The sequence below is a fragment of the Caulobacter sp. 05L422 genome (assembly GCF_056397765.1).
Genome location: NZ_JBFTOB010000019.1, coordinates 1 through 109,095, shown reverse-complemented (window position 1 = coordinate 109,095; position 109,095 = coordinate 1). Strand labels below are relative to the sequence as shown.

The following is a 109,095-nucleotide window of genomic DNA, read 5'->3' as shown; positions in this document are numbered from 1 at the left end:
CGAGTGCCAGCGGGGCGGCCGCGGAGGCGGCGGAGGTGGAGCCGGCGCCCGCCCGGCAGGCGGCGGGGCTCGGGCTTCGGGCGGCGGGGCGGCGGCGCAGCGAGGGCACGCCGGCGGCGCCAACGCCGGCAGCCGGAACGTTCGAACCAACGCCAGTTCGAACGTCAATCGCGGCGCGAACGTGAACTCGAACCGGAACGTCAATCGCAACACCAACGTCAACACCAACCGGAACGTCAACGTCAACGTGAACGGCAACTACGGCGGCGGCTACGGCTACAACGACGGCTGGGACCATCACCCGGTCGCCGCCGGCATGGCCTTCGGCGCGGCCGCGTCGTTGACCGCCGCCGCCATCGGTTCGGTCGTCTACAGCGTGCCGCCCAGCTGCTCGACGGTGATCGTCAACGGGATCAGCTACTCGCAGTGCGGCAGCACCTGGTACGCGCCGCAGTATTCCGGGACGAACGTGCAGTATGTCGTCGTCGAGGCGCCGCGCTAGGCCGGCCGGCGCATCTGGAACTTATGAGCCTCGCTGATCCCGAAATAGTCGGCGGGGCCGCCGGCGCGCAGGATCGGCTCGGCGGCCACGGTGTCGTAGACGCCGTCGACCAGCAGCGCCTGGTCGATATGGACCCTCACCACCTCGCCCAGGGTCAGCCAGGCGTCCACCGGCGTGTCTTCCGCGTCGGTCAGCCGGATCAGCTGGGTCAGACGGCACTCGAAGGCCACGGGGCTTTCGGCGACACGCGGCGCGGCGACCCGATCCGAGGGCGCGGGCGTCAGGCCGGCCAGGGCGAACTCGTCGACATGGTCCGGGACCATGGCAGAAGTGGCGTTCACCGCCTGGGCCAGCGGCCGTGTCGCCAGGTTCCAGACGAACTGCCCGGTCTCCTCGATGTTGCGCACCGAGTCCTTCCAGCCGGTGCTCGAGAACCCGATGATCGGCGGCCGATAGTTGAAGGCGTTGAAGAAGCTGTACGGGGCCAGGTTGTGGACGCCTGCGGCGCTGACCGTCGAGATCCAGCCGATCGGCCGTGGCGCTATGATGGCGTTCAGCGGATCGTGCTTCAGGCCATGGCCGGTCTTGGGATCGTATGAGTGGATCGCGGTCATGGGCGCCTCGTCTTGCCGACGCCTGTCTTAGGGGGAGGCGCCGCGGCCCGCCAGCCATCCCGCTCTTCCCTTAGGTTTCGCCAGCCTGGATTTCTGGTGCATCCTGGCCGGAGTCGCCCGCCGGGAGTTCCGCGTGAAGCTTAGATCCGTCGCTCTCGCCCTGACCGCCGCGCTCGCCGTCTGCGGTGCCAGTCACGCCGCGGACGCGCCGCCTTTCAAGCTGATCCGGTCGGACGAAAGCTACGCCTATCTGGCCGACAAGCCGGGCGCGGGCCTGGACAGCCTGCGCTACGTCCCGCTGGGACCGGACGCCTATCTGTCGCTGGGCGGCGAGGCCCGGCTGCGGGTGGATTCGTTCGACGCCCCGCGCTTCGGCGTCGCCGGCGCGCAGCCCGATCTCTACGGCCTGGGCCGGCTTCTGTTCAGCGCCGACCTGCACCTGGGGTCGCGGGTGCGGGTCTATGGGCAGCTTGGCCTGCATCGCGATTTCGACAAAAAGGACCCGCCGGCCGTCAGCGACCGCGACGACGTGGACGCTCAGGTGGCCTTTATCGACGTGACGCCTGACGCCGACCGCCGCTGGCGACTGCGCCTCGGCCGCCAGGAAATGGCGTTCAACGCGACACAGCGGTTCGTCTCGGTGCGCGAGACCCCGAATATCCGTCAGAGCTTCGACGGCGCGCGAGTCACCCGCCAGGCCGGGGACCTGCGGCTGGAAGCCTTCTATCTGCATCCGGTGACGATCCAGACCGGCGCCTTCGACGACAGCAGCAACCGGGACCAGCAGTTCTACGGCGTCTACGTCTCCAAGGCGCTGAGCAAGGCGGTCTCGCTGGACGTCTACGCCTTCGAGCTGGATCGCGATGGGGTTCGATATGGCGCGGTGCGCGGCGACGAGCGTCGGGCCAGCTACGGCGCACGACTGGCCGGAAAGCGCGGGGCGGCCGACTACGAGGCCGAGGGCGTGATCCAGGATGGATGGTTCGCCGGTCGCGACATCCGCGCCTGGGCCGGCAGCGTCGGCGGCGGCTACACCCTGGGCCAGGCCTGGTCACCAAGGCTGGGTCTGCGGTTCGACGCCGGGTCGGGCGACAAGAATTCCAGCGACGACAAGCTGGGAACCTTCAATCCGCTGTTCCCGAAGGGCGGCTATTTCAATGAAACGGGTCTGACCAGCTGGAGCAATCTGGTCGCCGTTCGTCCCAGTCTCGGCCTCGCGCCTCGCCGCGATGTCAGCCTCGAGCTGAGCTATCTGATGCGCTGGCGGCAGACGGGCGAAGACGCCGTCTATCTGCAGCCCTCGACGCCGCTGGCGCCGGTCGGTCCAAACCGGTCGAAGGCCGTGGGAAACGCGATCCAGCTGGATGCGACGTGGCTGGTCAGCCGCAATCTCAAGCTCCAGGGCCAACTGGTCCACCAGTCGGCCGATGACGCCGTGCGAGCCCTGGGCGGCCGCTCCGTCGATTTCGCGATGCTGATCGTTCAGACCCGGTTCTGATCGACCCGCGCGGAAAGGCTCGACAGCTCGGCCATGATCAACTGAGCCGCCAGCCAAGCGGGTTCGGCGTCGTGGGTCACCTCCCCGCGCTCCAGCAGGGACGCCAGCTTGGCCCGCGCCCGGCAGACGCGGCTTTTCATCGTGCCCTCGGGGACGTCGCACATCTCGGCCGCCTGCCGATGGGAGAAGCCGCCCGCTCCCACCAGGATCGTCGCCTCGCGCTGCTCGTCGCTCAACGCGTTGAGGGCGTTGCGCAGGTCGTTGAGCATCAGGGATTGGACCTGGTCGGTTCCGACGGCCGGTATCTGGGCGCTCATGGCGACGTCCAGCGGCGTCTCGCGCCAGACGCGGCGGCGTTGCGAGTAGAAGTGGTTGCGGGCGATCTTCAGGATCCAGCCCTTGAAGTTGGTGCCGGGGGCGAACTGCGCCCGGTGCTGCCAGGCCTTCAGCAACGCGTCCTGGGCCAGGTCGTCGCCGCGGGCCATGTCGCCGCACAGGCCGCGGGAGAACGAGCGAAGGACGGGGATGCTGCCCACGACCAGTTGCCGGAACTCGTCCTCGTCGAGCGGCGCGGGGCGATCGGACGGGGCCGCGAAGCTGCGGGGTTCCGTCGCGACTTCGCCCTTCGAACCGCGCCAGCGGGCGGAGGTCTCGAGAAGTTTCTCGGTCGGGCTGCGGTCCGTCATAAGGAACTCCGAAATTCAGACGCCAGATGGCGATGCGACGAGATGTTGCGGTCGATTTTCACAGTGGGGTCGAGTGCCAGGGAATGCCGGCGACGCCGGCCAGACCGCGAAGCATGAAGGTGACCCCGAGCGCGGCCTGCAGGATGCTGAACACCCAGCCCAGCACGCTCATGGCCGGCAAGCCGACGGTGCGCATCACGGGGCCGGCGAAGATCATGCCGACGATGTTCAGGAGCATGATCAGGACCAGGACGACGGCGACGCCGCCCAGCCGGTTCTGATCTTCGGCTATGCTCACGAACAGCATCAGGGCGACCAGGCCCCAAGGCGTGACGATCCCCGGGATCGCCAAGGGGGAGATGACGATGCTGATCGGCCGCCTGGCGGCCGGATCTGCCGGCGGTGCGTGCCCCTCGGGAGGCGCTGGCGGCGCGAGCACGCTGGACAGGATCTTCAGCGACCCGATCAGCAGCAGGAAGCCGCCCGTGATGACCAGGGCTTCGCGCGAGATGCGCCAGTTGGCGGCGAGAGCCGATCCGATCACGGCGGCGACCACCAGGATCAGGAAGGCCAGGACCGCGCTCTTGAGGGCCAGGCCGAGCCGCGCCTTGCCGTCCATCCCCTGGGTGACGCCGTAGAAGGTCGGGATCAGCTTCAAGGGGCCGAGCGTCAGGAAGAAGATCGCGAAGATGAAGCTCAGATTGATGGGCGCTGCCATGAGGTTCTCGACTGATCCTGTGCGGTGACGGGCGGCTGACGTCCATGTTCGTGCGGCTACCCGGCGGGCGGCGCGCCTGGCGGCAGGGTCTTGACCATGTCGGCGATGATGGCGTTCAGCCCGTCCTGGGTGCCGTCCTTCTGGTCGATCCGCTTCTGCGACGTGGCGCGCCAGGCCAGCTTGCCGCTGGCGGCGTCGGCCAGGTCGAGCATCACGGCGCCTTCGACGTAGTTGATCGAGCGGATGTCCACGTCCCTGGGCGCGCCGTACATGCCCCAGCCATAACCGCCGATGCAGCCACGGACGCCGCAGGCCATGCCGCCCGGCCCGCTCATGCTGGTGGCCGAGTAGTCGGTCTTGTTCTGCAGGCCGATATGGTAGGAGACCAGCAGCTTGGCCTGGGCCGGATCGACCTGGCTGTAGCCCTTGGCGGCCAGGTTGGTGTCGACCGCGGTCTTGATGCGCTCGCGAATGATGTCGTTGTCCACCCGGGGATCGCCGGTTCCCGGCTGGCCGTCCGGCGCCCAGGCGTAGGTCGAGCCGGCCAGCGGCGTATTGCCGGAAAGGACCGAGACCTGCCCTCCAGGGCTCTCGCAACCGACCAGCGGCAGGCACGCGGCGATCGCCGCGGCTAGGAGGGCTTGGGCCATGATCCTCGACGGCATCGGACGGACTCCTGCTCGACTGCGGCGTCCCGTCTTACGGTTGCGCGGCGCCGTTCGAACTTTCCGCCGGGCGCGGAGCCGCCTCAATCAGGTGAAACCCTGGCCTTAGGGGGTAATCCCTTGAGTTGAGCAGCGCGCTGCTCGGACAGACGAAAAAAGGCCGGCGGATTTCTCCGCCGGCCTCGTCAAAACTGCCTTCGAAACGATCAACCGCCGCCTTGCGCTTCGGCCATCTTCGCTATCGCGTCGTCGATGGTGAAGGTGTTGGGCTTCTGCACCGGCGGGAAGTCCTTGAACGTGTCCGCGAACTGCGCGGCGATCCCCCAGGCCCCGTACAGTATATAGGCGTGGTAGAGGAACCACTCGTAGTAGCTGTTCGAAGTGACGTCCGCGAACTCGTAGGGATCGGTGCGCAGGTTGAAGATCTTGGGCAGACGCAACGGCGTGAAAGGTTCGGCCCAGATCCGCATCGTGCCGACGCAGCGCTGCTCCATGAACACGACCTTCCAGTTGTCGTAGCGGACCGCCAGGATGTCGCCGTCGTCGCTGATGTAGACGAACAGCTTGCGCGGGCTGTGCTCGACCTCGCCGGTCAGGTAGGGCAGCAGGTTCACGCCGTCGATGTGGTTCTTGTACCGCCGGCCCGCCGCTGTGACGCCCTTCTTGACCTGCTCGACGATGTCCGGCGCGCCCGCGGCCGCCAGGAAGGTCGGCAGCCAGTCGTGGTGCTGGACGATCTCGTTGGAGACGCTGCCGGCCTTGATCTTGCCCGGCCAACGGATCAGTTCGGGAATGCGGAAGGCGCCTTCCCAGTTGGAGTTCTTCTCGCTGCGGAACGGGGTCATGCCGCCGTCCGGCCAGCTGTTGCGGTGGGGACCGTTGTCGGTCGAGTAGACCACGATGGTGTCCTCGGCCAGGCCCAGCTCGTCTAGCAGGTCCAACATCTGGCCCACGTTCTTGTCGTGGTCGATCATGGTGTCGTGATAGGGCGACTGCCATCGGCCGGCCTGGCCCAGGCTGGACTTCTTCGTGTGCGTGAACATGTGCATGTGCGTGGTGTTCAGCCAGACGAAGAACGGCTTGTCGTCGGCCTGCTGCTTCTTGATGAAGTCGCTGGCCCGCTCGACGAACTCGTCGTCGCAGGTCTCCATCCGCGCTTTGGTTAGAGGGCCGGTTTCCTCGATCTTCTGCCTGCCGACCTTGCCCCAGCGCTCGTGCGTGGTCGGGTCGTCGACGTCGGTGGCCCAGGAGTGGATCACGCCGCGCGGGCCGTTCTTCTTCTTGAAGTCGGGGAAGTCCTCGTCCGGATAGTAGTCGTACATCTCCGGCTCTTCCTCGGCGTTGAGGTGGTAGAGGTTGCCGAAGAACTCGTCGAACCCGTGGTTGGTGGGCAGCATGTGGTTCAGGTCGCCCAGGTGGTTCTTGCCGAACTGGCCGGTGGCGTAGCCCTGTTCCTTCAGCAACGCGGCGATGGTCACCAGCTTGTCGTTCATGCCGACCGGCGCGGCCGGAGCGCCGACCTTCGACAGGCCCGTCCGCAGCACGCTCTGACCGGTGATGAACGACGAGCGCCCTGCGGTGCACGACTGCTCGCCATAGCTGTCGGTGAACATCATGCCTTCGCGGGCGATGCGGTCGATGTTGGGCGTCTGATAGCCCATCAAGCCGTGCGAGTAGCAGCTGAGGTTGCTGATGCCGATATCGTCGCCCCAGATGACGAGGATATTGGGTTTTTCTTTGGGCATGATGGTGCTCCCGCGGTCGCGCCCCGGAGACAGGGCGGAGGCAGATCATCACGGCGTCGGGGCGGGGAATATCGGCGGGACTACCAGCCCCGGGCGCTGAGTTCACCCTAGCCCCTCGAGGGGTTTTCACGGTGCGTCACGGTTTGGTCGCGAACACCGTCTTCCAATCGCTCTTCATGCTGACGACCGTCCAGCCGCGGGCGGAAGCCTCGTCCAATGCCTTGTCCAGCTTGCCGATCTTCGATTGCCGGTCGTAGGCGTACTCGCGGACGGCGTCGTCGTGGTGGACCAGAATCTGCAGGTTGGGACGCGTGCTGGAGGCGGAGTACTGCAGCATCTGCAGATCGCCGTCGGAATTGCCCACCGCCACCAGGGGCCGGCGGCCGATGTGCAGGTCGATGTTGCTGGGCTTGCCGGGGCCGTCGTCGATGCTGCCCAGCGTGGGCTGCGCCACCAGCACGCCCTTCCCGTCCCGCATCTCGAACTTGGTCGTCAGACTGGTGCCGATCACCTGCTCGGGCGGGACGCCATAGGCCTGCTCGGCGAACACCCGCATGAACTGCACCTCGCCGCCGGAGACGATGTAGGTCTTGAACCCCGCCGCTCGCAGATAGGCCAGCAGCTCGAGCTGCGGCCGATAGGTCAGAGCGGTATAGGGCGTCTGGAAACGCGGATGGCGGGCCTGGTCGAACCACGCCTTGGCGACGGCCTGGTATTCGCTCGTCGTCAAACCGACTTGAACGGCCAGGACCGCTTCCATCAGATCCTTTTCGCTCAACCTGGCCATGGCGGCCTGGTCCCGGTCGGCGATGGCGGCGAAGGCGGGCTTCTGACGCAGCGCGGGATCCTTGGCGACCATCTGTCCGATCCGCTGCATCGCGAAGGCGAACTGGAAGTAGATCGGCTGTTCGGCCCAAAGCGTGCCGTCGTTGTCGAACACCGCGATCCGGTCGGCCGGCGGCACGAAGTCGGGGCCTTGGCGGGTGACCCGGGCGACGTAGCCGGTGATCGCGGTCTTGGCGGGGCCGGTGTTCCACGACGGCAAGGGATCGACCGGCGGAGCGGCCAGGCTCGGCGCCGCGATCAACAAGCCCAGCGCGGCGCTCCCGGCAAGAACGGTTCTGCGTGTTGAAACGGACATGACGCCTCCCGGACCCGTGGTCCTCATTCGAAGAGCTTCAGCTGCAGGATCGGCAGGTGCGCCACCATCAGCGCGCTGAGCACGCAGACGACAAAGGCCATGGCGACCAGGACGCCCTTGATCATCGTCGACTTGAAGGTCTGGCCGATCCCGCCGAAGAACAGCGCCACGGCCAGCAGCACCGTGGCGCGCACGAAGCGGTCGCCGATGTCGTTGTCCCGCTGCCCCTGATTGAACAGGTCGTCGGCCTTCTTCTGCAATTGCTGCGCGCGGGCAAGCAGGGCCGAGTGGTATTCGGGCATGGCGAAGGGCGAGGCCGGCGCGCCGGGGTTCTTCAGCGGAGCGGTTTCGAGCCAGGCCTCGAACGCCCTGGCGAATTCGGGACGGAAGCGCTGGCGATAGAAGGCCTGGAGCATCGGTTCGTCCTCGGCGGCGGCGCTCAGCCACCCCTGGAACAGCAGCAGGTCCGCCGTCTGGAGTTGTCCGCCCGCCGCGATGGCGGAGGTCGCCTCCACCCGGGCCGCTCCGGCCTGGGCGTAGTGCGCGGCCTGCTCGCCGTCCCACAGCGCGGCCTGAAAGCCGACCCAGGACGTCATGGCCGCGGCCAGCGAGATCACCAGGGCGGCCGAGACCTCGACGAGCCAGGCGCGATCAAAGCGCTCGGTCATGGCTTTGCTCCTGCCTCTTCCAAGGGAGCGGGATCGGGAGAGAACTCCTCCATGTCCCTTTCCAGGAAGTAGTTCAGGACGGTGCGGATCAGGGCGATCGCGCCGAGATGGCCGATGTCGTCCCAGGTCGGTGCGATCGCCGTGCGGACGATGTCGGCGGCCAGGGCGAATTCCAACGCCAGGACGATCCACCTGGCGAACTGAGCCCACAGCTCACGTCGCGCGTCCTGTCGCGTCTGGCGGCCGGCCGCGACGACGATGGTCCCCTGAACCAGGGTTTCCACCATGCCGACCGCGATGCAGAGCACCGAACACAGCTCGGCGGCGAGCGCGACGTAGTTGGCGCATTCGCGCAGCAACATTTCCATGGACGACCTCGCGGCGAACGGCTTCGAGGGGCGCTAGCAAAGGGCGTTTGGCGCGCGGGCGCTATCCGGCGAAGCGCCGAGACGCTCGGGGAGAAACCTGCACTGACGGGCGGATCGATAGGGAATCTTCCCTTCCGACCCCGGGGGATCGCCTGATCGATCAGCGTCGTCGCCCATGGTCACTAGTAGAGACCTTGCGGTGGAGGCGGGCCATGCCAGAGTCATACGTCCCGTTCGCAGCCGCTCACGACTGACAGGGCGCGCATGAAGAACCTTGGCGATTCCGCCCCCTCCGCGAAGACTTGGCGCCGACCGCTCAGGGAAGCGATGACCTGGATCCCCGGCGGCGTCTTCACCATGGGCTCCGACCATCACTATCCCGAGGAGCGGCCGGCGCGCCGGGTCTCGGTCGACGGGTTCTGGATCGACCCCAGCCCCGTGACCAATCGGCAGTTCGCCCAGTTCGTGGAAGCCGCGGATTACGTCACCTTCGCCGAACTGCCGCCCGATCCGGACGACTATCCCGGCGCCGACCCGGCGCTGCTGGTCGCCTCGTCGATGGTGTTCACCCCGCCGCGCGGCCCCGTCGATCTTCGCCATCCCCTCCAATGGTGGGCCTTCGTCCAGGGCGCCAACTGGCGCCGTCCCTATGGACCCGGCAGCGATATCGACGGCTTGGGCGACCATCCCGTGGTCCACGTCGCCTGGGTCGACGTGCTGGCCTACGCCGCCTGGGCCGGGGTCGAGATCCCTACCGAGGCCGAGTGGGAACTGGCCGCCCGCGGCGGGCTCGAAGACGTGGAGTTCGCCTGGGGCGACACGTTCCTGCAGGACGGTCGCCACATGGCCAACACCTGGCAGGGCGTATTCCCCCATCAGAACACCCTGGACGACGGTTGGGCCCGGACGTCGCCGGTCGGGGCCTATCCGCCCAACGGTCACGGCCTCTACGACATGATCGGCAACACCTGGGAGTGGACGGCGGACTGGTGGTCGACGCCCGATGCGGGGGACGCGGCGCCCCGCTGCTGCGCCGCCAGGAATCCAAGGGGCGGGCTCGAGGAGGCCAGTTGCGAGACCGACGGGCTTGGCATCCCCAGGAAGGTGCTCAAGGGCGGCTCGCACCTGTGCGCGCCGAGTTACTGCAAACGCTACCGGCCGGCGGCGCGACACGCGCAGCCGATCGACACCTCGGCGTCGCATGTGGGCTTCCGCTGCATTGTCAGATCCCGCGCCTGAGCCGCTCGGAGGCGACCATGACCAAAGTGCCATTACCGAGTTGGTCCGACACCTCGCCCAGGCGGAAGATCCTGGACTTCGTCGCGCGGGTCACGCGCCCCGGCGGCCGCGACTATGTCGCCCCGGCCGATCGCATCGCCGTGTTCGACAACGACGGCACCCTGTGGGTCGAGCACCCCCTCTACGCCCAGGGCATGTTCGCCCTGGACCGCGCCAAGCACATGGCGACCTCGCATCCCGAACTGGCCGCCAAGCCGGTCTTCCAGGCCTTCCTCAATCAGGACCTGCCGGCCCTGGCCGCGTGCGGAAAGCAGGCCGTGATCGAGCTGCTGCTGCACCTGCACGCCCACGCCACCGAGGAGGCTTTCGCGCTGGACGTGGCGACATGGCTGGTCGAGGCGCGGCATCCTCGCTTCGACAGGCCCTACACCGCCCTCGCCTACCAGCCGATGCGCGAGCTGCTGACCTATCTGGCGGCCAACGATTTCCGCAATTTCATCGTCACCGCCGGCGGGGTCGACGTCGTGCGGATGTTCAGCGAGCAGACGTACGGCGTGCCGCGCGAACGGGTGATCGGCTCCAGCGGCAAGACCGAGTTTCGCCTGAACGGTCGCCGCGGCGAAATCCGCAAGCTGCCCGAGCTGCAGTCGTTCAACGAGTACGCGGAAAAGCCGGTCAACATCGCCCTGCATATCGGCCGGCGACCGATCTTGGCGTTCGGCAATTCCGACGGCGACCTGGCGATGCTGGAATACACGGCCTCGGGCCCAGGCCGGCGGCTGCCGATGCTGCTGCATCACGACGATCCCGAGCGCGAATACGCCTATGACAAGGACACCCACGTCGGAAAGCTGGACGTGGCCCTGAGCACGGCGATCGATCGGGGCTGGACGGTCGTCAGCATGAAGGACGACTGGTCGCGGCTGTTTCGGGACAAGACGCTCTAGGGGCGACGAACGCCGGCCCGCCGATGGTGGTCGACGGGCCGTGACAGTTCAGGAACGCGTCTGAAGACCGCCGGGCGGCGGCCTACTTGCGGGCCGCCTTCTCGGCCGCGTTGGCCTCGGAGCGGGTGACGACGCCGTCGTGGTTGGTGTCGAACGTGGCGAACCTCGGGCCGTAGTAGGCGTCGATCTCGGGCGGGGTCACGAAGCCGTCCTTGTTGGTGTCCAGCATATCGAAGAGCCCCGCCTTGCCGATCTTCGGCCAGCCGTCGACGCCCTCCGCGCGAACTTCGTTGCGAACCTGCTCGGCGCCCCGGTTCCATTCGGCCTTGCTGAGCTTGCCGTCCTTGTCCTTGTCGGCGCGCATCAGGAAGGTTCGGCGACTGTCCTGGTATTCCTTCTGGGTCACCTTGCCGTCCTTATTGGCGTCGGCGAGCAGTTGCTGGGCGTTCGCGGCGGACGCGGACAGCAGCGCCACGGCGGTGATGAGGACGAGTCTACGCATGTAAGGACCTCCAGAAGATGGGGCCTCGGCCCCGGGGAAACTCAAAGGAATCTGGTGACCTGGCCGCGGCGAAGGATAACGCGGTCCATCAGAAGGCCTCGCCGACATAGAAGTAGAGGGCCGAGGAACCGTCCCCGACGGCGTAGTCGATGCTGAGATTGACGTGGTACTTCGTGGAGGCCTCGAACCGCGCGCCGATCCCGGCCGCCGGCAGAAGGTCCTTGGTGTTCATCTTCGAGAACTCGGTGGACACTTCGCCGACCCCGACGAAGGCCACCGCGCCGAAGCGCTTGTAGATCTTGCGCCGCACCTCGGCCTGGACCGCGAACATCGCGTGGTCGCGATATTGGCCGGCGGTGTAGCCGCGCAGGTCGTTGCTCTGGCCGTAGTTGCACAGGTCGTAGAAGGGCGCGCCCTCGCCGGACCGGCAGACCGACCCGCGCCAGGCCAGCACGGTCTTGTCGTTGACGCTGTGATAGCCGTTCGCCGCGCCGGTGAACCGGGGATAGTCGAAGTCGCTGCCCAGGACGTCGTCGGACACCAGCCACTGGGCGTTGGCGTAGACGCCCGATCGGGGAAAGTACTCGCTGTCCCGCGTGTCGAACTCTCCGGAAAGGCCCAACTGCGAAACCTGGCTCTGGAGCTCGATCGGCGGCAGTTCGAACTGCGGTAACAGGCTGGTGGTGTCGAACGAGGAGTCCATCTTGATGTAGCGATAGCGAAGACCGCCGTGGACGTTCTTGCGCAAGCGGGCCAGCACCTCGACGACGGCGCCGCTGGTCTTCTGCTCGAGCTCGACCGAGCGTCCGTCGGAGCCCGCATCCGAACCGATGCCGTAGAAGTCGACGTTGAAGACGCCCGTCCCGACGCCGGCGGTGACCCGATATTTGTCGCCGCCCAGATAGGCCTTCTGGAACACCGCGACGCCCCAGCTCTTGGTGTCGGTGTAGAGCCCGCCCGCGCCGCTGGTCCAAGGCCGTTCAGAGCCTCGAGGCTGGTAGATGGCAAGGGCGGCCACGCCCAGGCCGCTGCCGATCGCGGGGTTGGACAGGGGGATCGGCATGACCACGAAGCTCGGCTTCAGCTTGCCGACTTGTTCAACCGGCGTCCGCAGGCTCGTGGCGGAAACCTCGACGTCTTGCGCCCACAAGGCGGTCGGCGAAGCGATGAGAATTCCACAGAGGATCAGGCTTCGCATGACGGACGGCCTTAAACGCGCATGCCGTCAACTTTGGGCGCCGGTCGGGTCGGAACAATCAGGTGAAGTCCTACCCGCTTTCCGGAAGCACCAGTATTTCCCTCGTGGATAGGCCCGAGCGTCAAACCATCGGGGGATTTAGGAGGGCCGACTAAGGGTTTTACCCGGTAGATTACTACCTCAAGGCACTGCAACCGTGCTTTCCGGGTAGAGGGAAGAGTTCTTGAATGGGTAGGGTGGCCACAGCCTTCACGGGCGAGGCGCTTTTTGTCGGGGGATTGGATATTTCGCCGACATTCGCGGCGGAAAGACCCCAGGCGTCGACCGTGGCGTCGATCGGTCCGATCACGCCGGACGCGGGCCCGCGCACTAGGGCCTATCTTCGATCTTCCCGGAGCTTTGAAGCGATCTCTTCCGCCGACGTGGCGGAAGCGGTCGACGAGAAGCCCGTCAATCCGTTCTGCTTGGGAAAAGCCCCCTCGCCTGACGGCCTGCTCGGCCGCCACGACGCCCTGACCTGGCTCGGGAATGCACACGAGTTTCGCTGTGCGACCACAGGTGCGCCGATGGGGTATTTCACAACCTCGCGCAGAAAATTACGCAAGCATTTCAGCTGAAAGCTGACAATTATAGTGTGCATTGCCATCGGAGCGGGAATCGAAGATGCCCTTGCCTAGCACCCCGACCATTCTGCTCGCCGACGATCACTCGATCGTCCGGGCAGGGCTGCGCGAGGCGCTGGAGTCTCAACCGGGCTGGACGATCTGCGGCGAGGCTTCGAACGGACGTGATGCCGTCCGCCTGGCCAAGGAGTTGGTCCCGGACGTCATGATCCTGGACATCAGCATGCCCGACCTGAGCGGCGTGATCGTCGCCCGCGACGTCCGCAAGCTGAAGACCCATACCGAACTGCTGATCTTCACCATGCACGACAGCGAACAGCTGGTGCGCGAGGTGTTCAGCGCCGGCGCGCGGGGCTTCGTGCTCAAGTCGGCGTCGACCGACAACATCATCGCCGCCGTGGCGTCCCTGCTGAACCACAAGCCCTACTTCTGCCCGGGGATCACCGACGCCGTGCTGCGCGGCTACCTGTCGCCCGGCGGGCATGGGTTGGGGGAAGTCATCGAGGGGTCCGAGACCCTGACGACGCGCGAGCTGCTGATCGTTCAGCTGCTGGCCGAGTCCCGCAGCAACAAGGTCATCGCCTCGATGCTCGACATCAGCGTCAAGACCGTCGAGAGCCACCGCGGCAACATCATGCGAAAGCTGGGCGCCCATTCGCTGGCGGACATCGTGCGCTATGCGATCCGCAACAAGCTGATCGAGGCCTAGTCAACCCGAGGCTCTGTCGAATGCACACGGGCGACAGCATGGCCGGAGGGTTCGACCCGGCGTTCTACGAGTCCGCCCTGGACGCGTTCACGGCGAACGTCGCGGTGCTGGATGCACGGGGCGAGATCGTCGCCGTCAACGACGCCTGGGTCCAGTTCATCACTCTCAACGATCTCAAGCCCGTCAACAATGGCGTCGGCTGCAACTATCTGGGTTTCTGCGATCGGCTGGGCACGCCTGGCGGCGATACAGTGGCGGCCGGTTTGCGGGCGCTGATCGCCGGGGGAGACGGTCCCTTCCGGCATGAGTATGTCATGCCGTTGGACACCGGTTCACGCTGGGTGAAGCTGTCGGCCGTCCGCGTCGGTCACCTGGACCGGCCTTTCCTGATCGTCGCCCACGAGGACATCTCCATCCAGCGACGGGCCGAAATGGGCCTGCGGGAGGCTACGGCGCGTCTCCTGCGTGCCGAGGATTCCGAACGACGGCGCATCGCGCGCGAGCTGCACGACAGCACCGCCCAGCATCTGGCCGGCGCGAAGCTGATGCTGCGGCGGCTGGACGCCAAGGATCCGGTCAGCACCGGCCTGGTGCGCGACGAGGTGTCGGGGCTGCTGTCCAGCGCCTTGGACGAGATCCGCAGCTTCGCCTACCTGCTGCATCCCCCGGCGTTGGAGCATCTGGGGCTGGCGGCGGCGATCCGGCAGTTCGCGACCGGCTTCTCGCGACGCGCGGACGTGGCGGTGACGATCGACATCTCCGACGACTTCCCGCGACTGTCCCACGCCACCGAGATCGCGCTCTACCGCGTGGTGCAGGAAGCCCTGGCCAACGTCCACAGTCATTCCGGCAGCCAGCAGGCGGTCGTGAGGCTGCGGGTCGCCGGCGAGATGATCCTGCTGACCGTTCGCGATTTCGGCTCGGGCCTGCCGCCGAGACGCGACAGCGTTCCCGGCGTCGGGCTCGAAGGCATGCGCCTGCGCCTGGAGTTCCTCAAAGGGCATCTGTCGCTGCGCAACGCCGAACCGGGCCTGGCGCTGGAGGCCTGGGCCCCGTTCCTGCCCGAGGGCGAGGACTGAGCCTGCTGGATCGCTGAGGGAGGGACGCGTGGGAGAGCCGGCCCAGCACATGCGTCGGGACATGTGGGCCGGCTCTCGACCCGCGACCACGGCCGCGCTCTTGGGGGATGAGCGAACCGCGGCTTGCCAAGGGAAATCGGGGGTGACGCCTTGGCGAGCGAGCCAAGCCAGATTGGGGCCACGACGGCGCGAGCGCCATCAGGTCAAACCCTCGAATGGCGCGAGAAAATCCTTACGGCCAGGTTCTTCGACTAGGCCCGATCAGGCCAGGTGAACGGAACTCTTGATCTCGCTCGTGGCGGCCTGCTTCTGGCGTGCCCGGTCGATGGCGTCGTCGAGCAGCTTCAGGAACTCCGACTGCATCTGCAGGGACTCGATGTCCGACGCCCTCACCCCGTCCAGGGTCGACTGCCGAATTTCTTCGAGCTGTTCGAGCGACAGCGCCGCGCAGAGCCGAAGGCTTAGGAACTGCAGCGCGGCTACTCGGATCTCAAGATTTGTCATCGGCATGTCGCTGCGAAAACCGGGTGCGAGCAGATACGGACGGATGGGGCCGTCGGATGTCGTCGACGGTGCGACCATAACGATCGAGTTCAAGCTGCGCCACGATTGACTCCCCGCAGGCGAATCCCAGGACGACACCAGAGTAGAACGGGCGAAACGCTGTTTGGGTCGGCTCAATTGTTAACTAGTGCAAATGAGCGGCTGGAGGAGAAGGAGCCAGCAGCCGATCCTTCGTGAAATTGTCGAGGCCTCGAACGAACGGCGCGCGTATGGCCCGGAGCTATCCTCGCCAGGCGGGGAACGCGCGACAGACACCAAAGCAATGCGTGGGATGTTTCTTCGAGACGTCCACCGTTATCAGGGCGTCCTGCCCGATCTCAAATCAGGCGAACCCCTCTTACGGGCACGGAAAACGACCTACTGGCCCAGGGATAATCGGGCATTTGCACCAGACTGTGGAGAATCGGCCACGCCCCTACGCGGAAAGGTTGCGCTTGCTTCGTCGTTCGTCAAGTCCGCGAGCGGTTTTCAGAGTTCCGCCGCGGCCTCGCTGACTAGGCGCATGAGCCAGGCCACCGGTCCCGCCTCGCTCTCGCCGCCCCGGATCACCGCTCCGAACTGGGCCGGCTCGGGGTGCCGGCTCGGCTCCACCAGGACGACGGCCCCACGGTCCGCCGCGAGGGTCGCCAATCGTCGGGGCAGCAGGGCCGCCATGTCCGTCTGGCTGACCATCACCAGGGCCGAGGAAGCGTCCGGCACGGTGACCGGCCCCTTGAGCCCGCGCATCGACGGCAGGGCGTAGTCGTCGCTCCAGCTGGTGATGCGTCGAAGGCCCAGCTCACGCCGTGATCCCCGTCGTGTCTCCTCGTTCTCCTGACCACCGGAGACGACCAGATAGGGCACGCCGGCCAGGGCCTGCGGCGTGATCTCGCCATCGCCGGCCGCCAGGGCGACGGGGTGGTCGACGCGGATCACCCAGACCCCGGTCTCCGTGAACAGCGGCGTGTGGACGAAGCGCGGCGCCACGTGCTCGAATCCGCCGATCACCATGTCCAGCCGTCCACGATCGAGGTCCTCGACCAGAGGGCCTTCGATCCCGCCGATGCGCAGCTTCACGCCCGGAGCCTGCGCCTGCACCCGCCGCACGACGCCGGGCAGGAGGACCGAGCAGAGATAGGCGCTGGCGCTGACATGAAAGGTTCGCTGGTCGGCGGCTGGATCGAAACGCGAGGCCGTGACGGCGGTCTCCAGCAGCTTCAGGGACGCCCGAACCGGTCCGCCCATCTCGACGGCGCGCGGGGTCGCCTGCAGACCTGACGGCCCCCGCACGAACAGGTCGTCGCCCAGCGACAAGCGCAGGCGGCCCAGGGCGTGGCTGATCGCCGACTGGGTCAGGCCCAGCTTGGAGCCCGCTCGGGTCGCGCTCTCTTCCTCCAGCAGGGCGTCGAACACCCGCAGCAGGTTGAGGTCGAGAGTCTTGAAATGCGCGTCATTCATGATTGCTGTGACGGAATATCATTTTGCTCATGACCTCGGGAGTCCTATCTCGCGGTCAAGGTAGGGCCCTCCCCGGCCCTCCTCATCAAACTGTGTGTGATCCGCGGCCGGCCTGAGCGCTGGCCGCTTGGGCGTGGAGCATTGCGTGAGCGACGCGGAAGGTTATCAGGCGATCGCCGAAGTCGAAGAAGAAGCGGCCCGTAAACGCCAGCAACGAACCCTGGGTCAGAGACTGCGCTGGCCGCTGATGATCGGCGGTCCGCTGATCGTGCTGGCCATCGTCGCGTTCTTCATCCTGACCGGCGGCAAGTTCGAGACGACCGACGACGCCTATGTCCAGGCGGCGCGGGCCGCCATCAGCCCCAGCGTGGCGGGGCGGGTGATCGAGATCGACGTCGGCGAGAACCAGACGGTCAGGAAGGGCCAGGTCCTGTTCCGCCTCGACCCGGCCGACTTCCAGGTCGCCCAGGCCCAGGCCGAGGCCGCCCTGGCCGCCGCCCGCTTCGAGACCCAGGGCTCGCGCGCCGTCTACGACCAGCGCAACGCCGACCTGGCCGCCGCCCAGGAGACCGTGGCCTACACCCAGCGCGAAGCCGCCCGCCAGCAAGCCCTGGCCGCCGCCGGCGTCGCCACCAGGGCCCAGGCCGACGAGGCCGCCCACGCCGCCGAGCAAGCCCGCCGCCAGATCGCTGTCGTGCGCCAGCAGATCGCCTCGGCCCTGGCCGACATCGGCGGTCGCGTCGACGTGGCCGCCGACCGACAGCCCAAGGTGATGCAGGCCCAGGCCGACCTCGACCGCGCCAAACTGGATCTGAGCTATGCGACCGTCGTCGCCCCCGCCGACGGCGTGGTGACCAAGGTCGAGCAGCTGCAGGTGGGCAACCGTGTCGCCGCCTCCCAGACCCTGTTCTGGTTGGTCTCGGGCCAACCCTGGATCGAGGCCAACTTCAAGGAGGACCAGTTGGCCCACATGCGGATCGGCCAGCCGGCGACGATCAAGGTCGACGCCTACGACCGGCCGCTGAAAGCCCATGTGGTCAGCTTCAGCCCCGGCACCGGTTCGAGCTTCGCCCTGCTGCCGCCCGAGAACGCCACCGGCAACTGGGTCAAGGTCGTCCAGCGCCTGCCCGTCCGCCTGGCTCTCGACGAGAGCGCCCCGCATCTGAGCGCCGGCCTCAGCGCCAAGGCCAAGGTCGACGTCCGCTCTGCTAAGGACGCCCCCAAGGATCAGGGCGCGAAATGACCGGCGCCGGCAACGGCAAGGGCGACGCGGCCAACCGGGTCGCGATCACGATCTCGGTCATGCTGGCGACGATCATGAACTCGCTGGACACGACGATCGCCAACGTCGCCCTGCCGCACATCCAGGGCAGCGTCTCGGCCTCGGCCGAGCAGATCACCTGGGTTCTGACGTCTTATATCGTCGCCGCCACCATCATGACGCCCCTGACCGGCTTCCTGGCCGATCGGGTGGGTCGCAAGATGGTGTTCCTGGTGTCGATCGCCGGCTTCACCGCCGCCTCGATGCTGTGCGGGATCGCCGGCAGCCTTGTCGAGATCGTGCTGTTCCGCCTGCTGCAGGGCCTGTTCGGCGCGGCCCTGATCCCGCTGTCCCAGGCGGTGCTGCTCGACATCAACCCGCCCGAGAAGCACGGCTCGGCCATGGCTATCTGGGGCGCCGGGGCGGTGCTGGGTCCGATCCTGGGTCCGGCCCTGGGCGGCTGGCTGACCGACAATCTCGACTGGCGCTGGGTGTTCTTCATCAACCTGCCGATCGGCATCCTGGCCTTCGCCGGGGTGTTCCTGTTCCTGTCGGAGAAGAAGAGCGCCGAAAAGCGCCGGTTCGACGTCCTGGGCTTCGCCAGCCTGGCCCTGGCCATCGGCGGCTTCCAGATGATGCTGGACCGCGGCCCCAGCCAGGACTGGTTCGCCTCGACCGAGATCTGGACCTACCTGATCGTCGGCATCGTCTCGCTGTGGATCTTCGGCGTGCAGCTGGCGACCGCCAAGAAGCCGTTCGTCGACCGCGCCCTGCTGGCCGACACCAACTTCATCACCTGCTGCGTGTTCGGCTTCTTCATCGGCATCCTGCTCTACAGCGTGCTCGCCCTGCTCCCGCCGATGATGCAGAACCTGCTGGGCTATCCGGTGGCCTTCACGGGCCTGGTCAGCATGCCGCGCGGCATCGGCTCGTTCATCGCCATGTTCGCCGTCGGCCAGCTGATCGGACGGATGAGCATCAAGCTCATCCTCCTGATCGGCCTGTCGGTCAGCGCGGTATCGCTGTGGATGATGACCCAGTTCAGCCTGGGCATGGACACCCACCTGATCATCGTCTCGGGTTTCCTGTCGGGCGTCGGCACGGGCCTGATCTTCGTGCCGCTCAGCACCATCGCCTTCGCCACCGTCAGGCCCCAGCACCGGGCCGAGGGCGCGGGCCTGTTCACCCTGATCCGTAACATCGGTTCGGCGGCCGGCATCTCGATCATGCAGGCCCGGTTCGTCAGCGGCATCGAGGTGCACCACGCCAAGCTGGTCGAGCACGCCCGGCCCGACAACCCGCTGTTCCAGGCCTATGCGCCGCTGGTCTTCGCCACGACGGACGCCATGGCCCGGTTCAACGCCGTGATCACCCGCCAGGCCTCGATGCTGTCCTACATCGACGATTTCCAGCTGATGCTGGGCATCACCATCCTGTGCGCCCCCATGATCCTCCTGATGCGAACCCCCAAAAAGAAATCCACGGGGGAAGAGACCGTCCATGTCGCCGAACACTAAGCGCTTCGCCGCCCTCGCCGCCTCCGTCAGCCTGGCCGTCCTGGCCGGCGCCTGCACGACCGTGGGGCCTAACTTCGCCCAGCCGGATGCGCCCAAGACCCCGGGCTATGCCGCCCAAGGCGAGACCGCGCCCGCAGAGGCTCGCCTGGACGCCGCCGCCACGGCCGGTCCGTGGTGGACGGCCCTGGGCTCGCCGGCGCTGGACGCCACGATCCGCCAGGCCCTGGCCGACAGCCCGACCCTGGCCGAGGCCGACGCCACCCTGCGTCAGTCGCAGTCAGCCCTGGCCCAGGCACGTGGCGCGGCCGGCCCGAAGGTCGACGCCACCGCCGGCGTCAACCGCGAGCGCGCCAACTTGCAGGCCTTCGGCTTCACCAGCTTCGGCGACGTCAAGCTGGAGAACCCGACCTTCAACCTCTATTCGGTGGGCGGCGCGGTCGGCTACGACCTCGATCTGTTCGGCGGCAATCGGCGTCGGATCGAGGGCGCGGCGGCTCGGGTCGAGGCCCAGACCCGGCGCAGCGACGCGGCCTATCTGACCCTGACGGCCAATGTCGCCCTGCAGGCCCTGACCATCGCCACGCTCAATGCCCAGATCGAGGCGGTGACCCAGATGATCGTCGCCGACCAGGCCAATATCGACCTGGTCCACAAGGCCAACACCCTGGGCGGTTCGACCGCCACGGCGCGGGTCTCGGCCCAGAGCCAGCTGGAACAGGACCGCGCCCTTCTGCCGCCGCTGCAGGGTCAACTGGCCGCCGCCCGCCACGCCCTGGCCCTGCTGGTCGGCCACGCGCCCGCCGACTGGACCGCGCCGGACTTCACCCTGGCCGACCTGAACCTGGCCGCGCCCGTACCTGTCGCCCTGCCCTCGGCCCTGGTCCGCAAGCGTCCGGACATCCTGGCCGCCGAGGCCGACCTGCACGCCGCCACCGCCGATATCGGGGTGGCGACCGCCGACCTCTATCCGAACGTCAAGCTGACCGCATCCCTGACCCAGGGCTCGCTGAACCCGTCGGACTTCTTCTTCTACGACGCCACCGCCTGGAACGTCGGGGCCGGGCTGACCGCGCCGATCTTCAACGGCGGCGCGCTGAAGGCCCGTCGGCAACAGGCGCGCGAGGCGGCGGTGGCCTCATCGGCCCGCTACCAGCAAACCGTCCTGATCGCCTTTGCCCAAGTAGCCGACGCCCTGTCGGCCCTGGCGGCCGACGACGCGGCCATCGCCSCCTATGGCCGTTCCGAAGCCCAGGCCGGCGAGAGCCTGCGTCTGGCCCGCGTCGCCTACGACAAGGGCGGCGGCACGCTGCTGGAGGTGCTGGACGCCCAGCGCCGGGTCCACGAGATCCAGGTCTCGCGGGTGCGCGCCCAGGGCCAGCGCCTGGCCGACGCGGTTCGGCTGTTCGCGGCGTCCGGCGCCGATTGGCGGAGCGCGACGACCTAACTGACCAAATCCAACATTTGGTCAGGCCAATTGCTTGCGTGGCTGACCGGACCCGTTATGGTGCCGGCCGAACCGACGCCGAGTCCAAGGCGCGTCGACGGATTGGGGATGCTGACCATGCGAACGAAAACGGCCGTCGTCGGCCTCGTGGCCCTGTTGTCGCTGAGCGCGGTCGTTCCCGCTTTCGCCGCCGAGCCGACGGTCCCTTCCGCCCCGGCCGGCGTCTGCAAGGGCGGTGACGGAACCGCCGCGGCCTTCGGCGGTCGCCGCCTTTTCCGCTGGAGTCCCGAGGGCCTGGAATACGCCAAGGCCCACCGCGCCGACCCCGCGATCGCCGCCGCCTACGCCGCCGTGATCAAGCGCGCCGACGCCGCCCTGGCCGGCCCGACCTATACGGTCGTGGACAAGACCCGCACCCCGCCCAGCGGCGACAAGCATGACTACATCTCGATGGGTCCCTACTGGTGGCCCGACCCCAGCAAGCCCAATGGCGAGCCCTATCTGCGCCGCGACGGCGAGTTCAATCCCGAGCGGGCCACCAACGCCTTCGACGTCTCCGACCTGGACGCCATGAGCGGCTCGGTCGAGGCCCTGTCCCTGGCCTACTGGTTCACCGACGACGCCCGCTACGCCACCAAGGCCGCCCAGCTGCTGCGCGTCTGGTTCCTGGATCCGGCCACCCGGATGAACCCCAACACCAAGTACGCCCAAGGCGTGCCGGGCCGCAGCACCGGCCGGGCCGAGGGCGTGCTCGATACTTACCGCCTGCTGAAGGTGATCGAAGGCGTGGGCCTGCTGGCTCCGTCCAAGGCCCTGTCGGACGCCGACCAGAAGGGCCTCGAGCGCTGGTTCGCCGACTACACCATCTGGATGCGCACCGATCCCAATGGCCGCGAGGAACAGGCCGCCGCCAACAACCACGGCATCTGGTTCGACTACCAGCTGGCCGGCTTCTCGCTGTTCGCCCGGCAGGACGCCGCGACCCGTCAGGTGGTCGCCGAGGCCGGCGCTCGACGGATCAAGACCCAGGTCGCGCCGGACGGTTCGCTGCCGCTGGAGCTGAAGCGCACCCGCGCCCTGCACTACAGCTACTTCGCCTTGGAAGCCCTGGTCGGCACGGCGCAGTTCGGGCGCTGCATGGACTTGGACCTGTGGCGCTACCAGACCGCCGACGGCCGCGGCCTGCGCGCGGCCTTCGACTTCCTGGCGCCGTATGTCGGCAAGGAAGCCAGCTTTCCCCATCCGGAACTGAAGCCCGAGGACGCCTCGTCCGAGGCGCTGCCGCTGTTCACCGCCGCCGCCATGGCCTATGGCGACAAGGCTCTGGCCGACAAGGCGTCGGTCCTGGCGGAGCGTTACCCGGCCAACCTCAACCGCCTAGTGGCCGCACCGAAACCCTAGGCCTTTCCAGGGCTGCCCAAAAAAAGCGCCGGAGCTATTGAGGCGCGGGCGCGCTATAGTGGGCGGAGCCCGTGATCGCCCCGCGCCATGCGGGATCGCCGGCCTGAAAGGACTTCATGTCCGACCATCCGGACACGCGTCAGACGACGCGTTGGACCGCCCTGCTCGAACTCATCGGCATCCATAGGATTACGGCGCAGGAAATTCGCGCCGAGACCATGTTCCTGGGAAACCGTCACCAGGGCAGGATCGCCGAGGGCGCCCGCCTGGAGCTCAAGGATCCCGAGCTTTCGCCTCATCGCGCCGCGCTGCTGCACGCGGTGATCCGCGCGGTTGCGGCGACAACTCCTGACGAGGTCGAGGCATGACGGACGAAGACGCCCAGACCCTTCGCCGGGAGAACGACTACCTGAAGCGTCGCAACGCCCAACTCCAGGACGACGTCACAAGCCTCGGCGGCCAGGTTCTGCGCATGCAGCAGGAGTTGGAACGTGTAAGCGGGCGACGGGCGATGGTGTCGCCCGATCCCCTGTCTGGCGGCCAATAGCATGATGCTCTCGCCGAGCCAGTTGGTGGCGTTGAAGAACCTGGCCAGGAAGAAGGCTGGCGATGCGGTCGATTGGATCAACATCGCCGATGCGCGAGCGCTGACCGATCTCGGCCTGGCGGAGCGTACCGGTGGCGGCTGGGTGATCACGCCCGCCGGAGTCGCCGCCCTCGCTGAAAGGGACTAGGATTTTGCTATACAGCGTTGAAATGTCGGCGATACTTGGCTGACGATCATGTGTTGTCAGTCGCCGATGAACCGGTAGCCGATTCCCGGTTCGGTCAGGATCATCTTCGGGGTCGACGGGTCGGCTTCGAGCTTCTGGCGCAGCTGGCCGACGAACACGCGCAGGTATTGGGTGTCGTGGGCGTGAGCCGGGCCCCAGACGGCGGTCAGCAGGTCCTTGTGGGTCAGCACCTTGCCACGCGCCTGGGCCAGGCGGGCCAGGACGTCGTATTCGCGCGGCGAGATCTTCACCACGGCCCCGTCGCGGGTCACCAGATGCTTTTCGAGATCGATCTCGACAGCCCCGGCCAGGATCGGCGCCAAGGGGCCCTGGGCTTGGCCACGCTGGCGCAGCGCCACACGAAGGCGCGCCAGCAACTCGCCGACACCAAAGGGTTTTTCGACATAGTCGTTGGCGCCGAGATCAAGCGCCTGGATCTTCTCGGGCTCGCGGTCGCGGGCCGAGAGGATGACGATCGGACCCTCGTAGAAGGCGCGGGCCTTCTCCAGCACGTCCTTGCCGTCCATGTCCGGCAGGCCCAGGTCCAGCACCACGGCGTCGGGCGACCACAGGGCGATGCCGCGCAGGCCCTCCTGGCCGCTGTCGGCGCGCAGGGGCTCGTAGCCGGCCGCGTCCATGGCCGGACCGAGGAACCGGTGGATCTGCGGCTCGTCGTCGATGATCAGGATGCGCTGGCGGACAGGACTCATAGGACCGTTATAGCAGATGATGCGGAGTCGCGACGGCCTTGGGCAGGCTGATCAGGATCCGCGTGCCCTTGCCGTCGTGAATGGGGCTGGCGGCGGCGATGCGCCCGCCCATGGCGTCGACGAAGCCCTTGGAGATCGACAGGCCAAGCCCCGCGCCCTGGTTGCGGTCGGTGGGCTCCTCCATGCGGCGGAACTTCTCGAACACCTGCTCCAGTTCGGCCGTCGGAATGCCCCTGCCCTCGTCCTCGATGCTGATCACCACATTGGCGCGATCCTCGTAGGCGGCCATCTCGATCCGGGTGTCCGGCGGACTATAGGCGATGGCGTTCTCCAGGATGTTGACCACGGCCTGCTCCAGCAGGCTGGAGTCGGCATGCACCAGGCTGAGCTCGCCGGGGAAGTCGCGCACTAGCGCCCGGTCGCCCAGCCGGCGCGAGACGCGCTCGGCGGCTGCGCCCAATACGTCGCGAACGTCCGTCCAGTCGGTGCGCAGCCGCAGCGCCCCGCCCTCCAGCCGCGTCATGTCCAGCAGGTTGCCGACATAGCGGTTCAGCCGCTCGGCCTCCTCGCGGATGCTGAGCAGCAGGTCGTCGCGCACGGCCGTGGTCATGCCCTTGCCGAAGTCGAGCAAGGTGGTGGAGGCCCCCAGCACGGTCGACAGCGGCGTGCGCAGGTCGTGGCTGATCGAGTTCAGCAGGGCCGAGCGGAAGCGATCGGCGCGGCGCAGGGTCTCGGTCTCGACGGCCTCGCTCGCCAGTTCGGCCCGTTCCAGCGCCACCGCGCCCTGTTCCAGCAGCGCCAGCAGCAGGCGTTCGTCCTCCGACCCGGCGACCATCGCGCCCGCCTCGACGCCGGCCACCCCGGCCCGGGAACGCACCCCTTCCAGCGGCCAGAAGGTCCAACGGGTCTGTGGCAGGGTGCCGGTGCCGAAACCGGCCGCCTCGCCCTTCTCCCAGGCCCAGCGGGCGGCGGCCATGGGCGCGGCGTCCAGTTCGTCGAGGGTCGGCGCTCCGGCCATCGCCTGGAGTTCGCCGTTGGTGGGCAGCAGCACCACGGCCTTGGCCCCCACGGCCGCCGCGGTCTGTTCGGCCAGGGCCTTGGCGGCGGCCTCGCGCCCGGCCGCCGCCGAGAAGGTGCGGCTGGCCGCCAGCAGGGCCGAGACGGCCGAGGCCCGCCGCTGGGCGTCGCGTCCCTGGTCCCGCACCCGCCCGGCCAGACCGCCGGCCGCCAGGGCCACGGCCCAGAAGACCACCAGGGTCAGGAAGTCGGTCGGCGAACCGATCGCGAAGGTCTGGCGTGGTTCGAGGAACAGATAGTTGTAGACGAAGAAGGCCACGGTCGCCGCCGCCAGGGCCGGTCGCAGGCCGCGCAGGACCCCGGCCGCCAGCACGGCGGCCAGGAAGATCATCCCCAGGTCCACCCGGTCGAAGGCGACGTCCAGGCCCCAGGCCACGAGTGTGGCCGCGGCGACGCAGCCGGCGGCCAGCAGGTAGGAGGTCCAGCCGGCCGGCGGCCGACGCCTGGGCGGTTCGATCAGCGGCTCGTGCGTCGCCTCGGTGACCACGTGGATCGCCGCGCCGCGCGCCTCGCGCAGCAGGGCGGCGGCCAGCGACCGGCCCAGCAGTTCACGCCAGCGGCTGTCGGCCGACTTGCCGATGACGATCTGGGTGACGTTGTTGCGGCGGGCATAGGCCATCACCGTGGCGACGATGTCGGCCCCGCTGAGCACCACGGTAGAGCCGCCCAGCTGCTCGGCCAGTTTCAGGGCGTCGCGCAGCCGCGCCGTCGCCGCCGGGGCCGTGACCGGATGGTCGAGGCGGTCGACATGGGTCACCGTCCACGGCGCGTCCATCATCATGTCCGACAGCCGCCTGCCGGCGCGCACCAGGCTGCTGGCCATGGCGTCGCCGCCGACCAGCACCAGGATGCGCTCGCCCGCCGCCCAGGGGCCTTCGACCCCCTTCTCGCGCATGGCGGCGACCAGCTGATCGTCCACGGTCTGGGCCGCGCGGCGCAGGGCCAGTTCGCGCAAAGCCGTGAGGTTCTCGACCTTGAAGAAGTTCTCCGAGGCCAGGCGCGCGGTCTCGGGCACATAGACCTTGCCCTCGGTCAGCCGGTCACGCAGCTCGTCCGGGGTGATGTCGATCAGTTCGATGGCGTCGGCCCGCGACAGGGCGCTGTCGGGCACGGTCTCGCGCTGGCGCACGCCGGTGATGCGCTGGACGACGTCGACCAGGCTCTCCAGGTGCTGGACATTCAGCGTGGTCCAGACGTCGATCCCGGCCGCCAGCAGCTCCTCGACGTCCTGCCAGCGCTTGGGGTGGCGCGAGCCCGGGACGTTGGAGTGGGCGTATTCGTCGACCAGAAGCAGGGCCGGCTTGCGGGCCAGGGCCGTATCGAGGTCGAACTCCATCATCACGTGGTCGCGATGGTCGATCGGCTTGCGCGGCAGCACCTCCATGCCGCGCAGCAGGCTTTCGGTCTCGCGACGGCCGTGGGTCTCGACCAAGCCGATCAGCACGTCCTGGCCGTCGGCCTTGCGACGTCGGGCGGCGCGCAGCATCTCGTAGGTCTTGCCCACGCCCGGCGCCATGCCCAGGAACACCTTCAACCGCCCCCGGCCGGCCTTGCTGGCGACCGCCAACAGCGCCTCGGGATCGGGACGGTTCTTCTCGGAATAGTCAGCGGGCATGACGGCGAGTCTCCGAGGAGGAGGACAGCTTAGGCCAGTCCGGGCGGGGATACGATCTCGGCGACCCGTTTGAAGACGGGTCTCAGGCCTCGAAGCGCATCCCGTCGTACGCCGGCTCGACGCCCGGCGGAAGTTTCGCCGCCAAGGCGTTGAAATCCAGGTCGATATGCAGATTGGTCAGGATGGCGCGGCGCGGCTTGGCGCGGGCGATCCATTCCAGGGCCAGACCGACATGGGCGTGGGTCGGGTGCGGCGTCCAGCGCAGGGCGTCCACCACCCAGACATCGAGATCGCTCAGGGCGTCCCAGCTCTCCTCGGGGAAGCCGATGGCGTCGGGGGTGTAGGCGACCTTGCCGAACCGGTAGCCGACGGCGCGGATCTCGCCGTGGTCGACATCGAAGGTGGTCACCGGGATCGCGCCGCTGGGGCCGTCCACCCGCCAGGGCTGGCCGTGCGGCGGAATCGGATGGGCGTCGCAGATGGCCGGATAGCCGCCGTTGCTCTTGAAGACATAGTCGAAGCGCCGCTCCAGACTGGCCGTCGTATAGGCGTCCATATAGGTCGGCACGCGCCGGCGATGGTTCAGGAAGAACGGCCGCAGGTCGTCGATGCCGTGGGCCTGGTCGGCGTGGTCGTGGGTGAACAGGCAGGCGTCCACGCGCTTGACCTCCGCCCTCACCGCCTGCAGCCGGAAGTCCGGCGCGGTGTCGACGACGACCGTCGTGTCGGTCGCCGGATCGCCGCCTGGTCGGCGCACCAGCATCGAGCAGCGGGTGCGCAGGTTCTTGGGCTCGGCCGGATCGCAATCGCCCCAGTTGCCGTCGGCGCGCGGCACGCCGCCCGACGAGCCGGAGCCCAGGATCGTGAACTCCAGCCGTTCCGTCATTGTCGCGGGATCCGGTCGAACAGGGTGAAGAAGGCGTCCTCGGTGCGGGCTTCGGCGTCGGCCCGGGTCCAGCCCCGGACCTCGGCCAGCTTGTCCAGCACGTGGGGCAGATAGGCCGGCTCGTTGCGGCGGCCGCGCATCGGCACGGGGGCCAGGTACGGGCAGTCGGTCTCGAGGATGATCTTGTCGGCCGGCATGTCGGCGATGATGTCGCGGACCTCCTGCGCCTGCTTGAAGGTGGCGATCCCCGAGACCGAGAACCACGCCCCCAGCGCCGCCATCCGCTTCGCCAGCTCCGGACCGCTGGTGTAGCAGTGCATCAGGATCTTGAACGGCGCCTTGGCGTGCTCTTCCTCGAGGATGTCGCCCATCACCGCGTCGGCCTCGCGGGTGTGGACCACCAGCGGCAGGCCGGTCTGGCGGGCCGCGGCCACGTGGGCGCGGAACACGTCGGCCTGCACCTCGCGCGGGCTGAGATCGTAGTGGAAATCCAGGCCGGTCTCGCCGATGCCGATCACCTTCGGGCGGCCGGCCAGCTCGACCAGGCGTTCGGTCGTCAGCGCGACATGGTCCTTGGCCTCGTGCGGGTGAGCGCCGACCGTGCACCAGATGTCGTCGTTGGCCATGGCGATGGCATGGACGGATTCGAACGACGGAATCTTGTCGCAGATGGTGACCATCAGTTCGATCCCGGCCTCGCGGGCGCGGTCGATCACCGCCTGGCGATCCTCGTCGTATTGATGGGCGTGCAGGTTTACGTGGCTGTCGATGAGCATGCGGTCACATGGCCGCCCGGGCGGCGGCGCGCAAGTCCATGATCGCGGTCCAGAAGACGTCGGCGCGGTCCAGATTCACGGCCTCGGCCTCGCCCGGTGCGCGGACGATCTTCTCCCAGGCCGCCACCCAGCGGTCCAGGCCCGCCGGGGTGCGCTCGCCGGCCATGCCAGTGGCCATGGCGTGGATCTGGTCGCCCAGGCGGTCGAACAGCAGCTCAAACCGCGCGACGCCTTCGGCGCCCCGGAAGGTGTCGGCCATGGCCAGCAATGCGCCTTCATCCAGGTCGGGCAGCTTGCGCAGGATCTCGCCGGCGGCGTCGTCGGCCTCCAGGGCTCCGGCGGCGGCCAATTGCAGCGCCCGGCCCGGCGCGCCCTTGGCCATCCGCGCCAGGCGGTCGGCCTCGTGGGCCGAGACGCCGGCCCGCTGCTCGACCATGGCGGCGGCCAGGGACAGGTTCGGCGCGGTTACGGCCAGACGCCGGCACCGCGAACGGATGGTGGGCAGAAGCCGTCCTGGCGAGTGGCTGATCAGCAGGATCACGCCCCGCGCCGGCGGTTCCTCGAGAGTCTTCAGTACGGCGTTGGCGGCGTTGACGTTCAGGTCGTCGGCCGCGTCGATGATCGCCACGCGGTAGGGCGAAATGGCCGGCGAATTGGCGAAGAAGGCCGGCAACAGGCGGGCCTCGTCGACCGGGATCGACTTGCGGGCCTTGCCGTCGTCCGTCTCGCGCTCGAGCACCATCAGGTCTGGATGCGAGCGGGCGGCGACCTGTCGGCTGACGACATCGGTCGGGGCCGAGCCCAGGACGCCGAAGGCGGGATCGGGCCGCGCGCCCAGCAGGCGGCGGGCCATGCGGTAGGCCAGGGTCGCCTTGCCCACGCCCTCCGGGCCGGTCAGCAGCCAGGCGTGGTGCAGCCGGCCGCGATCCAGGGCGTCGAGAAAGGCCAGCTCGGCGGCCTCGACGCCGTCGATGGCGAACACGTCGCGTGGGTGTGGAGGGGCGTCCATGCCCTAGAGGCCCAGCCGGGTGGACACGGCGGTCCAGACGTCGACCCAGACGGCGTCGATCGCGTCGTCAGCCTCGATCACCACGCAGCGCTCAGGCTCGCGACGGGCGATCTCCAGGAAGGCCTCGCCCAGGCGCTGGTGGAATTCCAGGCCCTTGGACTCGAAGCGCGCCTCGCCGCCCCGGGCCATGGCGCGTTCGAGGCCCGTCTTGGCCGGGATGTCGAAGATCAGGGTCAGGTCCGGAACCGTGCCGCCCAGCACGTGCTCCTCCAGCGCCTTGATCAAGCCGATCGGCGCCTCGCCGCCAGCCCCCTGATAGGCCCGGGTGCTGTCGGCGAAGCGGTCGCACAGCACGATGGCGCCGCGCTCCAGGGCCGGCCGGATCACCCGCTCGATGTGGTCGCGGCGCGAGGCGTACATCAGCAGGGTCTCGGTGACCGGCGACCAGCGGTCGACGTCGCCGTTGAGGATCAGGTCGCGGATCTGTTCGGCGCCGGGACTGCCGCCCGGCTCGCGGGTCAGCACCACGTCGGCGCCGTCCGCCTTCAGGCGTTCGGCCAAGCGGCGGATCTGGGTGGACTTTCCAGCCCCCTCGCCGCCCTCGAAACTGATGAAGGTTCCACGCGTCACCGGCTTCAAATCGGCCGTAACGCCCGTCTTGTCCAGAGCCGATCGCGGCTCAGTCCAGGGCATCGGCTTTTTCCGAAAACCGGGTCCCGCTTTTCGGGCCGATGCCTCTAGGGACGCAGCACGGTGGCGTCGGAAAAGCCCAGGGCGGCGACGCGATCGCGCACGCCGAAGGCTTCGGCCTCGTCGGGCCCGGCCTTGACCACCACGCGGTAGAGCACGCCCTGGCTGCGCTCGACCGACTCGATCGAGGCCTCCCCCGCCCCGCTCAGCTGGGCGACGGCGCGTTCGGCGTTGTCGCGACTGGCGAACGAGCCGGCCTGGACGCGATAGGCGCTGGCCAGCACCGGCGCGGGCTCGGCCGGAACCAGGGGCGCGGACGGTGCGGACGGCAGGTACGGGACGTAGCCCGGATCGGCGGCCTTGGGCGGCGGCGGCGGACCATAGGCGGGCTGGGCCGGCGGCAGGCCAGTCGCATAGACCCGGGCCTTGGGCGGCGGGGCGTAGCTTGGTTGTGGGCGCGGCTCGGACGGCGGCGGCGTCGCGGCGATCATCCGGCGCTGGTCGAACGGAGTCTTGGCGGCGGGGCCGATATAGCGGACGCGGACCCGGGCGACGCCCGCCCGGCCATAGCCCAACTGCTCGGCGGCGGCCTTGGACAGGTCGATGATGCGGCCGTCGACGAACGGACCCCGGTCGTTGACCCGCACCTGCATCTTGCGGCCGTTGTCGAGATTGGTGACCTCGACGATGCTCGGCAGCGGCAGGGTCTTATGGGCCGCCGAGGGCAGGTCCATGTCGAAGATCTCGCCGTTGGCCGTGCGGCGATTGTGGAACTGCTCGCCGTACCACGAGCCGACACCCCGCTCGTCATAGTCGGGATCGGACTTGGGATAATACCAGATCCCCTTGATCTGATACGGCTTCTCGGTGCCGCGCAGGCCGCTGGTCGAGCCCGGCGGGGGCGGACCTGAATAGGGCCTTGCGGTGGAGGTCGTCTGCGGCAGGCGGGTCGGCAGCGGCGTGGCGCAAGCGGCCAGAGCGGCGCAGCCCAAGGCGGCCACGGCCACGCCGCGCAGCAGACGAAACTCGCCTCGCGCCTCGCATCCCATGACCCAGCCGCCCTCCTGAAGGTTGTATACCAGAAGGCAGGGTMGTTCAGGAGGCTTGAGGTCTGGTTAATCAAAGGTGCGACGAAACGGACGGGAAACGACTGGAGCGCGCGGACGACCGCTGATATAGGCCCCTGCTCCGGGCTCCAGGGCCCTGCAAGGAAGTGTGGCCGAGTGGTTTAAGGCACTGGTCTTGAAAACCAGCGACGGTGAAAGCCGTCCGTGGGTTCGAATCCCACCGCTTCCGCCACATGTCCCGAGATCCTTTCCATGTCCGACTCCGTTCGCGCCGCCGTCTATGGCTTTCCGTCTTTCGACATCGTCGACGTGCCCGGCGGCGCCGTTCAGGTCTCGCCGCTGGTGGTCGGTTCGACCGACCTGGCCGACCTGGCCGAGGGTTCGCTGGACGAGATCGTCATCCAGGCCCCGGCCGGCGTCGCCGAGCGGCGCTATGTGCTGGCCCAGGCCCTGCGGGCGCTGAAGGTCGAGGGACGGCTGACCGCACTGGCCCCCAAGGATCGCGGCGGCCTGCGGATGAACAAGGAACTGACGGCGTTCGGCTGCACCGTCGGCGAGAGCGCCAAGCGTCACCAGCGGATCTGCGTGGCCCTCAAGCCCGCCAACCCCGCCGGACTGGACGCCGCCATCGCCGAGGGCGCGCCGCGCCGCCTGGACGACGACGGCCTGTGGACCCAGCCCGGCGTGTTCAGCTGGGACCGTTTGGACCCCGGCTCGGCCCTGCTGCTGAAGTCGTTGCAACCGCTCAGCGGCGTCGGCGTCGACCTGGGCTGCGGCATCGGGATCCTGGCCCACGCCGTCCTGACCTCGCCCAAGGTGACCAAGCTGACCCTGATCGACCTGGACCGCCGGGCGGTCGAGGCGGCCAAGCGCAACGTCAACGACCCGCGCGTCGAGGTCGTGCAGGCCGACGCCCGGCGCGGCGCCGAGCTGGCGACAGGCCTGGACTTCGTGGTCACCAACCCGCCGTTCCACGAGACCGGGAACGAGGACAAGGGTCTGGGTCAGGCCTTCATCACCTCGGCGGCCGCCATGCTGCGCAAGGGCGGCGTGCTGTGGATCGTCGCCAACCGCCACCTGCCCTACGAGGCGGCGCTGAACGAGTCCTTCAAGAATGTCCGCCCGGTCGCCGACGCCGGCGGGTTTAAGGTCTACGAGGCCCGCAAGTGACAAAAGCCTTGATGGCGCGTCTGGACCGCTTGTTGGCCAATCTCGGCTACGGCAGCCGTCGCGACGTCCAGGCCCTGGTCTCGGCCGGCAAGGTCACGCTGGACGGCGTGCCGATCAAGGACGCCGGCCTGAAGATCGCCGTCACCGCCGACCTGCCTCTGCACCTGAAGATCCGCGGCCTTCCCGTCGATCCCCCGGCGCCCCTGGTGCTGATCATGCACAAACCGTTGGGCGTGGTCTGCTCGCACCGCGAGGACGGGGAGCGGATCTATGACCTGCTGCCCAAGCGCTGGCAGATCCGCGACCCGGCCCTGTCGAGCGTCGGGCGGCTGGACAAGGATACGTCGGGCCTGATCCTGATCACCGACGACGGCGACTTCCTGCACCGGGTGATCTCGCCCAAGCGCCACGTGCCCAAGGTCTATCGCGCCGTGCTCGACCGGCCGCTGACCGGGACCGAGGGTACGGCCTTCGCCAGCGGGACGCTGATGCTGGAGGGCGAGGAAAAGCCGCTGCTGCCGGCGGAACTCGACGTGCTGGGCCAGCGCGAGGCGCGGCTGACGATCACCGAGGGCCGCTATCACCAGGTGCGCCGGATGTTCGCGGCCGTCGGCAACCACGTGGTCGGCCTGCATCGCGAGCGGATCGGCGGCATCGCCCTGCCCGACGACCTGGAGCCTGGTCAACATCGGATCCTGACGGCGGCCCAGGCGGAGACGGTGTTCGATGTCTAACGCCAAGCCCGAAGAACGTCTGATGGACGCGAGGGGGCATCGCTGCCCGGTCCCGACCCTGCGTCTGCGCCGGGCCCTGGAGGAGGCGCCGGCCGGCGGTCTGGTGCGCCTGCTGGCCGATGATCCGCTGGCCCGCATCGACGTGCCGCATTTCGCCGCCAGCGCCGGGGCCACGGTGCTGGAGATCGTCGACGCCCCGAACGGCGCGATCAGCTTTCTGGTGGCGAAGGCGCCTTGAGCTGAATGGCCTTGGGGCCCTCGAGCAGGGCCCGGGGCCGCTCGTCCAGCGCGATCTCCATCTCGGTGGCCAGGGCGCCGCCGAAGAACACGGCGTTGACGCTCCACGACAGCCAGATCAGGAAGATGATCACCGCCGAGATCGAGCCGTAGGTCGCGCCCAGATGGGCCACCTGCTCGACATAGAAGGCGCTGGCCCAGGACATGAAAACGCACATCACCGCCGCGGCGAAGCCGCCGGTGGTCGAGGCGCGCCAGCCGACCGGGGCGCGCGACATGGCGTAGCGATAGATCAGGGTCATGCCGAACATCAGGCCCAGGCTGGCCCAGGTCCATTCGCTCTGGATCCACGACACGCCGGCCAGGGGGCGCAGGTTCAGGGTGCTGGCCAGCAGGCGGAAGGTCAGGAACACGCCCGACAGCACGAACAGCAGCACGAAGGCGGCGACCAGCACCACCAGGGCCATGAAGTTGAAGCCGAAGAAGCCGCGCTGGTCCTCCTCGTCGTGGATGAAGGACAGGCCGGCCAGCAGGGCCTTGAAACCGCGATGGGCGGCGTAGAGACCGATGACCAGCACCACGGCGCTCTGCACGGAGATGGCCCTCTCCGGGGCGTGGACCAGGCGCGCCAGCTCGCTCTGGAAGATCGGACGAGCGCCGGACGGCATCAGGAAGGCCAGCTTGTCGGCCTGGAACGCCGCCTGCTCGGGCGTCAGCAACAGGCTGAACAGGCCGATCAGAATCGCCAGGCCCGGGAACACGGCCAGCAGGACGAAGAACGAGACGCCGCCGACGTAAAGCATCACGTCGCGGCCCCACAGGCGTTGCAGGGCCAGGCCCAGGACGCGCAGGATCTCGCTCACCCAATGGATCGGGTCGAGATCGAGATCCCGAAAGCGAAGACGGTCCTGGGGGGATTTCATGCGGCGGAAACTGGCCTCGGCGCCGCTTCGACGCAAGCGCGCCGCCGAAAAAACATGAAGTTGAAGCACAAAGACCCGCCGCTTCAGGGAAAGCGGCGGGCCTCCGCAGGACGAACCTGAACCGATCGCCGCATCGAGGGACGGGTGGCGCGACGGCCGGTTGCAGGATCAGGCTTAAGACCTTGCGGCTGAACCGGACCTGAATGACTCCGTCAGGAGAAGTTGTTCACAGCGCCCCCTGCGCCTTCAGCGCGGTGATCGCCTCTGCCGAGAAACCCCAGTCCGCGAGGGCGGCGTCGTTGTCGGCGCCGATCTTCGGAGGCGGGCCCTGGATCGCGCCGGGCGTGGCCGAGAAGCGCGGGGCCGGAGCCGGTTGCGTGACGCCGGCCACCTCGACGAAGGTCTGGCGGGCGGCGTTGTGGGCGTGGGTCGGAGCCTCGTCCATGGTCAGGACCGGAGCAAAGCAGACGTCGGTGCCGTCCATCAGGGCGCACCAGTCGTCGCGGGTCTTGGTCGCGATCACCGCCGCCAGCTTCTCGCGCAGCTGCGGCCACTCCTCGCGGCTCATCTGGTGCTGGAACTGCGGGTCGGTGATCCCGGTCTTTTCAAGCAGAAGCAGGTAGAACTGCGGTTCGATCGAGCCGATCGAGATCCATTTGCCGTCGGAGCATTGGTAGGTGTCGTAGAAGTGCGCGCCGCCGTCGAGCATGTTGGCGCGGCGATCCTCGCTCCACATCCCGCCGGCCTTGAAGCCGTAGAACATGGCCATCAGCGAGGCCGCGCCGTCGCTCATCGCGCAGTCGATCACCTGGCCCTGGCCCGTGGCCCGGACGTGGATCACCCCGGCCAGCAGGCCGAAGGCCAGATAGAGCGCGCCGCCCCCGAAATCGCCGACCAGGTTCAGCGGCGGCACCGGCTTGTCCCGTGTGCCGATCGCCGCTAGGGCGCCGGTGATGGCGATGTAGTTCATGTCGTGGCCGGCGGCCTTGGCGTAGGGGCCGGTCTGGCCCCAGCCGGTCATGCGGCCGTAGACCAGCTTTGGATTGCGGGCCAGGGCGACATCGGGCCCCAACCCGAGGCGCTCCATCACGCCCGGCCGGAAGCCCTCGATGATCCCGTCGGCGCCTTCCATCAGCTTCAGGCAGGTCTCGACCGCGGCCGGCGACTTCAGGTCCAGCGCCACCGAGCGGCGCCCACGGGCCGTGACGTCGGCGGGCGAGCTGCGCCCCGAACCCTTGCGGTCGATGCGCACGACGTCGGCCCCGAGGTCCGACAGCAGCATGCCGCAGAACGGTCCCGGGCCGATCCCGGCGAATTCCAGCACCTTCAGGCCGGACAAAGGTCCTTGGGGTCCCTGGGCCATATGTTCCTCCCGGCCGACTCTCGCGGCGCTTCGTTTCTCTCGCACTAGAACGACCCTGCCCTTCGGTCAGGCAAGAGCGTTTGTCTGTGCACAGCCCTGCGGCGATGCGCACCTATGAGGGCCGCAAGCCTCTGCTATGTTGCAGCGTCGAATCTCGAGGGCGCCGCGTCGTCGAGCGATACCGGTATCCGGGGCGGAGGCTTGAGTTGGCGGTGAACGCCCGAATCCTGATCGTGGCGCGCGACGATTCCCGCGCGGGGCCGCTGTCCGAAGGGCTCGACAAGCTCGGCTGGCGCACCATCACCGCGCGTGGCCCCTACGCCGCCCTCGCCGCCCTGGGCGACCTGAACATCGAGGCCGTGATCGTCGACCTGGAAAGCGCCGGTCCCGACGCCCATTCCCTGTCGCGTCGCCTGAAGGCGGCGGTGGCTCCGCGCCGCCTGCCCGTCATCGCCATCGGCGAGCCCGGGACGGAAGCGCATCACCAGGCCTTCGACCTGACCCTGTCGCCGCCCCTGCATCCCAGCCAGGCCGTACTGCGCCTGGAGTCCCTGGTCCGCACCGCCATCGCCGAGGAGGAGTTCGAGCTTCGCCTGGCGACGTTCGGCGATCGCGGCCGGCGGCTGGACCTGCCCGAGCCCCAGGCCGAGCCGTTCCGCATCCTGGCGATCGGCGAGCCGGCCCCACAGTTCCTGGCCCTGTCCAACGCCCTGACCCGCAGCGGAGCCGACGTGGTCGGCGCCTTCACCGCCTATACGGCCTTCGACTATCTGCATGAGCGGGCCTTCGACGCCGTGGTGCTTTGGGCCGGCGACAACCAGCAGGAAGCCCTGTCGATCGCGGCGGGCATGCGCCGCAACACCCGCCTCTTCCACATCCCGGCCCTGCTGTACCTGAAGGCCGAGAGCTATGTGACCATGTCGGAGGCTTTCCATCGCGGGGTGTCCGACGTCGCCTCGCCGGAAACGGCCGAGATCGAGACCGCCAAGCGGGTCATCGAGCTGGCCCGCAACTACCGTCGCGGCGAGTCCATCCGCGGCGCGCTGGAGAAGGCCCGCAGCTCGGGCCTGATGGACGCCGCCACGGGCCTCTTCACCCGCGACCTGTTCGCCGCCCACCTGGTCCGCCTGGCCGGCGCGGCGCGTGAACGCGCCCGGCCGTTGTCGATCTGCGTGCTGCGGGTCGCCGACAAGCCCGACACCGTCTGGGCCCGCAAGAACGGCTGGCTGGACCGCGCCATTCCGCAGATCGGCTCGATGGTCGGGCGGCTGGTGCGGGTCGAGGACACAGCCGCCCGCCTGGCGCCGGAGGTCTTCGCCCTGGCCCTGCCCGCCACCAACCAGGCCGCCGGCCGCGCCGCCGCCGAGCGGATCGCCGCGGTGATCGGCTGCACGGCCTTCGACGCCGGCGACGACCGCCCGCCGTTCGTCTGCGAGTTCGACATCGGCGTGGCCCAGATCGAGGCCGGCGAAAGCGCCGTCCACGCCCTGGAACGCGCCGCCGCCCAGGCCTTGCAGCGCCACAGCGCCTAGGGCGGACTTGTCGGAACGGCTGGACCGTCCTACCTCGGACGCTCTAGCCAGGAGACCGCCATGGGCCAGCCGCTGCTTATCGACCTCGTCGCGGACGTCGTCTGCCCCTGGTGTTATCTGGGCTGGCGGCGGGTGAAGTCGGCCGTGGCCCTGCGTCCGGACGTCGAGCCGCTGATCGTCTGGCGGCCCTACCAACTGGACCCGGCCCTTCCCGAGCAAGGCGTTGATCGCAAAGCCTATATGGCCGGCAAGTTCAAGGACGCCCTGAAGCTTAAGGCGGTGCACGCCGCCCTGGTCGAGGCCGGGGCCGAGGAAGGCATCGTCTTCGATTTCGACGCCATCGAACTGTCGCCCAACACCAACGCCGCCCACCGCCTGATCCGCTGGGCGCACGGCGCGGGCAAGCAGGACGCCGTGGTCGAGGGGCTGTTCGCGGCCTATTTCACGCAAGGTCGCGACATCGGCGATCCCGTGGTCCTCGCCGACATCGGCGAGGCGGCGGGCATGGATCCCGTGGTGATCCTGCGCCTGCTGTCGGAGGGCGCCGACAAGGAGACGGTTGCCCGTGAGCACGCCATGGCCGTGCAGGGCGGGATCACCGGCGTGCCGTTCGCGATCTTCGGCGGCAAGCTGGCGGTCGTGGGGGCTGAAAGCCCGGAGAATATCGCCCAGGCCATCGACAAGGCCCTTGAACAAGCGGCCTAGCTTGGCAATCTGCCGTGGAGAGACCGCGTTTGTCGCGGTGGGTAGTCGGGGCGTCCCATGAACCAATCCAGCATCCAGACGGCGATCACCATCGCGGTCGTCGCCGTGGTGTTCGCGCTGCGCTTTCGCGGCATGACCCGCGAGCGTCCGCTGAAGCTGGAACTGCTGTGGATCATGCCGACGCTGCTGGTCGCGGCCATGGTCGCCGCCCTGCTGCAGTTCCCGCCCCATGGCCTGGACTGGCTCTGGCTGGCGGCGATCCTGGCGGTCGGCTCGGCGATCGGCTGGTGGCGCGGCAAGCTGATGCCGATCACCATCGACCCCGAGACCCACCTGCTGAACACCAAGCCGTCGCCGGCGGCGATCCTGTTCCTGCTGGGCCTGTTCGTCGTCCGCTTCGCCCTGCGCGCGCTGATCGAGAGCGAAGCCTCGGTCTGGCACATCAACGCGGCGCTGGTCACGGACGGCTTCATCGTGCTGGGCGTCAGCCTGCTGGCGGTGTCGCGCGTGGAGATGGCCTTGCGGGCCTGGGGGTTGTTGCGCTGGGCCCGGGCGGCGAAGGCGGCTTAGCCGGAGATCGGCGGCTCACCCACTTGCCCCCTACGGACCGCTTCGCGGTCGTCTTCCCCCATAGGGGGAAGAGGAGCGTGAGCGCGGCGTCCTCCGCCCCCTATGGGGGCGGACAGACCGCGAAGCGGTCAGGTGGGGGCAAGTGGGTGTGATCCCACGCAGGACCCGCTGAGCGTGATGGAGAGGGTGCGAAGCGCCCGGGCCTCGCCCGGATGATTTGCAGTTGCGAGTACCGTTTCGACGAAGACGAGCGCTTCGCGCGGCCGTTATCCGGAAGCCTTCGGATCGCGGATTTTTAACCCGCTCCGATGGAGGCCCCCGACGGGCAGGACGTTGGCGCGTCCTGGACCGCACAGGCGATTTCAGCCCATGCCTGCCGCGTCAGCCGATCCCTCGCCGCCTGGGTTTCGTCCTGTGTTGCAAGGAACCTGCCCAGGACCGTCGCGAAGGCTGTCACTAAAGACCACCGACGAACGCTTCCCGCTCGACCACCCCCGAAAGCCGCATCGGTCGCCGTACGTGCGCCCTCCCCCTGCTTTCAGGTGGGAACAGGATACGGGCGGTCCGGAAGGGTGAGGATCAAATCGGGTCGAGAAAGTTCAAGGCGTTGGAAACGCTGGAGTTCGTTCCCTATCCGCCGAGCGCAAACACCCTTCCCTCCCCTTCACGGGGAGGGAAAGCGCGATGAGCGGCTTCAATGCGCTTCCAGCGTCGTTTTCATCGCCGCGCAGCCGAGGTCCATGAAGCCGGCCACGCGCTCGGCCGCGTCGTGCGGCAGGAGGTCGGCGGTCCAGACGATGCGGCTGCCCTGTCCTTGCGCCAGCACCTGCATGGCGCCGTTGTGATGGCTCAGCAGTTGGCTGCCGACCACCGACCAGACCAGGCGGCGGGTCTCGTCGTCGACCGCGACGATAAGTTCGCGGGCGACCAAGCCGCCCGCGAAGGTGACGGTCCGGACGCCCTCCTCCACCACGCAGTCGGTCAGCACGCCGGGACACAGCCGCTGATGGACGTGGCCCCAGTCGCGCACGGCGTCCCAGACCCGGTCCGGGGCGAGCGCGACATCGACGGACTTGGTGACGGTGGCCATGGGAAATCTCCTTTTGAGCTTTCCCCGACTCTGGCAAATCCGCGCCGGGTCGGCTGGCGGGATCCGGACCCGGTCATCTGAGCCGCGAACGGTTCGTCGGCGCCAGGCGCAGGCGCTGGATCACGCCACGCCTCGACACCGCGCCGAACCCGTCGCCCAGCCCGGCCCGTTCGGCGCGGACCAGATGGTCGGCATGGGCCGCCGCGTCGGCGAAGCGGCCGATCCAGACCAGCGCCGGTTCACCCTCGCGCACCGGAAGGCGGGGAAAGGTGTTTTCAGCGTCCTCGATGATCATCCAGCCCAGGACCGACGCGCCGGCCGCCTCCAGGGCCGGCCGGACCTCGGCCTCGAACCGATCGGCGAAGCCGGGCTCCGGCGGGCCGTCCAGCGCCTGGATCGTCACGCCGATCAAAGACGCTGGACCCAGGTCCGCCCCAGCGGGCCGACGCGGCGGCAGGTCGAGGCGCGCGGTCTTCACCGGCGGCTTGAGCAGCAGGACGTCGTCATTGTCGGCCAGGGTGTCATTGGCGGCCTCGCGATGAGCCTGCCAGACCGGGCCGCCGTAGAAGCCCTCCAACGCCGTCTTGCGGGCCTGCATGCTCTCGAAGGCGCGCATCCAGACGAAGTGACCGGGCGCGTCCAGGTCGCGGAACTGGCCCAGCAGGCTCATGCCATGGGCCTCCTGGCTCTCGATGAACTCCCGCTCGAACAGCGTGACCAGGTCGTCGCGTCTCCCCGGCTTCATCCGGTACTGGCGCAGTTCGATCACCGGGCTCATGCCGCGTCCGCCATCCGCGTGAAGTCCATGATCCAGTTGGCTTCCCAGGTCGCGCCGCCGTCCAGCGAGAAGCTCTGGGTCCAGCGGGCCGAGCCTGGGGTGATGTCCGACCAGACGTAGCGGGCGCGGATCGGCCGGTCGCCGTCGACATCGTCGCCCTCGAACAGGCCGACGCCGCCCTCGAAGCGCCCGGTCACCGGCGCGTGCAGACGCCCCTCCAGGCTGCTGATCCACCAGATCGACCACAGGCCGGTCGCCAGGTCGAAGCTGCGCAGGGAGACGCCGGAAGAGCCGCGCTCGGGCATGGCGATCTCCTCGACATTGACCATGCCGCCCAGGCGAGGCTCGCAGGTCGCGGTGGCGTCGAAAGCGTCCCAGTCCTGGGAGGCCACATGGCGCTGCTTCAGCCGGCGATGGGCGATGCGCCAACGGCCGTGCAGGAAGTCGAAGTCGCGGGCGCCGGCGGGCGTCTCATTGGGAACGGTCATGCTGGCCTCTTCATCGCGGGTGACGACGGCCATGTAGACAGGTCCAACTGACATCTATTGTCAGGTATTTTCAGCTAGGATCGAAAACATGCGCTCAAGCCGCCTGCTCTCGATCCTGATGCTGCTGCAGACCCGGGGTCGCCTCACCGCCGAGGTCCTTGCCGAGGAATTCGAGGTCTCGGTGCGCACCATCTATCGCGACATCGACGCGCTCAGCCTGTCGGGCGCGCCCGTCTATGCCGATCGCGGTCCCGGCGGCGGCTTCGCTCTGCTGGACGGCTATCGCACCCGTCTGACCGGCCTGACAGACGCGGAGGCCGAGACCCTGTTCCTGGGCGGCCTGGCCGGCCCCGCCGCCCAACTGGGCCTGAGCGAGGCCATGGGCGTCGCCCAACTGAAGCTGCTGGCCGCCCTGCCCCCCGAACGTCAGGCGGCCGCCGAGCGGATCTCCAGCCGCTTCCACCTGGACCCGGTCGGCTGGTACCGCGACGCCGAGGAAGCCGCCCGCCTGCCGGCCCTGGCCCAGGCGGTCTGGACCTGTCGACGGATCGAAGTTCGCTACGACAGTTGGAAGGGCTTGGTGGAACGGATCCTGTCGCCGCTGGGCCTGATCCTCAAGGGCGGGACCTGGTACCTGGCGGCTCTGGCCTCAGGCGCCGAGCCGCGCGTCTACCGCGTCTCGAACATCCAGGCCCTGGTCGTGGGCGACGAGACGTTCGAGCGTCCGGCCGATTTCGATCTCGAAGCTTTCTGGACGGCCTCGACCCAGCGCTTCGAGGCCGAGATCTTCACGGGAGAAGCCCGCCTGCGCCTGACCCGCGCGGGCTTGAAGCGCCTGTCCTATCTCGGTGCGACCCAGGCCCGGATCGCGGCCGAGGCCCTGGCGGCGCTGGACGGCGAGACCTGCGAGGTCGTCGTGCCGATCGAGTCCGTCGACCACGCGGCGGCCGACTTCCTGCGCCTGGGCGTCGAGGCGCAGGTGCTGGAGCCGCCGGCGCTGCGTGAGCGCATGCGCCGGACGGCGGTCGAACTGGCCGGGATCTACGCCGACTAGGCCTTCGTCAGCTTGACCAGCTGCGTCAGGATCTTCTCGGCCGCGTCCAGTCGCTGGGCCGGGGTGTCCCACTCGCCCTTGACCACCACCTTCTGGTCGGGGCGCACCTTCCAGACGATGTTGTTCTTGGCCACGAACTGCATCAGGGCCAGCGGCTCGGCGTAGATGTCGTTGCGGAAGCTGGCGACCGCGCCCTTGGGGCCGACGTCGATCTTGGCGACATTGGCCTCGCGGCACAGGCCCTTGATGGCGACCACCTTCAGCAGGCTGTCGGTCTCGGGCGGCAGCGGGCCGAAGCGGTCGATCATCTCGGCGGCCAGCGCCTCGCGGTCGGCGGCCTTCTCGGCTTCCGACAGGCGGCGATAGAGCGACAGGCGCACGTTGAGGTCGGGCACGTAGTCGTCGGGGATCATCACGGCCGCGCCGGTGTTGATCTGCGGCGACCATCCGCGGTCCTCCAGCAGGGCCTCGGCCCCCTGGCGCTCGCGCAGCTCGGCGACGGCGTCCTCCAGCATCTGCTGGTACAGCTCGACGCCGATCTCCTTGATGTGGCCGCTCTGCTCGTCGCCCAGCAGGTTGCCGCCGCCGCGTTGGTCCAGGTCGTGCGAGGCCAGCTGGAAGCCGGCGCCCAGGCTGTCCAACGACTGCAGCACCTTCAGGCGCTTCTCGGCCGACAAGGTGATCTGCTTCTCCGCCGGCGTGGTCAGATAGGCGTAGGCGCGGGCCTTGGAGCGGCCCACCCGACCCCGGATCTGGTAGAGCTGGGCCAGGCCGAACATGTCGGCGCGGTGGACGATCAGGGTGTTGGCGGACGGGATATCCAGGCCGCTCTCGACGATGGTCGTGGCCAGGAGCACGTCGTACTGGCCCTCGTAGAAGGCCGTCATCACGTCTTCCAGCTGGGTCGGGGCCATTTGCCCATGCCCGACCACGTACTTGACCTCGGGCACCTGGGTGCGGAGGAACTTCTCGATGTCCTCCAGGTCCTTGATGCGCGGCACCACGTAATAGGCCTGGCCGCCGCGATACTTCTCGCGCAGCAGGGCCTCGCGCAGGGTGACCGGATCGAAAGGGCTGATGTAGGTGCGCACCGCCAGGCGGTCGACCGGCGGGGTGGCGATGATCGACATTTCCCGGATGCCGCTGAGCGCCATCTGCAGGGTGCGCGGGATCGGCGTGGCGGTCAGGGTCAGCATGTGCACGTCGGCGCGAAGCTCCTTGAGCTTCTCCTTGTGCTTGACCCCGAAGTGCTGCTCCTCGTCGACGATGACCAGGCCCAGGTCCTTGAACGACACCTGCTTGGACAGGATGGCGTGGGTGCCGACCACGATCTCGAACTGGCCGTTGGCCAGGCCGTCGCGGGTCTCGGCCGCCTCCTTGCCGGTGACCAGGCGCGACAGGCGGGTGACCTTGACCGGCCAGCCCTGGAAGCGGTCCTTGAAGGTCTTGTAGTGCTGGCGGGCCAGAAGCGTGGTCGGGCAGACGATGGCCACCTGCTTGCCGCTCATCGCCACCACGAAGGCGGCGCGCAGGGCGACCTCGGTCTTGCCGAAGCCGACGTCGCCGCAGATCAGCCGGTCCATCGGCTTGCCGGACGATAGGTCTTCCAAGACGTCGTGGATGGCCGACAGCTGGTCGTCGGTCTCCTCGTAGGGGAAGCGGGCGCAGAACTCGTCGAACACGCCGTGCGGCGGGTCGGTCTCTTCGACCGACTTCAGCTGGCGGGCGGCGGCGATCTGGATCAGGCCCTCGGCCATGACCCGCAGGCGTTCCTTGGCCTTGGCCTTGCGCCCCTGCCAGGCCGCGCCGCCCAGCTTGTCCAGCTGGACGTTCTCGGCGTCGGTCCCGTAGCGGGTCAGCAGGTCGATGTTCTCGACCGGCAGGTAGAGCTTGGCCTCGCCGCCGTACAGCAGATCCAGGCAGTCGTGCGGCGCGCCCTGGACGTCCAGGGTCTTGAGGCCCTCGTAGCGGCCGATGCCGTGGTCGATGTGGACGACCAGATCGCCGGGCGTCAGGGCGCTGGCCTCGGCCAGGAAGTTGGCGGCGCGGCGCTTCTTGCGCGGCCGGGCCAGGCGATCCCCAAGAATGTCGGTCTCGGAGATGACCGCCAGGTTTTCGGTCTCGAAGCCGTTGTCCAGCGGCAGGACCACCCGTTGCGGGGTCTTGGGATCGTTGGCCTTGGCCGCCTGCCAATAGGCGGCGTAGGGGATCTTCTTCAGGCCGTGGTCGGCCAGCATGGTCCCCAGGCGCTCGGACGAGCCCTCGGACCACGAGGCGAACAACACGCGTTTCCCCTCCCCGGCCAGCTTCCTGGCGTGGTCGGCGGTGGCCTCGAACAGGTTGACGCTGTCCTGGGCCCGCTCGGCGGCGAAGGTGCGGCCCAGTTTCGCGCCCAGGTCGACGACGTCCAGGCCCTGGGGCTGGAACGGCGTGAACTTGCGGTTCGGGCGGTCCTCGACGGCCTGGTCCCATTCCTTGGCGGTCAGGTAGAGCGCGTCGGGCGCCAGCGGGCGATAGGCCGACTTGCGGTCGGCCGAGGCGCGGGCGTCATAGGCGTCGGCGATCATCGCCAGGCGCTCGTCGCGGCTCTCGGCGACCTGGTGGTCGACGCCGATCAGGGCGCCGTCCGGCAGATAGTCGAACAGGGTCGCCATCCGCTCGTAGAACAGCGGCAGCCAGTGCTCCAGCCCGGCGCGGCGGCCGCCCTCGCTGACGGTGGCGTACAGGGGATCGTCGCCCGGCGCGCCGAACGCGCGGATATAGCCGTTGCGGAACCGGGCGATGCCTTCCTTGTCCAGCAGGGCCTCGCTGACCGGCAGCAACTGGATCTCGCGAAGCTGCTTGGTCGAGCGCTGGGTTTCCGGATCGAAGGCGCGGATGCTCTCCAGGGTGTCGCCGAACAGGTCCAGGCGCACCGGCTCCTCGGCGGCCGGCGGGAACACGTCGATGACGCCGCCGCGGATGGCGAACTCGCCGCGTTCCGACACGGTCGAGGCCCGGCTGTAGCCGTTGATCGCGAAATAGCGTTCCAGATCCGCCACATCGACGGAATTGCCGACCTTGGCCGAATAGCTGGCGCGCAGCAGCACGGCCTTCTCGGGCACCCGCTGCAGCAGGGCCGGCGCGGCGGTGACCAGCATCGCCGGCTTGTCCTTGCCCAGACCCTCGGCCAGGCGATGCAGGGTGGCCATGCGCACGGCCGCGACACCCGCCGACGGACCKATGCGGTCGTACGGGAGGCAGTCCCACGACGGGAACAGCACCGCCTCGATCTCGGGCGCGAAGAACTTCAGGGCGTCGATGAAGGCGCTGGCCCGGGCGGTGTCGCGGGCCACGAAAGCGGTCAGCCCGCCGCGCGACCGGGCGATGTCGGCCATGACCAACGCGTCGAAGCCTTCCGGCGCGCCTGCGAGGGTCAGGCTGCCGGAAGCCTTGGCGATCTGTTTGGCGTCGTAGGCCATGCAACTCTTCGAAGGTTGAGCCAGCGACAACGCCGCCGGTACTGATGCTGTTGCCCGAAAACGGTCGGGCGGAGCCGCTACATCCCGTCGCCGATCGGCCGCGAAGCATGAGCTTCGTAGCGGAAGGTCTTGATAAGGTTCAGGACATCGGTGTCGAACTTGGCCGGAGTCGGCTCCTGGCCGACGATCCAGGCGTAGATTTCGCGATCCGACTCCTCCATCAGCGTTTCGAACGTATCCAGCTGCTCGGGGGTCAGCTTGGGGCCATGGGTGTCCGCGAACGGCCCCAGAATGAGGTCCGCTTCCCGAAATCCGCGATGCCAGGCCCGGAACTTCAGCCGCCGGAGGCGGGAGTCGTGATCGATGGTCATGTGACCGGGGATATAGAGCGCTACAGGGTCTTGCGCCAGCCGCGCATTGACCGTCATCCGCCGGCCCTGTAGGCGCGGGCCATGGCCTCGCTGATGATCCAGGGCTGCGGTTCGGACGTGGGCAAGTCGACCCTGGTGGCGGGCTTGTGCCGGCTGTTCGCCAATCGTGGTCTGGTCGTGCGGCCGTTCAAGCCGCAGAACATGTCCAACAACGCCGCGGTGACCGCCGACGGGGGCGAGATCGGCCGGGCCCAGGCCCTGCAGGCCCTGGCCTGCCGCACGCCGCCGACCGTCCACATGAACCCGGTGCTGCTGAAGCCGCAAAGCGACGTCGGGGCCCAGGTGGTGGTGCGGGGCAAGGTGGTCGGGAACTACAAGGCCCGCGCCTTCCAGGGGCTGAAGCCGGACCTGCTGGCCACCACGGTCGAGAGTTATCGCCTGCTGGCCGCCGAGGCCCACCTGGTCCTGGTCGAGGGCGCCGGCAGTCCGGCCGAGACCAACCTGCGCCAGGGCGACATCGCTAACATGGGCTTCGCCCATGCCGCCGACGTGCCCGTCGCCCTGGTCGGCGACATCGACCGGGGGCATGTGATCGCCGCCCTGGCCGGGGCCCACCTGGTGCTGGACGCGGCCGACCGCGATCGCATCAAGGGCTTCATCATCAATAAGTTCCGCGGCGATCCTTCGCTGTTCGACGACGGCCGGCGCGAGATTGTCGCCCGCACCGGTTGGCCTGACCTGGGCATGGCGCCGTGGCTGGCCCCGGCCCGCGCCCTGCCCGCCGAGGACGCCGTGGTGCTGGAGCGCCCGGTTCGCGCCGACGGCGACAGGCGCGTGCGGATCGTCGTGCCGATGCTGTCGCGGATCGCCAATTTCGACGAGTTCGACCCGCTGCGGGCTGATCCGGACATCGACTTCGCCTTCCTGCCGCCCGGCACGCCCGTGCCTGGCGACGCCGACCTGGTGATCATTCCAGGCACCAAGGCCACCCTGGCGGACCTGGCCTTCCTGCGCGCCCACGGTTGGGACATAGACATCCTGGCCCATGTGCGGCGCGGCGGACGGGTGCTGGGCGTCTGCGGCGGCTACCAGATGCTGGGCAAGACGGTGTCGGACCCCGAGGGCATCGAAGGCGCGGTGGGCTCGGCCCCCGGCCTGGGCCTGTTGGACGTCGACACCGTGCTGCTGGGCGACAAGGTGCTGCGGGCGACATCCGGCCGCTTGCTGGACGGCGACGCGCCTTTCTCCGGCTACGAGATGCACATCGGCCGGACGACCGGTCCAGGAACGGCGACACCGATGCTGGCCCTCGACGGCGGCGTGGCGGACGGCGCGGTCTCGGCCGACGGCCGGGTCTGCGGCGCCTATGTCCACGGCCTGTTCGAGCGGGGCGAGGCCCGTGCGGCTTTGCTGGCCCCGCTGGGCCTGGCGATGACGCCGCGCGACCACGCGGCCACCGTCGACGCGGCGCTGGATGAGATCGCCGCGATGCTGGAGCGTTCGCTGGACATCGAGGCGATCGCGCGGATCGCGGGGCTGTAGACACCCTCACGTCCTCACCCGGCTGTCATCTCGGGCGGAGCGAAGCGTAGACCCGGGACCGACGCCTGAGCGCATGCGCTTGTGGCGGTCCCGGATCGGCGCGCTGCGCGCTTGTCCGGGATGACAACCTTGGTGGGGGCGATGGGTTTCGGTAGCCTTGTCACCTTCCCCCGAGCCAAGATGGTCTCAAGATTCTCCCGAGGCCCCGCCGCATGACGACCGCCCATCCCCGTGGAATCTCGGCCCTGCGCGCCTTCCTCAAGAGCGAGTCCGCCGGCGGGCTGCTGCTGATGGGCTCGGCGGCCCTGGCGCTGATCGTCGCCAATTCGCCGCTGGCCGAGGGCTATTTCCACGTCCTGCACGTCTATCTCGGCGGTCTGAGCATCGCCCACTGGGTCAATGACGGCCTGATGGCGGTGTTCTTCCTGCTGGTGGGGCTGGAGATCAAACGCGAGACCGTCGACGGCGAGCTGTCCAGCTGGTCGCGGCGCGTGCTGCCGGGCGTCGCGGCCCTGGGCGGGATGATCGTTCCGGCCCTGATCTACGTGGCGGTCAATCTGCAGACCCCGGCCAACCTGCGCGGCTGGGCCATTCCGGCCGCCACCGACATCGCCTTCGCCCTGGGCGTGCTGTCGCTGCTGGGATCGCGCGTGCCGGGCTCGCTGAAGATCTTCCTAGCCGCCCTGGCGATCATCGACGACCTGGGCGCGATCCTGATCATCGCCATCTTCTACACCGACCACCTGACCCTCTGGGCCCTGGGCGGGGCGGCCGCGACTCTGGTCGTACTCGTGGCGATGAACCGCTTCAAGGTGATGAGCCTGTGGCCGTATCTGCTTGTCGGCGCTGGACTTTGGTTCTTCTTCCTCAAGTCCGGCGTCCACGCCACCCTGGCCGGGGTGATCCTGGCCATGACCATCCCGATCACCAAGTCGCCGGCTCGGCCGGACGACGAGCACTCGCCGCTGCACCGGCTGGAGCACGGCCTGGCGCCGTGGGTGGGCTATCTGGTGGTGCCGGTGTTCGGTTTCGCCAACGCCGGCGTCGCCCTGGGCCAGGTCGGCCTGGCCGAGCTGACGGCGCCCGCCACCCTGGGCGCGTCGCTGGGCCTGTTCCTGGGCAAGATGATCGGGGTGAGCCTGTTCTGCCTGGCTGCGATCAGGCTGGGCTGGGCCCAACGTCCCAGCGGCGCGTCCTGGACCCAGCTGTTCGGCGTCTCGGCCCTGTGCGGCATCGGCTTCACCATGAGCCTGTTCATCAACAACCTGGCCTTCGACGCCCCGATCCTGCAGGACGAGACCAAGATCGGCGTGCTGGTCGGTTCGTTGTTGTCGGCCCTGCTGGGCTGGTTGATCTTCAGCCTGGCGCCGCGCCCGCGCGACCCCCACATTTCGAGTGAAGCCTGATCCAGGAGGAGCCTCCCATGCGCGTCGCCCTCGTTTCCGCCGTTCTGTTGTTGGGCGCGGCCCAGCCCGCCCTCTCCGCCCCGGCCGTTTCGTCGGTCAAGGTCTCCATCGGCCCGGCCCTGGCCGACAAGGTCGACGAGATCGGCCAGCGTGACCTCGACATCCTGACCTCCCAACTGCAACGCACCGTCGAAAGGCGGCTTCCGTCGCGCGCCGACGGCGGGACGCTGACCCTGGTCATCGACGACGCCCGGCCCAACCGGCCCACGCCCCAGCAACTGATGACCACCCAGGGGCTGTCGATGGAGAGCTTCGGCATCGGCGGGGCGCGGATCAGCGGCGACTATGTCGACGCGGCCGGCGCCCGCACGCCGATCGCCTACAGCTGGTACGGCGACGACATCCGCTGGGCCCGCTACGGCTCGACCTGGCAGGACGCCGAGCAGGCCTTCGACCGTTTCGCGGTCCGTCTGGCCAAGGATCAGTTCGGCGACGCGCGCTGAGCTCGGCGTTTCCGAGGCCTCTTGCCAGCCGTCGCGACACGGCGTCTGATCGCTGTTCATAAACGCGGGGGCAGCCCGCTTTCGGCGAGGAACGCATGACCGGACGGCGCTCATCCTGGACCCTGGCGGCCTTCGCCGCGCCCAGCCTGCCCCTGGCCGCCCTGGGCCTGCCCTTGGTGGTCTATCTGCCGGAATACTATGTCAGCGAGCTGGGCCTTTCGCTGTCGGTGGTCGGCTCGGCCTTCCTGCTGGTGCGGGTGGCCGACATCATCCTGGACCCGATCCTGGGCGGCATGATGGACCGCACGCGAACCCGGATCGGCCGATTCAGGCCCTGGCTGGCGGCGGCCGCGCCCGTGCTGATGCTGGCGGCCTATTTCCTGTTCATGGCCAAGCCCGGAATCGGGCCGCTCTATCTCTGGGGCTGGCTGGTCGTCTGCTATGTCGGCTACTCGATGGCGGTGCTGTCGCACACCGCCTGGGGCGCGGTGCTGTCGCCGGACTACCAGCAGCGATCACGCGTCTACGGCTGGTGGAGCGCCGGCAACGTGGTCGGGATGATCCTGGTCCTGCTGCTGCCGCCGATCCTGGCCGTGATCTACAAGGGCAATCACGCGGCCGGCGTCCAGGCCATGGGCTGGTTCATCATCGCCCTGCTGCCGCTGACCTTCCTGCTGGCCATGAAGGTGGTGGGCGAAACCAATGTCCCGCCGGTCAAGCACGAGGCCGGCCTCAAGCAATATGTCGACCTGCTCAAGCGCCCGTCGGTGCGGACCCTGCTGTTCGCCGACCTGCTGATGGGTCTGGCGCCGGGCATCACCGGGGCGCTGTTCTTCTTCTTCTTCGAGCGCATCAAGGGCTTCGACAAGGCCTCGGCCGGCATCCTGCTGCTGATCTATTTCGTCGCCGCCCTGGGCGGATCGCCGATCTGGCCGGCCCTGGCCAAGAAGATCGGCAAGCACAAAGCCCTGGCCATCGCGGCCGTGATCTACGCCCTCGTCCAGGTGGTGACGGTGTTCACGCCCCGGTACGACGGCGGGTCGTATCTCAGCCCCCCGATGCTGCTGGGCATGGTGATCCTGGTGCTGGCCGGCCTGCCCTATTCCGCCGCCCCGCTGCTGGTGCGTTCGATGATGGCCGACCTGGGCGACGAGGAGCGGCTGGCCAGCGGCGTGGACCGCACCGGCCTGCTCTACGCCATCGTCAACGGCACGGTGAAGCTGGGCTACGCCCTGGCGGTCGGGGTGTTCCTGGTGCTGGCGCAACTGGGCTTCGACCCGAAGGTTCCCAGCGCCCAGGGCGACACGGCCTTGATCGTCCTCTACGCCGTGGCCCCGGCCGCGCTTGGCCTGCTGGTGTGCGCGGTCATCCTGCGCTATCGCCTGGACGAGACCGCCCATGCCGAGATCCGCCGTCAGCTCGACGCGCGGGACGCGGCCGAGCCCCTTCCCAGTCCGAGCCCGGAACCGCATGTCTCTCCCCTCGCAGCCCCAAAGCCCGCCGCTGAATGATCCCCGCGAGAAGGATCAGCATCCGCTCTTCACCCTGATCGACATCATGGCCAAGCTGCGCGATCCCGACGGCGGCTGTCCGTGGGACCAGGAGCAGACCTTCGCCACGGTCGCGCCCTACACGGTCGAGGAGGCCTACGAGGTCGCCGACGCCATCGAGCGCAACGACCTGTCGGACCTGAAGGAAGAGCTGGGCGACCTGCTGCTGCAGGTGGTGTTCCATTCGCGCATGGCCGAGGAACAGGGCGTGTTCGACCTGGCCGGCGTGGCCCGCGCGATCAACGACAAGATGGTGCGCCGCCATCCGCATGTGTTCGGCGACCATTCGTATGATGACCTCGACGCCCAGGTCGCCGGCTGGGAGACGCTGAAGGCCCAGGAACGCAAGGCCAAGGCCAAGGGCGGCGTGCTGGACGACGTGCCCGCCGGCCTCCCCGCCATGACCCGCGCCGTCAAGCTGACCAAGCGCGCCGCCCGGGTCGGCTTCGACTGGCCCTCGACCGACGAGGTGCTGGACAAGCTGGCCGAGGAAGTCGCCGAGCTGAAGGTCGAGATCGCCGCCGGCGACAAGGCCAAGGCCCGCGAGGAGCTGGGCGACCTGCTGTTCGTGGTCGCCAACCTGGCCCGCAAGCTGGACGTCGAGCCCGAGGACGCCCTGCGCGCCACCAACGCCAAGTTCGTCCGGCGCTTCGCCTTCATCGAGGCCGAGCTGGCCAAGGACGGCCGCACCCCGGATCAGTCGGACCTGGCCGAGATGGACGGCCTGTGGAACGCGGCCAAGGCGGCGGAGCGGAAGTAGCTACGGTTGGGGACATGCACTTGTGCGTGTCCCCAGGTCCTAGCGCGTTGGGGACACGCACAAGTGCATGTCCCCGTTTCTAGAACGCCGGCCAATCGTCCAAACCATCGATCTCGCGCCAGGCCCGGACGCAGGCGTTGACCGGGTCCTTGCCCACGAAGATCGCCGCCTCGGCCCAGCGGCGGCGTAGCAGGCCGACCAGCGGCTTGCCGTTCTGGTTGATCCACTTGCGCATCTCGTCGGGCACGGCGGTCTTCTCGCCGGCGTTCAGCTTGCGCAGCATCGTCGAGGTGCGCAGCGCGCCGTCGCCCAGATTGTAGGTCCACGAGATCAGGGCGGCGGCCTCGTAGACCAGCAGCGGGATCCGGACGCGGGTGTGCACGTCCATGGCCGCGCGCTTCATGTCGCGCATCAGCAACTTGACGGCCTGGACCTCGGTGACGGCCGGGGTGGTCGGCGTCACGGCCTTGCCGGCCGCGTCGCGGATCGTGCCGTAGCCGATCGTCCAGGTGCCGCCCGGCAGCGCGCCGTTGTCGTCGTAGGGCTGGGCGAAGAAGCCCTCCACCCGCTTGACGACAACCGTGGCGGCGTCCGGCACCGTCACGCCGTCCCAGGGATCGTTGGCCATGCTCGCGCTCCGAATGCGGGGTTCGGAGTGTTCACCCTCAGGGCGAGCGCGGCAAGCGGGGAAAGATCAGTCGCCGGTCGCCATGATCCAGACGTCGGGGAACTGGCGTTCGAACCGGCCCAGGGCCTGGGCGTCGAGACGGGCGATCAAGCGCACGCCGCCCTCGTCCTCGTCCTCGCGGCTCTCCACGCGGCCGTTGCGGTAGATCCAGGCCAGGGCCTCGCCGTCCTTGGCCGCCAGACGCACCGCCACCGGCGGCGTGTCGTCGATCAGGCCGCCGACCCGCTTGAGCAGTTCGGCGCAGCCCTCGCCGGTGACGGCCGAGACGGGCGACGCCTCCTGCCGGCGGGCCTGACCCTCGAGGATTTCGCGGGCCTCGCCCTCGACCAGGTCGATCTTGTTCCAGACCTCGATCAGGGTCTTGCCGTCGACCTCGTCGCCGTCGTCGCCAAGGACCTTCAGCTCGGTCAGCACCTTCTGGACGTCGCGGGCCTGGGCGTCGGTGTCCGGATTGGCCACGTCGCGCACGTGCAGCACCACGTCGGCCTCCTGCACCTCCTCGAGGGTGGCGCGGAAGGCCTCGACCAGTTCGTGCGGCAGGTCGGAGATGAAGCCGACGGTGTCGGACAGGATCGCCGGCCGCCCGTCGGGCAGCTTCACGGTGCGCAGGGTCGGGTCCAGGGTCGCGAACAGCATGTCCTGGGCCACGACCGTGGCATTGGTCAGGCGGTTGAACAGCGTCGACTTGCCGGCGTTGGTGTAGCCCACCAGGGCCACGGTCGGGTACGGCACCTTCTTGCGGGCGCTGCGGTGCAGGGTGCGGGTGCGCCGCACCTCGTCCAGCTCGCGCTTGAGCTTGATGATGACGCCGGCGATCAGGCGGCGGTCCAGCTCGATCTGGGTTTCGCCGGGACCGCCGGTGTTGCCGGTGCCGCCGCGCTGGCGCTCCAGGTGGGTCCAGGTGCGGACCAGGCGCGAGCGTTCGTAGTCCAGCCGCGCCAACTCGACCTGCAGCTTGCCCTCACGGGTGCGGGCCCGGCGGGCGAAGATCTCGAGGATCAGGCCCGTGCGGTCGACGACCTTGACGTTCAGGGCCCGTTCGAGATTGCGCTGCTGGACCGGGGTCAGCTGGTCGTCGAACACCGCGACGTCGATCTTCTCGACCTCGCAGATGGCGGCGAACTCCTCGATCTTGCCCTTGCCGAACAGGGTGGCGGGCGTGACCAGGCGCAGGGGTGCGATCGTGGTCTCGACGACCTCGAGATCGAGGGCGACGGCCAAGCCGACGGCCTCCTCGAGACGCACGTTAGGGTCGCGCGCCTCGAGGACCGATTGGCCGCGCGTCGGACGCACGGGATGGATCACGAAGGCCCGCAGAACCGGGATAGCGTGGTCGATGGACTTGGAAGTGGATTTGGTCAAACGCTAAGGATCAATCGTCTTGATCAGCGCTCGGCTCGTACAGCTGCACGGGCTGGGCCGGCATGATCGTCGAAATGGCGTGCTTGTAAACCAGCTGGGACTGGCCGTCGCGGCGGAGCAGGACGCAGAAATTGTCGAACCAGCTGACAACGCCCTGCAGCTTCACGCCGTTCACCAGGAAGATGGTCAGCGGCGTCTTCGACTTGCGCACGCTGTTCAGGAAGGTGTCCTGAAGGTTCTGTTTTTTTTCGGTCGACATGGGGATTCCCCTCTTATTGTTTCGGAGGGCCACACGCCCCCCACACAAACAAGTTCAGACTAAAGCATTTTTCGCCGGTTGGTATGACCAATCAGCGAAGAAAGTGCGCTAACGCCCTTAAACCTAGACTATCGATCTAGATCGCGGCCGCCTTGGCGCGCTCGATATAGAGACGCCGAAGCCGCGTCGCCACCGGTCCAGGCGTTCCATCGCCGATTTGCGCGCCATCGACGCTGACGATCGGCAGCACCAGGGTGCCCGCGCCGGTGATGAAGGCCTCCCTGGCGGCCTTGGCCTCCTCCACCGTGAACGGCTGCTCGGCGATCGGCAGGCCGGCCTCGGCGATCACCTCCAGCAGGCTGGAGCGGGTGATGCCGCGCAGGATGTTGGCCTGGGTGTCGCGGGTGCGCAGCCGGCCCTCGGCGTCGACGATCCAGGCGTTGGACGAGGCGCCTTCGGTGACCAGGCCCAACTCGTCGACGAACCAGGCTTCGACCGCGCCGCGCTCGCGGGCCGCCTGCTTGGCCAATCCGTTGGGCAGCAGGCCGATCGACTTGATGTCGCAGCGGCCCCAGCGGTTCTCGGGCACGGTGATCACCGACTGGCCCTTGGCGGCCTTGGCCTCGGCGGCCACGCGGTCGACGCTCTTGGCGGTGACCACCACGGCCGGCGGCACGGCCGGATTGGGGAAGGCGTGGTCGCGCGGGGCGACGCCGCGGGTCACCTGCAGATAGACCATGCCCTCGCGCACCTTGTTGCGGCGGATGGTCTCGCGCAGCACCACGGTCAGGGCCTTTTCGCTCATCGGATGGGCGATGCGCAGTTCGTCCAGGCTGCGCCACAGCCGCGTGAAGTGCCCCGCCGCGTCGGCCAGCTTGCCGCCGAACACCGCCCACACCTCGTAGACGCCGTCGGCCAGCTGATAGCCGCGATCCTCGATATGCACGGCGGCCTCGCCATGGCGCACGAACCGGCCGTTCACATAGGCGAAACGCGACATCTACAGTTCCTTCAGGCGTGATCGGCAAGCGTGGCCGGACGAAGAGGTGAGCTAGTTACTCTTCCTCTTCGACTCGTGCACCCGCGACGCCCAGGGATTTCAATTTCCTGTGCAGGGCCGAGCGCTCCATGCCGATGAAGTTGGCGGTGCGCGAGATGTTGCCGCCGAACCGCAGGATCTGGGCGTTCAGATACTCCCGCTCGAACAGTTCCCGCGCCTCGCGCAGCGGCAGGGCGATGATCCGCTCGGCCCCGATCGCCCCGGCGTTGCCGCCGGTCGGCTGCTCGTTGGTGTTGAGCATCTCGGCGGTGATCAGGTCGCCCGGCTCGCCCGAGGCCAGGATCAGCATCCGCTCGACGTTGTTGCGCAACTGGCGGACGTTGCCGGGCCAGGCCTGGACCTGCAGGGTCGCCAGGGCGTCCTCGCCCAGCCGCCGCCGCTGCATGCCGGTGGCCTCGCCGATCCGGTCGATGAAGTAGGTGATCAGCTCGGGGATGTCCTCGCGCCTCTCGGAAAGACCGGGCACGCGAACCGGCACCACGTTCAGGCGGTGGAACAGGTCCTCGCGGAACCGCCCGGCGGCGATCTCCTCGCGAAGTTCTCGCGAAGTCGACGAGATCACCCGCACGTCGACCTGGACGTCGTTGTCGCCGCCCACCCGGCGGAAGCGCTGCTCGACCAGGACCCGCAGGATGCGGCTCTGGGTCTCGCGCGGCATGTCTGCCACCTCGTCGAGATAGAGGGTGCCGCCGTGGGCGCGCTCGAACACCCCGATCTTGCGCGGACGGCCGTTCTCGCCCTCCTCGCCGAACAGTTCGACGTCCAGGCGCTCGGGGGCCATGCCCGCGGCGCTGACGGCCACGAACTCGTTGCGCAGCCGGGCGCTGGAGCCGTGGATCAGCCGGGCGACCAGCTCCTTGCCCGAGCCGGGCGGGCCCGAGACCAGCACCCGGCTGTTGGCCGGGGCGACCTTGGCGATCAGCTGGCGCAGGGCCTGGGCCGCCGCCGACTTGCCCATCAGGCCGTCGGAGCTGAAGCTCTGCACCCGCAGGCGACGGTTTTCGCGCTTGAGGTTGGCGGCTTCCAGGGCCCGTTCCACCACCAGCAGCAGGCGGTCGGACTTGAACGGCTTTTCCAGGAACTCGTAGGCCCCGCGCTTGATGGCGCTGACGGCGGTCTCGATGTTGCCGTGGCCCGAGATCATGATCACCGGCAGATCGGGGTCGAGGGCCTTGACCATGTCGAGCAGCTCCAGCCCGTCCATCCCCCCGCCCTGCATCCAGATGTCCAGCACCAGCAGCGCGGGCTTTCGGGCTCGCAGGGCGGCCAGCGCCTGGTCGGAATCGGCCGCGACCCGCACCGCGTAGCCTTCATCCTCGAGGATGCCGGCCACCAGTTCGCGGATATCGACCTCGTCGTCGACCACAAGCACGTCAGCGCTCATATCATCTCCTCTACGCCGTTCTGGGCGTTGGCGGCGGTCAGCCGCGCGGTCGTGGGGAACTTCAGGATGACCCGGGCGCCGGTTCCATTCAGCGCGTCGGTCAGGACCAGTTCGCCTTCATGGTCCTCCATGATCCGCTTGACGATCGCCAGCCCGAGGCCGGTGCCCTTCTCGCGGGTCGTGACATAGGGTTCGGTCAGCCGGTCCCGGTCGCGGGCCGGCAGGCCCACGCCGTTGTCCTCGACGACCAGGCACAGGTGCTCGTCGTCCGAGACTAGGCTGGCGACGATGCGGCCCGGCGGTTCGGGCGAGGCCAGGCGACGCGCGCCGACCGCCTCGCCGGCGTTCTTGAGGATGTTGGTCAGGGCCTGGCCGACCATCCGCGCGTCGCAGCTGACCCAGACCTCCTCGCCTGGATCCTCCAGGACCACCTCGGTCTCGGCGTCGACGAAACGTTGGGCGAAAACCGCCTGGCGCAGCATCTCGGTCAGGTCGGCAGGCGCGAAGCGCGGCGCGGGCATGCGGGCGAACGAGGAGAATTCGTCGACCATCCGGCCGATGTCGCCGACCTGGCGGATGATGGTCTCGGTGCAGCGGTCGAAGGTCTCCAGGTCGCTGGTGATGTCCTTGCGATACTTGCGGCGAATCCGCTCGGCCGACAGCTGGATCGGGGTCAGCGGGTTCTTGATCTCATGGGCGATGCGGCGGGCGACGTCCTTCCAGGCGGCGTTGCGCTGGGCGGCCACCAGGCGGGTGATGTCGTCGAAGGTCAGGACCAGGGTCCCGACCGCGTGACCGGCCCCGCGGAAGCGCAGCCGGCGGGTCTCGCCGCCGCGGATCACGTCGATCTCGACCTCGGCGTTCGGCTTGCCGCCGCTGATCTCCGAGATGACGGTCTCCAGCTCCGGAGCCACCTCGACCAGCGGCTGGCTCACGGCGTCGTCCGTCAGGGCCAGCAGGTCGCCGGCCCGGCGGTTGAGCGCGGTGATGCGGCCCTCGGAATCCAGCCCGACGACGCCGGCGCTGACGCCCGACAGCACGGTCTCGATGAACTGGCGGCGCGACTCCGCGTCGAGACTGGCCACCCGCAGGGCGGCCTGCTGGGCCTGCAGGTCGGTGGTCATCATGTTGAAGGCGATCGACAGGGCGCGGATCTCCTCGGGGCCGATCTCGACGTCGACCCGCGCGTCCAGGTCGCCGGCCGAGACCCGACCGGCCGCCTGCACCAGGCCCGAGACCGGGGCGGCGATCGAGTTGGCGGCGGCGATGCCGACCCAGACGGCCGCGACCAGCACCAGCAGCGCGGTCTCGATGTAGCTGAGGCCGAAGATCACCTGGATGCGGTTCTGGTTCTTGGCCGCCTCGCGATACGAGATCAGCGATTCCTCGGACTCGATCAGGTGGGCCAGGATGCCCTTGTCGATCGGCCGGGCGATGTAGAGGTAGGCGTCCGGGAAGGCCTTCAGGCGATAGAGCGCCCGGAACAGGTCTTCCTCGACGAAGCGCTGCGAGGTGATGTCGCCGTCGTCGGTCCGCTGGTAGCTGGACGGCGGCGGGGCCAGGAACGGCGGGGCGTCGTCGGACTCGGCGCGGGCCAGGATCCGGCCGTCGCGGTCCAGCACGTAGGCGGACGAGAAGCCGTTGTCGTCGGCCAGGCTCTTGAGGAAGTGCCCGAAGGCCACCGGCGAGTCGGCCAGGGTCGGCGCCGCCTGGTTCAGGGTGCCGGCCATCGGCCCGACGTGCTGGCTGATATACTGGGTCTGCTCGCTGACATAGGACCGGGCGACGGTGGCCGAGTTCTCGACCACGGTGCGCACGCGCTCGCTGAACCAGGCGTCGACCCCGCGATTGACCAGCACCCCGAAGAACAGGGCGACGATCACGGCCGGGGCCACGGCGGCCACCGAGAACAGGCCCACGAAGCGCAGGTGCAGCCGCGCGCCGGCGTCGCTGGCCCGCGCGTCGACCAGGTCCAGCAGCCGCCAGCCGACGATGCCGGCCACGCAGAGAATCAGGGCGAGGTTAAAACCGAGGACGACGAGGATGACCGTGGTGGCCGGTCCGATCGGCCCGGTGGCCGGCGGCGACGACGCCAGGAACACCGCCGTGGCGGTCAGGGCGATCGCCACGCCGTAGGCCCCGCCCAACGTGAAGCGGGACCGCAACAGCTCGCGCCACCAGGCCCGGCTGAACCGGGTCGGGGGTCCTTCAAGCTCCAGCACGGACGGAACGGACGCCATTGACCAAGTCTAAGGGGCCCTGTGCCCTAAACTCAACAGGTATGTGCCAATTAAGCGTCAGCGGTGGCGTTACAATGCATTCATCCGCACGAAACACCCTCCGTCCCGCCCAAAATCAGGACGGAGAGTCTCTCCGGTGAGATTTTACCGTCGGCCGCGCGTCATCTCGACGCCCAGGTCCTGGATCTTCTTGCGCAAGGTGTTGCGGTTGAGTCCCAGGATTTCGGCGGCCCGCACCTGATTGCCGCGGGTGGCCGACAGGGTCAGCTGGATCAGCGGCCGCTCCACCTCCTGCAGCACCCGGTCGTAGAGGCCGGCGGCCGGCACGCCGTCGGGCTGGTCGGCGAAGTGCGACGACAGGTGGCGCTCGACCAGGCTGGCCAGGGTGACCGGACCCTCGTCGGCATGGGCGGCCGGCGCGTGGTCCTGCAGCTCGCGATCGACGATGCGGGCGGTGATCAGTTCCTCGGCGTAGAGGGCGCACATCCGCCGGATCAGGTTCTCCAGCTCGCGCACGTTGCCCGGCCAGGCGTGGCTCTTCATGCGGTCCAGGGCGCTCTGGTCGATGGTCTTGGACGGCAGGCCTTCGCGGGCGGCGCGCAGCAGGAACGTGCGGGCCAGGTCCGGGATGTCCTCGGTGCGGTCGCGCAGCGGCGGCAGGCGCACGGGCGCGACGTTGAGGCGGAAGAACAGGTCCTCGCGGAACAGGCCCTGTTGGATCAGGCCGCGCAGGTCGCGGTTGGTGGCGGCGATGATGCGGACATTGGGACGGCGGCCGGTCTTGGGGTTGAGCACCGGCTCGGTGCCGTCGATCACCCGCAGCAGGCGTGTCTGGGCGTCCAGCGGCATGTCGCCGATCTCGTCCAGGAACAGGGTGCCGCCGTCGGCCTCGATCAGGCGGCCCATGTCGCCCTCCCCGCGCCCGAACAGCTCGGTCTCGACCCGCTCGCGCGGCACGGCGGCCAGGTTGATGACCACGAACTTGCCGTCGCGGCGGCGGCCCAGCTCGTGCAGGGCGCGGGCCACCAGCTCCTTGCCGGTGCCGCTCTCGCCGAGGATCAGCACCGTCAGGTCGGCGCCGACCAGGCGGGCGATGGTGCGGTAGACCTCCTGCATCGGGGCCGAGCGGCCGATCAGCGGCAGGCGCTCGTCGCGCATGGCGCGGGCCTGGGCCTTGGAGGCCTCGGCGTCGGCCGGTCGCGACAGGGCCCGGCGGGCGGCGGCGGTGACGTCGTCGAGGTCGAAGGGCTTGGAGACGTATTCGAACGCGCCCGCGTCGGCGGCGTTGACCGCCGTCAGCAGGGTGTTCTGGGCGCTCATCACGATGATCGGCAGCTTGGGCCGTTCCTTGCGGATGCGCGGCAGCACGTCGAACACGTTCTCGTCGGGCATCATCACGTCGGTGACGATCAGATCGCCCTCGCCGTCCATCACCCACTTCAGCAGCGTGGTGGCGTTGCCCGTCGCCCGGACCTGATAGCCCAGCCGGGTGAAGGCCTGGCTGAGCACCAGGCGCACCGAGCTGTCGTCGTCGGCGATCAGGATCTTCTTGCTGGCGGCGTTCATGCGTGGGCGTCTCCAGTGGAGGTGGCAAGCTTTCCGGTCGCCATCGGCAGCAGCACGCGGAACACGGTGCGGCCGGGCTCGGATTCGAAGTCGATCAGGCCGCCGTGGCTGGTCACCAGCTTGGTGACCAGGGCCAGGCCCAGGCCCGTGCCGTTGGCCTTGGTGGTGACGAACGGCTGGAACAGGTGATCGCGCAGGCTCTGGGGCACGCCGGGACCGTTGTCCTGCACGCGGATCTCGATCGGCGCGCCGGCAGTGGCCTTGCCATCCGCGCCCCGCACCCGAACGCCGGGACGCCAAGCGGTGTGGATCGACAGGATGCCTTGGCCGTCGCCGCGCATGTGGGCAGCCTCGGCGGCGTTCTTGACCAGGTTCAGGAACACCTGGATCAGGTGGTCCTCGTCGCCCCAGACGTCGGGCAGCGACGGGTCGTAGTGCTCCTGCAGCGCCAGGCCGTCGGCGACGCCGTTGACGACCAGGGCGCGGACGCGGTCCAGCACCTGGTGGATGTTGACCGCCTCGCGCGGACCCGGGACCTCGTCGGAGAAGGCCTCCATGCGGTCGACCAGGCGGCGGATGCGGTCGGTCTCGTCGACGATCAGTTGGGCCAGCGGCTGGTCGGCGGCGCTGGCGCCGGTCTTCAGCAGCTGAGCCGCGCCGCGGATGCCCGCCAGCGGGTTCTTGATCTCGTGGGCCAGCATGCGGCCCAGGCCGACCACCGAGCGCAGGCCGGCGGCGTCCGAAGCCCGTTCGACGCCCAGCACGCCCTTGACGTGAAGGGTCAGCAGCACCGAACCATCGCCCAGGGGCGCGGCGGCGCCGTCGGCCTCGAACGGCGGCTGGCCGAACAGATTGACCTCGACCCCGTGCTCGCGGACCAGCGCGCCTTCGAACAGGGCGCGGTCCATCATCGAGACCAGCACCGAGCCCGGCGGCAGGGCGGCGCGGAAGCGGCCGCGGGCCAGCAGCGACAGGCCCTGGCCGAACAGGGCCTCGGCGGCTTCGTTGACCGCCACCAAAGCGCCTTCGCGGTCGACGACCAGGGCGGGTTCGGGGCTCAGGTCGAAGGCCGCGACCTTCAGGCTGTCGGAGATCTTGGTCGGGGAGATGCGGGCGTGATCGGTCATGCGGCCAGCCTCCGGTCGTCCAGCCACAGGGCGGCCAGGCCGTCCTCGATCGCGGCGGGGTCTTCCAGGCGGCACAGGACGCCGCGGGCGATCCGCCGCGCCTCCTCGCTGTCGGGCCACGGCGCGGCGTCGATGTACGAGGCTAGGTGCTTGCGGAACATCTTCAGCCCCAGGTTCTGGCCGTAGAAGTCCAGGCTGCGACGGAAATGGGTGACCGCGATGGCCAGGCGCTCCTGGGCGTCCGGCTCGCGGAAGCCCTCGCCGCGCAGCGCCGCCTCGATGGCCTGGGCGATCCACGGGCGGCCGTAGACGCCTCGGCCGATCATCACGCCGTCGGCGCCCGATTGGTCCAAGGCCTGGCGAGCGGTGTCGCCGTCGACGATGTCGCCGTTGACCAGCACCGGAACGCCGACCGCCTGCTTGACGGCGGCGACGGCCTCCCAGTCGGCCTCGCCCTTGTAAAACTGGCAGCGCGTGCGGCCATGGACGGTGAGCGCCTGGGCGCCGGCGTCGACGGCCCGGCGGGCGATGTCGGCGGCGTTGCGGCTGTCGTCGTCCCAGCCCAGGCGCATCTTGACGGTGACCGGAACGTCCACGGCCTTGACGGCGGCGGCCACCAGGGCCTCGGCCAAATCCGGCTCGCGCATCAGGGCCGAGCCCGAGGCCACGCCGCCCGTGACCATCTTGGAGGGGCAGCCGAAGTTCAGGTCGACGATCTGTGCCCCGGCCTCGGCGGCCATCCGCGCGCCCTGGGCCATGAAGCCGGGATCGCGGCCGACCAGCTGGACGACCATCAGCGGCAGGCCGTCGCCGACCGCCGCGCGGCGTACGGCGTCGGGGCGTCCCCGCGCGAACTCGGCGCAGGCCACCATCTCGGTCGCCACATAGGCCGCGCCGAGGCGGGTGGCGGTTTCCCTGAAAGGCAGATCGGAGACGCCGGTCATGGGTGCGATCCACACACGCCCGGGCACTTCGACCTTGCCGACTGCGAGACTGTTGCTCATTTTATATGCATCCCCACCGCACTGTTTTTAGGCAATTTGTGCGGCGCAGTAAAGGCTCTTCTCTAGACAAGTTACCTCGGGCGGCTAAACAGCCGGGATGACCTTCTCCGCCGTCATCGTCGCCGCCGGTTCCGGTACCAGGGCTGGCCCAGGCCAGGCCAAGCAATGGCGTGTCCTGGCCGGGAAAACCGTGCTGCGCTGGTCGGTGGAAGCCTTGCTGGGCGGCGGCGCGCAAAAGCTTGTGATCGTGGCCGATCCTGACGCCCGCCCGATCCTGGAAACGGCCCTGCACGGACTTTCCGGCTGGACCACGGCCCCCGGCGGCGCGACTCGCGCCCTCTCCGTCCAGGCCGGTCTGGCGGCTCTCGCCGACCGGCCGGCCGACGAGCCGGTGCTGATCCACGACGCCGCGCGGCCCTTCCTCGGCGCCGCAACAATCGAAGCTGTGCTGAAAGCCCTCGACGACGCCGATGGCGCGATTCCAGCCTTGCCGGTCGCCGATACGCTGAAAAGTGGAGCGGTCGACGCGGCCGTTGTCACGAAACCGCGTAACGATCTGTGGCGCGCTCAGACCCCCCAGGCTTTCCGCCGCGACCGCCTGCTGGCGGCCTACGCCGAATGGACGGGTCCGGACGAACCGACCGACGACGGCCAGGTGGTCGAACGCCACGGCGGCCGGGTGGTGGTCACGCCCGGCGACCCGATGTTGATGAAACTGACCTATCCGGAGGACTTCGCCATGGCTGAGAAGCTGGGGGCCGAACAGCTCGCGGGCCGCGCGCGCATCACCCGCATGGGCCAGGGCTTCGACGCCCACCGCTGGGGACCCGGTGAATCGGTCTGGCTGTGCGGCGTCGAGATCGCCCACGACGAGACCCTGATCGGCCATTCCGACGCCGACGCCGGCCTGCACGCCCTGACCGACGCCATCCTGGGCGCGATCGGCGAAGGCGATATCGGCGACCACTTCCCGCCCACCGATCCGCAATGGAAGGGCGCGGCCTCGGACAAGTTCCTGATCCATGCCGTGGATCTAGTCCGTCAACGCGGCGGAACCTTGGTCAATGTCGACGTGACCCTGATCTGCGAGCGGCCCAAGATCAAACCGCACCGCGCGGCGATGCGCGAACGCCTGGCCCAGATCCTGGACCTTCCGCTCGACCGGGTCAGCGTCAAGGCGACCACCACCGAGGGCATGGGCTTCACCGGCCGTGGCGAAGGCCTGGCGGCCCAGGCCATCGCCGTGGTCGAGACGCCGGCCTGAGGGGCTCGGGACGAAGATGGGGACACACACTCACCCCATCCACATTGCCATTTGCCCGCAGACCGTGATGTGAGTGTGTGTCCCCGCCTCGAGGCGCAGGAGTCTCCGATGTTCCCGCTCGAAATCCAGACCCTGGCCCGCCTGCTGATTGACGAAGCGCGCGGGAAGTCCCTTCGGCTGGCCACGGCCGAGAGCTGCACCGGTGGACTGGTGGCGGGCGCGATCTGCAACATCTCCGGGGCGTCGGACGTCTTCGAGCGCGGCTTCGTCACCTACACCAATCGGGCCAAGTCCGAGATGCTGGGCGTGCCCGGCGACCTGATCGCCGACCACGGGGCGGTGTCCGAGGTGGTGGCGCGCTGGATGGCCGAGGGCGCGCTGGAGGCCAGCAACGCCCATGTCGCCGTGTCGATCACCGGCGTGGCGGGACCCGGCGGCGGCTCGCCCCTGAAGCCGGTCGGCACCGTGCATTTCGCGGTGGCCCGCGCCAACCGTTCGGTCGTCCATCGCCACGAACTGTTCGACGGCGAGACGCGCGAAGGGGTGCAGTTGGCCGCTGTCCGCACGGCGCTGGAGATGCTGCGCGAGGCGGTGACCTAGATGCCGGAAGCCGCGCCCAGCGACTGGMGCCGGTTCGTCGGCCTGGAGCTGTCCCGCGCGGCCCTGGCCAAGGCCGCCGGCCGCAAGACCGAACTGCGCCACGCCATCCGGGTGTCGTCGGCCGTCGTGGCCGCCTACGCCCTGGCGACCCTGCTGCGCCTGCCCCAGGGCTATTGGGCGGTGTTCACCGCCGTGATCGTCGTCCAGTCCAGCCTCGGCGCCACGATCACCGCCTCGATCGAGCGGCTGATGGGCACGGTGGTCGGCGCCGCCGTCGGGGCCGGCGCCGCCATACTGCACGCCCGCTGGCCCGAGGCCGGCGGACCGATCCTGGCGGTCACCGCCGCCCTGCTGGCCTTCCTGGCAGCCGTCCGCCCGGCCTTCAAGGTGGCCCCGGTCACCGCCGTGATCATGTTGATCGGCACGACCACCCACATGGATCCGGTGGTCGCCGCCTTCCTGCGAACGGCCGAGATCACGGTCGGCAGCGTGGTCGGCATCGCCGCCACCCTGCTGATCTTCCCCGCCCGGGCCCACGCCACGGTGGTCGACAACGCCGACAAGGTGGCCGGACTGCTGGCCGAGCTGCTGGAGCACTACGCCCTGAAGCTGAAGGGCGGCGCGACCGAGCTGGAGGCCCGCGCGCACTACGACGACACGCTGAAGGCGCTGTCCAAGCTGCAGACCGCCATGACCGAGGCCGATCGCGAGAGCGCCAGCCGGCTGAGCGACCATTCGGTGACCGAGGCCCTGCCCCGCACGCTCTGGCGGCTGCGCAACGACAGCGTGATGATCGGCCGGGCCCTGCGCGAGACCTTCCCCTCGCCCGGCCTGGCCCTGCCCTCGGCGGCCATGCTGAACGCCAGCGCGAGCTTCCTGCGGGCCTGTTCGGCCCTGCTGTCGGGCGGTCCACGCCCCGACCGCGTCGCCTTCGCCGAGGCGCATCAGGCCTTCCAGTCCGCCGTCGAGACCCTGCGGGCCGGCGGCGGCACCCGGGCTCTGGCTTTCGACGACGCGGCGCGCGTCTTCGGCCTGGTGTTCGCCATCGAGAACCTGTTCGGCAACCTCGGCGACTTCGAGGAGCGGGTCGAGGAAACCGTCGGCAAGCGGTCCTAGCGGTCTTGCCGGAGCTCGGGGTAGGCTGCAGCCCATGTCCAACCTAGCTCTCACCGTCTTCCAAGGTCGCGCGGGCGATCGCAATCCGCGCGGCGTCGCCGGCGCCCTGGCCGTGGGCGCGGCCCTTGAAGCCCGCCTGGGCGTGGCCCTTGAGCGCGTGGGCGTTCGGTCTCCGCCGCTGGCGACCGGATGGTCGGAGGAATTGGAAGCGGCCCGTCCCGGACTGGAGGCGCTGGCCGCCCGTCTGGACGCCGTGCTGGCCGATGGCAAGGTTTCGCTGCTGGCCCAGGGACGCTGCGCCGCCTCGATCGCCGCCCTGCCCGTCGTGCTGCGCCATCATCCGGACGCCCTGATCGTCTGGTTCGACGCCCATGGCGACTGCAACCAGCCCGCCCATTCCACCACCGGCTATCTGGGCGGCATGGTGCTGACCGCCGCCGCCGGCGTCTGGGATACGGGTCTGGGCCAAGGGCTGGACCTGGCCGACGTCGTGTTGGTCGGAGCCCGGGACCTGGATCCGTGCGAGGCCGCGCTGATCGCCGCCGGCGGACCGCGCCTGGTCGCGGCCGGCCCTGGGATCGCGCAACGCCTGGCCGCCGCGATCGGCGACCGGCCGGTCTATGTGCATCTCGACTGCGACGTCCTGAATCCCGGTCTCGTGCCGACGGAATACAGCGTCGAAGACGGGTTGAGCTTCGCCGACCTGTGCGAGGTCTGCATCGTCCTGGCCCGAAACCGTGTGATCGGGCTCGAAATCGCCGAGTTCGAAGACGTCTTCGCCGAAACGGGCGCGTCCGGCGACGTCGATGCGCTGCTGGATGCGTTGGCGCCGCTGCTGCGGCGGCTGGCGGCCTAGCCGGCTAGATACGGCTTGTAGCTCTTTTCCTCGACGATCTCCGAGCCGACCAGGGTGTTGATCTGGCGCTTCACGGCGGCGCGGCGGTCGTTGTCGATATAGACGCGGCGGGCCAGGGCCACGAAGTCCGGGCCGAAGTCCTGGCGGCGCTCGCAGTCGCGCTTGCCGTCCTCGATGTCCCAAAGGGCGGCGTTGATCTCGGTCAGCTGGGCGACCAGGTCCTCCAGCGCCGCCGACTGCGGAAGCTCGCGCGCGGCGGTTTCCTCCAGCAGGGCCAGTTCGGTCCGGACGTTGGCCTCCTTGGCCGGGTCGCCGATCCGCATCGCCTTGACGCGCAGGATGGTGATCTTGTCGATCAGTTCGCCGGCCGAGACGGGTGCGAGAATGGGCATCAGGGGACTCCGGCGATCAGGCGTTGCAGGGCCTCGTCCACCACGTCGAGCGGCAGGGCGGCCATGTCCTGTCCGTAGTCCTCCGCGACCAGCAGCTCAAGATGCTGGGCCGCGGGGCGAAACTTGACGGCCTTGCGATGGTTCTTCTGCAGCGACAGCAGCGGCGCGCCGCCGGCCGCCAGCATGTGGCCCGGCCCGGCGTCGTTGGCGACCGCGGCGGTCAGCCGGCCGGCCAGGGCGATGGCCAGCATCGGCCCTTTCACGCCGGTGAAGCCGTCCGTGCGGTCCTTCTCCGGAAACAGGGCTTGCGGAACCGCTTCGCGGGCGGCCTGGGCGTCGGCCGCCTCGTCGGGGCCGAAGAAGAACACCGCCTTGCGGCCCGAAGCCTCGATGCGGCGGGCCAGCTCCAGATAGCGCTCCAGCGGCCAGCGCTTGTCCTGGCCGCCGGCGCCGGGGGCCAGGCCGACATAGACCGGCCCGCCGTAGTGGGCGGTCGGCAGCAGCGCGCGGGCGGCGTTGGCGGCGTCGGGGTTCGCCAGCGCCAGGGGGCGCGGCGCGCCGGCCCCGTCGGTCGCCAGGTCCAGCAGCCTGGCCAGGCGTTCGACCACGGCCACGGGCCATCCGGGCTTGCGGGCCTGGGCGGCGGCCGAGACGAAGTTCTGTTTGGCCGCGCGGCGAGCCACCAGGCTGCGGCGCAGGTTCTCCTGGGTGTCGATCACCAGGTCGAAGGTCCGGCCGCCGAACGGCTTGACCCACGGCAGGACGTCCAGGGCTGCGTCGCCCGTCGGACCGTCGGTCAGGATCTCGTCGATATAGCCGGCCACCACGGCCTTCAGCGGTCCGGCATAGACCGTCTCGCCCTTGGCCGCGCACCAGGTGATCCGGGCGTCTGGAAAGGCGGCGCGCAGGCCGGCGATGAACGGCAGCTTGATCAGGCCGTCGCCGATCACCTCGCCCATGGAATAGATCAGGATCGTCTGGACCATGGCCCCGGCTTAGGCCGCCGTCCGCGTTCGGGTCAACGCGGAAGCATGAGAGTGATTGCTCACTTGCATCGCCCTGAGGTCGTGTTACGCTACAGCCCATGAACGCAAAGCCCAAGATCGAACGCGCCGCCCTCGAGGTCTTCGTCGACAAGGGCGTCGACGCGGCCACCACCAAGCTGATCGCCGCCAAGGCCGGAGTGTCGGAAGGCGCGATCTACCGTCACTGGAAGAGCAAGGACGAGCTGGCCGTGGGCCTGTTCATGGCCACCCATCGACGCCTTTCGGACCTGATCACCGTCAACGCCGACATGGCGACCGGCATCCAGGCCAAGGCCGCCGCCGTGGTCCGCGCCTACTGCACCGTGGCCGACGAGGACTGGCTGCTGTTCGCCTTCCATCTGCTGCAGCTGCACCATTTCCTGCCCTACTACCAGGAGGACGGCCGTGATCCGGTGAGCGTGGTCGAGAGCCTGGTCAAGCGGGCGATGATGGACACCGAGCTGCCGCCGGGCGACCCGCGCGTGGTGGCCGCCATGGCCATCGGGGTGATCACCCAGACCGCCCAGAACAAGGCCTATGGCCGCCTGGGCGACGACGACCTTTCGGCCCACGCGCCGCTGATGACGGCGGCCGTCCAGGCCGTGCTTTCCGCCCGCTAAGCCCCTCGCCCACCCCAAGACGCCTTTAGGGACACCGAACCATGCGCAGCGCGCTGTTCAACGCCTACTACTGGGTTCTGTCGATCTTCTACGGCCTGTCGGCCGCCCTCTCCGCCCTGCTCCCGGGGCGCAAGCCCATCGCCTTCGCCCTGCGGCTCTACAGCCAGCGGATGATCTGGGCGCTGCGCGTCTTCGCCGGCGTCAGGATCGAGCTGAAGGGCCGGGAGAACCTTCCCAAGGGCGCCTTCATCATCGCCGCCAAGCACCACAGCTGGGGCGACGGCTTCGTGATGTTCGCCAATGTCGAGAACCTGTCGTTCGTGACCGGCGACCATCTGGAGAAGTTCCCGCTGGTCGGCCAGATCCTCAAGAAGTTCGGGGCCATCGTGGTCGACAGCTGCGGCGGGCCCGAGGCTCGCAGAGCCCTGTCGGCCAGCGCCGCCCAGGTCGCCGCCGAGGGCCGCCGCATCCTGATCTATCCGGAGGGACATCTGGCCGCCCCGGGCGAGCGGTTCCGCTATCGCACGGGCGTCTACCACATGAGCCGCGACTTCGACCTGCCGGTCGTGCCGGTGGCCACGAACCTGGGCTGCTTCTGGAAGCAGACCGACAAGAAGAAGACCGCCGGCCAGGCCACGGTCGAATTCCTGCCGCCCCTGCCCAAGGGCCTGTCGAAGGCCGAGTTCATGGCCCGGATGGAAGACGTCATCGAGACCCGCACCAACCAGCTGATCGCCCAGGCGCGCGGCGAGCCGGTGAAGCCGTCGGTGCTGGTCGAGTGGAACGGGCGGAAGAACGTGACGGCGCCCCCCAGCGAGGCCGCGGCCTAGTATGCTGGGGCTGATCCTCTTCGAAGGGCTCGCGATCACCGGCGCGGCCTTTCTGGCGGGGCGCGGCGAGATGCAGCGGAGACATTTCCTCGGCTTCCTGGCCCTGGCCCTGCCGGCGCTGGCGTGTGGAGTCTGGGCCGAGATCTTCAGCGTCGAGCCCGGCGCCCATCCGAACCGTCCCGGCTGGATGGTCGATCTCATGTCGATCCTGGCCCTCATCAGCATAGCGGCCGTGCCGGCTTCGGCGATGGCGGCGAAGGGCTTCCGTGTCGAGGCGACCCTGTTCGCCACGATCCAGGTTCCGACGTGCCTGTTTCTGGCTTTCCTGGGATCGATGCAGATCACTGGTGCGTGGATCTGACACGACCTCGGACGGCGAGTTTCAACGCCCTTGTCATTCTCCTTTTGCACAATCATCGTGCCTGATCATGTTCAGGTTGTGGGGCGTTTCCATGAGCTCGACGGAAGGCGCGACCGACGTTCGATCGGCGCGACCACGCAAGTCGACGAGCGTCAGGCGCGTCCTGGCCCTGGTGGTCGGGGCGATCTGGCTGGTGCTGACCGTTCCGGCGCTGGGTCTGGCGGCGATGTCGGTGATGGCGTCGGACGGCGGCGTGAACGCGGCCATCTACACCTTCGTCTTCGCCTGTTTCGCCCTGCCCCTGACCACCCTGCTGGCGGCGGTCGGCGGTTTCGTCAGCGGCGTGACAGGGCGGATGCGGTTCGTCGCGATCGGCTCTGCCCTGCCCTTCGTGGCGCTGGCGGTGGCGTTCGGGGCGATCGCCTTTGGCGCGGGCGCGGCCCCGGCGACTTGAGCCTCTAGAACTCGATCGGACACTCGGCCGGAACCGGGACGAACGTCCCGTCCTCCCGGCGCTGGTCGAAATGCTTGGCGGCGCAGCCGGTCGAGCACAGGATGCCCTGGTCCGACCAGTACAACGGAGCGTGGTCCTCGTGGCGGAAGGCCGGCGCGCCCCAGGCCAGGCCGCATTCCACGCAGGCGGGCGTCTTGGTCAGCATCAGTCCAGAGCCTCCGGCGCGGGCTGGATCGTCACGCTCTCGCCGCAGCCGCAGGCGTCGGTTTCGTTCGGATTGTTGAACACGAACTTCGACGACAGCTTGGTGGTCTCGTAGTCGATCGTGGTGCCGATCAGGAACAGCACGGCCTTGGGATCGATCAGGATGGTCACGCCCTGTTCCTCGACGACCTCGTCGATCGGCCCCTTCTCGGCCGCGTATTCGAAGATGTATTCCGAACCCGCGCAGCCGCCGTTCTTCACGCCCACGCGCAGCCCGGCATAGGGCTTGTCGGCCCGATCCATGATCTCCTTCACCCGCGCGGCGGCGGCCGGCGTCAGGGTGACGACCTTGGGACGTGGGCGACGAACGCGAGGGGTGACGGCGGCTTCCATGGGATTCGAACCGATCAGAACATGTTCAGTTGCAGCTTGGCCTCGTCGCTCATCCGCGAGGGATCCCACGGCGGCTCGAACACCAGGTCGACGTGGCACGACTTGATGCCTTCCAGCTCCATGACCGCGTCGCGGACCCAGCCCGGCATTTCCCCGGCCACCGGGCAGCCCGGCGCGGTCAGGGTCATGTCGATGGCCACGTCCTTGTCGTCGCTGACGTCGACCTTGTAGATCAGGCCCAGCTCGTAGATGTCGACCGGGATTTCCGGGTCGAACACCGTCTTCAGCTTCTCGATCAGCTGATCGGTCAGCTTGTCGAGTTCGGCCTGGGGGATCTTTGAGACAGCTTGGTCGGTCATGTCGCTCAACTGAAGAAACTGCGGGCCTTGGCCAGCGCGCTCACGAACGCGTCGGCCTCGTCCAGGGTGTTATATAGGGCGAAGGAAGCGCGAGCGCTCGACGTGACGCCGAACCTTTTCATCAAGGGCTCGGCGCAGTGGGTGCCGGCGCGGACGGCCACGCCGTAGCGATCCAGCACCTGGGCCACGTCATGGGCGTGGGCGCCCTCGACCACGAAGCTCAGCACCGCGCCCTTGCCTGGGGCAGTGCCCAGGATCCGCACGCCGTTGACGCCGTCCAACTGGTCGACGACCCGCTGGTAGAGGGCGTGCTCGTGGGTCAGGGCCGCGTCGCGGTCGATGGTGTTGAGCCATTCGATGGCCGCGCCCAGGCCGACGGCTTCCAGGATCGCCGGGGTGCCGGCCTCGAACCGGTGCGGCGGGTCGGCGTAGGTGATGGTCTCCATCGAGACCGAGCCGATCATCTCGCCGCCGCCTTGGTATGGCGGCAGTGAGGCCAGGCGCTCGGCCTTGCCGTACAGCACGCCGATGCCCGTGGGGCCGTAGAGCTTGTGGCCGCTGAAGACGTAGAAATCGACGTCCAGGGCCTTCACGTCGACCTTGCTGTGGACGATGGCCTGGCAGCCGTCCAGCAGCACCGGCGCGCCGGCCGCGTGGGCCAGGCGGACGATTTCGGCGGCGTCGTTGATGGTGCCCAGTACGTTCGACATGTGGCTCATGGCCACCATCTTGGTGCGCTCGCTCAGCAGGCCCTTGTAGGCCTCCATGTCCAGCCGGCCATCGTCGGTGACGGGCACGAACTTCAGCACCACGCCGTAGCGTTCGCGCAGGAAGTGCCACGGCACGATGTTGGCGTGGTGCTCCATCTGCGAGATGACGATCTCGTCGCCGGCCTTCAGCGAACGGCCGAAGGTGTCGGCCACCAGGTTGACCGCCTCGGTCGCGCTCTTGGTCCAGACGATTTCCGACGACTCGGCGTTGATGAACTTCGCGACGGTTTCCCGCGCGTTTTCATAGGCTTGTGTCGTCTCATTCGCGAGCGTGTGCAGGCCGCGATGGACGTTGGCGTAGCTGGTGCGGGCCAGGCCGGTCATGGCGTCCAGCACCGCTTCGGGCTTCTGGGCGCTGGCGGCGCTGTCCAGATAGACCAGCGGTTTGCCGTGCACCTGGCGGGCCAGGATCGGGAACTGGGCGCGGATCGCCTCGACGTCGAAGGGAGCGCCAAAGGGGGTGTCCAGGGCCATTACTCCGTCCTCCCCAGTCTGGCCGCGACCCAGGCGACGGCGATCTCGCGCGCGCCTTCGTGTTCGATGCGCTCGACCACCTCGCCCAGGAAGGCCTGGGTCAGCATGGCCCGGGCCTCGGCTTCGGGAATGCCGCGCTGGCGGGCGTAGAAGATCTGCTCGTCGTCCAGGGCGCCGATCGTGTTGCCGTGGGCGCAGGAGACGTCGTCGGCGAAGATCAGCAGCTCGGGCTTGGCGTCGACCTCGGCCTTGTCCGACAGGATCAGGGCGTGGTGGCCCATGCGGGCGTCGGTCTGGTCGGCGCCGGGCTGCACGACGATCCGGCCTTGGAACACGCCGCGCGCCTGGTCGTCGACGACGCCCTTGGTCAGCTGGCTGGTGATCCCGTCGACGCCGCCGTGGGTGACGACCGTGGTCTGGTCGGCGTGGCGCTGGTTCTCGAGGATGTAGACGCCGTCCAGCCGCACATTGGCGTGGGCGCCGGGGTGGTTGATCCGGGTCTCGATCCGCTGGCGGCGGGCGCCGGTGGTCAGGACCGTCTGGTTGAAGACCGCGCCCGGAGCCAGGCCGACCTCGGCGGTGACCACATCGATGGCCTCGGCATGGTCGTCGACCAGCACGATGCGTTCGACGCGGGCGCCCTCGCCCACCGCGATGTCCAGGGTGACGTCCGAGAAATAGCCGCCCGTCCGGCCCTCGTGGCTTTCCAGCAGCACCAGGGTGGTGTCTGGCTCGACGACGATGGCGTAGGCGGCGGCGTGGGCCGCGCCTTCGCTGACCGAGACGAAGCGCAGGGCCACCACCTCGCCCGCGCCGGTCGCGGCGGCGTGGCGCTGGCGGCCGTTGACGAACAGGATCTCGTCGGCGGCCAGGCCGTCGAACGGACCCTTGGCGACGTCGCCGTCCACCGCCGGCGAGGCCGGCGGCACGGCGCGGATCAGGCCGCGCAGGTCGGTCCAGCGCCAGTCCTCGTCGCGGCGCGACGGCAGCTGGGTCAGGTCGCCGGTCTTGAGGGCGGAGGCCAGGCTCATGCAGCCGCGCTCACATACTTGTCGTAGCCTTCGGCCTCGAGCTGCAGGGCCAGCTCCGGGCCGCCCGAGGCGACGATGCGGCCGGCGGCCAGCACGTGGACGCGATCGGGTTTGATGTAGTCCAGCAGGCGCTGGTAGTGGGTGATGACCAGCATGCCGCGATCGGGCGCGCGCAGGGCGTTGACGCCTTCCGACACGATCTTCAGCGCGTCGATGTCCAGGCCCGAGTCCGTCTCGTCCAGGATCAGGAACTTGGGCGACAGCATCGCCATCTGCAGGATTTCCATCCGCTTCTTCTCGCCGCCCGAGAAGCCGACGTTCAGGCCGCGCTTGAGCATGTCGAAGTCGATCTTCAGCGCCGCGGCCTTTTCCTTGGCCAGCTTCAGGAAAGCCGGGGCGGCGATCTCGTCCTCGCCGCGCGCCCGGCGCTGGGCGTTCAGAGCGGTGCGGATGAAGGTCAGGGCCGGAACGCCCGGGATCTCCAGCGGATACTGGAACGACAGGAACACGCCCTTGGCGGCCCGCTCGTTGGGCTCCAGGGCCAGCAGGTCCTCGCCGTTCAGCGTGGCGGAACCTTCGGTGACCTCGTAGCCGCCCCGGCCGCTCAGCACGTACGACAGCGTCGACTTGCCCGCCCCGTTCGGCCCCATGATGGCGTGCACCTGACCGGCCGGCACGTCGAGCGTGACGCCCTTGAGGATCGGCTTGTCGCCGACATTGGCGTGGAGGTTTTGGATATTAAGCATTGAAGGCCGTGATCTTTTCGAGCGTCTGGATAGCGAACGTGGTCGGCTTGCCGGTCAGCGCCGGGGCTTCCCATTCATGTTCGGGACTGTAGGCGGCGAGCTTGAGCAGCGTGGTCAGCAACTCCCGCTCGGCGGCGGCGTCGGCATTGCCGCCCGACAGCAGTTTGGCGCTGCGGTCGATCAGCGGCGCTTCGTCGCCATAGGGATTGATCCAAGTTCCGTGCGCCGCCTGGAAGGCCAGCTGACGCGCGTACTTGTATTCCTTGTCGTTCAGGCCGAAGCGGACGGGCGTCATCCCACGCTGCCTTCCAGCGAGATCGCCACCAGCTTCTGGGCCTCGACGGCGAATTCCATGGGCAGCTGCTGCAGCACGTCCTTGACGAAGCCGTTGACCAGCAGGGCCACCGCCTCTTCCTGCGAAAGCCCGCGCTGCTGGCAGTAGAACAGCTGGTCGTCCGACAGGCGGGTGGTCGTGGCCTCGTGCTCGAACACCGAATGGCCGTTGCGGGCCTCGATATAGGGCACGGTGTGGGCCGCGCAGGTCTTGCCGATCAGCAGGCTGTCGCACTGGGTGAAGTTGCGCGCGCCCTTGGCTTTCGGGTGGGCCGAGACAAGGCCGCGATAGGTGCTGGTCGACTTGCCGGCGCTGATGCCCTTGGCGACGATCCGCGAGCGGGTGTTGGCGCCCAGGTGGATCATCTTGGTGCCGGTGTCGGCCTGCTGATGGCCGTTGGTCACCGCGATCGAGTAGAACTCGCCCGACGAGCCCTCGCCGCGCAGCACGCACGACGGATACTTCCAGGTGATGGCCGAGCCGGTCTCGACCTGGGTCCACGACACCTTGGAGCGGTCGCCGCGGCAGTCGGCGCGCTTGGTGACGAAGTTGTAGATGCCGCCCTTGCCGGTTTCCGGATCGCCCGGATACCAGTTCTGGACGGTGGAATACTTGATCTCGGCGTCGTCCAGCAGCACCAGCTCGACCACGGCGGCGTGCAGCTGGTTCTCGTCGCGCATCGGGGCGGTGCAGCCCTCGAGGTACGAGCAGTAGGCGCCCTTGTCGGCGATGATCAGGGTGCGCTCGAACTGACCGCTGTCCTTGGCGTTGATGCGGAAATAGGTCGACAGCTCCATCGGGCAGCGTACGCCCGGCGGGATGTAGACGAACGAGCCGTCGCTGAAGACCGCGCTGTTGAGGCAGGCGAAATAGTTGTCTGACGTCGGCACGACCGAGCCCAGGTACTGCTTGACCAGTTCCGGGTGCTCGCGGATCGCCTCGCTCATCGAGCAGAAGATCACCCCGACCGCCGCCAACTCCTTCTTGAAGGTGGTGACGACGCTGACGCTGTCGAACACCGCGTCCACCGCGTAGCGCGGCGCGCCGACCACGCCGGCCAGCACTTCCTGCTCCTTCAACGGGATGCCCAGCTTGGCGTAGACGGCCAGGATATCGGGATCCACCTCGTCGAGGCTGGCGATCCCGGCCTTCTGGGTCGGGGCGGCGTAGTAGTAGCTGTCCTGGTAGTCGATCTTGGGGAAGTCGACCTTGGCCCAGGTCGGCTCTTCCAGCTCAAGCCAGCGGCGATAGGCGTCCAGGCGCCAGTCCAGCATCCACTGGGGCTCGTCCTTCTTGGCCGAGATGAAGCGCACGATGTCCTCGGAGAGGCCCTTGGGGGCGAACTCCTGCTCGATATCGGTCGTGAAGCCGTGCTCGTACTTCTCGAGCGACGCGACGGTATCAATGGTCTCTTTGACCGCGGCCACTACGCCACCTCCCGGCGCCGGGCGCCGATACGCGAATAGGCGGCGAGCCAGGCGTCGCCGCAGGAAATCCAGTCTTGCTCGGTCGAGGCCCAACCGCCGCTGACGCGCAGGGCGAACGGGGCCAGGTCGGACCGGCCCATGGCTTCCACCACGCGGCTGGCCTTGACCTTGCCCGACGAGCAGGCGCTGCCGGCGCTGACCATCACCCCCGCCAGGTCCAGGTTCATCACCTGGATCTGCGAGGCGAAGCCTTCGGCCGCCAAACACAGGGTTTGCGGAAGGCGTTGCGCGCCCTCCCCGAGCACGACAGCGCCAGCGGCCTTGAGCCGTTCGGCCAAGGCGTCGCGCCATGTGCCTTGATTGGCCATCGAGGGCAAGTCGCCCAAGCCCTCCAAGTTCTTCCGGGCCGCTTCGGCCGCCGCGCCGAAGCCGGCGATGCCCGCCACGTTCTCGGTGCCGGCCCGGCGGCCGCGCTCCTGGCCGCCGCCGTGCTGCTGGCGAACGATCGTGGCGCGCGTGCCGGCCACCAGGGCGCCGACGCCCTGCGGTCCGCCCAGCTTGTGGGCCGACAGCGCCATCGTGTCGGCGCCCAGGGCGGTGAAGTCGATGGCGATCTTGCCGGCCGCCTGAACGGCGTCGACGTGCAGCCAGCCGTCGGCGGCGCGGACCAGGGCCGAGGCCTCGGCGACGGGCTGGATCACGCCGGTCTCGTTGTTGGCCAGCATCAGGCAGACCAGGGCGCGGCCGTCTTCGCCGAGGGCTTCTTCCAGCCAGTCCAGGCGCGCGACGCCGTCGGCGTCGATCGGCATCTTCAGGACCTGCAGGCCCGAGGCCGCGGCGGTCTCGAGCACGGCGTCGTGCTCGCCCTCGCTGACGATGATGCGGTTGAAGCCGGCGAAGGCGGCGCTGCCGATGGCCAGGGCGTTGGCCTCGGTGCCGCCGCTGACGAAGGTGACCGAGCCCGGCACGACCCCGACCAGGGCCGCGACCTGGGCGCGGGCGGTCTCGACCAGGTCGCGGGCGGCCCGGCCGCTGGCGTGCACCGACGAAGGATTGCCCGCGGTCTCGAAGGCGCGCAGCACCGCGTCCCGCGCCTCGGGGCGGATCGGGGCGGTGGCGTTGTAGTCGAGATAGATCGTGGGCTTGCTCACGCCGCCGCCATCTCCTTGTTGGCTCTGTCCTTGAGCTTGCCGTCCAGCACGTCGGCCACCGACACGCTGGCTAGGTAGCCGTGGATCTGGCGGCCCATCTCTTCCCAGAGATCGTGGGTCAGGCATTGGGCGCCGCCGGCCATGCAGCCCTTGGGCGCGCCCTTGCCGACACCGGTCTTGGAGAGACCGCAGCGCGTGGCGCGCAACGGCTCGTCCACGGCCAGGACGATGTCGGCGATGGCGGTGTCGCGGGCCTCGCGGGCCAGGCGATAGCCGCCGCCGGGCCCCCGGGCGCTGACCACCAGGCCCTTGCGGCGCAGGCGGGCGAAAAGCTGTTCCAGATAGGAAAGCGAGATCTGCTGGCGGGCGGCGATCTCGGCCAGGGCGACGGCCCGGCCCTCGGCCTGATCCTGGCGACGGGCCAGATCGGTCATGGCCATCACCGCGTAGCGTCCCTTGGTGCTCAGGCGCATGCGCCTTATCTCCTTGCGGATTCCCCGCGCATCGGCTTAGGCGTGTGCTACAAGCCGCGACTTCGCGCCCGGAGGTCTCGATCAAAGACCAAGGCGCGCGGTGCGGATTTAGGAAGACCAAGCGCAGTGGTCAAGTATTCCTTCGCCTTTCACGGCGCGAGGAGACGGCCCCGTCGCCCCTTTTTGGATAGGGATCTTGAATGCCTGACGTGATTTTGACCGGAGCTTCGGGCCGTATCGAGGGCCGCTATTCGCCGGGCAAGACCGACAACGCCCCGATCGCGCTGATCCTGCACCCGCACCCCAAGGCGGGCGGGCACATGAACCATCCGGTCTCGGTGCAGCTGTACCACCTGTTCATGAAGCGTGGTTTCGCGACCCTGCGCTTCAACTTCCGCGGCGTGGGCCGCAGCCAGGGCGAGTTCGACAGCGGCATCGGCGAGCTGGCCGACGCGGCCACGGCCCTGGACTGGCTGCAGTCGAACAACCCGGCCGCCGCCCAGACCTGGGTCGCCGGCTACAGCTTCGGCGCCTATATCGGCATGCAGCTGCTGATGCGCCGTCCGGAGACCGACGGCTTCATCTCGGTGTCGCCGCCGACCAACATGTACGACTTCAGCTTCCTGGCCCCCTGCCCGGCTTCGGGCCTGATCCTGACGGGCGCGGCCGACACCGTCGTGCCGCCGGTCGAGGTCGAGCGCGTCGTCTCCAAGCTGCGCACCCAGAAGGGCATCGTCATCGACTACGAAGTCGTCGACAAGGCCACCCACTTCTGGGCCGAGCACCTGCCCAGCGTCGAGAAGAGCGTCGGCGACTATCTCGACAAGCGCCTGGAAATGAATCCGATCCCCTAGGCCTTGGTTCCCAGGTAACCACGCGTCACCGTGAGGTTACCGGTACCATAAGGCTTGCGATCCTGGACAACTCACCGTCATTCTCCACGGAACAACGTTCTGGGAGAGTGACGGTGAACCAGACCATACGACCGTTCCTGATGTTCCAGGCGCAGGACGCCGAAGCGGCGATGACGTTCTACGTCTCGCTCTTTCCCGACAGCGAAATCCTCGACATCCAGCGCTACGGCGCCGCCGGTCCCGGGCCCGAGGGAACGCTGATCCTGGCCCGCTTCAGGATCGGCGGTCAGGAAGTTCTCTGCTCCGACAGCTTCGTGAAGCACGCCTTCGCGTTCACGCCCTCCTCCTCGTTGTTCGTCAATTGCGCGTCGGAAGACGAGATCACCCGCCTGGCCGCCGTCCTCGCTGACGGTGGCGGCGTGCTGATGCCGCTGGGCGACTATGGCTTCAGCAAACGGTTCGCCTGGGTCAACGACCGGTTCGGCGTCTCCTGGCAGCTCAACCTGGCCTGATGTCGCCACCTGACATCGTTCGACGAACCTCCTATATATTCACCATCTGAGGAATTATCTGGATGGCGGGCATGCACTACGACATCGTGATCGTCGGCGGCGGGGCTGGCGGGCTTGAGCTGGCGGCGCGGCTGGGGCGCAAGCTGGGGCCCAAGGCCGGCAAGGAGCGTGTGCTGCTGATCGACCGCTCCAGCTTCCACATCTGGAAGCCGAGCCTGCACGAGGTGGCCGCCGGCACGCTCGACACCCATCAGGAGGGTCTGTCCTATTCGATCCTGGGGCGCGCCAACCATTTCAGCTTCCTGCTGGGCGAGCTGGACAGCTTCGATCCCGTCGGCAAGCGCCTGAACCTCAAGCCCATCGTCGGTGAAGCCGGAAAGGTGCTGGTGCCCGAGCGCGGCGTCACCTTCAGCTGGGGCGTGCTGGCCATCGGCAGCGGCAGCAACCTGTTCGGCACGCCGGGCGCGGACCAGGCTCATCTGCTGGAACGCACCGAGGACGCCGAGATCTTCCACACCCGTCTGCTGGCGGCCTTCATGAAGGCCTCGTTCTCGACCGAGAAGTCCATGAGCGTCGCCATCGTCGGCGGCGGGGCCACGGGCGTGGAGCTGTCGGCCGAACTGATCGAGGCCCATCGCGAGCTGCTGGGCAGCCTGGGCTCCGAGCAGCGCTTCCGCCTGGACATCGCCATCGTCGAGGCCGCGCCGCGCATCCTGGGCGGCCTGCCCGAGAAGATCTCCGACCAGGCGACCGTGGCCCTGGAGCGCAAGGGCGTTCGGGTCCACACCGGCGCCAAGGTGGTGGCCGTCCATGCAGACCGGCTGGAGACCAGCGGCGGCGACATCCCGGCCGACCTGATCGTCTGGGCGGCCGGGGTCAAGGCCGCGCCGACCAATACGGCCTATGGCCTGGCGACCAACAGGACCAACCAGTTCGTGGTCAACGATCGGCTGGAGACCTCAGCGCCGGACGTCTGGGCGCTGGGCGACTGCGCCGCCTGTCCGTGGCCCGACCGGGACGGCAAGGTCGAGGGCCGGATCATTCCCGCCCGCGCCCAGGCCGCCCACCAGCAGGCCAGCTACCTGGCCAAGGCGCTGATCGCGCGGCTGGGCCAGCGCCGGATCGAGGCGCCGTTCGTCTATCACGACTTCGGATCGCTGGTGTCGCTGGGCGAGAACAAGGGCGTCGGGGCGCTGATGGGCGGCCTGGGCGGCCCGAACTTCTTCGTCGAGGGCCTCATCGCCAAGTGGGCCTACATCTCGCTGCACCTGGACCACCACCGGGCGATCATGGGCACGCCCAAGACCCTGGTCCTGGCCCTGGCGCGGCTGCTGCAGCAGCGGGTGGCGGGGCGGCTGAAGCTGCACTGAGGCGTGGGATCACGCGCACTTGCCCCCACCTGACCGCTTCGCGGTCTGTCCGCCCCCATAGGGGGCGGAGGCTCTCCGACGCACGGCGTCCTCTTCCCCCTATGGGGGAAGAGGGTCGCGAAGCGACCCGTAGGGGGCAAGTGCTCACCGCACCGAGCTAGGGATTTACGATCCGTCCGCCCGTCATCGCTCGCGCCACGCCCGTGGTGCCCGGGAAGCTGATCGGCAGCCCCCTCGCCGTCCGGGCGGCCAGGTAGGCGAAGGCTTCGGCCTCGATGGCGTCGCCGCGCCAGCCGACCGCCTCGGCGGTTCGGACCGGCACGGGCGCGCGGTCGGCCAGGGCCTTCATGATCTGCGGATTGTGCCGGCCGCCGCCGCAGACGATCAGGGCGTCCGGATGCTGGCCCTGCTCGAAGGCCTTGACGACCGCCTCGGCGGTGAAGGCCACCAGGGTGGCGGCGGCGTCCTCGGAGGACAGGTGATCGACAAGGTCGAGCGGGAAATCGTAGCGATCCAGCGACTTGGGGGCCGGTCCGGAGAAATAGTCGCTGGCCAGGAACGTCTTCAGCACCGCCTCGTCGACGACCCCGGCGGCGGCCAGCCGGCCGTTCTCGTCGAAACGCCCCAGGCCTCGGGCCTGCAGCATCAGGTCGATCATGCCGTTGCCGGGACCCGTGTCGAAGGCCAGCAGGTCGTCGTCGGGACCGATCAGGGTGATGTTGGCCACGCCGCCGATGTTCAGCGCCGCCACCGGCGCCGGCAGACCCGACGCTCTGGCCCGGGCAGCGTGATAGATCGGGGCCAGCGGCGCCCCCTGCCCGCCCGCCGCCACGTCGGCGGTGCGGAAGTCGAACGCCACAGGCCGCCCGCAGGCCTTGGCCAGGCGCTCGGCGTCGAGCAACTGCACGGTCCGGCCGATCCGGCCCGGATGAGGCCGCTCGTGCAGCACCGTCTGGCCGTGGACGCCCAGCAGATCGAACTCCGACCAGGCCAGGCCGTGCTCGGCCAGGAAGCTTTCGGCGGCGTGGAAATGCTCGTCGGCGACGGCTTGCGCCGCCTCTTCGAAGATCTCCGGAGCCGGCTCGTCGCGCGGCCAGCCGCGGGCGACCTCGGTGGCGACCAGCAGCAGGTCGCGGGTCTCTTCGCGCAGCTTGCGCTCGCCGGCCGGGCCGAAGGCCTGGATCTCTTCGCCGTCGGTCTCGAGCACCGCCATGTCGACCGCGTCGAGCGAGGTGCCGGTCATGAATCCCAGGATACGCATGGTCTGGTTGACTGCCACGGGTCGGGCCGGGTAGCTAGGCCCCATGATCGACCAGCGCCCCACGACCCGCGCCTATTACCGCCCGCTGTCCTAGCGGGAGGCCGACCGATCACGTCGATGCGCCCGCCCAACCGGCGACGCGTCACACCAGCGAACGTCTCCGGATCAATTCCCAGGAGACTTTGCCGATGAAACCCTCGCCACAGACCGCCCCCGCCGTGCTAGACGCCCATTCGTCTGAGAGCCAGGCGCCTGATTTAGAGAGTCGAGCCATGTCCGCCGCCCCCGCGTCCTTCAAGTCGGAATTCCTCCAGACCCTGCAGGCGCGCGGCTACATCCACCAGATCACCCATCCGGATGAACTGGACGCGGCGGCCGCCGACGGGATCGTCACGGCCTACATCGGCTTCGACGCCACCGCGCCGTCCTTGCACGTCGGCAGCCTGATCCAGATCATGATGCTGCGCCGCCTGCAGCAGGCCGGCCACAAGCCGATCGTCCTGATGGGCGGCGGCACGACCAAGGTCGGCGACCCCACCGGCAAGGACGAGAGCCGCAAACTGCTGTCGGACGCCGACATCGCGGCCAACATCGCCGGCATCAAGCAGGTGTTCGCCAAGTTCCTGACCTTCGGCGACGGGCCGACCGACGCCATCATGGTCGACAACGACGAGTGGCTGAGCAAGTTCGGCTACGTGCAGTTCCTGCGCGACTACGGCGTGCATTTCACGGTCAACCGGATGCTGGCCTTCGACTCGGTCAAGCTGCGGCTCGAGCGCGAGCAGCCGATGACCTTCCTCGAATTCAACTACATGCTGATGCAGGCGGTCGACTTCCTGGAGCTGAACCGCGCCCACGGCTGCGTGCTGCAGATGGGCGGCTCGGACCAGTGGGGCAACATCCTCAACGGGGTGGAGCTGACGCGTCGCGTCGACCAGAAGGCCGCCTTCGGCCTGACCACGCCGCTGCTGGCCACGGCCTCGGGCGCCAAGATGGGCAAGACCATGTCGGGGGCCGTCTGGCTGAACGCCGAGCAACTGAGCCCATACGACTACTGGCAGTTCTGGCGGAATACGGAAGACGCCGACGTCGGCCGGTTCCTGAAGCTGTTCACCGACCTGCCGCTGGAGCGCATCGCCGAACTGGAAGCCCTGCCGGGCGCCCAGATCAACGAGGCCAAGAAGGTGCTGGCCGACGAGGCCACCCGCATGGCCCACGGCGAGGAAGAGGCCCGCAAGGCCCGCGACGCCGCCGAGAAGGCCTTCGAACAGGGCGCGCTGTCGGTCGACCTGCCGACCTTCGAGGTTCCGGTCGCTGACCTGGAGGCTGGGATCGTCCTGGCCGCCCTATTCGCCGACGCCGGCCTGGCCGCCTCGCGCGGCGAAGCCCGGCGCCTGGCCCAGGGCGGCGGGCTGAAGGTCAATGACAAGGCCGAGGCCAGCGCCGACCGCGTGATCACCTCGGCCGACCTGGTCGACGGCGTCGTCAAGCTGGCGGCGGGCAAGAAGAAGATCGTGCTGGTCAAGCCGGTCTAGAGTGCATGGTCCGTCCCGGATCGCTCCGCGCGGTCCGGGACGGGTTTGTTTGGGACGTTGGAGAGACAGATGCTTGAAGCCGGCGACAAGGCCCCCGATTTCGACCTGGCCACCGACACCGGCCGCGTCAGCCTGGCGAGCCTGAAGGGCAAGAACGTCGTGCTCTACTTCTATCCGAAGGACGACACGGCCGGCTGCACGTCGCAGGCCCTGCAGTTCTCGTCCGAGGTCGAGGAGTTCGCCAAGCTGGGCGCGGTGATCGTCGGGGTGTCCAAGGACAGCGCCGCCTCGCACGCCAAGTTCCGCAAGAAGCACGACCTGACCGTCGAGCTGGCCGCCGACACGACCGGCGAGATCGTCGAGGCCTACGGCGCCTGGGTCGAGAAGAGCATGTACGGCCGCAAGTACATGGGCATCGACCGCTCGACCTTCCTGATCGATCGCGAGGGCGTGGTCCGCAATGTCTGGCGCAAGGTGAAGGTGCCCAACCATATCAAGGCGGTGCTGACGGCGGCCAAGGCGCTGAAATAACAGTGTGGCTTGCCGGCCGCAGGCGTGAGGTTATCGCAACACCGAGGCGTCCAGATGGTGGCAATCGGTCGCGGAACCTTTTACCGGTTGAATTGTTTAGGCAAAACGTCGCCCTGCGTTCACGCTCGGCGCGAAGTATCTTGCGCGTTTCCGCTTTCTCGTTGCATATCGCCGGGACCTTGAAAACGGGGGTTTCCTAGGGCGATGGCGATCACGCGCTTCAAGCGACTGCGACAATCCCTGGAAGAGCTTTTCCCCGAGCGCCATCTCTATGTGCGCTCCGGCGGCGAGATGCGCGGCTACGTTTTCTCCACCGGCAAGCAGCTGATGTGCGCCACGGGCGTCGCCGTTGCGGCCCTGTGGATGGGCGTTTGCACCGCCGCCATGATGGTCAACGCCCTGTCGGTCAGCTCGACCGATCAGATGGTCATCAAGCAGAAGGCCTATTACGAGCGCCTCAACGCCGATCGCCAGGCCCGCCTGAACAGCGCGATGGTCCAGCTGTCGGCCAGCAGCGGCTCGCTGGACGAACTGGCCAGCTCGGTCGAAAAGCGCCACGCCGCCCTCGCCCTCCTGGTCAGCGACTTCAAGGGCGTGCCCGGCGCCGCCCAGGCCCTGCAGGTCGCCAAGCCGCACGTGCTGGGCGCCTCGCCGGTCGAGCGCATCCAGGCCACGCGGATGGATCAGGAGCGCCTGATCGACGCCGCCGAGACCTTCGCCAAGAGCCGCGCCGAGCGCCTTCGCCTGGCCATGCGGATGGCCGGCCTGGACGCCGGCTCTTTCACCGGCCGCGGCGGCTCGTCGCTGGGCGGCCCGCTGATCGAGGCCAAGGACCCTCGTGCCCTGGCCGCCGTGCTCGACGTCGACGAAGACTTCGCGGGCCGGATCCAGCACGCGGCCACCGACATGTCGGACATGCGCAAGCTGAGCGCGGCTTCGCAGAAGCTGCCCTTCTACCGTCCGACCAACAATCCGGCGCTGAGCAGCAGCTACGGCGTCCGCTTCGACCCCTTCACCCATCGCCCGGCCTTCCATTCGGGCCTGGACTTCCCCGGCGCCTTCTACACGCCGATCATGGCCACCGCGCCGGGCGTGGTGTCGTTCACCGGCGTGCGCTCGGGCTACGGCAACGTCGTCGAGATCGACCACGGCAACGGTTTCAAGACCCGCTACGCCCACCTGCAGGCCGCTTCGGTCCGGGTCGGCCAGCGCGTGGCCATCGGCCAGCGCATCGCGGCCATGGGCTCGACCGGTCGTTCGACCGGTCCGCATCTGCACTATGAAGTATGGGTCAACGGGCGGGCTCAAAACCCGAACCGCTTCTTGAAGGCTGGTGAGTATGTTCAGCAAGCAAGCTAAGGCGTCCAAGGGTCCGGCTCGCATCGAGCCCCTCCCGATGTCCATGGCTCCCGCCAACCCGGACGCGGCCCGCAAGGCCCCGCCCAAGGTGGCGTCCCTGATTTCCCCCGACATCACCATCGAAGGCAGCATCACCGGCGACGGCGAGCTGCAGATCGACGGCGTGGTGCGCGGCGATGTCCGCGTGGGTCGCCTGACGATCGGCGAGACCGGCCACATCGAAGGCTCGATCTACGCCGAGGCGGTCGAGGTCCGCGGCCGCATCGTCGGGGCGATCACCGCCAAGCAGGTCCGCCTCTACGGCACCTCCTACATCGACGGCGACATCACCCACGAACAGTTGGCGATGGAAACCGGGGCCTTCTTCCAGGGCCGCAGCCTGAAGTTCCAGCGCCCGGCCGCGCCGCCGCAGGCCCAGCCCGCGCCGCAGGCGATGCTCGAAGCCAAGTCGGCAGGCTAGAACAGGAAACGCCCCGGATCGCTCTGGGGCGTTTTTGCTTTAGCGGCTCGACAGCACGAAGCTGTTGCCGTCGGGATCGCGGAACTTGGCGAACGTGCCCCACGGCTGCTTCTGCGGCGGCCCCTCGAACTCCACGCCTTTCTCGCTCAGCTTGCGATAGGCGTGTTCGACGTCGTCGCAGGCAAACGAGCCGTTGAAGAAGCTGCCGATGCGGTCCTCGTGCCCATCCGGCGTGAACAGCACCACCCCGGTCTCGGCGCCCGGGATGCTCAGCTCGATCCAGCGCTTGCCCGGCCCCATCGGCTGATCGGTGGCCACGCGCAGGCCCATCTTCTCGGTCCAGAAGGCCAGGGCTCGGTCCTGGTCGCCGACCGGGATGCTGACGAATTTCAATTGTTTGATCACGCTCATGCCCTGCCCTTTCGCGCCCTGAGGTCTTGGGCTGGATTAGCCGCGCCCCGTTGCGTCGGGAAAGGGGTGCAGGCAATGCTATAGCAATGACTGCGCAAACCTATGCCCTCGACCGCTACGTGCTCGACACCCTGATGGCCGACCTGGTCGGTCACGATCACCGGCCATCGGCGTTTCTGACCTATCTGGCGATCGTCGCGGCCCACGCCGACGGCCGCGCCAGCCTCAGCCATGCGGAGCTGGCCGAGCGCACCGGCCTGTCGCGCCGGGCCGTGCAAGGCGCGGTCGAACTGCTGGAAAGGCGGAAACTGATCGCGATCAACCGCCAGGGGCCGACCGAGGCGGCGACCTATGTCCCGCTGACGCCTTGGCGGCGTCAGCGGGGCTAGAGGCTCCTAGGCGTCGCGGGTCGCCCCGACCCGCTGGGCCAGCGAGGCGCCCATGAAGGCGTCCAGGTCGCCGTCAAGCACGCCCTGGGTGTCGGACGTCTCGACGTTGGTCCGCAGGTCCTTGACCATCTGGTAGGGCTGCAGGACGTAGCTGCGGATCTGGTGACCCCAGCCGATGTCGGTCTTCTGGTCTTCCAGCGCCTGTTGCGCGGCCTCGCGGCGTTGCAGCTCGGCCTCGTAGAGCCGGGCGCGCAGCATCTTCCAGGCTTCCTCGCGGTTCTGGTGCTGCGAGCGGCCGGCCTGGCAGGCCACCGCGATGCCGGTCGGGATGTGCGTCAGGCGCACGGCCGAGTCGGTCTTGTTGATGTGCTGACCGCCGGCCCCGGAAGCCCGATAGGTGTCGGTCCGCACGTCCGACGGGTTGATGTCGATCTCGATGGTGTCGTCGACCACGGGATAGACCCAGGCCGAGGCGAACGAGGTGTGGCGCTTGGCGGCGGCGTCGTAGGGGCTGATGCGCACCAGGCGGTGCACGCCGGCCTCGGTCTTCAGCCAGCCATAGGCGTTCGTACCCTTGACCAGCAGGGTCGCCGATTTGATGCCGACCTGGTCGCCCGAGGTCTCTTCGACCAGCTCGACGCTCATCTTGTGGGCGTTGGCCCAGCGGCTGTACATGCGCAGCAGCATGCCGGCCCAGTCGCACGACTCGGTGCCGCCGGCTCCGGAGTTGATTTCGACATAGCAGTCGTTGCCGTCGGCCTCGCCGGACAGCAGGGCCTCGAGTTCGGCGCGACCGGCGCGTTCCTTCAGGTCCTTGAGCTGGGCGCGGGCGTCCTCCAGCAGGGCTTCGTCGCCCTCCATGTCGGCCAGCTCGGCGTATTCGAGCGCGTCCTTCAGGCCGGTTTCCAGCACCTGCACGGCCTCGACGCGCGCGGCCAGGGCGGCGCGTTCGCGGGAGACGGCCTGGGCTTCCGACGGGCGGTCCCACAGGGTCGGGTCTTCGACCCGGGCGTTCAGCTCATCGAGCTTGCGTAGGGCGACATCCCAGTCAAAGACGCCTCCTGAGCAGTCCCACGGACTGCTCGATGTCAGCCGCGGAGGCCTCGACATCCGGTCTCATCACGTAACTCCGTGACAGTGTTGAAGGGCGCGGGATGTAGCCCGCCCCCGGAGTCGGCGCAATGACCCGGGGGCGATTGCCCAACGATTAGTAGAATCCGATTAGTAGAGCCCGCTGATGTCGGGCGCCTGGGTGGGCGGCTTGGCGGGGCCTTGAGTGGGGGCCGGGCCGATCTGGCCGCCGGGCCAGGCGTCGCCGTAGGGCTGGGGTCCGGTGCTTTCGGTCGGCACGACGACCTTGGGCTCTGTGCCCGGACGGAAGGCCTCGCGAATGCCGCGGACCATGGCGAACTTGGCGTTCTTGGGAACCTTGAACTCGGTCTTCGGCTGGTTCTTCAGGGCCTCGCGCATGAAGTCCATGAAGATCGGCACGGGTCCGGTCGCGCCGGTCTCGCCCTCGCCGAGCGAGCGGTTGTCGTCGAAGCCGATGAAGACGCCGACCACCAGGTTGGGCGAATAGCCCATGAACCAGGCGCTGCGATATTCGTTGGTCGTGCCGGTCTTGCCGGCCAGCGGATAGCCCAGCGAGCTGGCCTGGGCGGCGGTGCCGCGCTGGACCACGCCCTGCAGCATCGAGGTGATCTGATAGGCCGTGATCGGGTCCATGACCTGTTCGCCCAGCGCCGGGATGCGCGGGCTTTCGTCGCCATTGAAACCGGCGTTGCAGCGGACGCAGTCGCGCTTGTCGGCGCGGAAGATCACCTTGCCCTCGCGGTCCTGCACCAGTTCGATCAGGTGCGGTTCGACCCGGCGGCCGCCGTTGACGAACGGCGTATAGGCCGTGGTCAGCTTGAACGGCGTGGTCTCGCCCGCGCCCAGGGCCATGGCCAGCACCGGGGCCATTTCATGGGTGATGCCGGTCTTCTTGGCGGTCTCGACGATCTTCTTCATGCCGACGCTCTGGGCCAGGCGCACGGTCATGGCGTTGATCGACTGCTCCAGGCCCTTGCGGAGCGGCAGGGCCCCATAGAACTTCTTGTGGTAATTCTCCGGGCTCCAGTCCTCGCCGTTGGCCCCCTTCAGGGTGATGGCGCTGTCGACCACCACGCTGGCCGGCGTGTAGCCGTTCTCCAGGGCCGTGGCGTAGACGAAGGGCTTGAAGGCCGAACCGGGCTGACGCATCGCCTGGGTCGCGCGGTTGAAGTTCGACAGCGAGTAGCTGTAGCCGCCGACCAAGGCCACGACGCGGCCGGTATAGGGCTCCATCGCCACCAGGGCGCCGTTGACGATCGGGGTCTGACGCAAGCGATAGTTCGCCGAGCTGTCGGACTTCTCGACGAACACCAGGTCGCCGACCTTCAGGCCCTTGGTGGCGTTGGCCCAGGCCATGTCCTCACCGGCGATGGCCCCCTCGCCTTCCCCCTTGGCCAGACGGACGCCGCCCGAGGCCGAGGTGACGATGGCCGCACGCCAGCCGCGGCGCTCCGACGGCGGAGCCCTCTTCAGCGCTTGCTTCTCCCAGTCCGCGTCGAGGGTCTCGACATGGCCCCAGGCGCCGCGCCAGCCGTGGCGGCGGTCGTACTTCTCCAGGCCTTCCATCAGCGCCACGCGGGCCGCGGTCTGCAGCTTGGGGTCCAAAGTGGTGCGCATGTAGTAGCCGCCCTCGTTGAGGCGCGGGCCGAGGGTGGCGACGCCGCGTTGGCGCACTTCCTCGACGAAGTAGTCGGCGTCGCGGTACTTGGCCCGGCTGGGCGCGGCCTGGACGATCAGGTCCTCGGCCATCGCCTTGCGGGCGTCGTCCTGGCTGATCCAGCCCTGCTCGGCCATCTGGCCCAGGATCCAGTCGCGGCGGGCCTTGGCCTTCGCCTTGTTCCGGATCGGGTGATAGTTGTCCGGTCCCTTCGGCAGGGCGGCCAGATAGGCGCTCTCGGCCAGGGTCAGCTCCGGCAGCGACTTGCCGAAATAGTTGTAGGCCGCCGCGCCCACCCCGTAGGAGCGGTAGCCCAGCCAGATTTCGTTGAGATAGAGCTCGAGGATCTGCTGCTTGGACAGCGATTGCTCCAGGCGGTGCGCCAGGATCGCTTCCTTGAACTTGCGGCCGATCGTGGCGTCGCTGGTCAGCAGGACGTTCTTGGCCACCTGCTGGGTGATCGTCGAGCCGCCTTCCAGGCGCCGGCCCCGAGCGGCGTTGCCGACGTTGTTGAGCATGGCGCGTGAGAAGCCGCCGACGTCGACGCCGCCGTGCTTGAAGAAGTTGTGGTCCTCGGCCGCCAGGAAGGCCTGGGCCAGTTGGGGCGGGATCTGATCGTAGGGCACGAAGATCCGGCGCTCTTTGCTGTACTCGCCGATCAGGGTGCCGTCCCAGGCGTAGACGCGCGTGGCGGTCGGCGGCCTGTAGTCCTGCAGTTCGCCCGCGTCGGGCATGTCGTGGAACAGCCAGGCGGCGTAGATGGCGATGGTGAAGCCGGCCACGGCGATCGCGGACAGCACCGCGACGCCGGCGATGGCGATCCATCGTTCTCTGGGCTTCAGATCCACGCAGCCTCCGTCGGGCGACGCACTTTCGCCCGCTCCGTTCGAATCCTCTAGAGCGCGATCGGCAAAAACGTAAGCTGTTTTGCGGTCGCAGGGATTGGCCACGTCCGACGCGTCTTCCCCCAGATGGCTCTAGCGCGCATCGGGCAAGGCGCCAACGGCTCTCGCCGGTCCAGCGAGCAGAAGCCCTTCGCCTAGCGGGCGGCTAGGCGGGTCTGGGTCTGGAAATAGGATTCGATCGAGCCGGCGACGGCGTCCATCAGCCGGTCGCGGCCGGACGAGGTCTTCAGCAGCTGCTCGTCGTCGACATTGGTGATGAAGCCCATTTCCAGCAGTACGGCCGGCACGTCGGGGGCCAGCAGCACGATGAATCCGGCGTCGCGATGGCTGCGGCGCAGCAGGGTCGTCTCCTCGCCCACCGACTGCAGCAGTGTCTCGGCGAAGGCGGCCGAGCGGTTCTTGGTGGCGCGTTGCGAAAGATCGAGCAGGATCTGGCTGACCGCGCGATCGCGGCCCGGCAGATTGGCCTTCATCAGCCAGTCGTCCTTTTCGAGCACCCGCGCCACGCGCTCGGTGCCCTTTTCCGACAGGGTGTAGACGCTGGCGCCGCGGGTCGTCGCGTCGGGACCCGAATCGGCGTGCAGCGAGATGAACAGGTCGGCGTCGGCCCGGCGGGCGATCTGCACCCGGGATTCCAGCGGCACGAAGGTGTCCGACTGGCGGGTCATGACCACGGTGTAGCGGCCGGATTTCTCCAGCTTGGTCTTCAGCGCCTTGGCCGCGGCCAGGGTGACGTCCTTCTCGGCGGTGTTGGCGCCGGACGAGCCCGGATCCTTGCCGCCGTGACCGGCGTCGATGACGATGACCTTCTTCAGGCGCAGGGCCGAGGCCTTCACCGGCGCCGAGACCAGGGTCGGCTTCAGGACCGGCGCCTGGAGCGCGCCCGGGGCGTCCGTGGACTTCAGGTCGATGACATAGCGATAGGCCGACGCGCCGTCGCCGGGCGGCAGCAGGAAGCGGCGGCGGACCTCGGCGTTGGCCTTCAGGTCGAGGCGCAGCCGCGCGCCGCCGGCGGCTTCGTCGATCGCCCAGCGCTCGACCAGACCCTGGCCCGAGCCCTGCAGATCGCCGGCCGTCGTGACGTTGGGCAGGCCGATCACCACACGGCGATCCGTCGCGCCGTCGGCCAACAGCTTGCCGGTGGCGGCTCGATCCAGGTCGATGACAATGCGGGTTTCGTTGCGGTCGCCGCCGAAGCGGACCTTCTGGACGCCCGCGGCCGGCGCGGGGCCCTGGGCCATGGCCACGGCGACGCCGGCCAGGGCCAGGCCGCCGACGATCATCGCCGCCCGCGCCCATCCTGTCCTCGCAGCCGAGATCAGAACCCTGCTCATGTCGTCCGTCGCCCCCAGGCGCTCAACCTAAACCCAAAAACTGATATCCGCATGTTTCGGTAGAGAAAGCGTTAACCTCAAACGCGACATGGCCGCGCAGGTGCGGATCGTCGAGCGCTTTTCTTTTACCGCGCGATGTTGCTAGACTATGGTCCGCGCGCTGAGCGCCGTGATCGTCATGGCGGAAAGCGTGAGCGGTTCCTATCTCGCGGACGTACTTGCATTCTTAAGGACGCAAATCGCGGTCGCGGCCGGAACCGCCGGACTGAAACGAGTTTGGGCTCGATTACCAGCGTGAGGCGCGAAGCCTTCGCCTGGATCGTCCCGCAGGGCCCGCGTCGGGCCCTTAAGCCGCTCCGGCGTCGACGCTCCATCCGATCCGCGCCCCCCGGCGCGTTAAGGAACACAGAAACCTTATGGGCTGCGCCGCACCCGACCGCCTTTGGCGACCGACCTTCCGCAACCGCTTCGGCGGGGCGACGGGCGGTGACGTGCGCGCCTTTCAATCATATCGGCGCCCGGACCTAGCGTTCGCCGCGCGCCGTGGAGATACCCTTTATGTCGAAGAAGATGTTGATCGACGCCGCCCACGCCGAAGAGACGCGTGTGGTGGTCGTGGATGGTACGCGGGTTGAAGAGTTCGATTTCGAGAGCCAGACCCGAAAGCAACTCCGAGGAAATATCTATCTCGCCAAGGTGACCCGCGTTGAACCCAGCCTCCAGGCTGCGTTCATCGAGTACGGCGGCAATCGCCACGGCTTCCTCGCCTTCAACGAAATCCACCCGGATTACTACCAGATCCCGGTCGCCGACCGCGAAGCGCTGATGCGCGACGATTCGCACGACGACGAGGACGATCACCATCACGCCCGCGAGGACGATGACGGCGACGCGGTCGACGACGAGGAAGACGCCGTCGAGGAAGAGCTGGCGCGCCGCAAGCGCCGCCTGATGCGCAAGTACAAGATCCAGGAAGTGATCCGCCGCCGGCAGATCATGCTGGTCCAGGTCGTCAAGGAAGAGCGCGGCAACAAGGGCGCGGCCCTGACCACCTACCTGTCGCTGGCCGGCCGGTACGGCGTCCTGATGCCCAACACCGCCCGGGGCGGCGGCATCAGCCGCAAGATCACCACGGTCACCGACCGCAAGCGCCTCAAGAGCGTCGTGCAGGGCCTGGACGTGCCGCAGGGCATGGGCCTGATCGTCCGCACGGCCGGCGCCAAGCGCACCAAGGCCGAGATCAAGCGCGACTACGAGTACCTGCTGCGTCTGTGGGAGAATATCCGCGACAACACGCTGCACTCGATCGCCCCGGCGCTGATCTACGAGGAGGAAGACCTCGTCAAACGCGCCATCCGCGACATGTACGACAAGGACCTGGAGGGCATCTGGGTCGAGGGCGAGGCCGGCTACAAGGAAGCGCGCGACTTCATGCGCATGCTGATGCCGAGCCAGGCCAAGAAGGTCTTCCCGTATCGCGAGCCGGCGCCGCTGTTCGTCAAGCACAAGATCGAAGATCACCTGGCCCAGATCTATTCGCCGGTCGTGCCGCTGCGCTCCGGCGGCTATCTGGTGATCAACCAAACCGAGGCCCTGGTCGCCATCGACGTCAACTCGGGCAAGGCCACGCGCGAGCGCAACATCGAGGCCACCGCGCTCAAGACGAACGTGGAAGCCGCCGAGGAAGCCGCGCGCCAGTTGCGCCTGCGCGACCTGGCCGGCCTGATCGTCATCGACTTCATCGACATGGATGAAGCCAAGAACAACCGCACCGTCGAGAAGGTCCTCAAGGACGCTCTGAAGGACGATCGCGCCCGCATCCAGATGGGCAAGATCAGCGGGTTCGGCCTGATGGAGATCAGCCGCCAGCGTCGCCGCACCGGCGTGCTGGAAGGCACCACCCACGTCTGCGAACACTGCGACGGCACCGGCCGCGTCCGCTCGGTCGAGTCCAGCGCCTTGGCGGCCCTGCGCGCGGTCGAGGTCGAGGCCCTGAAGGGCGGCGGCGCCGTCACCCTGAAGGTCAGCCGCCCGGTCGGCATCTACATCCTCAACGAAAAGCGCGCCTATCTGCTGCGCCTGCAGCAGACCCACGCCCTTTTCGTCACGGTCCTGGTCGACGACAGCCTGCACCAGGCCGAGCACGACATCGACCGTACGGAGCTGGGCGAGCGCCCTGCCCCGCAGATCTTCGCGCCGATCGAGCCGGACCCCGTCTATGACGACGAGGCGTTCGACGACGAGGAAGAAGACGAAGACGAAGAGATCGTCTCCGAGGACGAAGACGAGAGCGAAGACGACGCCGCGCCCCGCGCCGCCCGTCCGGCTCGCGCCGAACCGGCCGAGGATGAAGCTGGCCGTCGCGGCCGCAAGCGCCGCCGTCGCGGCGGTCGTCGCGACGAGCGTGACGAGGCCGCTCCGGCTGAGGCCGCCGGCGACGAAGAAGAGGACGACGCCGAGGGCGCTGACCGCGCCGAAGGCGACATCGAGGGCGAGGACGAGGAATCGCGCCGCCGTCGTCGCCGTCGTGGACGTCGCGGCGGTCGTCGCGGCGGTCGCGAGGACGGCGATCGTCCGGCCGACGCCTTCGCCTGGACCCGTCCGCGGGTGCCGTTCGGCGAGAACGCCTTCGTCTGGCACGACCCGGCGGAACTGGACGGCCGCGGCGCTCGCCCCGAGCGCGCCGAACGTTCGGAACGCCCTGAGCGCCCTGAGCGTCCGGAACGCGTGGAAGCCCCGGTGGCGGAACGCGCCGAGCGTCCCGAGCGGGCCGAGCGCGGTGAACGCGGCGGTCGTCGTGGACGCGGTCGTGGCGAACGCGGCGAGCGGACCGAGGCGTCCTCCGAGACCTTCGGCGCCGAACGCACCCCCGCCCAACGCGTCGACGTCGCCGAGCTGGAAGCCGCCCCGCTGCCGCCGCCCGTGATCGAAGGCCCGCCGGCCGACGTCTGGGTCGAACTGCCGCCGCAGGACGAAGCCCCCAAGAAGGCGCGTCGCCCCCGCAGCCGCGGCCGCAAGACCGGCGACGCCGAGGTTTCGGCCGAAGCGACTGTCGAAACGCCCGCCGTCGAAGCGGTCGAGGAAACGCCGCTGGTCGCGGCCGATGTCGAGGTCGAGGCTCCGGTGGCGGTCAAGGCCGCCCCGGAACCGATCGCCGAACCGGAACCCGTCGCGGTCGCCGCGGCGGAGCCGGCTCCGGTCGTGTCCGAACCCGATCCGGCCGAAATCGTGACGCCGCCCGAGAAGCCCAAGCGCGGCTGGTGGCGTCGCGGCTAAAATCCCTGAATGCAGCCCCGGCGGGACCCTGGTCCCGCCGGGCTTTGCACCTATATCCGCGGGTGCTCGTTCGACGGATGTTCCCAGGTCGTCGAGAACCGCGTTAGACTGCCGGCTTGAGCGCGGGGGCGCGATCAGGAGAGTTCGATGACCTCCCGGATAAGGGCGGCTTCCGAAAGATTGTCCAGGAAAACGGGATCGGCGCTGTCGGCGCTGGCCTTGCTGACGGCCATCCTCGCTCCTGTCGCGCCGGCCCACGCGCAGGACGGCCCTTCGCTGATCCGCGACACCGAGATCGAGGAAATCCTTCACCGCGACGCCGACCCGATCTACGCGGCGGCGGGGCTGGATCCGAAGACCGTCCGCATCCTGCTGGTGGGCGACAAGGAACTGAACGCCTTCGCCACCCAGGGCCTGATGATGGGCCTCAACACCGGCCTGATTCTGCAGACCGAGACGCCCAACCAGTTGAAGGGCGTCATCGCCCACGAAACCGGGCACTTGGCCGGCGCGCACCCGCTGCGTTCGGGCGAGATGATGCGGGCCGGCCTCAAGCCGATGATCCTGACGATGGGCCTGGGCGTTCTGGCCGCCCTGGCCGGCGCTCCGGACGCCGGCGCGGTCCTGCTCGGCAACGCCAGCTACTTCGGCCAACTGGGCGCCCTGGGCTACAGCCGTGACCAGGAATCACGCGCCGACCAGGCCGGCGCCGGCTTCCTCGAAGCCACCGGCCAGTCGGGCCGCGGCCTCGTCGAGTTCTTCGACAACTTCCGCTACCAGGAGGTCTTCGACCAGTCGCGGCGCTACGCCTATTTCCGCAGCCACCCCCTCTCGGGCGACCGGATCGACGCCCTGCGCAGCCGCGTCGAGAAGCTGCCGCATTACAACGCCGTCGACGATCCGGCGTCCCTGGCCGAACACGAGATCATGAAGGCCAAGCTGGAGGGGTTCCTCAATCCCGGCATCGCGATCACGAAGTACAAGGAAAACGACCGGGCCTTCCCGGCCCGTTACGCCCGGGCCATCGCCTATTACCAGATGAAGGAGCCCGACCGGGCCCTGAAGATCCTGGACGGCCTGATCACCGAGAACCCGAACAATCCCTATCTCTGGGAGCTCAAGGGCCAGATCCTGTTCGAGTTCAACCGCGTCAAGGAAGCCGAGGAGCCCCAGCGCCGCTCGGTGGCGCTGAAGCCGGACGCCGCGCTGCTGCGCGTCAATCTGGGCCAGACCCTGATTGGCCTCGACGACCCCAAGAAGGTCGAGGAGGGCATCAGCGAACTGAAGCGCTCGCTGCTCGACGAAAGCGACAATTCCGTCGCCTGGCGCCTGCTGGCCCAGGCCTACGACAAGCGCGGCGAGGACGGCCGGGCGCGCCTGGCCACCGCCGAGCAGTATTTCAACATGGGCGCCACCCAGGAGGCCCGGGTCTTCGCGATGCGGGCCCGTGAACTGCTCAAGAAGGACAGCGTCGAATGGCGTCGCGCCACCGACATCGTCCTGACTTCCAATCCTTCCAACCAGGACCTCAAGGACCTGGCCAAGGAAGGCGCCGTCACCTCGGGCCTGCGCCGCTAGGCCGCCCCTTTCCAGAGATCTCCATGCCCCTGTCGCTTCGTCCGATGGCGTTCGCCGCCGCGTCCATCGCCGCCCTCTCGCTGATCGGCTGCGGCCAGGCCAACGCCGACAAGGCGTTCGGCGAGAAGGTGCACGCCTATCTGATCGAGCACCCCGAGGTGCTGGTCGAGATGAGCACCAAGCTCCAGGAGAAGGAGACGGCCGAGAAGACGAAGAACGCCAAGAGCGCGATGAACAAGTATCGCCAGGCGCTGGAACGTGATCCGCGCGATTTCGTGGCCAATCCGAACGGTTCGGTCACCGTCGTCGAGTTCTTCGACTACCGCTGCGGCTACTGCAAACTGGCCGCGCCGCAGATCGTCGAGCTGATCCAGAAGAACCCCGACGTGCGCTTCGTGTTCAAGGATTTCGTGATCTTCGGCCATGACTCCGAAGTCGCCGCGCGCATGGTCCTGGGCGCCAAAGACCAGGGCAAGACGATCGAGCTGCACAAGCGCCTGATGGCCGAGAAGAGCCTCGACGAAGCCAGCGTCCTGCGCATCGCCCAGGACCTGGGCATCGACATGGCCAAGGCCCGCGCCTCGGCCACGTCCGCGGCCACCACCCAGCACCTGGCCGACACCCACGCCTTGGCCGAGGCCCTGGCCATCGAAGGCACGCCGGCCTTCTTCGTCGGCGACCAGATGATCCCCGGCGCCGACATGCACGCCCTCAAACTGGCGATCGAACAGGCCCGGGCGGGCAAGGCCAAGAAGGTCTAGCCTCCTCGGGCGGCGGGGCAGATCTGGCCGGCCCGGAAGGAACTGCTCGGCCAACTCTGCCGTGGGGCTCGGCAAGCTTTCGGCAACCTATTGAAATCCCTGAGACGCAAAGCGCGCACGGCTCTTGCTTGGCATGACACGCCCTTTTACGGCGGAGATTTCCATGCTCGTTTCCGGTCCCAGCATCCTGGCGTCTCTCGCCGCCTCGACCCTGTCGAAGATCAACGCCGCCACGGCCGCCAAGCCGGCGACTTCGTCGTCCGATCCGCTGGCCGCCGTGCCCGCGAAGTCGGCCAAGGACGAGTTCATGGACTACGCCAAGCTGACGCCGGCGCAGAAGATGCGCGCGGCCATGCTGGCGAAGATGGGCGTCACCGAAGAGCAGATGAAGGCGATGAGCCCCGAGGAGCGCCAGAAGATCGAGGACGAGCTCAAGAAGCAGATCAAGGAGCAGGTCCAGAACGATCCCGACATGAAGAAGGGATCGCTGCTCGACGTGAAGGCCTGACCTAGATCAGGCCCGCTAGCGGCGAGCTGGGATCGGCGTAGAGCCGTTTCTGCATCCGCCCGGCCAGATAGGCCTCGCGGCCGGCGATCACCGCGTGCTTCATCGCCCGGGCCATGCGGATCGGGTCCTTGGCCTCGGCGATGGCGGTGTTCATCAGGATGGCGTCGCAGCCCAACTCCATGCCGATCGCGGCGTCCGAAGCCGTGCCGACGCCTGCGTCGACCAGGACCGGCACCTTGGCGTTCTCGACGATGATCCGCAGGTTCACGCGGTTCTGGATGCCCAGGCCCGAGCCGATCGGCGCGCCCAGCGGCATGATCGCCACCGCGCCGGCCTCTTCCAGCTTGCGGCAATAGACCGGATCGTCCGAGCAATAGACCATCACCTGGAAGCCCTCGGCGACCAGCAGCTTCAGCGAGCGCAACGTCTCTTCCATGTCCGGATAGAGCGTCTTGGGGTCGGACAGCACTTCCAGCTTCACCAGATCCCAGCCGCCCGCCTCCCGGGCCAGGCGCAGGGTGCGCACGGCGTCCTCGCCGGTGAAGCAGCCCGCCGTGTTCGGGAGAAACGTGAATTCGGTGGGTTTGACGTAGTCGACCAGCAGCGGCTGGGTCGGATCGGTCAGGTTCACGCGGCGCACGGCCACCGTGACGATCTCGGCCCCCGCCGCCTTCGCCGCCGCGGCGTTGGTGGCGTAGTCCTTGTACTTGCCGGTGCCGACGATCAGTCGCGAACGGAAAGTGCGGCCGGCGACGGTCCACGTATCTTCGGAAACGGGGACGGCGGATTCGGGTGAGACATGCGCGTTCATGGGGCCGGTTTACGCCTCCGCGCCCCGGGTTTCAAACCCGCAGACCTAGCCGCCGCCGATGAACGTCACGATCTCGATTCGGTCGCCGTCGGCCAGGCGCACGTCGGCATAGGTCGAGCGCGGCGCGATCTCGAGATTGCGCTCCACCGCCACCTTGCGGGCGTCCAGGCCCAGGGCGGACACCAGATCCGCGATGCTGACGACGTCGGCGATATGCCGTTCCTCGCCGTTCAAGAGAAGCTTCATGTCACCTCCGAAGCGAGCCCTGCTTGTGACGCGGGGGAACCGGCTATACAAGACCTCCCGGAATCGACGGCGGAGCCGAATGGTAAAACCGATCCATGTGCTGAGCGGACCCAACCTCAACCTGTTGGGAACGCGCGAGCCCGAGATCTACGGCAAGGACACGCTCGACGATGTCCGTACGCGCTGCGAGGCGCGCGCGGCCGCTCGGGGCCTTTCCGTCGTCTTCCGGCAGAGCAATCACGAAGGCGTGCTGATCGACTGGGTCCAGGAGGCCCGGACGGAAGCCTGCGCGTTGGTGATTAACCCGGCGGGCTACGGCCATACGTCGATCGCCCTCCTCGACGCCCTGAAGACCTTGAACATCCCGGTCATCGAGTGTCACCTGTCCAACCCGGCGGCGCGTGAAGATTTCCGCCGCCACACCTTCGTTTCGCTCGCCGCGACCGGGATTGTCTCCGGCTTCGGCGCGGCGAGCTATGAACTGGCGATCGAGGCCGCTGCCGGCCTGATCGGCGCGAACTAGCCGGCGACCCCGGCTTCAGAAGACAGCAAGGTAAGCTTCCATGTCCAATCCCAAGGCCCCCGCCGATCCGGTCGAGACTCCGTCGATCGACGCCCGCCTGGTCCGCAAGCTGGCCGACATCCTGAAGGACACCGGCCTGTCGGAGATCGAGGTCGAGCACGCCGGCCTGAAGATCCGGGTCGCCCGCGAACTGACCGTCGCCGCCCAGGCCACCCAATACGTCCAGGCCCCGGCCGCCCAGGCCTATGCGCCCGCCCCGGCTCCCCTCGCCGCAGCGCCCGCCGCTGAAGCCGCCGCGCCCGCGCCGGCCGCCCACGCCGGCGAAGCCGTGAAGTCGCCGATGGTCGGCACCGTCTATCTGTCGCCGCAGCCCGGCGCCGACGCCTTCATCAAGGTGGGCGACACCGTGAGCGCCGGCCAGACCCTGCTGATCGTCGAAGCCATGAAGACCATGAACCCGATCTCGGCCCCGAAGGCCGGTAAGGTTGTCGAGATCCTGGTGGCAGACGCCCAGCCCGTCGAGTTCGGCGAGCCGCTCGTCATCGTCGAGTAATCGGCATGTTTGACAAGATCCTCATCGCGAACCGAGGCGAGATCGCGCTTCGGGTTCACCGCGCCTGCAAGGAAATGGGCATCGCCACCGTGGCGGTCCACTCCGAGGCCGACGCCAATTCCATGTGGGTGCGGCTGGCCGACGAAAGCGTCTGCATCGGCCCGGCTTCGGCCGCCAAGAGCTACCTGAACATCCCGTCGATCATCGCGGCCGCCGAGATCACCGGCGCCCAGGCGATCCACCCGGGCTATGGCTTCCTGTCGGAGAACGCCCGCTTCGCCGAGATCGTCGGCGCGCACGGCTACACCTTCATTGGGCCCAAGCCGGAACACATCCGGATGATGGGCGACAAGATCACCGCCAAACAGGCCGTCAAGGACGCGGGCATCCCCGTCGTTCCGGGCTCGGACGGCGGCGTGTCGACCGAGGAAGAGGCCTTCGAAGCCGCCGAGAAGATCGGCTTCCCCGTGCTGATCAAGGCCGCTTCGGGCGGCGGCGGTCGCGGCATGAAGGTGGCCCAGACCCGCGAGGACCTGGCCGAAGCCGTCTCCACCGCCCGCTCGGAAGCCCGCGCGGCGTTCGGCGACGACACGGTCTACATGGAGCGCTACCTCCAGAAGCCGCGCCACATCGAGATCCAGGTCATCGCCGACAGCCACGGCAACGTGGTGCATCTGGGCGAGCGCGACTGCTCGCTGCAGCGCCGCCACCAGAAGGTGCTGGAAGAAGCCCCCTCGCCCGCCCTCTCGGCCGCCGGTCGCGAGAAGATCGGCAAGGTGGTGGTCGATGCGATCAAGGCCATCGGCTATCTGGGCGTCGGGACCATCGAGTTCCTGTGGGAGAACGACGAGTTCTTCTTCATCGAGATGAACACCCGCTTGCAGGTTGAGCATCCGGTCACCGAAGCCATCACCGGCATCGACCTGGTGCGCGAGCAGATCCGCATCGCCGCTGGCCTGCCGTTGTCGTTTACTCAGGCCGACGTGGTGTTCGAAGGCCATGCCATCGAGTGCCGGATCAACGCCGAGAACGCCCGGACCTTCACGCCGTCGCCCGGCACCATCACCGACTTCCACGCCCCCGGCGGCCTGGGCGTACGGCTGGATTCGGCGATCTACACCGGCTACGCGATCCCGCCCTATTACGACAGCCTGATCGGCAAGCTGATCGTCCATGGCCGCGATCGCGAGGAGTGCATCGCGCGCCTGCGCCGTTGCCTGGGCGAAATGGTCGTCGGCGGCATCGAAACCACGATTCCGCTGTTCCAGGACCTGCTGGTGCAGCCCGACATCCTGGCCGGCGACTACGACATCCACTGGCTGGAGCGCTGGATCAAGGCGCAGGGCTGACCTTAAAATCGTCGTCATCCCCCGACTTGCTCGAAGGGATGACGACGCTTCGGGATCAGGCCCACCTGGGGTTCACGGCCAGCCATGGATGACGACGCCTTCACGGTCGATGATCTCATCGCCTGCTACGAGCGCGGCGTCTTCCCGATGGCGGACGCCCGCCAAGACGAGAGCATCTTCCTGATCGACCCGGAACGCCGGGGCGTGCTGCCGCTGGACGGCGTGCACGTCCCGCGCCGCCTTGCCCGCACCGTCCGGGCCGAACCGTTCGAAATCCGCATCGACTCCGCCTTCGACGCCGTCGTCGAGGCCTGCGCGACCGCGCGGCCGGGCAGGCTCGAAACCTGGATCAACAACCCGATCCAACGGCTCTACAGCCAGCTGTTCGCGCGCGGCTTGGCTCACAGCGTCGAATGCTGGGACGGCGAGGAGCTGGTCGGCGGCCTCTACGGCGTGGCGTTCGGGGCGTGCTTCTTTGGCGAGAGCATGTTCTCGACCCGCCGCGACGCCAGCAAGGTGGCGCTGGTCCATCTGGTCGGTCGTCTGGTCGCCGGCGACTACCGGCTGCTGGACACCCAGTTCATCACCGAGCATCTCGAACAGTTCGGCACGATCGAGATCTCGCGGGCCGACTATCGCCGCCGGCTTGGCCGGGCCTGGACGGCCCAGGCCGACTTCTATCGGCTGGCGGCCGGGGCCACCGGAGCCGAGGTCTTGCAGGCGATCAGCCAGGCGTCATAGACCGGATGCTCCAGCGGGTTCAGGCCCGGTGAATTGGCGTACATCCAGCCCTTGTAGATCTGACGTCCGGGCGGCGCCACGCGGCCCGGCAGGGCCTTGGGCTGGGTGTCGACGGTGACATAGGCCACGGAGTCCGGGGCGTCCTCGTCGGGCGCGGTCGTCTCGCAGGCGCGGACCGTGAACACCAGGGTCTTGTAGCGGATCGGCTGGCCGACCGGCGCTTCGAACCGCATCGTCTCGGTCGTCACCTTGTCCAGGGCCTGGATGATGGCGACCGACGAGCGCGCGCGCTTGATCGGTTCCGCGGGCTTCTCGGGCACGGTCACCGCGGGCTTGGCGGCCGGCGCTGGCGGAGCAGGCCCCTTGACGGCCGGCGTGGGCTCGGTCGCTGGGGCGGGCTGTTGGGCGGCGGGTTGAGCTGCCGGCGTGGGCGTAATGGGGCGCGCGCCAGGTCCCTGGCGGGACGGCTGCGGCGCGACCGTCGGCGCGGGGGCCGTCGGCGGCGTCTGGGCGGCAGGCGGTTGCTGTGGCGCGTTCTGCAGCGCCCAGGCGCCGCCGCCAACGAGCGACCCCGCCAGGGCCAGCATCGCCACGCTCGTCGAGGGCCGCCGGATAGTCATCCTATTCGGGCGACCAGGGCTTGTAGTCGCTGGTGGCGACCGCGCGCTCGCCGCCACGGGCCAGCGAGCCCTTCGGACGCCAGGCGTAGATGGTGCCGGTCAGGTTGGGATGGTGATCCTTTTCCCAGCTGCGACGCTTCAGCGGCGCCGTGGTCGGCGGCTCGTCGAACGTATAGTGCAGCCAGCCGCTCCATTCGGGCGGGACCTTGGAAGCCTCGGCGTAGCCGTCGTAGATCACCCAGCGACGCTTGCGGTCGTCATAGCTGTCGCTGTTGTCGCGGGCCTCGAAGTAGCGGTTGCCGTAGTCGTCCTGGCCCACGAACACGCCACGACGGCTAATGTGGAAGCGCTGACCGATGGTCGCACCGTTCCACCACGTGAAGATCGCTTTCAGCACCGCGTCAGCACCAATCTCGCAAAGGTCCCAAATCTGGAAGGGTCCAGAATCCGGGAGGGTTTCGGGCAACGCAAAGGCGTTGCGAAGCGGCCGGACTATAGGTCGGCGGCCTTCCAGCGTCCAGCATCCGGCGCGAGGTCGCCATATCAACATCTTGTGGATCGAGGGGTTGCGGCGCCCCACATCTATTGAAGGGCGCTGTTCGGCGATCTAGGATGGCTAATTCTTGGCGCACCCTGGCGCCCAGGCCGCGGAATCGCCCATGCGCATCCAGTCCCGACACCCCGCCTCCGCCCCGCGCATCGCGTTGCGCGAGATCGAGCGCGCCGACGCCGTCATCGAGGTGCTGGCGCCCGAAGGCTGGACCGACGCGCGGGTCGAGGCCTGGCTGGACTGGGCCGTCCAGGATCAGAACGACAAGGCGTTCGACGCCGAGACGCCGCTGGGCGGCGGTCCCGCACGCTACGCCGATCGCCTCGCCAAGACCGGCCTTTCGGACGGCCTGTTCGGCGACGCCGCCGACGCCGACGCTTTCCGCGATGCTCTCCTCGCCACCATGCTGACGGGCGTCGCCTCGCCTGTCGGAACGCCGGCCGCGGCCCAGCGCCTGCCCGACATCGGCGAGATCGAGTTCAAGCGCGTCGCCGAGGGGCATCTGGCCCGTTGGCGTTCAGCGCGACTGGCCGTCAAGGCCGCCGCCCGCCTCGACGCGGCGCTGGCCCAGGTCGGCGACGCGGTCGAACGCTGCCATGGCGACGCCAAGGCCTGCGCCGATCCGTCCAAGAACAGCGCCCTAGGCCGCGCCGCCCGCCGGGCCCGGGACCTGGGCGCCGACGACCGCATGATCCTCGACGCGATCGCCCTGGCCGGCGCGCCGCGCACGGGCCTGATCGAGTCCGACGCCCAAACCCCCGCACCCCTCGTGGCCTCGGCCTCGCGCCAGGGCGTGGCCGCGGTCGACGAAGCCGCCTCCGCCGCCGCCCAGATCGGCTGGGAGACCAGCGTCCTGATCCTGGCCCTGTCCCCGGAAGACGCCGAGGCCCTGACCCGGGGCGCGCCGGTCCGCGCCGCCATCGACGTCACCGCCTTCCAGCATGACGAGACCTTCGACTCCGCCGGCTTCAACCAGGTGGTGGGGCTGTGGGCCACGGCCCTGGAGATCGAGCGCGGCGACCGCCCGGCCGAGATCGGCCTGGCCGGGATCGGCGACTGGCTGCTGGTCCAGGGCCTCTCGGCCGCCGGCGACGCCGGACGCGACGCGGCCTCGGCCCTGTGGGCCCTGACGGTCGGCGCCGCGCTCAGCGCCAGCGCCGAGACCGCCGCGGTGCTCGGCGTCGATCCCGCCTTCGCCCAGGAACGCCAGACCGTGCTGCGCGGCCTGGCCGAGCGCCGCGTGCGCGCCGCCGCCCTGCGCTCGCCCCTGGCCTCGGAAGCCGCCGCCGCCCTGGCCGTCGCCCATGGCCTGGCCCGCAAGCACGGCCTGCGCTCGTCGCGTCTGGTCGCCGCCTTCGCCGACCCCGAAACCGCCCTGCGCCTGGGCGGCAAGGCCCTGGGCCACGCCGCCGCCGCCGCGCCCGTCTCGACGGCGCAAACCGCCGACGGCCTGCTGGTCCCCACCTTCAGCGCCGCGGCCCACCTCTGCCTGACCGAAGCCGGCGCCGACTTCGACGCCGCCCGCCGCCACGCCATGGGCCACGGCTCGCTGGCCGAGGCTCCGGCCATCGACCACATGGTCCTGCAGGCGCGCGGCTTCACCGCCCACGAGATCGAACAGGCCGAGGACGCCCTGCGCCACGCCGACGGTCTGCGCGCCGCCTTCGCCCCCGCCGTGATCGGGGCCGGCTTCCTCAGCGACGTGCTGGGCGTTCCCGCCGAGGCCCTGGCCGATCCCAGGTTCGACACCCTGGCCTTCGCCGGCTTCTCCGAGATCGAGATCGAGGCTGCCGAACGCCACGCCCTCGGCGCGCGCCGGTTGTCGGATTGCGAAGCGCTGGAAGGCGAACTTCGCGCCCTGTTCGCCGCCATCGAAGCGCCGGTCCTGGCTGATCGCCTGGCGATGATCGCCGCCGTCGAGACCTTCACCTGCCTGGCGGTCCCGGCCGTGCTGGACGTGCCGTTCGACGCCCGCCCCGCCGACGCCGCCCGCCTTCAGGCCGCTGCGGCTCGCGCCGGGGTCCGGGCCCTGCGCCTGAACCGCAGCGCGCCGCCCGCGGGCTTCACCCTCCCCTTGCCCGAGGCCGAAGCCGAAGCGCCCAAGCCGGTCCGCGCCGAGGCCTCCGTCGCCGAGACTCCCGCCGTCCAGGTCAAGGAACGGATCGTCGAGCGTGTGGTCGAGCGGATCGTGGAACGGGGCGGCCGCGCTCGCCGCAAGCTGCCCGACCGTCGCAAGGGCTATATCCAGAAGGCCGCGGTCGGTGGACACAAGGTCTATCTGCACACCGGCGAGTACGAGGATGGCGAGGTTGGCGAGATCTTCATCGACATGCACAAGGAAGGCGCCGCCTTCCGCAGCCTGATGAACAATTTCGCCATCGCCATCTCGATCGGCCTGCAATACGGCGTGCCGCTGGACGAGTTCGTCGACGCCTATGTCTTCACGAAGTTCGAGCCGGCCGGGCGGGTGACGGGCAACGACTCCATCCGCTCGGCGACCTCCATCCTCGACTATATCTTCCGTGAGCTCGGGGTTTCGTATCTGGGCCGCGACGACCTGGCCAACGCCGACCCGGGCGAGTTCAACGCCGACGGCCTGGGCCGGGGCGAAGGCGTTGAGGACGGCGCTATCGAGGCCGAGCCCCTGCCCGCCAGCAAGTTCATCTCCAAGGGCTTCTCGCGCGGCGCGGCGCCCGACAATCTGGTGTTCCTGCCGTTCGGCGGCCGTCGCGATCAGGAGCCTCGTCCCGCAGGCTCCAGCGGCGATGTCTGCCCGTCGTGCGGCGACCTGGCGCTGAGCCGCAAGGGCGGGCTGGTGGTGTGCGACAGCTGCGGAACCCAGGCCGGCGACGGCTCCCGAGGCGAAAGCGACGCCGGCTAGGCATTTGCCTGGCCTTAAGCTTGCAAGGCCATGCTTAATCGCCGTTCCCGCCGAAAGACCCGCGCCACAATGAAACCGCTGCTCTCGATCCTCGTCGCCGCCGGTCTGCTGATCGCCGCCGCGCCCGCGTCGGCCCAGAACGCCGGCCAGATCGCCAAGGTCCGGGGCGGCGCCAACTGCCCGGGCTGCAACCTGTTCCAGGCCGATCTGTCGGGCAAGGTGCTGAAGGGCAAGAACCTGGCCGGGGCCCGTCTGCGCCAGGCCGATCTCAGCCTGGCCGAGATGAACCGCACCAGCTTCGCCGGCGGCGACCTGCGCGACGTCAATTTCTACGGCGGCGTGTTCGGCGGGGCCAGCTTCGCCGGCGCCAACCTGACCAACGCCAGCCTGGTCGGCGCCTATCTGGAAGGGGCCAACTTCCGGGGCGCGACCCTGACTGGGGCGAACCTGTCCGGCGCCGAGATGGACCGCGCCGTCGGCCTGTCCCAGGCCCAGCTGAACCGGGCCTGCGGCGATCTGTCCACCCGTTTGCCGCGCGGGTTTTCCGTGCCCGCTTGCCGTTAAACTTCCGTCATTACCGCGATTTAAGTGGCGCTTGAGAGCCGCCGGTCCCAAATCGTAACCCATACGGTCGCTTATCTGACCGGTCTGGAGGTTTTGATGTCCCGCTTGCGGATCACTGTCGCCGCTCTGTCGCTCGCCCTGTCGGCCATGGCTCATCAGGCCTATGCCGGGGTCGAGGACAAGGACGTGGCCAAGATGATCTCGCTGGGCGGCGCCTGCGTGAGCTGCGAGCTGTCGGGCCGCAAGCTGACCGGCGCCCGTTTCACCGGCGCCAACTACGCCAAGGCCAATCTGATCGGCGCGGACCTGCGCGGCGCCAGCTTCTTCGGCTCCAACTTCACCGGCGCGGACCTGTCGCGGGCCGACCTGCGCGGCGCCGAGATGCGCGGCGCCGGCTTCTCCCACGCCATCTTCACCGACGCCAAGCTGTCGGGCATCGAGAGCAGCGGCGCCAACTTCATCGGCGCCGATCTGGGCCGGGTCGACCTGTCCAGCAGCGAACTGCACGGCGCCAGCTTCCAGGGCGCGAACCTGGAGCGCGCCAACCTGTCCAGCAGCGAGCTGATCGGCGCCAACATGCAGGGCGTCAGCGCCAAGGGCGCCAACTTCAGCTCGGCCGAGCTGAACGCCAGCAACATGAGCGGCGGCAATTTCGAGCGGGCCAGCTTCCGCGACGCCGAGTTCACCGGCACCACCCTGCGCGGCGCGATCTTCAACGGCGCCGACTTCCGGGGCGCGGACCTGTCGGGCGCCAGCCTGAACGGGGCCGACCTGTCCAACGCCCGGGGGCTGGATCAGGACCAGCTGGACGAGGCCTGCGGCGACCAGGCCACCCGGCTGCCGCGCGGCCTGGTCGTCCGCAACTGCGGGGTCAATGTCCGCGTCCGGGTCAGCCCCAGCTTCCAGCGCGCCCAGGCCGAAGCCGCCCGGGCCGAGGTCGAAGCGCACCGCGCCGAGATCGAGGCCGCGGCCCGTGTGGCCGCCACCGCGCCCAGGCCGCCGAAGCCGCCCAAGCCTCCGAAGGAACCGAAGTACTAGGCTCGGCGGGCTCAGAAATTCAAAAGGCCCCGGTGCGAACCGGGGCCTTTTTCTTGGTCGCTACACCTTGCCAGCCTTACACCTTGATCGGCGGGGCCGAGCGGATGTGCAGTTCCTTGTACTGGCGGTCCTGGGCCTCGGCCGGAGCGTTCATCAGCAGGTCCTGGCCCTGCTGGTTCAGCGGGAAGGCGATGACCTCGCGGATGGCGACCTGCTCGGCCAGCAGCATGACGATCCGGTCGATGCCGGGGGCCAGGCCGCCGTGGGGCGGGGCCCCGAAGCGGAAGGCGTTCAGCATGCCGCCGAACTGCTCCTCGACCACCTCGGCGCCGTAGCCGGCGGTCTCGAAGGCCTTGAGCATGATCTCCGGCTTGTGGTTCCGGATCGCGCCCGAGCACAGCTCGTAGCCGTTGCAGACGATGTCGTACTGGTAGGCGCGGATGGTCAGCGGGTCCTGGGTCTCCAGGGCCTCCAGACCGCCCTGCGGCATCGAGAACGGGTTGTGCGAGAAGTCGACCTTCTTCTCCTCCTCGTTCCATTCGAACATCGGGAAGTCGACGATCCAGCAGAACTTGAACTGCTCCTCGGCCACCAGCTTCAGCTCGGTCCCGACCCGGGTGCGGGCGAGACCCGCGAACTTGGCGAACACGGCCGGGTCGCCGGCCACGAAGAAGGCGGCGTCGCCCTTGCCCAGGCCCAGGCTCTCCATCAGCGCCTGGGTCGGCTCGCCCAGGTTCTTGGCGATCGGGCCGCCCCAGCCGCCCTGGTCTTCCGACCAGAACACATAGCCCAGGCCCGGCTGGCCTTCGCCTTGGGCCCACGAGTTCATGCGGTCGCAGAAGGCGCGCGAACCGCCGGTCGGGGCCGGGATGGCCCAGATGGCGTTCTTGGCGTCCGCGCCCAGGATCTTGGCGAACAGGCCGAAACCGCCGTCACGGAAGTGTTCGGAGACGTCGGCCATCTTGATCGGGTTGCGCAGGTCCGGCTTGTCGCTGCCGTACCAGGCCATCGACTGGGCGTAGGTCAGGCGCTCGAAGCCCTTGTGCTCCAGCGTCGCGCCGAAATCGTTGGTGAAGGTGTGGACGCCGTCGATCGGCGACACCGGCTTGCCGCCCGAGAACTCCTCGAACACGCCGTGCATCACCGGCTCGATGGCCGCGAACACGTCTTCCTGGGTCACGAAGCTCATCTCGACGTCGAGCTGGTAGAATTCCAGCGAACGGTCGGCGCGCAGGTCCTCGTCGCGGAAGCACGGGGCGATCTGGAAATAGCGGTCGAAGCCCGAGACCATCAGCAGCTGCTTGAACTGCTGGGGCGCCTGGGGCAGCGCGTAGAACTTGCCCGGGTGCAGGCGCGAGGGCACCAGGAAGTCGCGCGCCCCTTCCGGCGATGAGGCCGTCAGGATCGGGGTCTGGAACTCGTTGAAGCCCTGGGCGAACATCCGCGAGCGGATCGACTGGATCACCTTGCTGCGCAGCACGATGTTCTTGTGCAGGGTCTCGCGGCGCAGGTCGAGATAGCGGTGCTTGAGGCGGATTTCCTCGGGATAGTCCGGCTCGCCGAACACCGGCAGCGGCAGCTCGGCGGCCTCGGACAGCACCTCGACGGCGGTGACGCGGATCTCGATCTCGCCGGTCGGCAGGTTGGGGTTCACGACGCTGGCGTCGCGGGCCACGACCTCGCCGTCGATCTTGATCACGCTCTCGGCGCGCAGGCGCTCGACCGTGGCGAAGCCCGGGGTTTCGGGGTGCAGCACCAGCTGGGTCAGGCCGTAATGGTCGCGCAGGTCGATGAAGACCAGGCCGCCGTGGTCGCGCTTGCGGTGGATCCAGCCCGACAGGCGGACCTGGTTTCCGGTGTCGGAGGCCCGCAGGGCGCCGCAGGTATGGGTGCGATAGGCGTGCGTCGAGGTCATGGAAAGTCTTTGAAACGCGATGATTTGCAAGGCGCGGAAAGGCGCATGAGGGGGCGTGGATGTCAAGGATTCTGGGGCGAGGTCCGGGGTGACAAGGCGAGACTTTGGTGCGGTGAACACTTGCCCCCTACGGACCGCTTCGCGGTCGTCTTCCCCCATAGGGGGAAGAGGGCGCGCGTTCTCCTCCGCCCCCCTATGGGGGCGGACAGACGGCGAAGCCGTCAGGTGGGGGCAAGTAGGTGTGATCTCACGCCTTCGGCTGTGAGCTGCTGGAAAGGGTCGCGGAGCGCCGGACGACGTCCGGAGGTCTTTGAATGAATACCGTTTCGACGAAGCCGATCGCTCCGCGCCATCGTTATCCGCCAGCATCCGGTGGGCAGCCCTGTTGAGGCTTAGCCGGACCCGGTCCCKGTCGTTTCCGAGGGGACCRGCCGCCGRGGGCGCGGGCCAATGGGCAATACACGCGCTTTGTCCCCGTTCGACGCCGACGGCGGGCGGGGCCTGCAACGCCAGGCTCCCCGGACACGCTGAAGTAACCCCCTCCAGCCCAGTCCCGCTCGATCGCCCCCCGCCGC

Annotated in this window: 110 protein-coding genes and 1 tRNA gene (1 of these 111 only partly in view); 54 read left to right on the top strand and 57 right to left on the bottom strand. The window is 68.6% G+C overall.

All coding sequences use genetic code 11. The features are described from left to right. On the top strand, positions 1–502 hold the 3' portion of the coding sequence (locus tag AC1DMQ_RS18280; protein WP_477034979.1) for a hypothetical protein. Its footprint begins 131 nt before the window's first position; 502 of the gene's 633 nt are visible here — the last part of the coding sequence; its start codon lies beyond the left edge, outside the window; its stop codon occupies positions 500–502. Here the strand turns inward: AC1DMQ_RS18280 and AC1DMQ_RS18275 are convergent. Continuing rightward, positions 499–1,116: a flavin reductase family protein gene (locus tag AC1DMQ_RS18275; protein WP_477034978.1), complete on the bottom strand. Its 618-nt coding sequence runs from the start codon at positions 1,114–1,116 to the stop codon at positions 499–501. The genes AC1DMQ_RS18280 and AC1DMQ_RS18275 overlap by 4 nt on opposite strands. 133 nt (positions 1,117–1,249) lie before the next feature. Between AC1DMQ_RS18275 and AC1DMQ_RS18270 the strand changes: the two genes are divergently transcribed. Continuing rightward, a complete protein-coding gene (locus tag AC1DMQ_RS18270; RefSeq protein WP_477034977.1) occupies positions 1,250–2,614 on the top strand; it encodes an alginate export family protein in 1,365 nt (454 codons plus the stop codon). Here AC1DMQ_RS18270 and AC1DMQ_RS18265 read toward each other — a convergent pair. From AC1DMQ_RS18265 to AC1DMQ_RS18235, 7 genes are all read right to left on the bottom strand, one after another. Then, the gene (locus tag AC1DMQ_RS18265; RefSeq protein WP_477034976.1) at positions 2,599–3,300 is read right to left on the bottom strand and encodes a sigma-70 family RNA polymerase sigma factor; all 702 of its coding nucleotides are present in this window, start codon (positions 3,298–3,300) and stop codon (positions 2,599–2,601) included. The two genes, AC1DMQ_RS18270 and AC1DMQ_RS18265, sit on opposite strands and share 16 nt — an antisense overlap. A gap of 58 nt (positions 3,301–3,358) precedes the next feature. Then, positions 3,359–4,018, bottom strand: a complete 660-nt coding sequence (locus AC1DMQ_RS18260) for a MarC family protein (RefSeq protein WP_477034975.1) — start codon at positions 4,016–4,018, stop codon at positions 3,359–3,361. 56 nt (positions 4,019–4,074) lie between these two features. Then, positions 4,075–4,668: a DUF4136 domain-containing protein gene (locus AC1DMQ_RS18255; protein ID WP_477034974.1), complete on the bottom strand. Its 594-nt coding sequence runs from the start codon at positions 4,666–4,668 to the stop codon at positions 4,075–4,077. Positions 4,669–4,889: 221 nt separating this feature from the next. Then, positions 4,890–6,428 (bottom strand): arylsulfatase, encoded by a 1,539-nt coding sequence (locus AC1DMQ_RS18250; RefSeq protein WP_477034973.1) that lies wholly within the window; start codon positions 6,426–6,428, stop codon positions 4,890–4,892. 136 nt (positions 6,429–6,564) lie between these two features. After that, positions 6,565–7,518, bottom strand: a complete 954-nt coding sequence (locus AC1DMQ_RS18245) for an HAD family hydrolase (protein ID WP_477034972.1) — start codon at positions 7,516–7,518, stop codon at positions 6,565–6,567. Positions 7,519–7,592: 74 nt separating this feature from the next. Then, positions 7,593–8,237: a hypothetical protein gene (locus AC1DMQ_RS18240; RefSeq protein WP_477034971.1), complete on the bottom strand. Its 645-nt coding sequence runs from the start codon at positions 8,235–8,237 to the stop codon at positions 7,593–7,595. Beyond that, entirely contained in the window at positions 8,234–8,605 is a 372-nt protein-coding gene (locus tag AC1DMQ_RS18235) for a DUF1622 domain-containing protein (protein WP_477034970.1), read from the bottom strand. The genes AC1DMQ_RS18240 and AC1DMQ_RS18235 overlap by 4 nt, the downstream gene beginning before the upstream one ends. A gap of 327 nt (positions 8,606–8,932) precedes the next feature. On the opposite strand from AC1DMQ_RS18235, the gene AC1DMQ_RS18230 reads away from it, so the two are divergent. Both AC1DMQ_RS18230 and AC1DMQ_RS18225 read left to right on the top strand, forming a co-directional pair. Then, the gene (locus AC1DMQ_RS18230; RefSeq protein ID WP_477034969.1) at positions 8,933–9,844 is read left to right on the top strand and encodes a formylglycine-generating enzyme family protein; all 912 of its coding nucleotides are present in this window, start codon (positions 8,933–8,935) and stop codon (positions 9,842–9,844) included. 17 nt (positions 9,845–9,861) lie between these two features. Then, positions 9,862–10,791, top strand: coding sequence for an HAD family hydrolase (locus AC1DMQ_RS18225; RefSeq protein WP_477034968.1), 930 nt, complete (start codon positions 9,862–9,864; stop codon positions 10,789–10,791). An 82-nt stretch (positions 10,792–10,873) separates the two neighbouring features. On the opposite strand, the gene AC1DMQ_RS18220 is transcribed toward AC1DMQ_RS18225, so the two are convergent. Then, positions 10,874–11,293 carry an EF-hand domain-containing protein gene (locus tag AC1DMQ_RS18220; RefSeq protein WP_477034967.1) on the bottom strand — a complete coding sequence of 140 codons (420 nt, stop codon included), beginning with the start codon at positions 11,291–11,293 and terminating at the stop codon, positions 10,874–10,876. A gap of 88 nt (positions 11,294–11,381) precedes the next feature. Next, the gene (locus AC1DMQ_RS18215) at positions 11,382–12,491 is read right to left on the bottom strand and encodes a BamA/TamA family outer membrane protein (RefSeq protein ID WP_477034966.1); all 1,110 of its coding nucleotides are present in this window, start codon (positions 12,489–12,491) and stop codon (positions 11,382–11,384) included. 227 nt (positions 12,492–12,718) lie between these two features. Here AC1DMQ_RS18215 and AC1DMQ_RS18210 point away from each other — a divergent pair, with 227 nt between their 5' ends. From AC1DMQ_RS18210 to AC1DMQ_RS18200, 3 genes are read left to right on the top strand one after another with little or no spacing between them, the layout of a single operon-like run. Then, on the top strand, positions 12,719–13,108 hold the full coding sequence (locus tag AC1DMQ_RS18210; protein ID WP_477034965.1) for a hypothetical protein: 390 nt from the start codon (positions 12,719–12,721) through the stop codon (positions 13,106–13,108). Positions 13,109–13,154: 46 nt separating this feature from the next. Beyond that, positions 13,155–13,823, top strand: coding sequence for a response regulator (locus AC1DMQ_RS18205; protein ID WP_056437492.1), 669 nt, complete (start codon positions 13,155–13,157; stop codon positions 13,821–13,823). A gap of 20 nt (positions 13,824–13,843) precedes the next feature. Continuing rightward, positions 13,844–14,902, top strand: a complete 1,059-nt coding sequence (locus tag AC1DMQ_RS18200) for a PAS domain-containing sensor histidine kinase (RefSeq protein ID WP_477034964.1) — start codon at positions 13,844–13,846, stop codon at positions 14,900–14,902. A gap of 261 nt (positions 14,903–15,163) precedes the next feature. Here AC1DMQ_RS18200 and AC1DMQ_RS18195 read toward each other — a convergent pair whose 3' ends face one another. Continuing rightward, positions 15,164–15,499, bottom strand: coding sequence for a hypothetical protein (locus tag AC1DMQ_RS18195; protein ID WP_477034963.1), 336 nt, complete (start codon positions 15,497–15,499; stop codon positions 15,164–15,166). A gap of 435 nt (positions 15,500–15,934) precedes the next feature. Further along, a complete protein-coding gene (locus AC1DMQ_RS18190; RefSeq protein WP_477034962.1) occupies positions 15,935–16,903 on the bottom strand; it encodes a LysR family transcriptional regulator in 969 nt (322 codons plus the stop codon). 145 nt (positions 16,904–17,048) lie between these two features. On the opposite strand from AC1DMQ_RS18190, the gene AC1DMQ_RS18185 reads away from it, so the two are divergent. The 7 genes from AC1DMQ_RS18185 to AC1DMQ_RS18155 all read left to right on the top strand — a co-directional run bounded on the left by AC1DMQ_RS18185 (position 17,049) and on the right by AC1DMQ_RS18155 (position 23,260). Beyond that, positions 17,049–18,146: an HlyD family secretion protein gene (locus tag AC1DMQ_RS18185; protein ID WP_477034961.1), complete on the top strand. Its 1,098-nt coding sequence runs from the start codon at positions 17,049–17,051 to the stop codon at positions 18,144–18,146. Continuing rightward, complete coding sequence (locus AC1DMQ_RS18180; RefSeq protein ID WP_477034960.1) at positions 18,143–19,681, top strand: DHA2 family efflux MFS transporter permease subunit; 1,539 nt, start codon at positions 18,143–18,145, stop codon at positions 19,679–19,681. Before AC1DMQ_RS18185 ends, AC1DMQ_RS18180 begins: the two co-directional genes overlap by 4 nt. Beyond that, positions 19,665–21,125: an efflux transporter outer membrane subunit gene (locus AC1DMQ_RS18175; protein ID WP_477034959.1), complete on the top strand. Its 1,461-nt coding sequence runs from the start codon at positions 19,665–19,667 to the stop codon at positions 21,123–21,125. The genes AC1DMQ_RS18180 and AC1DMQ_RS18175 overlap by 17 nt, the downstream gene beginning before the upstream one ends. Before the next feature lie 117 nt (positions 21,126–21,242). Continuing rightward, complete coding sequence (locus AC1DMQ_RS18170; RefSeq protein WP_477034958.1) at positions 21,243–22,526, top strand: alginate lyase family protein; 1,284 nt, start codon at positions 21,243–21,245, stop codon at positions 22,524–22,526. Between the two features lie 116 nt (positions 22,527–22,642). Further along, positions 22,643–22,894, top strand: coding sequence for a hypothetical protein (locus tag AC1DMQ_RS18165; protein WP_477034957.1), 252 nt, complete (start codon positions 22,643–22,645; stop codon positions 22,892–22,894). After that, the gene (locus AC1DMQ_RS18160) at positions 22,891–23,073 is read left to right on the top strand and encodes a coiled-coil domain-containing protein (RefSeq protein ID WP_477034956.1); all 183 of its coding nucleotides are present in this window, start codon (positions 22,891–22,893) and stop codon (positions 23,071–23,073) included. The genes AC1DMQ_RS18165 and AC1DMQ_RS18160 overlap by 4 nt, the downstream gene beginning before the upstream one ends. Before the next feature lies 1 nt (position 23,074). Next, positions 23,075–23,260, top strand: coding sequence for a hypothetical protein (locus AC1DMQ_RS18155; RefSeq protein ID WP_477034955.1), 186 nt, complete (start codon positions 23,075–23,077; stop codon positions 23,258–23,260). Between the two features lie 56 nt (positions 23,261–23,316). Here AC1DMQ_RS18155 and AC1DMQ_RS18150 read toward each other — a convergent pair whose 3' ends face one another. The 7 genes from AC1DMQ_RS18150 to AC1DMQ_RS18120 all read right to left on the bottom strand — a co-directional run bounded on the left by AC1DMQ_RS18150 (position 23,317) and on the right by AC1DMQ_RS18120 (position 31,111). Then, entirely contained in the window at positions 23,317–24,009 is a 693-nt protein-coding gene (locus AC1DMQ_RS18150) for a response regulator (RefSeq protein WP_477034954.1), read from the bottom strand. A 7-nt stretch (positions 24,010–24,016) separates the two neighbouring features. Next, entirely contained in the window at positions 24,017–26,701 is a 2,685-nt protein-coding gene (locus AC1DMQ_RS18145; protein ID WP_477034953.1) for a DUF4118 domain-containing protein, read from the bottom strand. Between the two features lie 82 nt (positions 26,702–26,783). Next, the gene (locus AC1DMQ_RS18140; protein WP_477034952.1) at positions 26,784–27,587 is read right to left on the bottom strand and encodes an MBL fold metallo-hydrolase; all 804 of its coding nucleotides are present in this window, start codon (positions 27,585–27,587) and stop codon (positions 26,784–26,786) included. Next, positions 27,584–28,363, bottom strand: a complete 780-nt coding sequence (locus AC1DMQ_RS18135; RefSeq protein WP_477034951.1) for a TatD family hydrolase — start codon at positions 28,361–28,363, stop codon at positions 27,584–27,586. The genes AC1DMQ_RS18140 and AC1DMQ_RS18135 overlap by 4 nt, the downstream gene beginning before the upstream one ends. 4 nt (positions 28,364–28,367) lie before the next feature. Then, complete coding sequence (locus AC1DMQ_RS18130) at positions 28,368–29,372, bottom strand: DNA polymerase III subunit delta' (protein WP_477034950.1); 1,005 nt, start codon at positions 29,370–29,372, stop codon at positions 28,368–28,370. 3 nt (positions 29,373–29,375) lie between these two features. Next, on the bottom strand, positions 29,376–30,002 hold the full coding sequence (tmk, locus tag AC1DMQ_RS18125; RefSeq protein WP_477034994.1) for a dTMP kinase: 627 nt from the start codon (positions 30,000–30,002) through the stop codon (positions 29,376–29,378). A 107-nt stretch (positions 30,003–30,109) separates the two neighbouring features. Further along, positions 30,110–31,111, bottom strand: a complete 1,002-nt coding sequence (locus AC1DMQ_RS18120) for a septal ring lytic transglycosylase RlpA family protein (protein ID WP_477034949.1) — start codon at positions 31,109–31,111, stop codon at positions 30,110–30,112. Between the two features lie 160 nt (positions 31,112–31,271). On the opposite strand from AC1DMQ_RS18120, the gene AC1DMQ_RS18115 reads away from it, so the two are divergent. From AC1DMQ_RS18115 to AC1DMQ_RS18100, 4 genes are all read left to right on the top strand, one after another. Further along, positions 31,272–31,361: transfer RNA gene (locus tag AC1DMQ_RS18115), tRNA-Ser, on the top strand. A gap of 20 nt (positions 31,362–31,381) precedes the next feature. After that, the gene (locus AC1DMQ_RS18110; RefSeq protein ID WP_477034948.1) at positions 31,382–32,299 is read left to right on the top strand and encodes a class I SAM-dependent methyltransferase; all 918 of its coding nucleotides are present in this window, start codon (positions 31,382–31,384) and stop codon (positions 32,297–32,299) included. Beyond that, positions 32,296–33,033, top strand: coding sequence for a pseudouridine synthase (locus tag AC1DMQ_RS18105; RefSeq protein ID WP_477034947.1), 738 nt, complete (start codon positions 32,296–32,298; stop codon positions 33,031–33,033). Before AC1DMQ_RS18110 ends, AC1DMQ_RS18105 begins: the two co-directional genes overlap by 4 nt. Continuing rightward, positions 33,026–33,271 carry a sulfurtransferase TusA family protein gene (locus tag AC1DMQ_RS18100; protein WP_477034946.1) on the top strand — a complete coding sequence of 82 codons (246 nt, stop codon included), beginning with the start codon at positions 33,026–33,028 and terminating at the stop codon, positions 33,269–33,271. Before AC1DMQ_RS18105 ends, AC1DMQ_RS18100 begins: the two co-directional genes overlap by 8 nt. On the opposite strand, the gene AC1DMQ_RS18095 is transcribed toward AC1DMQ_RS18100, so the two are convergent. Together AC1DMQ_RS18095 and AC1DMQ_RS18090 are read right to left on the bottom strand one after the other, a co-directional pair. Further along, the gene (locus tag AC1DMQ_RS18095; RefSeq protein ID WP_477034945.1) at positions 33,243–34,193 is read right to left on the bottom strand and encodes a YihY/virulence factor BrkB family protein; all 951 of its coding nucleotides are present in this window, start codon (positions 34,191–34,193) and stop codon (positions 33,243–33,245) included. The genes AC1DMQ_RS18100 and AC1DMQ_RS18095 overlap by 29 nt on opposite strands. A gap of 226 nt (positions 34,194–34,419) precedes the next feature. Continuing rightward, positions 34,420–35,556, bottom strand: a complete 1,137-nt coding sequence (locus tag AC1DMQ_RS18090) for a CaiB/BaiF CoA transferase family protein (protein ID WP_477034944.1) — start codon at positions 35,554–35,556, stop codon at positions 34,420–34,422. A gap of 206 nt (positions 35,557–35,762) precedes the next feature. On the opposite strand from AC1DMQ_RS18090, the gene AC1DMQ_RS18085 reads away from it, so the two are divergent. Genes AC1DMQ_RS18085 through AC1DMQ_RS18075 form a run of 3 tightly spaced genes read left to right on the top strand, consistent with a single transcriptional unit; the run spans position 35,763 to position 38,363 of the window. Next, positions 35,763–37,088 (top strand): diguanylate cyclase domain-containing protein, encoded by a 1,326-nt coding sequence (locus AC1DMQ_RS18085; protein WP_477034943.1) that lies wholly within the window; start codon positions 35,763–35,765, stop codon positions 37,086–37,088. Between the two features lie 60 nt (positions 37,089–37,148). Then, positions 37,149–37,793: a DsbA family oxidoreductase gene (locus AC1DMQ_RS18080; RefSeq protein ID WP_477034942.1), complete on the top strand. Its 645-nt coding sequence runs from the start codon at positions 37,149–37,151 to the stop codon at positions 37,791–37,793. A 57-nt stretch (positions 37,794–37,850) separates the two neighbouring features. After that, positions 37,851–38,363, top strand: a complete 513-nt coding sequence (locus AC1DMQ_RS18075; RefSeq protein WP_477034941.1) for a CcdC protein domain-containing protein — start codon at positions 37,851–37,853, stop codon at positions 38,361–38,363. A gap of 694 nt (positions 38,364–39,057) precedes the next feature. Here the strand turns inward: AC1DMQ_RS18075 and AC1DMQ_RS18070 are convergent. The 3 genes from AC1DMQ_RS18070 to AC1DMQ_RS18060 all read right to left on the bottom strand — a co-directional run bounded on the left by AC1DMQ_RS18070 (position 39,058) and on the right by AC1DMQ_RS18060 (position 40,752). After that, a complete protein-coding gene (locus AC1DMQ_RS18070) occupies positions 39,058–39,453 on the bottom strand; it encodes an SRPBCC family protein (RefSeq protein WP_477034940.1) in 396 nt (131 codons plus the stop codon). A gap of 73 nt (positions 39,454–39,526) precedes the next feature. Further along, positions 39,527–40,231, bottom strand: coding sequence for an NIPSNAP family protein (locus tag AC1DMQ_RS18065; RefSeq protein WP_477034939.1), 705 nt, complete (start codon positions 40,229–40,231; stop codon positions 39,527–39,529). After that, positions 40,228–40,752, bottom strand: a complete 525-nt coding sequence (locus AC1DMQ_RS18060) for a DUF1579 domain-containing protein (RefSeq protein ID WP_477034938.1) — start codon at positions 40,750–40,752, stop codon at positions 40,228–40,230. The genes AC1DMQ_RS18065 and AC1DMQ_RS18060 overlap by 4 nt, the downstream gene beginning before the upstream one ends. A 55-nt stretch (positions 40,753–40,807) precedes the next feature. On the opposite strand from AC1DMQ_RS18060, the gene AC1DMQ_RS18055 reads away from it, so the two are divergent. Beyond that, positions 40,808–41,773, top strand: coding sequence for a helix-turn-helix transcriptional regulator (locus AC1DMQ_RS18055; protein ID WP_477034937.1), 966 nt, complete (start codon positions 40,808–40,810; stop codon positions 41,771–41,773). On the opposite strand, the gene mfd is transcribed toward AC1DMQ_RS18055, so the two are convergent. Continuing rightward, the gene (gene mfd, locus AC1DMQ_RS18050) at positions 41,770–45,234 is read right to left on the bottom strand and encodes a transcription-repair coupling factor (RefSeq protein WP_477034936.1); all 3,465 of its coding nucleotides are present in this window, start codon (positions 45,232–45,234) and stop codon (positions 41,770–41,772) included. The genes AC1DMQ_RS18055 and mfd overlap by 4 nt on opposite strands. A 77-nt stretch (positions 45,235–45,311) precedes the next feature. After that, positions 45,312–45,605, bottom strand: coding sequence for an FAD assembly factor SdhE (locus AC1DMQ_RS18045; protein ID WP_477034993.1), 294 nt, complete (start codon positions 45,603–45,605; stop codon positions 45,312–45,314). Positions 45,606–45,686: 81 nt separating this feature from the next. On the opposite strand from AC1DMQ_RS18045, the gene AC1DMQ_RS18040 reads away from it, so the two are divergent. The 5 genes from AC1DMQ_RS18040 to mazG all read left to right on the top strand — a co-directional run bounded on the left by AC1DMQ_RS18040 (position 45,687) and on the right by mazG (position 51,366). Further along, positions 45,687–47,147: a cobyric acid synthase gene (locus AC1DMQ_RS18040; protein ID WP_477034935.1), complete on the top strand. Its 1,461-nt coding sequence runs from the start codon at positions 45,687–45,689 to the stop codon at positions 47,145–47,147. A gap of 212 nt (positions 47,148–47,359) precedes the next feature. Continuing rightward, positions 47,360–48,553, top strand: coding sequence for a Na+/H+ antiporter NhaA (gene nhaA, locus AC1DMQ_RS18035; protein ID WP_477034934.1), 1,194 nt, complete (start codon positions 47,360–47,362; stop codon positions 48,551–48,553). 17 nt (positions 48,554–48,570) lie between these two features. Continuing rightward, positions 48,571–49,056, top strand: a complete 486-nt coding sequence (locus AC1DMQ_RS18030; protein ID WP_477034933.1) for a hypothetical protein — start codon at positions 48,571–48,573, stop codon at positions 49,054–49,056. 95 nt (positions 49,057–49,151) lie between these two features. After that, positions 49,152–50,567 (top strand): MFS transporter, encoded by a 1,416-nt coding sequence (locus AC1DMQ_RS18025; RefSeq protein WP_477034932.1) that lies wholly within the window; start codon positions 49,152–49,154, stop codon positions 50,565–50,567. Beyond that, positions 50,527–51,366 (top strand): nucleoside triphosphate pyrophosphohydrolase, encoded by an 840-nt coding sequence (mazG, locus tag AC1DMQ_RS18020; protein ID WP_477034931.1) that lies wholly within the window; start codon positions 50,527–50,529, stop codon positions 51,364–51,366. The genes AC1DMQ_RS18025 and mazG overlap by 41 nt, the downstream gene beginning before the upstream one ends. A 79-nt stretch (positions 51,367–51,445) precedes the next feature. Here mazG and AC1DMQ_RS18015 read toward each other — a convergent pair whose 3' ends face one another. From AC1DMQ_RS18015 to dusB, 9 genes are all read right to left on the bottom strand, one after another. Continuing rightward, complete coding sequence (locus tag AC1DMQ_RS18015) at positions 51,446–51,994, bottom strand: lysozyme (protein WP_477034930.1); 549 nt, start codon at positions 51,992–51,994, stop codon at positions 51,446–51,448. Positions 51,995–52,060: 66 nt separating this feature from the next. Next, a complete protein-coding gene (gene hflX / locus AC1DMQ_RS18010; protein WP_477034929.1) occupies positions 52,061–53,416 on the bottom strand; it encodes a GTPase HflX in 1,356 nt (451 codons plus the stop codon). Positions 53,417–53,426: 10 nt separating this feature from the next. Continuing rightward, positions 53,427–53,675 (bottom strand): RNA chaperone Hfq, encoded by a 249-nt coding sequence (gene hfq / locus AC1DMQ_RS18005; protein WP_012286640.1) that lies wholly within the window; start codon positions 53,673–53,675, stop codon positions 53,427–53,429. A gap of 136 nt (positions 53,676–53,811) precedes the next feature. After that, a complete protein-coding gene (locus tag AC1DMQ_RS18000) occupies positions 53,812–54,675 on the bottom strand; it encodes a D-amino-acid transaminase (protein WP_477034928.1) in 864 nt (287 codons plus the stop codon). A 55-nt stretch (positions 54,676–54,730) separates the two neighbouring features. Further along, complete coding sequence (gene ntrX, locus AC1DMQ_RS17995) at positions 54,731–56,119, bottom strand: nitrogen assimilation response regulator NtrX (protein ID WP_477034927.1); 1,389 nt, start codon at positions 56,117–56,119, stop codon at positions 54,731–54,733. Beyond that, positions 56,116–58,359, bottom strand: a complete 2,244-nt coding sequence (locus AC1DMQ_RS17990; protein WP_477034926.1) for a sensor histidine kinase NtrY-like — start codon at positions 58,357–58,359, stop codon at positions 56,116–56,118. The genes ntrX and AC1DMQ_RS17990 overlap by 4 nt, the downstream gene beginning before the upstream one ends. 144 nt (positions 58,360–58,503) lie before the next feature. Continuing rightward, positions 58,504–59,925, bottom strand: a complete 1,422-nt coding sequence (locus AC1DMQ_RS17985) for a sigma 54-interacting transcriptional regulator (protein WP_477034925.1) — start codon at positions 59,923–59,925, stop codon at positions 58,504–58,506. Continuing rightward, on the bottom strand, positions 59,922–61,052 hold the full coding sequence (locus AC1DMQ_RS17980) for a two-component system sensor histidine kinase NtrB (protein WP_477034924.1): 1,131 nt from the start codon (positions 61,050–61,052) through the stop codon (positions 59,922–59,924). The genes AC1DMQ_RS17985 and AC1DMQ_RS17980 overlap by 4 nt, the downstream gene beginning before the upstream one ends. Continuing rightward, positions 61,049–62,056 (bottom strand): tRNA dihydrouridine synthase DusB, encoded by a 1,008-nt coding sequence (gene dusB, locus AC1DMQ_RS17975; protein ID WP_477034923.1) that lies wholly within the window; start codon positions 62,054–62,056, stop codon positions 61,049–61,051. The genes AC1DMQ_RS17980 and dusB overlap by 4 nt, the downstream gene beginning before the upstream one ends. Positions 62,057–62,153: 97 nt before the next feature. On the opposite strand from dusB, the gene AC1DMQ_RS17970 reads away from it, so the two are divergent. The 4 genes from AC1DMQ_RS17970 to AC1DMQ_RS17955 all read left to right on the top strand — a co-directional run bounded on the left by AC1DMQ_RS17970 (position 62,154) and on the right by AC1DMQ_RS17955 (position 65,892). Beyond that, on the top strand, positions 62,154–63,320 hold the full coding sequence (locus tag AC1DMQ_RS17970; RefSeq protein ID WP_477034922.1) for a bifunctional 2-C-methyl-D-erythritol 4-phosphate cytidylyltransferase/2-C-methyl-D-erythritol 2,4-cyclodiphosphate synthase: 1,167 nt from the start codon (positions 62,154–62,156) through the stop codon (positions 63,318–63,320). Positions 63,321–63,428: 108 nt separating this feature from the next. Continuing rightward, positions 63,429–63,920, top strand: coding sequence for a CinA family protein (locus tag AC1DMQ_RS17965; RefSeq protein WP_477034921.1), 492 nt, complete (start codon positions 63,429–63,431; stop codon positions 63,918–63,920). Beyond that, positions 63,921–65,036 carry an FUSC family protein gene (locus AC1DMQ_RS17960; protein WP_477034920.1) on the top strand — a complete coding sequence of 372 codons (1,116 nt, stop codon included), beginning with the start codon at positions 63,921–63,923 and terminating at the stop codon, positions 65,034–65,036. A 34-nt stretch (positions 65,037–65,070) separates the two neighbouring features. Next, the gene (locus tag AC1DMQ_RS17955) at positions 65,071–65,892 is read left to right on the top strand and encodes an arginase family protein (protein WP_477034919.1); all 822 of its coding nucleotides are present in this window, start codon (positions 65,071–65,073) and stop codon (positions 65,890–65,892) included. Here the strand turns inward: AC1DMQ_RS17955 and AC1DMQ_RS17950 are convergent. Beyond that, a complete protein-coding gene (locus AC1DMQ_RS17950) occupies positions 65,889–66,284 on the bottom strand; it encodes a DUF6165 family protein (RefSeq protein ID WP_477034918.1) in 396 nt (131 codons plus the stop codon). The two genes, AC1DMQ_RS17955 and AC1DMQ_RS17950, sit on opposite strands and share 4 nt — an antisense overlap. Next, entirely contained in the window at positions 66,284–67,270 is a 987-nt protein-coding gene (locus AC1DMQ_RS17945) for a glycosyltransferase family 9 protein (protein WP_477034917.1), read from the bottom strand. The genes AC1DMQ_RS17950 and AC1DMQ_RS17945 overlap by 1 nt, the downstream gene beginning before the upstream one ends. A gap of 98 nt (positions 67,271–67,368) precedes the next feature. Here AC1DMQ_RS17945 and AC1DMQ_RS17940 point away from each other — a divergent pair, with 98 nt between their 5' ends. From AC1DMQ_RS17940 to AC1DMQ_RS17925, 4 genes are all read left to right on the top strand, one after another. Continuing rightward, positions 67,369–67,929 carry a TetR/AcrR family transcriptional regulator gene (locus AC1DMQ_RS17940; RefSeq protein ID WP_477034916.1) on the top strand — a complete coding sequence of 187 codons (561 nt, stop codon included), beginning with the start codon at positions 67,369–67,371 and terminating at the stop codon, positions 67,927–67,929. A gap of 41 nt (positions 67,930–67,970) precedes the next feature. Beyond that, positions 67,971–68,759, top strand: a complete 789-nt coding sequence (locus tag AC1DMQ_RS17935) for a lysophospholipid acyltransferase family protein (RefSeq protein ID WP_477034915.1) — start codon at positions 67,971–67,973, stop codon at positions 68,757–68,759. A gap of 1 nt (position 68,760) precedes the next feature. Then, on the top strand, positions 68,761–69,120 hold the full coding sequence (locus AC1DMQ_RS17930) for a hypothetical protein (protein WP_477034914.1): 360 nt from the start codon (positions 68,761–68,763) through the stop codon (positions 69,118–69,120). Positions 69,121–69,211: 91 nt separating this feature from the next. Next, complete coding sequence (locus tag AC1DMQ_RS17925; RefSeq protein WP_477034913.1) at positions 69,212–69,574, top strand: hypothetical protein; 363 nt, start codon at positions 69,212–69,214, stop codon at positions 69,572–69,574. Positions 69,575–69,578: 4 nt separating this feature from the next. On the opposite strand, the gene AC1DMQ_RS17920 is transcribed toward AC1DMQ_RS17925, so the two are convergent. From AC1DMQ_RS17920 to AC1DMQ_RS17875, 10 genes are read right to left on the bottom strand one after another with little or no spacing between them, the layout of a single operon-like run. Then, positions 69,579–69,779: a hypothetical protein gene (locus tag AC1DMQ_RS17920; RefSeq protein ID WP_477034912.1), complete on the bottom strand. Its 201-nt coding sequence runs from the start codon at positions 69,777–69,779 to the stop codon at positions 69,579–69,581. Next, a complete protein-coding gene (locus tag AC1DMQ_RS17915; RefSeq protein WP_477034911.1) occupies positions 69,779–70,171 on the bottom strand; it encodes a HesB/IscA family protein in 393 nt (130 codons plus the stop codon). The genes AC1DMQ_RS17920 and AC1DMQ_RS17915 overlap by 1 nt, the downstream gene beginning before the upstream one ends. Positions 70,172–70,185: 14 nt before the next feature. Next, positions 70,186–70,530: an SUF system Fe-S cluster assembly protein gene (locus AC1DMQ_RS17910; RefSeq protein ID WP_477034910.1), complete on the bottom strand. Its 345-nt coding sequence runs from the start codon at positions 70,528–70,530 to the stop codon at positions 70,186–70,188. A gap of 5 nt (positions 70,531–70,535) precedes the next feature. Then, positions 70,536–71,774, bottom strand: a complete 1,239-nt coding sequence (locus AC1DMQ_RS17905; protein ID WP_477034909.1) for an aminotransferase class V-fold PLP-dependent enzyme — start codon at positions 71,772–71,774, stop codon at positions 70,536–70,538. Continuing rightward, the gene (gene sufD / locus AC1DMQ_RS17900; protein WP_477034908.1) at positions 71,774–72,805 is read right to left on the bottom strand and encodes a Fe-S cluster assembly protein SufD; all 1,032 of its coding nucleotides are present in this window, start codon (positions 72,803–72,805) and stop codon (positions 71,774–71,776) included. The genes AC1DMQ_RS17905 and sufD overlap by 1 nt, the downstream gene beginning before the upstream one ends. Then, positions 72,802–73,551 (bottom strand): Fe-S cluster assembly ATPase SufC, encoded by a 750-nt coding sequence (sufC, locus tag AC1DMQ_RS17895; protein ID WP_477034907.1) that lies wholly within the window; start codon positions 73,549–73,551, stop codon positions 72,802–72,804. Before sufC ends, sufD begins: the two co-directional genes overlap by 4 nt. Further along, entirely contained in the window at positions 73,544–73,846 is a 303-nt protein-coding gene (locus AC1DMQ_RS17890) for a hypothetical protein (protein ID WP_422183876.1), read from the bottom strand. Before AC1DMQ_RS17890 ends, sufC begins: the two co-directional genes overlap by 8 nt. Continuing rightward, on the bottom strand, positions 73,843–75,312 hold the full coding sequence (sufB, locus tag AC1DMQ_RS17885; protein WP_477034906.1) for a Fe-S cluster assembly protein SufB: 1,470 nt from the start codon (positions 75,310–75,312) through the stop codon (positions 73,843–73,845). The genes AC1DMQ_RS17890 and sufB overlap by 4 nt, the downstream gene beginning before the upstream one ends. Further along, positions 75,312–76,463 carry a cysteine desulfurase family protein gene (locus tag AC1DMQ_RS17880; RefSeq protein ID WP_477034905.1) on the bottom strand — a complete coding sequence of 384 codons (1,152 nt, stop codon included), beginning with the start codon at positions 76,461–76,463 and terminating at the stop codon, positions 75,312–75,314. The genes sufB and AC1DMQ_RS17880 overlap by 1 nt, the downstream gene beginning before the upstream one ends. Continuing rightward, positions 76,460–76,936 carry an Rrf2 family transcriptional regulator gene (locus AC1DMQ_RS17875; protein ID WP_477034904.1) on the bottom strand — a complete coding sequence of 159 codons (477 nt, stop codon included), beginning with the start codon at positions 76,934–76,936 and terminating at the stop codon, positions 76,460–76,462. Before AC1DMQ_RS17875 ends, AC1DMQ_RS17880 begins: the two co-directional genes overlap by 4 nt. A gap of 200 nt (positions 76,937–77,136) precedes the next feature. Here AC1DMQ_RS17875 and AC1DMQ_RS17870 point away from each other — a divergent pair, with 200 nt between their 5' ends. The 3 genes from AC1DMQ_RS17870 (at position 77,137) to AC1DMQ_RS17860 (ending at position 79,672) form a co-directional block, all read left to right on the top strand. Beyond that, positions 77,137–77,790: an alpha/beta hydrolase gene (locus AC1DMQ_RS17870; protein WP_035076568.1), complete on the top strand. Its 654-nt coding sequence runs from the start codon at positions 77,137–77,139 to the stop codon at positions 77,788–77,790. A 113-nt stretch (positions 77,791–77,903) separates the two neighbouring features. Further along, positions 77,904–78,302, top strand: a complete 399-nt coding sequence (locus AC1DMQ_RS17865; RefSeq protein WP_477034903.1) for a VOC family protein — start codon at positions 77,904–77,906, stop codon at positions 78,300–78,302. Between the two features lie 71 nt (positions 78,303–78,373). Then, the gene (locus tag AC1DMQ_RS17860; RefSeq protein WP_477034902.1) at positions 78,374–79,672 is read left to right on the top strand and encodes an NAD(P)/FAD-dependent oxidoreductase; all 1,299 of its coding nucleotides are present in this window, start codon (positions 78,374–78,376) and stop codon (positions 79,670–79,672) included. Between the two features lie 157 nt (positions 79,673–79,829). On the opposite strand, the gene AC1DMQ_RS17855 is transcribed toward AC1DMQ_RS17860, so the two are convergent. Then, a complete protein-coding gene (locus AC1DMQ_RS17855) occupies positions 79,830–80,933 on the bottom strand; it encodes an anhydro-N-acetylmuramic acid kinase (protein WP_477034901.1) in 1,104 nt (367 codons plus the stop codon). A 188-nt stretch (positions 80,934–81,121) separates the two neighbouring features. Between AC1DMQ_RS17855 and tyrS the strand changes: the two genes are divergently transcribed. The 4 genes from tyrS (at position 81,122) to AC1DMQ_RS17835 (ending at position 84,818) form a co-directional block, all read left to right on the top strand. Beyond that, positions 81,122–82,468 (top strand): tyrosine--tRNA ligase, encoded by a 1,347-nt coding sequence (gene tyrS / locus AC1DMQ_RS17850; RefSeq protein ID WP_477034900.1) that lies wholly within the window; start codon positions 81,122–81,124, stop codon positions 82,466–82,468. A gap of 69 nt (positions 82,469–82,537) precedes the next feature. Beyond that, the gene (locus AC1DMQ_RS17845) at positions 82,538–82,999 is read left to right on the top strand and encodes a peroxiredoxin (protein ID WP_477034899.1); all 462 of its coding nucleotides are present in this window, start codon (positions 82,538–82,540) and stop codon (positions 82,997–82,999) included. Between the two features lie 204 nt (positions 83,000–83,203). Beyond that, positions 83,204–84,358, top strand: a complete 1,155-nt coding sequence (locus AC1DMQ_RS17840; protein WP_477034898.1) for a M23 family metallopeptidase — start codon at positions 83,204–83,206, stop codon at positions 84,356–84,358. Beyond that, complete coding sequence (locus tag AC1DMQ_RS17835) at positions 84,339–84,818, top strand: bactofilin family protein (RefSeq protein WP_477034897.1); 480 nt, start codon at positions 84,339–84,341, stop codon at positions 84,816–84,818. The genes AC1DMQ_RS17840 and AC1DMQ_RS17835 overlap by 20 nt, the downstream gene beginning before the upstream one ends. Before the next feature lie 39 nt (positions 84,819–84,857). Here AC1DMQ_RS17835 and AC1DMQ_RS17830 read toward each other — a convergent pair whose 3' ends face one another. Further along, positions 84,858–85,229 carry a VOC family protein gene (locus AC1DMQ_RS17830; RefSeq protein WP_477034896.1) on the bottom strand — a complete coding sequence of 124 codons (372 nt, stop codon included), beginning with the start codon at positions 85,227–85,229 and terminating at the stop codon, positions 84,858–84,860. Between the two features lie 86 nt (positions 85,230–85,315). On the opposite strand from AC1DMQ_RS17830, the gene AC1DMQ_RS17825 reads away from it, so the two are divergent. After that, positions 85,316–85,618 carry a helix-turn-helix domain-containing protein gene (locus AC1DMQ_RS17825; RefSeq protein ID WP_477034895.1) on the top strand — a complete coding sequence of 101 codons (303 nt, stop codon included), beginning with the start codon at positions 85,316–85,318 and terminating at the stop codon, positions 85,616–85,618. 6 nt (positions 85,619–85,624) lie between these two features. Here the strand turns inward: AC1DMQ_RS17825 and prfB are convergent. The 3 genes from prfB to AC1DMQ_RS17810 form a co-directional block, all read right to left on the bottom strand. Beyond that, a protein-coding gene (gene prfB / locus AC1DMQ_RS17820; RefSeq protein WP_477034894.1) for a peptide chain release factor 2 occupies positions 85,625–86,738 on the bottom strand; the annotation gives its coding sequence in 2 pieces (ribosomal slippage) (positions 85,625–86,668 and positions 86,670–86,738; 1,113 coding nt in all). Between the two features lie 101 nt (positions 86,739–86,839). Continuing rightward, positions 86,840–89,215: a penicillin-binding protein 1A gene (locus AC1DMQ_RS17815; RefSeq protein WP_477034893.1), complete on the bottom strand. Its 2,376-nt coding sequence runs from the start codon at positions 89,213–89,215 to the stop codon at positions 86,840–86,842. Between the two features lie 191 nt (positions 89,216–89,406). After that, on the bottom strand, positions 89,407–90,606 hold the full coding sequence (locus AC1DMQ_RS17810) for an N-acetylmuramoyl-L-alanine amidase family protein (protein ID WP_477034892.1): 1,200 nt from the start codon (positions 90,604–90,606) through the stop codon (positions 89,407–89,409). A gap of 558 nt (positions 90,607–91,164) precedes the next feature. Between AC1DMQ_RS17810 and AC1DMQ_RS17805 the strand changes: the two genes are divergently transcribed. The 4 genes from AC1DMQ_RS17805 (at position 91,165) to AC1DMQ_RS17790 (ending at position 96,729) form a co-directional block, all read left to right on the top strand. Then, positions 91,165–93,882 carry an Rne/Rng family ribonuclease gene (locus AC1DMQ_RS17805; RefSeq protein ID WP_477034891.1) on the top strand — a complete coding sequence of 906 codons (2,718 nt, stop codon included), beginning with the start codon at positions 91,165–91,167 and terminating at the stop codon, positions 93,880–93,882. 219 nt (positions 93,883–94,101) lie between these two features. Then, the gene (locus AC1DMQ_RS17800; protein ID WP_477034890.1) at positions 94,102–95,460 is read left to right on the top strand and encodes a M48 family metalloprotease; all 1,359 of its coding nucleotides are present in this window, start codon (positions 94,102–94,104) and stop codon (positions 95,458–95,460) included. Between the two features lie 23 nt (positions 95,461–95,483). Further along, on the top strand, positions 95,484–96,221 hold the full coding sequence (locus AC1DMQ_RS17795; RefSeq protein ID WP_477034889.1) for a DsbA family protein: 738 nt from the start codon (positions 95,484–95,486) through the stop codon (positions 96,219–96,221). 163 nt (positions 96,222–96,384) lie between these two features. Then, complete coding sequence (locus tag AC1DMQ_RS17790) at positions 96,385–96,729, top strand: hypothetical protein (protein ID WP_477034888.1); 345 nt, start codon at positions 96,385–96,387, stop codon at positions 96,727–96,729. A gap of 1 nt (position 96,730) precedes the next feature. Here the strand turns inward: AC1DMQ_RS17790 and AC1DMQ_RS17785 are convergent, their stop codons facing one another. Next, positions 96,731–97,540 (bottom strand): thiazole synthase, encoded by an 810-nt coding sequence (locus tag AC1DMQ_RS17785; protein WP_477034887.1) that lies wholly within the window; start codon positions 97,538–97,540, stop codon positions 96,731–96,733. Between the two features lie 45 nt (positions 97,541–97,585). After that, on the bottom strand, positions 97,586–97,786 hold the full coding sequence (thiS, locus tag AC1DMQ_RS17780) for a sulfur carrier protein ThiS (protein ID WP_477034886.1): 201 nt from the start codon (positions 97,784–97,786) through the stop codon (positions 97,586–97,588). A gap of 79 nt (positions 97,787–97,865) precedes the next feature. Here thiS and AC1DMQ_RS17775 point away from each other — a divergent pair, with 79 nt between their 5' ends. The 4 genes from AC1DMQ_RS17775 (at position 97,866) to aat (ending at position 100,952) form a co-directional block, all read left to right on the top strand. Beyond that, the gene (locus tag AC1DMQ_RS17775) at positions 97,866–98,309 is read left to right on the top strand and encodes a type II 3-dehydroquinate dehydratase (protein ID WP_310078814.1); all 444 of its coding nucleotides are present in this window, start codon (positions 97,866–97,868) and stop codon (positions 98,307–98,309) included. 40 nt (positions 98,310–98,349) lie between these two features. Next, positions 98,350–98,862, top strand: coding sequence for an acetyl-CoA carboxylase biotin carboxyl carrier protein (gene accB / locus AC1DMQ_RS17770; RefSeq protein WP_477034885.1), 513 nt, complete (start codon positions 98,350–98,352; stop codon positions 98,860–98,862). Positions 98,863–98,867: 5 nt separating this feature from the next. After that, complete coding sequence (gene accC, locus AC1DMQ_RS17765; protein WP_477034884.1) at positions 98,868–100,211, top strand: acetyl-CoA carboxylase biotin carboxylase subunit; 1,344 nt, start codon at positions 98,868–98,870, stop codon at positions 100,209–100,211. A gap of 84 nt (positions 100,212–100,295) precedes the next feature. Next, positions 100,296–100,952, top strand: a complete 657-nt coding sequence (gene aat, locus AC1DMQ_RS17760) for a leucyl/phenylalanyl-tRNA--protein transferase (protein ID WP_477034883.1) — start codon at positions 100,296–100,298, stop codon at positions 100,950–100,952. Here the strand turns inward: aat and AC1DMQ_RS17755 are convergent. Further along, complete coding sequence (locus tag AC1DMQ_RS17755; protein WP_477034882.1) at positions 100,889–101,572, bottom strand: DUF2155 domain-containing protein; 684 nt, start codon at positions 101,570–101,572, stop codon at positions 100,889–100,891. The genes aat and AC1DMQ_RS17755 overlap by 64 nt on opposite strands. A gap of 1 nt (position 101,573) precedes the next feature. Beyond that, on the bottom strand, positions 101,574–101,969 hold the full coding sequence (locus AC1DMQ_RS17750) for an NADH:ubiquinone oxidoreductase subunit NDUFA12 (protein WP_477034881.1): 396 nt from the start codon (positions 101,967–101,969) through the stop codon (positions 101,574–101,576). Between the two features lie 262 nt (positions 101,970–102,231). Between AC1DMQ_RS17750 and AC1DMQ_RS17745 the strand changes: the two genes are divergently transcribed. From AC1DMQ_RS17745 to AC1DMQ_RS17735, 3 genes are all read left to right on the top strand, one after another. Beyond that, positions 102,232–105,003, top strand: coding sequence for a TSCPD domain-containing protein (locus tag AC1DMQ_RS17745; protein WP_477034880.1), 2,772 nt, complete (start codon positions 102,232–102,234; stop codon positions 105,001–105,003). 69 nt (positions 105,004–105,072) lie between these two features. Next, entirely contained in the window at positions 105,073–105,567 is a 495-nt protein-coding gene (locus AC1DMQ_RS17740; RefSeq protein WP_477034879.1) for a pentapeptide repeat-containing protein, read from the top strand. A gap of 96 nt (positions 105,568–105,663) precedes the next feature. Next, positions 105,664–106,605 (top strand): pentapeptide repeat-containing protein, encoded by a 942-nt coding sequence (locus AC1DMQ_RS17735; RefSeq protein WP_477034878.1) that lies wholly within the window; start codon positions 105,664–105,666, stop codon positions 106,603–106,605. Positions 106,606–106,681: 76 nt separating this feature from the next. Here the strand turns inward: AC1DMQ_RS17735 and aspS are convergent, their stop codons facing one another. Further along, on the bottom strand, positions 106,682–108,520 hold the full coding sequence (gene aspS, locus AC1DMQ_RS17730) for an aspartate--tRNA ligase (RefSeq protein WP_477034877.1): 1,839 nt from the start codon (positions 108,518–108,520) through the stop codon (positions 106,682–106,684). Positions 108,521–109,095: the final 575 nt, after the last annotated feature.

Coding starts and splice junctions, on each gene's coding strand:
- AC1DMQ_RS17990 (WP_477034926.1), bottom strand. CDS start 58,359: ATGGCGTCCGTTCCGTCCGTGCTGGAGCTTGAAGGACCCCCGACCCGG.
- AC1DMQ_RS17890 (WP_422183876.1), bottom strand. CDS start 73,846: ATGACGCCCGTCCGCTTCGGCCTGAACGACAAGGAATACAAGTACGCG.
- AC1DMQ_RS17755 (WP_477034882.1), bottom strand. CDS start 101,572: ATGACTATCCGGCGGCCCTCGACGAGCGTGGCGATGCTGGCCCTGGCG.
- AC1DMQ_RS17970 (WP_477034922.1), top strand. CDS start 62,154: ATGACCTTCTCCGCCGTCATCGTCGCCGCCGGTTCCGGTACCAGGGCT.
- AC1DMQ_RS18165 (WP_477034957.1), top strand. CDS start 22,643: ATGTCCGACCATCCGGACACGCGTCAGACGACGCGTTGGACCGCCCTG.
- AC1DMQ_RS17830 (WP_477034896.1), bottom strand. CDS start 85,229: ATGAGCGTGATCAAACAATTGAAATTCGTCAGCATCCCGGTCGGCGAC.
- AC1DMQ_RS18145 (WP_477034953.1), bottom strand. CDS start 26,701: ATGCCCGCTGACTATTCCGAGAAGAACCGTCCCGATCCCGAGGCGCTG.
- AC1DMQ_RS17955 (WP_477034919.1), top strand. CDS start 65,071: ATGTCCAACCTAGCTCTCACCGTCTTCCAAGGTCGCGCGGGCGATCGC.
- AC1DMQ_RS18265 (WP_477034976.1), bottom strand. CDS start 3,300: ATGACGGACCGCAGCCCGACCGAGAAACTTCTCGAGACCTCCGCCCGC.
- AC1DMQ_RS17905 (WP_477034909.1), bottom strand. CDS start 71,774: ATGGCCCTGGACACCCCCTTTGGCGCTCCCTTCGACGTCGAGGCGATC.
- AC1DMQ_RS18110 (WP_477034948.1), top strand. CDS start 31,382: ATGTCCGACTCCGTTCGCGCCGCCGTCTATGGCTTTCCGTCTTTCGAC.
- AC1DMQ_RS18100 (WP_477034946.1), top strand. CDS start 33,026: ATGTCTAACGCCAAGCCCGAAGAACGTCTGATGGACGCGAGGGGGCAT.
- AC1DMQ_RS17735 (WP_477034878.1), top strand. CDS start 105,664: ATGTCCCGCTTGCGGATCACTGTCGCCGCTCTGTCGCTCGCCCTGTCG.
- AC1DMQ_RS18000 (WP_477034928.1), bottom strand. CDS start 54,675: ATGTCGCGTTTCGCCTATGTGAACGGCCGGTTCGTGCGCCATGGCGAG.
- aat (WP_477034883.1), top strand. CDS start 100,296: ATGGATGACGACGCCTTCACGGTCGATGATCTCATCGCCTGCTACGAG.
- ntrX (WP_477034927.1), bottom strand. CDS start 56,119: ATGAGCGCTGACGTGCTTGTGGTCGACGACGAGGTCGATATCCGCGAA.
- sufC (WP_477034907.1), bottom strand. CDS start 73,551: ATGCTTAATATCCAAAACCTCCACGCCAATGTCGGCGACAAGCCGATC.
- thiS (WP_477034886.1), bottom strand. CDS start 97,786: ATGAAGCTTCTCTTGAACGGCGAGGAACGGCATATCGCCGACGTCGTC.
- AC1DMQ_RS18250 (WP_477034973.1), bottom strand. CDS start 6,428: ATGCCCAAAGAAAAACCCAATATCCTCGTCATCTGGGGCGACGATATC.
- AC1DMQ_RS17860 (WP_477034902.1), top strand. CDS start 78,374: ATGCACTACGACATCGTGATCGTCGGCGGCGGGGCTGGCGGGCTTGAG.
- AC1DMQ_RS17875 (WP_477034904.1), bottom strand. CDS start 76,936: ATGCGCCTGAGCACCAAGGGACGCTACGCGGTGATGGCCATGACCGAT.
- AC1DMQ_RS17940 (WP_477034916.1), top strand. CDS start 67,369: ATGAACGCAAAGCCCAAGATCGAACGCGCCGCCCTCGAGGTCTTCGTC.
- AC1DMQ_RS17805 (WP_477034891.1), top strand. CDS start 91,165: ATGTCGAAGAAGATGTTGATCGACGCCGCCCACGCCGAAGAGACGCGT.
- AC1DMQ_RS17950 (WP_477034918.1), bottom strand. CDS start 66,284: ATGCCCATTCTCGCACCCGTCTCGGCCGGCGAACTGATCGACAAGATC.
- AC1DMQ_RS17825 (WP_477034895.1), top strand. CDS start 85,316: ATGACTGCGCAAACCTATGCCCTCGACCGCTACGTGCTCGACACCCTG.
- AC1DMQ_RS17915 (WP_477034911.1), bottom strand. CDS start 70,171: ATGGAAGCCGCCGTCACCCCTCGCGTTCGTCGCCCACGTCCCAAGGTC.
- AC1DMQ_RS17870 (WP_035076568.1), top strand. CDS start 77,137: ATGCCTGACGTGATTTTGACCGGAGCTTCGGGCCGTATCGAGGGCCGC.
- AC1DMQ_RS17930 (WP_477034914.1), top strand. CDS start 68,761: ATGCTGGGGCTGATCCTCTTCGAAGGGCTCGCGATCACCGGCGCGGCC.
- AC1DMQ_RS17745 (WP_477034880.1), top strand. CDS start 102,232: ATGCGCATCCAGTCCCGACACCCCGCCTCCGCCCCGCGCATCGCGTTG.
- AC1DMQ_RS18240 (WP_477034971.1), bottom strand. CDS start 8,237: ATGACCGAGCGCTTTGATCGCGCCTGGCTCGTCGAGGTCTCGGCCGCC.
- mazG (WP_477034931.1), top strand. CDS start 50,527: ATGTCTCTCCCCTCGCAGCCCCAAAGCCCGCCGCTGAATGATCCCCGC.
- AC1DMQ_RS18015 (WP_477034930.1), bottom strand. CDS start 51,994: ATGGCCAACGATCCCTGGGACGGCGTGACGGTGCCGGACGCCGCCACG.
- tyrS (WP_477034900.1), top strand. CDS start 81,122: ATGAAACCCTCGCCACAGACCGCCCCCGCCGTGCTAGACGCCCATTCG.
- AC1DMQ_RS18135 (WP_477034951.1), bottom strand. CDS start 28,363: ATGCTCATCGACAGCCACGTAAACCTGCACGCCCATCAATACGACGAG.
- AC1DMQ_RS17980 (WP_477034924.1), bottom strand. CDS start 61,052: ATGACCGATCACGCCCGCATCTCCCCGACCAAGATCTCCGACAGCCTG.
- accB (WP_477034885.1), top strand. CDS start 98,350: ATGTCCAATCCCAAGGCCCCCGCCGATCCGGTCGAGACTCCGTCGATC.
- AC1DMQ_RS18040 (WP_477034935.1), top strand. CDS start 45,687: ATGGCCTCGCTGATGATCCAGGGCTGCGGTTCGGACGTGGGCAAGTCG.
- AC1DMQ_RS18030 (WP_477034933.1), top strand. CDS start 48,571: ATGCGCGTCGCCCTCGTTTCCGCCGTTCTGTTGTTGGGCGCGGCCCAG.
- AC1DMQ_RS18255 (WP_477034974.1), bottom strand. CDS start 4,668: ATGGCCCAAGCCCTCCTAGCCGCGGCGATCGCCGCGTGCCTGCCGCTG.
- AC1DMQ_RS18060 (WP_477034938.1), bottom strand. CDS start 40,752: ATGGCCGTCGTCACCCGCGATGAAGAGGCCAGCATGACCGTTCCCAAT.
- AC1DMQ_RS18045 (WP_477034993.1), bottom strand. CDS start 45,605: ATGACCATCGATCACGACTCCCGCCTCCGGCGGCTGAAGTTCCGGGCC.
- AC1DMQ_RS18170 (WP_477034958.1), top strand. CDS start 21,243: ATGCGAACGAAAACGGCCGTCGTCGGCCTCGTGGCCCTGTTGTCGCTG.
- hfq (WP_012286640.1), bottom strand. CDS start 53,675: ATGTCGACCGAAAAAAAACAGAACCTTCAGGACACCTTCCTGAACAGC.
- AC1DMQ_RS17945 (WP_477034917.1), bottom strand. CDS start 67,270: ATGGTCCAGACGATCCTGATCTATTCCATGGGCGAGGTGATCGGCGAC.
- AC1DMQ_RS18260 (WP_477034975.1), bottom strand. CDS start 4,018: ATGGCAGCGCCCATCAATCTGAGCTTCATCTTCGCGATCTTCTTCCTG.
- AC1DMQ_RS18235 (WP_477034970.1), bottom strand. CDS start 8,605: ATGGAAATGTTGCTGCGCGAATGCGCCAACTACGTCGCGCTCGCCGCC.
- AC1DMQ_RS18090 (WP_477034944.1), bottom strand. CDS start 35,556: ATGGCCCAGGGACCCCAAGGACCTTTGTCCGGCCTGAAGGTGCTGGAA.
- AC1DMQ_RS18275 (WP_477034978.1), bottom strand. CDS start 1,116: ATGACCGCGATCCACTCATACGATCCCAAGACCGGCCATGGCCTGAAG.
- accC (WP_477034884.1), top strand. CDS start 98,868: ATGTTTGACAAGATCCTCATCGCGAACCGAGGCGAGATCGCGCTTCGG.
- AC1DMQ_RS18205 (WP_056437492.1), top strand. CDS start 13,155: ATGCCCTTGCCTAGCACCCCGACCATTCTGCTCGCCGACGATCACTCG.
- AC1DMQ_RS17935 (WP_477034915.1), top strand. CDS start 67,971: ATGCGCAGCGCGCTGTTCAACGCCTACTACTGGGTTCTGTCGATCTTC.
- AC1DMQ_RS18075 (WP_477034941.1), top strand. CDS start 37,851: ATGAACCAATCCAGCATCCAGACGGCGATCACCATCGCGGTCGTCGCC.
- AC1DMQ_RS18095 (WP_477034945.1), bottom strand. CDS start 34,193: ATGAAATCCCCCCAGGACCGTCTTCGCTTTCGGGATCTCGATCTCGAC.
- AC1DMQ_RS17965 (WP_477034921.1), top strand. CDS start 63,429: ATGTTCCCGCTCGAAATCCAGACCCTGGCCCGCCTGCTGATTGACGAA.
- AC1DMQ_RS17785 (WP_477034887.1), bottom strand. CDS start 97,540: ATGAACGCGCATGTCTCACCCGAATCCGCCGTCCCCGTTTCCGAAGAT.
- AC1DMQ_RS17810 (WP_477034892.1), bottom strand. CDS start 90,606: ATGAGCAGGGTTCTGATCTCGGCTGCGAGGACAGGATGGGCGCGGGCG.
- AC1DMQ_RS17925 (WP_477034913.1), top strand. CDS start 69,212: ATGAGCTCGACGGAAGGCGCGACCGACGTTCGATCGGCGCGACCACGC.
- AC1DMQ_RS17845 (WP_477034899.1), top strand. CDS start 82,538: ATGCTTGAAGCCGGCGACAAGGCCCCCGATTTCGACCTGGCCACCGAC.
- AC1DMQ_RS17840 (WP_477034898.1), top strand. CDS start 83,204: ATGGCGATCACGCGCTTCAAGCGACTGCGACAATCCCTGGAAGAGCTT.
- AC1DMQ_RS17740 (WP_477034879.1), top strand. CDS start 105,073: ATGAAACCGCTGCTCTCGATCCTCGTCGCCGCCGGTCTGCTGATCGCC.
- AC1DMQ_RS17795 (WP_477034889.1), top strand. CDS start 95,484: ATGCCCCTGTCGCTTCGTCCGATGGCGTTCGCCGCCGCGTCCATCGCC.
- AC1DMQ_RS18080 (WP_477034942.1), top strand. CDS start 37,149: ATGGGCCAGCCGCTGCTTATCGACCTCGTCGCGGACGTCGTCTGCCCC.
- AC1DMQ_RS17835 (WP_477034897.1), top strand. CDS start 84,339: ATGTTCAGCAAGCAAGCTAAGGCGTCCAAGGGTCCGGCTCGCATCGAG.
- aspS (WP_477034877.1), bottom strand. CDS start 108,520: ATGACCTCGACGCACGCCTATCGCACCCATACCTGCGGCGCCCTGCGG.
- AC1DMQ_RS18220 (WP_477034967.1), bottom strand. CDS start 11,293: ATGCGTAGACTCGTCCTCATCACCGCCGTGGCGCTGCTGTCCGCGTCC.
- AC1DMQ_RS18215 (WP_477034966.1), bottom strand. CDS start 12,491: ATGCGAAGCCTGATCCTCTGTGGAATTCTCATCGCTTCGCCGACCGCC.
- AC1DMQ_RS17775 (WP_310078814.1), top strand. CDS start 97,866: ATGGTAAAACCGATCCATGTGCTGAGCGGACCCAACCTCAACCTGTTG.
- AC1DMQ_RS18025 (WP_477034932.1), top strand. CDS start 49,152: ATGACCGGACGGCGCTCATCCTGGACCCTGGCGGCCTTCGCCGCGCCC.
- AC1DMQ_RS18140 (WP_477034952.1), bottom strand. CDS start 27,587: ATGACGGAACGGCTGGAGTTCACGATCCTGGGCTCCGGCTCGTCGGGC.
- AC1DMQ_RS18120 (WP_477034949.1), bottom strand. CDS start 31,111: ATGGGATGCGAGGCGCGAGGCGAGTTTCGTCTGCTGCGCGGCGTGGCC.
- AC1DMQ_RS17985 (WP_477034925.1), bottom strand. CDS start 59,925: ATGAACGCCGCCAGCAAGAAGATCCTGATCGCCGACGACGACAGCTCG.
- AC1DMQ_RS18055 (WP_477034937.1), top strand. CDS start 40,808: ATGCGCTCAAGCCGCCTGCTCTCGATCCTGATGCTGCTGCAGACCCGG.
- AC1DMQ_RS18150 (WP_477034954.1), bottom strand. CDS start 24,009: ATGAGTCCTGTCCGCCAGCGCATCCTGATCATCGACGACGAGCCGCAG.
- AC1DMQ_RS18200 (WP_477034964.1), top strand. CDS start 13,844: ATGCACACGGGCGACAGCATGGCCGGAGGGTTCGACCCGGCGTTCTAC.
- AC1DMQ_RS17910 (WP_477034910.1), bottom strand. CDS start 70,530: ATGACCGACCAAGCTGTCTCAAAGATCCCCCAGGCCGAACTCGACAAG.
- AC1DMQ_RS18070 (WP_477034940.1), bottom strand. CDS start 39,453: ATGGCCACCGTCACCAAGTCCGTCGATGTCGCGCTCGCCCCGGACCGG.
- AC1DMQ_RS17920 (WP_477034912.1), bottom strand. CDS start 69,779: ATGCTGACCAAGACGCCCGCCTGCGTGGAATGCGGCCTGGCCTGGGGC.
- AC1DMQ_RS18065 (WP_477034939.1), bottom strand. CDS start 40,231: ATGAGCCCGGTGATCGAACTGCGCCAGTACCGGATGAAGCCGGGGAGA.
- AC1DMQ_RS17855 (WP_477034901.1), bottom strand. CDS start 80,933: ATGCGTATCCTGGGATTCATGACCGGCACCTCGCTCGACGCGGTCGAC.
- AC1DMQ_RS18225 (WP_477034968.1), top strand. CDS start 9,862: ATGACCAAAGTGCCATTACCGAGTTGGTCCGACACCTCGCCCAGGCGG.
- AC1DMQ_RS18210 (WP_477034965.1), top strand. CDS start 12,719: ATGGGTAGGGTGGCCACAGCCTTCACGGGCGAGGCGCTTTTTGTCGGG.
- AC1DMQ_RS18180 (WP_477034960.1), top strand. CDS start 18,143: ATGACCGGCGCCGGCAACGGCAAGGGCGACGCGGCCAACCGGGTCGCG.
- AC1DMQ_RS18160 (WP_477034956.1), top strand. CDS start 22,891: ATGACGGACGAAGACGCCCAGACCCTTCGCCGGGAGAACGACTACCTG.
- dusB (WP_477034923.1), bottom strand. CDS start 62,056: ATGAGCAACAGTCTCGCAGTCGGCAAGGTCGAAGTGCCCGGGCGTGTG.
- AC1DMQ_RS18155 (WP_477034955.1), top strand. CDS start 23,075: ATGATGCTCTCGCCGAGCCAGTTGGTGGCGTTGAAGAACCTGGCCAGG.
- nhaA (WP_477034934.1), top strand. CDS start 47,360: ATGACGACCGCCCATCCCCGTGGAATCTCGGCCCTGCGCGCCTTCCTC.
- sufD (WP_477034908.1), bottom strand. CDS start 72,805: ATGAGCCTGGCCTCCGCCCTCAAGACCGGCGACCTGACCCAGCTGCCG.
- AC1DMQ_RS18130 (WP_477034950.1), bottom strand. CDS start 29,372: ATGGACGCCCCTCCACACCCACGCGACGTGTTCGCCATCGACGGCGTC.
- AC1DMQ_RS18190 (WP_477034962.1), bottom strand. CDS start 16,903: ATGAATGACGCGCATTTCAAGACTCTCGACCTCAACCTGCTGCGGGTG.
- AC1DMQ_RS17790 (WP_477034888.1), top strand. CDS start 96,385: ATGCTCGTTTCCGGTCCCAGCATCCTGGCGTCTCTCGCCGCCTCGACC.
- AC1DMQ_RS18230 (WP_477034969.1), top strand. CDS start 8,933: ATGACCTGGATCCCCGGCGGCGTCTTCACCATGGGCTCCGACCATCAC.